This window comes from Shewanella sp. AS16 (assembly GCF_021412365.1).
In the GTDB taxonomy this organism is placed as follows: domain Bacteria; phylum Pseudomonadota; class Gammaproteobacteria; order Enterobacterales; family Shewanellaceae; genus Shewanella; species Shewanella salipaludis.
Genome location: NZ_JAKCLK010000005.1, coordinates 1 through 115,343 on the forward strand (window position 1 = coordinate 1; position 115,343 = coordinate 115,343).

General features: G+C 55.3%; 92 protein-coding genes, 1 tRNA gene and 1 pseudogene (1 of these 94 running past the window's edge). 64 read left to right on the top strand and 30 right to left on the bottom strand.

The window, feature by feature from the left end:
- The first annotated feature begins 141 nt into the window (after window positions 1-141).
- The 5 genes from LZP73_RS13310 to LZP73_RS13330 all read left to right on the top strand — a co-directional run bounded on the left by LZP73_RS13310 (window position 142) and on the right by LZP73_RS13330 (window position 4,085).
- Complete coding sequence (locus LZP73_RS13310) at window positions 142-648, top strand: SseB family protein (protein ID WP_234235504.1); 507 nt, start codon at window positions 142-144, stop codon at window positions 646-648.
- A 109-nt stretch (window positions 649-757) separates the two neighbouring features.
- On the top strand, window positions 758-1,045 hold the full coding sequence (locus LZP73_RS13315; RefSeq protein ID WP_234235505.1) for a hypothetical protein: 288 nt from the start codon (window positions 758-760) through the stop codon (window positions 1,043-1,045).
- 95 nt (window positions 1,046-1,140) lie between these two features.
- Window positions 1,141-2,130: a transposase gene (locus LZP73_RS13320; RefSeq protein ID WP_234235506.1), complete on the top strand. Its 990-nt coding sequence runs from the start codon at window positions 1,141-1,143 to the stop codon at window positions 2,128-2,130.
- A 99-nt stretch (window positions 2,131-2,229) separates the two neighbouring features.
- Window positions 2,230-3,147 (top strand): IS5 family transposase, encoded by a 918-nt coding sequence (locus tag LZP73_RS13325; protein ID WP_234235507.1) that lies wholly within the window; start codon window positions 2,230-2,232, stop codon window positions 3,145-3,147.
- A 422-nt stretch (window positions 3,148-3,569) separates the two neighbouring features.
- A complete protein-coding gene (locus LZP73_RS13330) occupies window positions 3,570-4,085 on the top strand; it encodes a lipocalin family protein (protein ID WP_234235508.1) in 516 nt (171 codons plus the stop codon).
- 394 nt (window positions 4,086-4,479) lie between these two features.
- On the opposite strand, the gene LZP73_RS13335 is transcribed toward LZP73_RS13330, so the two are convergent.
- The 6 genes from LZP73_RS13335 to LZP73_RS13360 all read right to left on the bottom strand — a co-directional run bounded on the left by LZP73_RS13335 (window position 4,480) and on the right by LZP73_RS13360 (window position 9,462).
- On the bottom strand, window positions 4,480-5,079 hold the full coding sequence (locus LZP73_RS13335) for a putative 2OG-Fe(II) oxygenase (RefSeq protein WP_234235509.1): 600 nt from the start codon (window positions 5,077-5,079) through the stop codon (window positions 4,480-4,482).
- Complete coding sequence (locus LZP73_RS13340; RefSeq protein WP_234235510.1) at window positions 5,069-6,055, bottom strand: tail fiber domain-containing protein; 987 nt, start codon at window positions 6,053-6,055, stop codon at window positions 5,069-5,071. Before LZP73_RS13340 ends, LZP73_RS13335 begins: the two co-directional genes overlap by 11 nt.
- Before the next feature lie 307 nt (window positions 6,056-6,362).
- On the bottom strand, window positions 6,363-6,872 hold the full coding sequence (crr, locus tag LZP73_RS13345; RefSeq protein ID WP_234235511.1) for a PTS glucose transporter subunit IIA: 510 nt from the start codon (window positions 6,870-6,872) through the stop codon (window positions 6,363-6,365).
- Window positions 6,873-6,949: 77 nt separating this feature from the next.
- Window positions 6,950-8,692, bottom strand: a complete 1,743-nt coding sequence (gene ptsP, locus LZP73_RS13350) for a phosphoenolpyruvate--protein phosphotransferase (RefSeq protein ID WP_326490356.1) — start codon at window positions 8,690-8,692, stop codon at window positions 6,950-6,952.
- An 80-nt stretch (window positions 8,693-8,772) separates the two neighbouring features.
- On the bottom strand, window positions 8,773-9,030 hold the full coding sequence (locus LZP73_RS13355; RefSeq protein ID WP_234235513.1) for an HPr family phosphocarrier protein: 258 nt from the start codon (window positions 9,028-9,030) through the stop codon (window positions 8,773-8,775).
- A gap of 48 nt (window positions 9,031-9,078) precedes the next feature.
- A complete protein-coding gene (locus tag LZP73_RS13360; protein ID WP_234235514.1) occupies window positions 9,079-9,462 on the bottom strand; it encodes an ACT domain-containing protein in 384 nt (127 codons plus the stop codon).
- Window positions 9,463-9,765: 303 nt separating this feature from the next.
- On the opposite strand from LZP73_RS13360, the gene LZP73_RS13365 reads away from it, so the two are divergent.
- A complete protein-coding gene (locus LZP73_RS13365) occupies window positions 9,766-10,473 on the top strand; it encodes a DUF3334 family protein (protein ID WP_234235515.1) in 708 nt (235 codons plus the stop codon).
- Window positions 10,474-10,614: 141 nt separating this feature from the next.
- Window positions 10,615-11,646, top strand: coding sequence for a LacI family DNA-binding transcriptional regulator (locus LZP73_RS13370; RefSeq protein WP_234235516.1), 1,032 nt, complete (start codon window positions 10,615-10,617; stop codon window positions 11,644-11,646).
- 65 nt (window positions 11,647-11,711) lie between these two features.
- Here the strand turns inward: LZP73_RS13370 and LZP73_RS13375 are convergent, their stop codons facing one another.
- From LZP73_RS13375 to LZP73_RS13405, 7 genes are all read right to left on the bottom strand, one after another.
- On the bottom strand, window positions 11,712-12,356 hold the full coding sequence (locus LZP73_RS13375; protein WP_234235517.1) for a 3'-5' exonuclease: 645 nt from the start codon (window positions 12,354-12,356) through the stop codon (window positions 11,712-11,714).
- 155 nt (window positions 12,357-12,511) lie between these two features.
- On the bottom strand, window positions 12,512-14,986 hold the full coding sequence (locus LZP73_RS13380; RefSeq protein WP_234235518.1) for a glycoside hydrolase family 15 protein: 2,475 nt from the start codon (window positions 14,984-14,986) through the stop codon (window positions 12,512-12,514).
- A 130-nt stretch (window positions 14,987-15,116) separates the two neighbouring features.
- Entirely contained in the window at window positions 15,117-16,688 is a 1,572-nt protein-coding gene (locus tag LZP73_RS13385; RefSeq protein ID WP_234235519.1) for an MFS transporter, read from the bottom strand.
- Between the two features lie 398 nt (window positions 16,689-17,086).
- The gene (locus LZP73_RS13390) at window positions 17,087-17,584 is read right to left on the bottom strand and encodes a hypothetical protein (RefSeq protein WP_234235520.1); all 498 of its coding nucleotides are present in this window, start codon (window positions 17,582-17,584) and stop codon (window positions 17,087-17,089) included.
- A 171-nt stretch (window positions 17,585-17,755) separates the two neighbouring features.
- Window positions 17,756-18,238 (bottom strand): hypothetical protein, encoded by a 483-nt coding sequence (locus LZP73_RS13395; RefSeq protein WP_234235521.1) that lies wholly within the window; start codon window positions 18,236-18,238, stop codon window positions 17,756-17,758.
- A gap of 25 nt (window positions 18,239-18,263) precedes the next feature.
- Window positions 18,264-19,607: a hypothetical protein gene (locus LZP73_RS13400; protein WP_234235522.1), complete on the bottom strand. Its 1,344-nt coding sequence runs from the start codon at window positions 19,605-19,607 to the stop codon at window positions 18,264-18,266.
- A 60-nt stretch (window positions 19,608-19,667) separates the two neighbouring features.
- Window positions 19,668-21,755, bottom strand: coding sequence for a serine/threonine-protein kinase (locus tag LZP73_RS13405; protein ID WP_234235523.1), 2,088 nt, complete (start codon window positions 21,753-21,755; stop codon window positions 19,668-19,670).
- 704 nt (window positions 21,756-22,459) lie between these two features.
- Here LZP73_RS13405 and tagH point away from each other — a divergent pair.
- The 23 genes and pseudogenes from tagH to LZP73_RS13520 all read left to right on the top strand — a co-directional run.
- Window positions 22,460-23,776: a type VI secretion system-associated FHA domain protein TagH gene (tagH, locus tag LZP73_RS13410; RefSeq protein ID WP_234235524.1), complete on the top strand. Its 1,317-nt coding sequence runs from the start codon at window positions 22,460-22,462 to the stop codon at window positions 23,774-23,776.
- Window positions 23,777-23,857: 81 nt separating this feature from the next.
- A complete protein-coding gene (tssJ, locus tag LZP73_RS13415) occupies window positions 23,858-24,316 on the top strand; it encodes a type VI secretion system lipoprotein TssJ (RefSeq protein ID WP_234235525.1) in 459 nt (152 codons plus the stop codon).
- A 22-nt stretch (window positions 24,317-24,338) separates the two neighbouring features.
- On the top strand, window positions 24,339-25,667 hold the full coding sequence (tssK, locus tag LZP73_RS13420; protein ID WP_234235526.1) for a type VI secretion system baseplate subunit TssK: 1,329 nt from the start codon (window positions 24,339-24,341) through the stop codon (window positions 25,665-25,667).
- Between the two features lie 60 nt (window positions 25,668-25,727).
- Window positions 25,728-27,032 carry a type VI secretion system protein TssL, long form gene (gene tssL / locus LZP73_RS13425; protein WP_234235527.1) on the top strand — a complete coding sequence of 435 codons (1,305 nt, stop codon included), beginning with the start codon at window positions 25,728-25,730 and terminating at the stop codon, window positions 27,030-27,032.
- A 24-nt stretch (window positions 27,033-27,056) separates the two neighbouring features.
- Window positions 27,057-30,593, top strand: coding sequence for a type VI secretion system membrane subunit TssM (tssM, locus tag LZP73_RS13430; protein ID WP_234235528.1), 3,537 nt, complete (start codon window positions 27,057-27,059; stop codon window positions 30,591-30,593).
- Complete coding sequence (gene tagF / locus LZP73_RS13435; protein WP_234235529.1) at window positions 30,575-31,291, top strand: type VI secretion system-associated protein TagF; 717 nt, start codon at window positions 30,575-30,577, stop codon at window positions 31,289-31,291. The genes tssM and tagF overlap by 19 nt, the downstream gene beginning before the upstream one ends.
- Window positions 31,292-31,307: 16 nt before the next feature.
- The gene (locus tag LZP73_RS13440; RefSeq protein WP_234235530.1) at window positions 31,308-32,081 is read left to right on the top strand and encodes a PP2C family protein-serine/threonine phosphatase; all 774 of its coding nucleotides are present in this window, start codon (window positions 31,308-31,310) and stop codon (window positions 32,079-32,081) included.
- Between the two features lie 70 nt (window positions 32,082-32,151).
- Window positions 32,152-33,255, top strand: a complete 1,104-nt coding sequence (tssA, locus tag LZP73_RS13445) for a type VI secretion system protein TssA (protein ID WP_234235531.1) — start codon at window positions 32,152-32,154, stop codon at window positions 33,253-33,255.
- Window positions 33,256-33,318: 63 nt separating this feature from the next.
- Window positions 33,319-33,819, top strand: a complete 501-nt coding sequence (tssB, locus tag LZP73_RS13450) for a type VI secretion system contractile sheath small subunit (protein WP_234235532.1) — start codon at window positions 33,319-33,321, stop codon at window positions 33,817-33,819.
- 1 nt (window position 33,820) lies between these two features.
- Complete coding sequence (tssC, locus tag LZP73_RS13455) at window positions 33,821-35,314, top strand: type VI secretion system contractile sheath large subunit (RefSeq protein WP_234235533.1); 1,494 nt, start codon at window positions 33,821-33,823, stop codon at window positions 35,312-35,314.
- Between the two features lie 69 nt (window positions 35,315-35,383).
- Window positions 35,384-36,931 (top strand): type VI secretion system contractile sheath large subunit, encoded by a 1,548-nt coding sequence (gene tssC / locus LZP73_RS13460; protein ID WP_234235534.1) that lies wholly within the window; start codon window positions 35,384-35,386, stop codon window positions 36,929-36,931.
- A gap of 8 nt (window positions 36,932-36,939) precedes the next feature.
- Window positions 36,940-37,749 carry a type VI secretion system accessory protein TagJ gene (locus LZP73_RS13465; protein ID WP_234235535.1) on the top strand — a complete coding sequence of 270 codons (810 nt, stop codon included), beginning with the start codon at window positions 36,940-36,942 and terminating at the stop codon, window positions 37,747-37,749.
- 23 nt (window positions 37,750-37,772) lie between these two features.
- Window positions 37,773-38,264 carry a type VI secretion system baseplate subunit TssE gene (tssE, locus tag LZP73_RS13470; protein ID WP_234235536.1) on the top strand — a complete coding sequence of 164 codons (492 nt, stop codon included), beginning with the start codon at window positions 37,773-37,775 and terminating at the stop codon, window positions 38,262-38,264.
- A complete protein-coding gene (gene tssF / locus LZP73_RS13475; protein ID WP_234235537.1) occupies window positions 38,261-40,093 on the top strand; it encodes a type VI secretion system baseplate subunit TssF in 1,833 nt (610 codons plus the stop codon). The genes tssE and tssF overlap by 4 nt, the downstream gene beginning before the upstream one ends.
- Window positions 40,090-41,088 (top strand): type VI secretion system baseplate subunit TssG, encoded by a 999-nt coding sequence (gene tssG / locus LZP73_RS13480; RefSeq protein WP_234235538.1) that lies wholly within the window; start codon window positions 40,090-40,092, stop codon window positions 41,086-41,088. Before tssF ends, tssG begins: the two co-directional genes overlap by 4 nt.
- A gap of 18 nt (window positions 41,089-41,106) precedes the next feature.
- Entirely contained in the window at window positions 41,107-43,716 is a 2,610-nt protein-coding gene (tssH, locus tag LZP73_RS13485; RefSeq protein ID WP_234235539.1) for a type VI secretion system ATPase TssH, read from the top strand.
- Window positions 43,717-44,048: 332 nt separating this feature from the next.
- Complete coding sequence (locus LZP73_RS13490) at window positions 44,049-44,528, top strand: Hcp family type VI secretion system effector (protein WP_169562752.1); 480 nt, start codon at window positions 44,049-44,051, stop codon at window positions 44,526-44,528.
- Between the two features lie 75 nt (window positions 44,529-44,603).
- On the top strand, window positions 44,604-46,418 hold the full coding sequence (tssI, locus tag LZP73_RS13495) for a type VI secretion system tip protein TssI/VgrG (protein WP_234235540.1): 1,815 nt from the start codon (window positions 44,604-44,606) through the stop codon (window positions 46,416-46,418).
- Window positions 46,419-46,458: 40 nt separating this feature from the next.
- Window positions 46,459-46,749, top strand: a complete 291-nt coding sequence (locus LZP73_RS13500) for a PAAR domain-containing protein (protein ID WP_169562750.1) — start codon at window positions 46,459-46,461, stop codon at window positions 46,747-46,749.
- A gap of 2 nt (window positions 46,750-46,751) precedes the next feature.
- Window positions 46,752-47,948: a hypothetical protein gene (locus LZP73_RS13505; RefSeq protein ID WP_234235541.1), complete on the top strand. Its 1,197-nt coding sequence runs from the start codon at window positions 46,752-46,754 to the stop codon at window positions 47,946-47,948.
- A complete protein-coding gene (locus LZP73_RS13510) occupies window positions 47,933-48,949 on the top strand; it encodes a hypothetical protein (RefSeq protein WP_234235542.1) in 1,017 nt (338 codons plus the stop codon). The genes LZP73_RS13505 and LZP73_RS13510 overlap by 16 nt, the downstream gene beginning before the upstream one ends.
- 6 nt (window positions 48,950-48,955) lie before the next feature.
- Window positions 48,956-52,954, top strand: coding sequence for an RHS repeat-associated core domain-containing protein (locus LZP73_RS13515; protein ID WP_234235543.1), 3,999 nt, complete (start codon window positions 48,956-48,958; stop codon window positions 52,952-52,954).
- A gap of 347 nt (window positions 52,955-53,301) precedes the next feature.
- A pseudogene (locus LZP73_RS13520) lies at window positions 53,302-53,449 on the top strand (transposase); the annotation flags it as partial.
- A gap of 194 nt (window positions 53,450-53,643) precedes the next feature.
- On the opposite strand, the gene LZP73_RS13525 reads toward LZP73_RS13520, so the two are convergent.
- Window positions 53,644-54,240, bottom strand: coding sequence for a hypothetical protein (locus LZP73_RS13525; RefSeq protein ID WP_234235544.1), 597 nt, complete (start codon window positions 54,238-54,240; stop codon window positions 53,644-53,646).
- Between the two features lie 542 nt (window positions 54,241-54,782).
- Here LZP73_RS13525 and LZP73_RS13530 point away from each other — a divergent pair.
- Both LZP73_RS13530 and LZP73_RS13535 read left to right on the top strand, forming a co-directional pair.
- Window positions 54,783-55,199 carry a GFA family protein gene (locus tag LZP73_RS13530; RefSeq protein ID WP_326490350.1) on the top strand — a complete coding sequence of 139 codons (417 nt, stop codon included), beginning with the start codon at window positions 54,783-54,785 and terminating at the stop codon, window positions 55,197-55,199.
- 234 nt (window positions 55,200-55,433) lie between these two features.
- On the top strand, window positions 55,434-56,441 hold the full coding sequence (locus LZP73_RS13535; RefSeq protein WP_234235545.1) for a class I SAM-dependent rRNA methyltransferase: 1,008 nt from the start codon (window positions 55,434-55,436) through the stop codon (window positions 56,439-56,441).
- A 168-nt stretch (window positions 56,442-56,609) separates the two neighbouring features.
- Here the strand turns inward: LZP73_RS13535 and LZP73_RS13540 are convergent, their stop codons facing one another.
- From LZP73_RS13540 to LZP73_RS13555, 4 genes are all read right to left on the bottom strand, one after another.
- A complete protein-coding gene (locus tag LZP73_RS13540; RefSeq protein ID WP_234235546.1) occupies window positions 56,610-58,373 on the bottom strand; it encodes a sulfatase-like hydrolase/transferase in 1,764 nt (587 codons plus the stop codon).
- Window positions 58,374-58,955: 582 nt separating this feature from the next.
- Entirely contained in the window at window positions 58,956-60,800 is a 1,845-nt protein-coding gene (locus tag LZP73_RS13545) for a glycoside hydrolase family 13 protein (protein ID WP_234235547.1), read from the bottom strand.
- Between the two features lie 147 nt (window positions 60,801-60,947).
- Window positions 60,948-63,206, bottom strand: coding sequence for an alpha-amylase family glycosyl hydrolase (locus tag LZP73_RS13550; RefSeq protein ID WP_234235548.1), 2,259 nt, complete (start codon window positions 63,204-63,206; stop codon window positions 60,948-60,950).
- A 403-nt stretch (window positions 63,207-63,609) separates the two neighbouring features.
- The gene (locus LZP73_RS13555) at window positions 63,610-65,685 is read right to left on the bottom strand and encodes a glycoside hydrolase family 97 protein (protein WP_234235549.1); all 2,076 of its coding nucleotides are present in this window, start codon (window positions 65,683-65,685) and stop codon (window positions 63,610-63,612) included.
- Window positions 65,686-66,232: 547 nt separating this feature from the next.
- Here LZP73_RS13555 and LZP73_RS13560 point away from each other — a divergent pair.
- Together LZP73_RS13560 and LZP73_RS13565 are read left to right on the top strand one after the other, a co-directional pair.
- Window positions 66,233-67,105, top strand: a complete 873-nt coding sequence (locus LZP73_RS13560) for a tRNA (adenine(22)-N(1))-methyltransferase (RefSeq protein WP_234235550.1) — start codon at window positions 66,233-66,235, stop codon at window positions 67,103-67,105.
- Between the two features lie 45 nt (window positions 67,106-67,150).
- A complete protein-coding gene (locus LZP73_RS13565; protein WP_234235551.1) occupies window positions 67,151-67,738 on the top strand; it encodes an NUDIX hydrolase in 588 nt (195 codons plus the stop codon).
- Here the strand turns inward: LZP73_RS13565 and gloA2 are convergent.
- The 5 genes from gloA2 to LZP73_RS13590 form a co-directional block, all read right to left on the bottom strand.
- On the bottom strand, window positions 67,729-68,112 hold the full coding sequence (gene gloA2 / locus LZP73_RS13570) for an SMU1112c/YaeR family gloxylase I-like metalloprotein (protein WP_234235552.1): 384 nt from the start codon (window positions 68,110-68,112) through the stop codon (window positions 67,729-67,731). The two genes, LZP73_RS13565 and gloA2, sit on opposite strands and share 10 nt — an antisense overlap.
- Before the next feature lie 99 nt (window positions 68,113-68,211).
- Window positions 68,212-70,221 carry an alpha-amylase family protein gene (locus LZP73_RS13575; protein ID WP_234235553.1) on the bottom strand — a complete coding sequence of 670 codons (2,010 nt, stop codon included), beginning with the start codon at window positions 70,219-70,221 and terminating at the stop codon, window positions 68,212-68,214.
- 13 nt (window positions 70,222-70,234) lie between these two features.
- Complete coding sequence (locus tag LZP73_RS13580; RefSeq protein WP_234235554.1) at window positions 70,235-72,121, bottom strand: glycoside hydrolase family 13 protein; 1,887 nt, start codon at window positions 72,119-72,121, stop codon at window positions 70,235-70,237.
- A 70-nt stretch (window positions 72,122-72,191) separates the two neighbouring features.
- Window positions 72,192-73,694 carry a tryptophan halogenase family protein gene (locus LZP73_RS13585; RefSeq protein WP_234235555.1) on the bottom strand — a complete coding sequence of 501 codons (1,503 nt, stop codon included), beginning with the start codon at window positions 73,692-73,694 and terminating at the stop codon, window positions 72,192-72,194.
- Window positions 73,695-73,762: 68 nt separating this feature from the next.
- Window positions 73,763-76,498: a TonB-dependent receptor gene (locus LZP73_RS13590; protein WP_234235556.1), complete on the bottom strand. Its 2,736-nt coding sequence runs from the start codon at window positions 76,496-76,498 to the stop codon at window positions 73,763-73,765.
- Window positions 76,499-76,976: 478 nt separating this feature from the next.
- Between LZP73_RS13590 and LZP73_RS13595 the strand changes: the two genes are divergently transcribed.
- From LZP73_RS13595 to LZP73_RS13610, 4 genes are all read left to right on the top strand, one after another.
- Window positions 76,977-78,614 carry an alpha-glucosidase gene (locus LZP73_RS13595; protein WP_234235557.1) on the top strand — a complete coding sequence of 546 codons (1,638 nt, stop codon included), beginning with the start codon at window positions 76,977-76,979 and terminating at the stop codon, window positions 78,612-78,614.
- A gap of 139 nt (window positions 78,615-78,753) precedes the next feature.
- Entirely contained in the window at window positions 78,754-80,016 is a 1,263-nt protein-coding gene (locus LZP73_RS13600) for a sugar MFS transporter (protein WP_234235558.1), read from the top strand.
- A 197-nt stretch (window positions 80,017-80,213) separates the two neighbouring features.
- Window positions 80,214-81,428 carry an RsmB/NOP family class I SAM-dependent RNA methyltransferase gene (locus tag LZP73_RS13605; protein ID WP_234235559.1) on the top strand — a complete coding sequence of 405 codons (1,215 nt, stop codon included), beginning with the start codon at window positions 80,214-80,216 and terminating at the stop codon, window positions 81,426-81,428.
- A gap of 133 nt (window positions 81,429-81,561) precedes the next feature.
- Window positions 81,562-81,840 carry a peptidylprolyl isomerase gene (locus LZP73_RS13610; RefSeq protein WP_169562730.1) on the top strand — a complete coding sequence of 93 codons (279 nt, stop codon included), beginning with the start codon at window positions 81,562-81,564 and terminating at the stop codon, window positions 81,838-81,840.
- 51 nt (window positions 81,841-81,891) lie between these two features.
- Here LZP73_RS13610 and LZP73_RS13615 read toward each other — a convergent pair whose 3' ends face one another.
- Together LZP73_RS13615 and LZP73_RS13620 are read right to left on the bottom strand one after the other, a co-directional pair.
- On the bottom strand, window positions 81,892-82,359 hold the full coding sequence (locus LZP73_RS13615; protein ID WP_234235560.1) for an OsmC family protein: 468 nt from the start codon (window positions 82,357-82,359) through the stop codon (window positions 81,892-81,894).
- A 50-nt stretch (window positions 82,360-82,409) separates the two neighbouring features.
- Complete coding sequence (locus tag LZP73_RS13620) at window positions 82,410-82,922, bottom strand: GNAT family N-acetyltransferase (protein WP_234235561.1); 513 nt, start codon at window positions 82,920-82,922, stop codon at window positions 82,410-82,412.
- A gap of 208 nt (window positions 82,923-83,130) precedes the next feature.
- Between LZP73_RS13620 and LZP73_RS13625 the strand changes: the two genes are divergently transcribed.
- The 8 genes from LZP73_RS13625 (at window position 83,131) to LZP73_RS13660 (ending at window position 89,267) form a co-directional block, all read left to right on the top strand.
- The gene (locus tag LZP73_RS13625; RefSeq protein WP_234235562.1) at window positions 83,131-83,472 is read left to right on the top strand and encodes an FKBP-type peptidyl-prolyl cis-trans isomerase; all 342 of its coding nucleotides are present in this window, start codon (window positions 83,131-83,133) and stop codon (window positions 83,470-83,472) included.
- A gap of 146 nt (window positions 83,473-83,618) precedes the next feature.
- A complete protein-coding gene (locus LZP73_RS13630; RefSeq protein WP_234235563.1) occupies window positions 83,619-84,086 on the top strand; it encodes a TlpA family protein disulfide reductase in 468 nt (155 codons plus the stop codon).
- 29 nt (window positions 84,087-84,115) lie between these two features.
- A complete protein-coding gene (locus LZP73_RS13635; protein ID WP_326490357.1) occupies window positions 84,116-84,340 on the top strand; it encodes a DUF4266 domain-containing protein in 225 nt (74 codons plus the stop codon).
- Window positions 84,331-85,698, top strand: coding sequence for a DUF3570 domain-containing protein (locus LZP73_RS13640; protein ID WP_234235565.1), 1,368 nt, complete (start codon window positions 84,331-84,333; stop codon window positions 85,696-85,698). Before LZP73_RS13635 ends, LZP73_RS13640 begins: the two co-directional genes overlap by 10 nt.
- Before the next feature lie 99 nt (window positions 85,699-85,797).
- A complete protein-coding gene (locus LZP73_RS13645; RefSeq protein ID WP_169562723.1) occupies window positions 85,798-86,457 on the top strand; it encodes a response regulator transcription factor in 660 nt (219 codons plus the stop codon).
- A gap of 95 nt (window positions 86,458-86,552) precedes the next feature.
- Window positions 86,553-87,941: an ATP-binding protein gene (locus tag LZP73_RS13650; RefSeq protein WP_234235566.1), complete on the top strand. Its 1,389-nt coding sequence runs from the start codon at window positions 86,553-86,555 to the stop codon at window positions 87,939-87,941.
- Window positions 87,942-88,313: 372 nt separating this feature from the next.
- Entirely contained in the window at window positions 88,314-88,946 is a 633-nt protein-coding gene (locus tag LZP73_RS13655) for a YchE family NAAT transporter (RefSeq protein ID WP_234235567.1), read from the top strand.
- A 233-nt stretch (window positions 88,947-89,179) separates the two neighbouring features.
- A tRNA-Ser gene (locus LZP73_RS13660) sits at window positions 89,180-89,267 on the top strand.
- Window positions 89,268-89,484: 217 nt separating this feature from the next.
- Here LZP73_RS13660 and LZP73_RS13665 read toward each other — a convergent pair.
- Both LZP73_RS13665 and cls read right to left on the bottom strand, forming a co-directional pair.
- Window positions 89,485-91,374: a flavin monoamine oxidase family protein gene (locus tag LZP73_RS13665; RefSeq protein ID WP_234235568.1), complete on the bottom strand. Its 1,890-nt coding sequence runs from the start codon at window positions 91,372-91,374 to the stop codon at window positions 89,485-89,487.
- 177 nt (window positions 91,375-91,551) lie between these two features.
- Window positions 91,552-93,009 carry a cardiolipin synthase gene (gene cls, locus LZP73_RS13670; protein WP_234235569.1) on the bottom strand — a complete coding sequence of 486 codons (1,458 nt, stop codon included), beginning with the start codon at window positions 93,007-93,009 and terminating at the stop codon, window positions 91,552-91,554.
- 289 nt (window positions 93,010-93,298) lie between these two features.
- Here cls and LZP73_RS13675 point away from each other — a divergent pair, with 289 nt between their 5' ends.
- The 6 genes from LZP73_RS13675 to LZP73_RS13700 all read left to right on the top strand — a co-directional run bounded on the left by LZP73_RS13675 (window position 93,299) and on the right by LZP73_RS13700 (window position 98,952).
- Window positions 93,299-94,234, top strand: a complete 936-nt coding sequence (locus LZP73_RS13675; RefSeq protein ID WP_234235570.1) for an endonuclease/exonuclease/phosphatase family protein — start codon at window positions 93,299-93,301, stop codon at window positions 94,232-94,234.
- A 117-nt stretch (window positions 94,235-94,351) separates the two neighbouring features.
- Window positions 94,352-96,133 (top strand): DUF885 domain-containing protein, encoded by a 1,782-nt coding sequence (locus LZP73_RS13680; protein ID WP_234235571.1) that lies wholly within the window; start codon window positions 94,352-94,354, stop codon window positions 96,131-96,133.
- 178 nt (window positions 96,134-96,311) lie between these two features.
- Window positions 96,312-97,049, top strand: coding sequence for a response regulator transcription factor (locus LZP73_RS13685; protein WP_234235572.1), 738 nt, complete (start codon window positions 96,312-96,314; stop codon window positions 97,047-97,049).
- A 169-nt stretch (window positions 97,050-97,218) separates the two neighbouring features.
- Window positions 97,219-98,346, top strand: a complete 1,128-nt coding sequence (locus tag LZP73_RS13690; protein WP_169562715.1) for a M14 family metallopeptidase — start codon at window positions 97,219-97,221, stop codon at window positions 98,344-98,346.
- Between the two features lie 10 nt (window positions 98,347-98,356).
- Entirely contained in the window at window positions 98,357-98,674 is a 318-nt protein-coding gene (locus LZP73_RS13695; protein ID WP_234235573.1) for a zinc ribbon domain-containing protein, read from the top strand.
- Window positions 98,671-98,952 carry a YeaC family protein gene (locus LZP73_RS13700; protein ID WP_234235574.1) on the top strand — a complete coding sequence of 94 codons (282 nt, stop codon included), beginning with the start codon at window positions 98,671-98,673 and terminating at the stop codon, window positions 98,950-98,952. Before LZP73_RS13695 ends, LZP73_RS13700 begins: the two co-directional genes overlap by 4 nt.
- 129 nt (window positions 98,953-99,081) lie before the next feature.
- Here LZP73_RS13700 and ansA read toward each other — a convergent pair whose 3' ends face one another.
- The gene (ansA, locus tag LZP73_RS13705; protein WP_234235575.1) at window positions 99,082-100,095 is read right to left on the bottom strand and encodes an asparaginase; all 1,014 of its coding nucleotides are present in this window, start codon (window positions 100,093-100,095) and stop codon (window positions 99,082-99,084) included.
- A 133-nt stretch (window positions 100,096-100,228) separates the two neighbouring features.
- Window positions 100,229-102,070, bottom strand: coding sequence for a signal peptide peptidase SppA (gene sppA / locus LZP73_RS13710; protein WP_234235576.1), 1,842 nt, complete (start codon window positions 102,068-102,070; stop codon window positions 100,229-100,231).
- Window positions 102,071-102,236: 166 nt separating this feature from the next.
- Between sppA and LZP73_RS13715 the strand changes: the two genes are divergently transcribed.
- From LZP73_RS13715 to LZP73_RS13725, 3 genes are all read left to right on the top strand, one after another.
- Window positions 102,237-104,261: an oxidoreductase gene (locus tag LZP73_RS13715; protein WP_234235577.1), complete on the top strand. Its 2,025-nt coding sequence runs from the start codon at window positions 102,237-102,239 to the stop codon at window positions 104,259-104,261.
- Between the two features lie 245 nt (window positions 104,262-104,506).
- Window positions 104,507-104,866 carry a hypothetical protein gene (locus LZP73_RS13720; RefSeq protein ID WP_234235578.1) on the top strand — a complete coding sequence of 120 codons (360 nt, stop codon included), beginning with the start codon at window positions 104,507-104,509 and terminating at the stop codon, window positions 104,864-104,866.
- Between the two features lie 57 nt (window positions 104,867-104,923).
- Window positions 104,924-105,643, top strand: coding sequence for an SDR family oxidoreductase (locus LZP73_RS13725; RefSeq protein WP_234235579.1), 720 nt, complete (start codon window positions 104,924-104,926; stop codon window positions 105,641-105,643).
- Between the two features lie 128 nt (window positions 105,644-105,771).
- On the opposite strand, the gene LZP73_RS13730 is transcribed toward LZP73_RS13725, so the two are convergent.
- Window positions 105,772-107,475 carry a dipeptidyl-peptidase 3 family protein gene (locus tag LZP73_RS13730; RefSeq protein ID WP_234235580.1) on the bottom strand — a complete coding sequence of 568 codons (1,704 nt, stop codon included), beginning with the start codon at window positions 107,473-107,475 and terminating at the stop codon, window positions 105,772-105,774.
- Between the two features lie 254 nt (window positions 107,476-107,729).
- On the opposite strand from LZP73_RS13730, the gene LZP73_RS13735 reads away from it, so the two are divergent.
- The 9 genes from LZP73_RS13735 to LZP73_RS13775 form a co-directional block, all read left to right on the top strand.
- On the top strand, window positions 107,730-108,119 hold the full coding sequence (locus LZP73_RS13735) for a thiol-disulfide oxidoreductase DCC family protein (protein ID WP_234235581.1): 390 nt from the start codon (window positions 107,730-107,732) through the stop codon (window positions 108,117-108,119).
- A 396-nt stretch (window positions 108,120-108,515) separates the two neighbouring features.
- A complete protein-coding gene (locus LZP73_RS13740) occupies window positions 108,516-108,692 on the top strand; it encodes a hypothetical protein (RefSeq protein WP_234235582.1) in 177 nt (58 codons plus the stop codon).
- A 92-nt stretch (window positions 108,693-108,784) separates the two neighbouring features.
- On the top strand, window positions 108,785-108,967 hold the full coding sequence (locus tag LZP73_RS13745) for a hypothetical protein (RefSeq protein WP_234235583.1): 183 nt from the start codon (window positions 108,785-108,787) through the stop codon (window positions 108,965-108,967).
- Window positions 108,968-109,052: 85 nt separating this feature from the next.
- Window positions 109,053-110,057: an MvdC/MvdD family ATP grasp protein gene (locus LZP73_RS13750; RefSeq protein WP_234235584.1), complete on the top strand. Its 1,005-nt coding sequence runs from the start codon at window positions 109,053-109,055 to the stop codon at window positions 110,055-110,057.
- Complete coding sequence (locus tag LZP73_RS13755) at window positions 110,051-110,917, top strand: SDH family Clp fold serine proteinase (RefSeq protein ID WP_234235585.1); 867 nt, start codon at window positions 110,051-110,053, stop codon at window positions 110,915-110,917. Before LZP73_RS13750 ends, LZP73_RS13755 begins: the two co-directional genes overlap by 7 nt.
- A 3-nt stretch (window positions 110,918-110,920) precedes the next feature.
- On the top strand, window positions 110,921-111,436 hold the full coding sequence (locus LZP73_RS13760; RefSeq protein WP_234235586.1) for a MauE/DoxX family redox-associated membrane protein: 516 nt from the start codon (window positions 110,921-110,923) through the stop codon (window positions 111,434-111,436).
- A gap of 9 nt (window positions 111,437-111,445) precedes the next feature.
- The gene (locus LZP73_RS13765; protein ID WP_234235587.1) at window positions 111,446-112,015 is read left to right on the top strand and encodes a redoxin domain-containing protein; all 570 of its coding nucleotides are present in this window, start codon (window positions 111,446-111,448) and stop codon (window positions 112,013-112,015) included.
- On the top strand, window positions 112,012-113,790 hold the full coding sequence (locus tag LZP73_RS13770; protein ID WP_267960188.1) for an ABC transporter ATP-binding protein: 1,779 nt from the start codon (window positions 112,012-112,014) through the stop codon (window positions 113,788-113,790). The genes LZP73_RS13765 and LZP73_RS13770 overlap by 4 nt, the downstream gene beginning before the upstream one ends.
- A 271-nt stretch (window positions 113,791-114,061) precedes the next feature.
- Window positions 114,062-115,343: the 5' portion of a RecQ family ATP-dependent DNA helicase gene (locus LZP73_RS13775; RefSeq protein WP_234235588.1), read on the top strand. It continues 797 nt past the right edge of the window; only the first 1,282 of its 2,079 coding nucleotides appear in the window; the start codon lies at window positions 114,062-114,064; its stop codon lies off the right edge, out of view.

Below are 115,343 nucleotides of genomic sequence, written 5' to 3' on the forward strand. Positions count from 1 at the left end.
TGTGTTAGCTTTAGACATGTCGGCCTCCTGTGAATGTTTGATGTTCAACAAACAGTGTGGCTCTGGTTTTGCTAACCCACGAGAAAACACGGAGGCCGACATCTGCACAGGGAATCATTATGTCTAGGCATGAGAGAGAGTATGAGCATTTTAAGAAAAATAGGAATCATGTTGGGGTTGGTAGCTGCTAGTTCAGCATCTGCAATTGAGCCACCTGTAGACTTGAACAAGCCAGTAGAAAATCCGGCCCTTGTTGCAGCTATTTTAAAACACCAAAAGGTAGGTTCAAATGAAACAGCCACTGAACTATTCGAGGCCTTAAAAATTTCTGTATTTCTAGTAGGCATGATCACAGATAAACCAATAGAAAATGAGGGTGGCTACGCCACCTTCAAAAAAGGTGATCACCTTGGCCTTATAACAGTTCTTGATAATTCCGATAAAAGCCTGTTGGGCTTATTCACAGATCATGCTGAACTACAAAAGTTTACCAACCAGGCCACATCAACGTTGGTTATGCCTACCAAAATGGCGCTTGAAGCAACGTTACAGCATGGTTATTCCGGGGTAGTTATCAACCCCGCAGGTCAAGCATCATTGCGCCTTGATAAAGAATTTATTATCACAATCATGGAGCAATTTCAGTAATGCCTAACAAGGCCAAGCACATCGCGCCTTCAGCGCTGGACTCGCAACAAGTTGCTCGCCTGTGTTGGCGGCGTTATGTTTCCAAGTTACCCAAACAAAGGAGAACGATATGGGTGTCAAAGTAGCTAAAAAGTATTTGCAACAAGATAAATACAATTATGTCTGGACGAGAGATAAAGGCGACGGCGAATATGCGGGTGTTCTCGATCAAATAAAGATTGACAAGGATGAAGGCTATGAAGTGCTTTACTTTGTGCAAAAATTTATGAATAAGCATGGCCTCAAAACCTCTGGGGATGTTAAAAAAGTAGAGGATGCACTGCATCATCCAAGCCTAAGCTCCGAAGTAATGAGAGATAAGTTAATTTCCGCAGTTGAGACGTTGCTTGACCTATAAACATAAGGTAAAGATGGGACATCCAAACCTTTTTGCGCTTTTGTGCCTGTCTGACTAGGCTTTGAGTTATCCCCTTTTGCCTGCCGAGGCTTGCCATGACTACTGCTCGTCGCCAGTTGATTGATGCCGAAAGTACGCCCTTCTACCACGTGATTAATCGCTGTGTCCGAAGGGCGTTTTTGTGTGGCGAAGATGTGCTCACCGGGCGCAGTTACGAGCACAGGCGTGGCTGGATAGTCGATAAAATCAGGCGGTTGTCGTCGGTATTCTGCATTGATGTCTGTGCTTATGCTGTGATGTCGAATCACTATCATCTGGTACTGAAAATCGACCTTGCCGCTCAAAAGGGCCTGTCTCCATTTGACGTGGTTGCACGCTGGACGACGCTGTTTGCGGGCAATGCCATTGCGACAAGATTTCTTAAAGGCGATAGCTTGTCCGAAGGCGAGCGAATGCTGCTCGACAGCCTGATTGCCGAATGGCAAGAGCGACTTGGCAGTGTGAGTTGGTTTATGCGCTGCCTCAATGAAGAGATTGCCCGTAAAGCCAATCGGGAAGATGGCTGCAAAGGGGTATTCTGGGAAGGGCGCTTTAAGTCTCAGGCACTCCTGGATGAGCAGGCGCTGCTTGCCTGCATGATGTATGTGGATTTAAATCCTATTCGTGCGGGTATTGCAGACTCGCTGCAAGGGTCTGATTACACTTCGATTCAGGAGCGGATTGAAGCGCTTGCGCAACAGAAGCCAGTTCGTGTGTCACTCAAACCTTTACTGCCTTTCGATGGTGCGGCCGTAGCTGCCGGGCAAAGCGGTATTCCGTTTCACTTTGCCGATTATCTGGCATTGATTGACTGGACCGGTCGTGCTGTGCGCGAAGATAAGCGTGGCTTTATTGATGGCACCCGCCCCAAGCTGCTCACTGAACTGGGTATCAGCGAGGATGCCTGGGTCACTTCCGCCAAAGAATTTCGCCGCCAATACAGCGGCATCAGCGGTAGGTGGAATGCCATGTGTGCCATGAAAGCCAAATCCGGTGGTAAATGGTGTCGAGGCAAGCAGCAGAGTGAAGCACTGCATCCAGGCTAAGCATCCTGTCCCTGATTGAGGCGTTGTTGCCTTAATAGTTGAACCTTCTGCACCTGACACGATCAGATCCTGTGAATAACACACCGGAATCGATACAAGATGGGCAAATCCAAGCATCGCATCACCAATTGGCCGGAATATAACAGAGCCTTGACCAAACGAGGCTCACTGACGTTTTGGATAGACGAGCAGGCTATGAGCCACTGGTGCTGCACCGAACACCATGGTGGCCGAGGCCGGGGATTTCAGTACAGCGACACTGCGATTGAAACCGCATTGATGCTCAAGAGCCTGTTCAATCTCCCCTTGCGGGCACTGGAAGGTTTCATCAACTCGGTATTTGGCTTAATGAACGTTCCCCTGGCGTCACCCGGTTACAGCTGCATCAGCAAGCGCGCCAAGACTATCGAGATTAACTACCGCAATCCCAGCCGAGGGGCGATTGCTCACTTGGTTGTCGATGCCACGGGCCTAAAAGTATACGGCGAAGGCGAGTGGAAAACCCGTAAGCACGGCAAGGAAAAGCGCCGTACCTGGCGTAAACTGCATCTGGCGGTGGATGCCGCCACGCATGAAGTGATAGCTGCCGAGTTCAGCTTGGAAAGTGTGGCCGACAATGAGGTCCTACCGACCTTGTTAAACCCACTGAGACGCAAGATTAACCAAGTGTCAGCCGATGGCGCTTATGACACTAAAGCCTGTCATAAACTGCTGAAACGCAAAGGCAGCAAGCCCACTATCCCGCCCAGGAAAAATGCGGGTTACTGGGAGGACGGTCACCCTCGAAATGAGGCCGTCAAGGCGCTGAAAAGTCATGCGCTACAGCAATGGAAGAAAGACAATGACTATCACCAACGCTCTTTATCGGAAACGGCCATGTACCGCTACAAGCAACTCATCAGCCCGAAATTGAGCCTGCGGGATTACAATGCCCAGGTCGGCGAGGCATTGGCTGGAGTGAAGGTGATGAACAAAGTCATAGGACTGGGTATGCCCGTTCGTCAGGTGGTCAATTGACACCGCAAACCTTGATGGGGACAGGCTTGCCTGCAAATGATTTGATCAACAAGGCCCCTGATTGAGGTATTTTTACGACGACTGAGGTTTATCAGGGCGTTGTTGCACTCAATCTTTGGCGCATTAGCCATCTCAATCCCCGACAACCTTATCTTTGATGCGTTTGCTACCCCGTGACTCATGAGTCAGGGACTGACGGACTCTGTTCGGGATGTTTTATTACCGGGTAAAAGTGTTTAGGCTGTCCTCATAGTCCGCCTCCTCATAGTCCGCCAAAAAAGGTTGACCACTACACAATGTCGGCCTCCTGTGAATGTTTGATGTTCAACAAACAGTGTGGCTCTGGTTTTGCTAACCCACGAGAAAACACGGAGGCCGACATCTGCACAGGGAATCATTATGTCTAGGTATTTGGAGGCAACATGAGAACAACTTTGTTGATTATTTTCACTGCTTTATTGGGTGGTTGCTTGGGGATGCCTGAATCAGTAAAACCCGTAACTGGGTTCGAATTGAACCATTATTTGGGTAAATGGTATGAAGTAGCTAGGCTTGACCATTCATTCGAAAGGGGCTTAAGTCAGGTTACTGCGGAATATAGTGTTCGAAATGATGGTGGTATTTCGGTTCTTAATCGCGGTTATTCCAAAGAGAAAAAGAAATGGAAAGAAGCTGAAGGCAAAGCTTTTTTTGTAAATAGTCCGACGGATGGTTATCTGAAAGTTTCATTTTTCGGCCCATTTTATGGCTCTTACGTTGTGTTTGAGTTAGATCGTGAAAACTACAGTTATGCCTTTGTTTCTGGTCCGAATACGGATTATCTATGGTTGCTTTCACGGACACCGTCTGTCGCTCCAGAAGTCATAGAAAAGTTCGTTCGAATGTCGAAAGAGCGGGGCTTCGATACAAGCCGACTCATTTATGTTCAGCAGCAATAAATACCAAAAACGGTTTAAGAGGGACTGTCAACGCGTGGCGGTTTTTGTTCAAATCGGCATTTGTGATTACGGTTGTTATTTTAGGTTCAGTGTTTTGCGTTGTCAGCCCCTTAACCGGGCGCTGATATGATACCCCCTGTCAATAGGTACCAAGGTGTCAGTGCCGGACATTAAAAAGCCGGCAAGGACACCCTGGTGAAATGCCTTTGGCAAGTAAGTGTCGGCGGTTGACCTTGCGCTCACTGCTGACACTGGTCGGCGGGTTTCTTTTTCGGTAAACAGCGCAGCGGCCGCTGCCGGGAAGTCTTGAATTGACGTTGTCTGGCATAGTTGGTGATATTTAACGGATTTTAGCTTATAGAGTCAGCCGGCGCTGCAGCATGCCGGCCGGCATCTAGCTCTCCTGTGAGTCTTCCTGTGGGCCGGTCTTATAGCGAAAGTTCATGCTGATCACGACCCGGTAGTCGTCCGACAGGTTCTTGGTGACGAAGTGGGGCAGGCAACTGTCGAACAGCACAAACTTGCCTTCCTCGGCAGGGACGGTTTCGTGCCCGACCAGGTAGGGATTAAGGTTGTACTGGAACACCAGGTCGCCCGAGTCCGGCGGCACAGAGACGTAAAAGGCGGCGCTGACCTTGGCGCCTTCCTCGTAGTTTTCGCCGCTGGCGTGGTCGTGGACATTGGTGCTTTCGCCCTTGCCATGGACCACGGACCAGTAGGCCGTATTGGGATCGAAGCCTTGCTGATTCTGCCAACACAGCTCTATGTCTTCGTCGAAGGCCATTTTCCAGCGTTGGCACAGCAGGCGGGCGAGTTTCTGCACCTCAGGGGTGAAGTTGATGCGCACATCTTCCCTGCGGATGCTCTTCAGATCGGGATCCATGAAACGCCCGGCGTGAAAGTTTTGCAGTATCATGTCCTTGAGGTGTTGGGTGTCGACCTCAGGCAGACACCCAACCAGATACTCAACTTTGGTGAGGGTTTTAATTTCCATATCCGTCCGGGAGTTGGCCGTAGTCCACCTGATAGAAACCCGAAGCGTGCATCTCTACCGCACCTGCATAGGGGGTCTGCAACACTTCCTGCGCCATCACGCCCGTGTGCCAGCTGGGGTCGCCCAGATAGGTGAAACGATACCAGTTCAGCCCGGATGCGTGCCCGATCAGGGAGATGTTTTCTTTCAGACGTAGGTCGGAAAAGGCTTTCTTGACAGATTTTGCTGTCTTCTTGGTGGATTTGCTCACGCTCTTGGCGCCACTGTCGACGGCCTTGGTGCCGCTGTTCACCGCATTGCTGCCCGCATTGGCGGCCGTGTTGGTGGCGCTTTCCGCTTGATTGGCTGCCTGATCGGCTGCGGCCTGGGCATCCTTCGCCGCCTGCTCGCTGTCCGACGCCACCTGGCCGGTATCGACTGTCACAGAGACATCAGCCCCCAGCCCCAGGCCCGCGGCAACATCCCCGGATACGCCCACTGTGGCTTCACCATTTTGATAGGTCGCCTGTGCGCCGCCGCCCACACCCACTTGGTCGCCGGCGGAGACCCCGCCGCCGCCCGTTGCCGAGACGCCACTGACCCCGGCCGTGGCTTCACCATCCACCCCGGCGGCGGTGCCCGCAAACGCGTCACCGGAGGCGGCCACGCCGTGATCCCCTGCCTGTACCGAGCCCTCGGCACTGACGCCCGACTGCGCATAGGCAGAGCCACTGCCACTGGCGCCAATCTCACCTATCGGGGTGTCGGTAGAAGCATGCCCCTCGGCGTTGGCCTCCGCCTTCGTCATATCCGATGCGCCGGCCTGCGCCGAGACATTATTGCCGGACACCCCGGCGCCGGCACTCGCCTGTTGCCCGGTTTCTATGCCAATGCTGGCACTGCCACCGGCATTCTCATTGCCGCCGGAGGCGCCGGTTCCTACTCCTACTGTGTTGTCGTACTCAGCGGATGCTTGAGTCGTGTTGTTATCTGTCATTCCATGTACTCCTTGTTCCTTGAATAGGACAGAAACGAGACACGCTCATCACTGTCGCTCCTATGACTGTATGCGACGTTTGCCGATTCGTCCATTGAGAAGGTTAGACAGTGAGTTAGCCTTGGTTGTCGCGGTGCGTTGTGAGGGGGGATTTTCCATCCAGGCGGCCATACCCTGGAGAGTGGCCTAACGGCGCAGATGCAGCGCCGGGCCAGGCAGGGTGGTCGGAATAGGGGCTGTTTTACCTATGGGAGGAATGGGTTTTGCGCTTGGGGGCTGCCCAAGCTTAACTTCAGCCGAGGCCGGTCTACAGCTGCACAGTGAAGATCACATCCTTGCCGGCGGTGACGCCGCCCTGAGCCTTGTCCAGGTGTTGTATGTCTTCCATGTTGGCCAGCACCACAGGGGTGAGCAGGCAATCGACATGGGCCTGCAGATAGTCGAGATCGAATGCCAGTATGGGATCCCCGACCTTGACCTTCTGGCCTTCTTCGGCCAGACGCCGAAAGCCATTGCCCCTGAGTTCGACCGTGCCGACGCCGACATGGACGAATAGCTCCAGTCCTTGGGAAGACTCTATGCTGAAGGCATGGTTGGTCTCGAAGATCTTGCCTATGGTGCCGTCAATCGGCGCCAGCACCAACTCGCCCTTGGGGGCGATGGCCACGCCGTCGCCGACTATCTTCTCGGAAAACACCACATCCGGTACTGTCTCTATGCTGACTATGTCGCCCGACAGCGGGGCAAATACCTGAACCCCGCCAACCAACTGGGTTTGGCCGGAAACCAGGCGCCTGATACGGCTTAAGAATCCCATGAATACGCGTCCCCTATGTTATTATTTTCGTTATCAGCATATGTGTTTTCAGCTGAAAGCATACTGAATAAAGGTCTTTATTTATAGCTTGTTATGCATTGTTTCAAGGTATCTATCCTGTCCATGGACAGGGCACTCTGTGCCAGGGCGCGAAAATCACAGAAACGGCCATTGCAGAGGGTGGATTTTACCTCCAACAGACTGCTCAGGTTGATGCTGAGTTCATCCAGCCCCATGCCTATGAGCAGTGGCACTATGGCGGGATCGCTGCCGAATTCGCCGCATAAAGACACAGTGACCTTGGCCTGCTTGGCGGCTGTGATGGTCATCTGAATTAACTTCAGCACCGCAGGGGAGAGGGCCGGGAAATCCCGGCTCAGTTGTGGATTGCTCCTGTCGGCCGCCATGGCGTATTGGGTCAGATCGTTGGTGCCTATGCTGACAAAGTCGAGCAGGGGCAACATGCTGGGCAGGTTGAGCACCGCCGCCGGGGTCTCGACCACTATGCCGAAGCTGAGATCGCCATAGCCTTTCTCTTCTTCGTTGAGGGCCGTCTTGCAGTCCTCCAGCAATTTGAAGACCTGCTCGAGCTCTTCGAGCTGGTTGACCATGGGAAACATCAGCCTGATGGGGCCATGATTGGCCGCCCTGAGTATGGCGCGCAGCTGGGTGGTCAACAGCTCGGGATGGGCGAGGGCATAGCGTATGCCCCTGAGGCCCAGTGCCGGATTGTCTTCCTGTGGCAGTTGCAGACAGGGCAACTCCTTATCCGCGCCTATGTCCAAGGTACGAATGGTGAAGATCTTGCCCTGGAGGGCGTGCAGCGCATCACAATAGAGGCTGTACTGGGCCTTCTCATCGGGCAGGGATTGGGCGTTCATCAGCATGAATTCGGTACGGAACAAGCCAATGCCATCGGCGCCGGCGGCGGCAACCTGAGTGATGTCGTTGAGATTGCCGACATTGGCGAGCAGGGCGACCCAGTGGCCATCCCGGGTCAGCGTCGGCTTGTCCTTGAAGGACTCCAATGCCCGACGGCGCTCGGTTTCCAGCTTGTTTTTAGCCAACAGTTGCGTGCGCTGCGCCGCATCCGGGGCAATATACAGGCTGCCGGCGAGGGCATCGAGTATGAGATCGCAGCCATCCGGCACGCGCTCCATCTCAAATTGACAGTTGAGCAGTGCAGGTATCCCGGCGGCCCTGGCGAGGATGGCGGTATGGCTGTTGAGGCCGCCGGTCTTGAGCACTATGCCCTCTAGGTGTTGCAGCGGCAGCATGGCAAATTCCGCCGGGGTGAGATCTTCGGCCAGTATGATGCTGGGTTTATTCAGGCCGGACAGATCCCAACCCAGTCTGCCATTGATGGCCGCCACCAGGCGCCGGCTCAGGCAGCGGACATCCAGGGCCCTGTTGGCCAAATAGGGATCGTCGAGCGACTCGAGTTCGCTGGCCTGGCGGGCGAAGATATGTTCGACGGCCACACTGGCGGAAAATCTCAGCCGGCAGATGGCATCGTCTATCTGGGAAATGAGCTCCTCGTCTTCGAGCAGCAGGAGATCTGCGTCTATGAGCTGGTAGTTGTCACAGTCCTCACTCAGCAGCGCCTGACCGCTGCGCAGCTGATGCTTGAGCAGCTCGAGTGCCTTGGTGAACTTGGCTCTGTGCAGGGGAATGCGGGCGGCGGATAAGGGGCGATAATCCAGGCGGTGCTCGGCATGGTTCAGGTGCAGTGCCTGACCGAAGCCTATCCCGGGGGACACAGATATGCCGGAGACAGCATTGCCCGCGGCTGAATACTCTGGCGTTGGGCTTACTGGCACCGAGCTTTCAGGCACCGGGCTTTTCGAGGCCGACTTTCCTGAAGCAGACTTTCCTGAAGCAGACATGGACTTTCCTTGCATCAACTTAAGGTGATCAGCAGGGCAGAGACTTTTTCGACCGCTTCTTCGGCCCGCTCGCCCTCGGCGAAGACTTTGACAGTGACCCCATGGTACAGCCCCAGGGTCTGCAGCTTAAACAGGCTCTTGGCACTGGCCAGCTTGCCATTGCACTCGACCAGCACGTCACAGTCAAAGCTCTTGGCTTCCTTGACGAGCAGGGCCGCCGGCCGGGTATGTATGCCGTGTTTGGCTGTGATAGTGACAGATTTTTCGTACATAAAGAGTGGACTCGTTCGCTGTGGCCGCACGGGGCCAGGCAGCCGTGATTAATATTGAATGATCTGGTACGCCTGTTTCTTCAATGCGTCTATGGCGCGCTCCAGTTTATTTTGTTTGACCAGGATATAATCCGTATCGAAGGTCGAAATGGCGAAGATGCTCACCTGGGCATCGGCCAGCGTGCCCGACACCCTGGACAAGATCCCCGTCATGGAGAAACCCAGGGGCCCGAGGATCTCCAAACAGCGCCAATTGGCTTCCCGTTCCAGGCTGTCCAGCGCCAGCGTCGAGGGCACCACCACGGATAACTCTTCCTTGGTCTTGCCTATGAAGTAAATTTCCTGCTGGAATACCGTCTCGGGTAGTACAGTCTGAGGGCTAAAGCTATGAATAGTATAGGCCTCTGGGTGCACTGCTAAGGTCATTCGCACTGGGGAACCTCCCACTGAGTCGGTCGATGAGAATAAGCTTAACACACTTTACTCCGTCTCCAAGTGGCTGCCCGTGCCGGTTAACCTTGGGCATGGCAAGGCCTTACCCGGTCTATGCCATGGGAGCCGGAGCCCAGGAGTCGGCTCACGATGGGGATAGCGGCCGGATCATTTTTGAGAGCCATTAAAAATCAATTATTTAGTCGAAACTGCTTGTTAAATAATCTAATCGATTGTTTTAATTTTGATTTTATAAGCAATTACGCGCAAGATTGACCCATCTTAAGGAATTTGGTTTTTATTATGACAACTGCACAACCCGTCACATCGGACGACATACTGCTCAAGCTCTGCCACTCAGTGTCCCATGTACTTTCGAGCACCAGTGGCAGCCAGGTGACCCATGCCGGCATGGTGCAGAGCATCAGCCGTACCCGCCTCAAACCGGATCTCGGGTGTTTCTCCATCTTCGACGGCGGTTTTTGTGGCCTGGTGGTGATCAACTTCTCGGCCCAGGCGGCCATAGAGATCTATCGCAAATACATGCTCAACATGGGCATGCCAGAGTCGGAACTGGCCTTCTCCCATACCTCGGACGAAGTCGGTAACGTCATGGGCGAGCTGATGAACCAGATCCTCGGCGATTTTATCAACAAGATCAGCAAGGAACTGCAGACCTCCATCAGCCAGAGCCAACCCAAGATGTTGACCATCAACAAGGAATTGACCATCTCCATCGATGCCAACCTGGACGAGGCGGTGGCACGCAGGGTGTCTTTCCGTACCGAGAACAACCATATTTTCTATCTCGAATTTGCCATGGACAAGACGGAGTTTATTCGTCTGGATGAGTTCGAATATGACGAAGAGTTCGATCCCGACAGCCTGCTCGAAGAGCATGGCAGCCATAACACCTCGGCCGCCAGCTTATCTCCCTGGTCCAAGGTGGCCAACAAGGGCGTGGTGGCCGACGACGATGCCGATGATCTGCTCAGCGAGCTCGGCCTGTAACACCCTCAGGGGCAGAAAAGCCGCTGTTGGGGGAAAATGGGCGGGATCGGACTGGTTTCGCCTATACAAAAAAGGTTAACTGTTTTAGTCTCTCGGCTATTATCAGGATTACAAGGTTTCTCCTCCATTATGGTATCGAAAGTGTCATCGAAAGCGACCTCCATAGATATCGCCTATCGCGCGGGTGTTTCCCAATCGACCGTCTCCAGGGCGCTGAGAAATTCGCCCCTGGTGAATCTCGAAACCCGGCAGAAGATCCAGGCGATCGCCAAGGAGCTCAATTACAAGGTGGATAAAAACGCCAGTAATTTGCGCACCCAGAATAGCCATACCCTGGCGCTGCTCCTGTGTGAAGATCCCACTAACGATGACTCGCTGATCAATCCTTTCTTCCTGTCCATGCTGGGGTCCATTACCCGGGCTACGGCGCAGCAAGGCTATGATTTATTGGTGTCTTTCCAGCAGCTGTCCAGCGACTGGCATGCAGACTATGAAGACAGCAACAAGGCCGACGGCATCATATTGCTGGGTTACGGCGACTACATGGATTATGAGCAAAAGCTGGAGCACCTCTTGGCACAACAGACGCATTTCGTGATCTGGGGCGCCGAGCATAACAATAAATCCGTGCTCTCCATCGGTTGCGACAATCGCCAGGGGGGACAGATAGCCACCGAGCATCTCATCGGCCTGGGGCGGCGCGAGTTTGCCTTTCTGGGGGATGCTTCCAGTCACAGTCCCGAGTTTCGTGACCGTTACCAGGGGCACCTGCAGGCACTCGAGCAGGCCGGGCTCAACATAGCGGCGGCCAGGCAGATAGCGGCCATCAGCACCGAAAGTTCGGGTTATGAGGCTGCCAGGCAGCTGCTGGCGTCGGGGTTGAGTTTCGATGCCCTGTTTGCCGCCAGCGATCTGATCGCCATAGGTGCCATCAGGGCACTGAAGGAGCAGGGCATTGCCGTACCAGAGCAGGTGGCTGTGGTGGGTTATGACGATATTCCCGTCGCCAGCTTTGCCAATCCGCCCTTGACGACCATCAAGCAGAACACTCAGCTGGCGGGGGAGATCTTGGTCGACAGCCTGCTCAAGCTGATCCGCGGTCAGGCGGTGAGTCCGCAACTCATTCCCACCAGCCTGGTGGTGCGCAGCTCCTGCGGCAGCGCGAGTCTCTAGTGCCTAAACGGGCATAGCCTATCCCATGGGCGTGAATGCCCATCCCACCTCTGTAGCTTGAATCCTCAGCGTCCGGCAGCCTGCTGCCGCAACAGCCGGGGTAACGCCGCCTTGGTGCTGGTGGAGATCTGCTGCAGCAGCTGAAAGCTTGGCGCCTTCAGTCCATGTAACTCCTCCAGGTCCCTGAGCATGGCGAGCCACAGCTCGGCGGTCATTTTGGCATCGGCCAAGGCGCGGTGGAATACGCCGTCGTGCGCCAGTCCCTTGAAGGCCACCAGACTGGCGAGCTTATGGTTGGCAGCCTGGGGATAGAGGCGTCTGGCCAGCAGCATGGAACAGCAAAACTCCCCCGGATAATTGCGCCTGAGCCGCGCCAGCTCGGCGTCGAGAAAACGGCGATCGAAACTGGCGTTATGGGCCACCAGATTATGGTCGCCGATGAAATCGGCAAACTCGGCCATCACCTGGGCGCAATGTGGGGCGCCGGCCAGCATGCCGTTGCTTATGCCGGTGAATTGTTCGATGAAGTTGCCTATGCCGAAACCCGGGTTCATCAGTTGCTGATAGCTGGCGGTGATGACGCCCTGTTCGATCAGCACAGCGCCTATTTCTATGGCGCGATCCCCCTGGTTCGGAGACAGGCCGGTGGTTTCGAAATCGAGCACCACCAGGGTGTCGGCCCGTGCCGGGCGGGATTGGGGAGAAGACATGGCTTGCATCTGTATGGATTGACCTGGCGGCCATTGTAAGTGTTGGCGGCGGGTGTGCCAATAATAAAGCCAGCCCTAAGGCTGGCTTTATGCGGATTGCTAATGGCTCAGGTTTATTGCCCAGGCGTTAACGCTCAGGGCTGTGCTCATTTAGGCTACTTAGCCAAGGTCTCAGATACCACAGGGTAGTTGTCCCAGACGCTGGCGTCTGTCATGGAGCGCACCAGCTTAACGTATTCCGCATGGGTCCAGGCCAGTGGCGTGGCCGAATTGGTGCCCTGGCCGCGAACATACTGGTAACGGCTGGGGTTACCGACCCCGTCCCATACCTGCTCGGGCAACATCAAGCCGGCGTTGGCGAAGCTTTCCATGCCCTGCACATAGGTACGGATCAGCTGCTGGCGCTTCTCTTCGGTTAGTTTGCCCTCGGCCTTGGCCAGTGCCAGCTCATAATGACCGCGCTCGCCGGTGAAGAAGGGCCATACCCGGCCACGCTGATCCTGGGTGTTGCTGCCGCCCTCGGCATAGTTGTTGCCGCTGCGGGTGTCTTCACCATAGCCGTCGTTGCCATAGCGTCTGAAGCCAGGGATGGTGCTGCCGTCTTTGGCGAGGAACTCATACTTGAGCCTCAGGTTGGGTTCCAGGCCTGTGTCGTCTATCAGTGCCAGGGTGTTGCGAATGAGCGGATCCGTGGCGCTGCGTACACCGTAGCGCACCAGTTCCAGCATGCCGGCATCCAATACCAGGCGTTGATCCAGGGCGGCCTTGCCATTGTTGGCCGCCAGCTTGGCATCGCCGTCCGGCAAACCATCCGGGCTGAGGCGCAGATAATAGGGCGCCGCCGGCTTGCCATCCTGTGTCAGCAAGCCTGTATGGGTCACCATCAGGGTTTCGAGATTCTGCTCCAGTCCCCTGGCGGCACTCAGGTAGTCGGCGGCGCCTTGGGGATCTTTGGCCTGTTTGGCGATATCGCCGGCGGCGACCAGGCCCGAGATCACGGCCGCTGTGGTCGAAGGTGAGTAACCTGCCTGTTCCTCCCAGCGTTCCTGCTGGGTCTTGGGCGGGGTGATCTGGCTATGATTCCAGTCCAGGTTTACCTCGCCGCCCTTGACCAGGAAATCGGCTGCGGGTTTGAGCATCTTGGCATACCAGCCGCTGATCTCCTCTTGGCTCAGCACGCCGGCCTGCCATAACTTCCAGCCGAGCATGATGGGCATGGCGGTCTGATCCAGCTGGACACCGACCCATTCGGTTTCACCGTCGACATGGGTCTTCTGCAGGAACCAGCCAGGGGTGCCGCTGTAACCCGGCGTGGCGGCGCCGGCTTGGACCTGTTTCAGGTATTCGAAGGCGACTCTGGGGGTCTGGGTATCGCCCATGGCGAGAAATGCCATGGCGCATTGGTAGAAGTCCCGCGGCCACACCGCCTTATAGCCCGTGCTGCCGACTTCGGCAGGGACCGTATCCCCCCAGGGATTGGAGAGGGAGGCGATGAGGGCACCGGCATGAGTCTTGTCTTCCTGGGCCTTGAGCACCATGGCGCTGGTGTATAACAGCTTGCCCTCATCCGCGGTATTTTTGGCCATGGCGGGCAGGGATGCCAGCGATGCCAGGTACTGGCTCCAGCCCTGGTGCTTGTCATCGCCCTTATAGGCGGCGAGCACGGCAGCATAGCCGGCGTTCAGGCTGGCGTTGGCACTCGCCAGACTGCTGGCCTTGTCTTTGCCGAATCCCAATACCAGGTTGACGCTCAGACTGGCCTTGCCGTTCGAGGGCGACAGGCTGGGGTACTGGGCCGTCATGGCGACGTTGCCTACTATGCTGTTATCCGCCGGACTGGTGCTCTGGTACCAGTGGGTCAGGGCGCCTGTGCTCTGCAGTTGTTTGAGGCCGTCGGAGACGCCGACGAAGCCCACTTGGGCCTTGACGAAGTCCACGTCGCTCCTGACACTCAGCACTGAGGAGTCGGTGGCGGCGGTATGGGCAATCAGCGCCTTGCCTTCGACGCTGGCGATATCGTTGGCGCCGCTGTTGTCTATATGGGGATTAACATAGAGATAGGGGGTGATGCCGTCTTCGAAGGCGGTAAAGGTCACCCGCATCATCAGGCTGTTTCTGTCGGGGTCGGTAAAAATATGCTTTTCTATCTGATACTTGCCTTCGATATCCTTGTTGATGATCTTGTAGGCCAGCGACTGGGGCCGGCCGGCATCGTCCTGCTGCAGGTATTCTATGCTGCTGATGATGGTGTTGTCTTTCTCTGTGTCGACGAAATCCTTGCCCTGGATAACGAACTGCAGCTCTTTGAGCTGGGCGTTATGGATCAGGCCAAACATGGTCTCAGTGACTATGCCCTGGGCCAGTGAGAACCACACCCGGCTGACGGGGTTGGCCTGGGTGTCCTGGTAATGGCCGTCGGCATAGGCTTCGTAAGAGGTGCCTATCCCCGTCTTGCCGGCGAAGGCCCAGGTCGGTGCCAGGCCCGGGGCGCCGGGGGCGAGCATCTCAGCGGCGTCGGCCTTCTGGACGCTAAGGGATTGAGTCTCGGTCGCGGGTGAGCAGGCGCCCAGACCCAGAAGTAGCGCAGCGCTGACTGCGGCGGCGAGGATGTTTCTTGTAGGCAAAGACATACGCACTCCCTAGGCACATCTCAGATGTGCTTATTCTTATTTTGGTTATTTTATGTGTTTTTTCAGGCTGTTGGCTCGATGCAGCCGGCTCTGTGGCATGGGCATGGCATCAACAGCCATGGGGCCAGCTCTAGTCGACAGTCGTGGCCAGCTCGCCGGCATTGGCATCATCCGTGTGTTCGACAAACAACACCGCCACTCCGGCGATCATCATCAATACCCCACCCGTGAGCAGGGCATAGATGGCTTGGCCATCGAACAGACTCTTGAGCAGGAGTCCGAGCACGCTGGCGGCCAGCAATTGCGGAATGACGATGAAGAAATTGAAGATCCCCATGTAGACCCCCATCTTCTGCGATGGCAGTATCCCCGCCAGCATGGCGTAGGGCACGGACAGGATAGAGGCCCAGGCGATGCCGACGCCTATCATGGGGAGCCACAGCAAGCCGGGATCTTTGATGAAATAGAAACTGATCAGGCCGAGGCCGCCACAGCACATGTTGACCGTGTGGGTGAGCCTGATGCCGATTTTCCGGGCGAGCAATGGGATGAAGAGGGCGGCCAGGGCGGCGAAGCCGTTGTAGGAAGCGAAGAGCATGCCGACCCAATCGGCGCCATCGTTATAGGCCTTGGACATCACATCCGAGCTGCCATAGTGATAAGAGGTTACCGCCGCCGTGGTGTAGATCCACATGGCAAACAGCGCAAACCAGGAGAAGAACTGCACTATCGCCAGCTGATGCATGGCCTTGGGCATGTGGAACAGATCGTCGACCACGTTGAACACCAGACCGAGCTTACTGCGCTCAGCACCGTCCTTATTACCGAGTTTGATAGCGCAGTAGAATTGCAGCGGCCCGAAGGCGAAGATCCCCAGGCTGAGGATATACAGCTGCTTGTCGAGTTCTTGGCTCCAGATGGCCAGGGTGAGCAGGCTACCCAGGGCGACCCAGACGAGCGAGGCAAACTGATAATCCTTGCCGGTGCGATGGCGCTCCAGTGCGACCTGTTGGCCGCCCTGGGCCGTCTCGAAGGCGGCCAGTTGCTCGGGAGAATATTCCTTGGTGGATATCACAGTCCAAAGCACGGCACAGAAGAGCACGGCGCCGCCGAAATAGAAGGCGTAACGCACCGAGTCGGCGATCTCGCCGGCCGGTGCCGTGTTGGCGACACCCAAATAGTTGGTCAGCAGATACGGCAGGGCGGAGGCGACCACAGCGCCTATGCCGATGAAGAAGCTCTGCATGGCATAACCCAGCGGGCGCTGGCGCTTGGGCAGATTGTCACCGACGAAGGCGCGAAACGGCTCCATGGCGATATTGATCGAGGCATCCATGATCCATAGCATGCCGGCGGCGACCCAGAGGGCGGGTGAGTGCGGCATCACAAAGATCGCCAGGGTAGTGCAGATGGCACCGATAAGGAAGTAGGGACGGCGGCGGCCCAGACGGCCCCAGGTGTTGTCACTCAGGTAACCTATGATGGGTTGTACCAGCAGGCCGGTCAGGGGCGCGGCGATCCAGAGTATGGGAATTTCTTCGATGGAGGCGCCCAGGGTTTGAAAAATCCGGCTGACGTTGGCATTTTGCAGCGCGAAGCCGAACTGGATCCCCAGAAAACCGAAACACATGTTAAAAATTTGCCAGAAACTCAGTTCGGGCTTCAAACCAGGCACTCGTTTATTATGATAGTTATCGGACATGAGACTTCCCTTGTTGATACCCAGTACTGCTGTCGTCTGAGCATGGGCTATTGTCGCGCAAAGCTGAAAAAATGGCGAATACCTGTCTCCCTCAGACGGGTATTCGCCCAAGACTTCATTTCTTTAGTCACTCACGGCTAAGAAAAGAACTCAAACAGACCGATGCCGATTGAAAACGCCGGTCAAAACGACCTTGCCTCATCCAGAACCTACAAGCGGAGGATAGAATTCAGCGGCTTCATAGTAGCGGCAAGGGTGTTTTTAGGACAACTGACTACATACGTATTCATCATCAGTCGGCAACCTGAATGAAACAGGAATGCAACTATAGGCATAAGCGACTGGCATTTTATGCTGGCCGGTGGCAGCCAGCCGTGGCGGAAATGCAAGAGCCGAGCTCAGAGGCTTTTCAGCACGTCCAGCAGGCCGCCTTCGCGCAGCAGCCGGTCAGATACGTCTATCTCCTGGAAATTCTTCTCTGTAAATTGAAGATGAGGACGGCTGAAGTTGAGCAGCACGAAACCCTTCTCCTGCTCTGCGCCAACGTGCATGCTGCGGCGGATCTTCAGGTTCTCACCTGCAACGTCTTCATCGACGACATCCTTCTTGAGGTGATAGCTGCCCGAGGGCAGTCCGCCTTCGGCGGCGGATTTCCACAGCTTGTTTTCGATGGCATCTACCATCCAGGCAGCGGCGGCGCGCGGAAAGCCGGTTTGGAACACATCCAAGCCGGGTTCGTCGGCATCTTCGGGGAACATGGCCGGTTTCTTCTTGATGAAGTAAAAATCCGTGTCTGAGGCGACTATATAGAGGGTCTGATTTTTGAATAGCAGATAGTCGAGTTTGGCTATCAGCCTATGGCCTGCGGGTAACTTGTCCGTGTGCAATAACTGCATGCTATGCCCTTTGCTCTATTGTGCTTCCAGTTCATGAGGCCGCCTTCGCCGGGAACCCGGTTGGGCAGGTGTGGCTTGCCCGGCGCAGGGACTTGTCAGCCAGAGAAGCCTTATTCCATACTTGCCCGTTATAAAGCATGCTGTGTAACAGGTGACCATAATCCAGTTCGGTCAGAGGCTTTTCAGCACGTCCAGCAGGCCACCCTCGCGCAGCAGCCGGTCAGATATGTCTATCTCCTGGAAGTCTTGTTCGGTAAATTTGAGATCGGGACGGCTGAAGTTGAACAGTACGAAACCCTTCTCCTGCTCGGCGCCAACGTGCATGGTACGGCGGATCTTCAGGTTCTCACCTGCGACGTCTTCGTCGACGAAATAGGTGCCCGAGGGCAGTCCACCTTCGGCAGCGGATTTCCACAGCTTGTTTTCGATGGCATCGACCATCCAGGCCGCGGCGGCGCGCGGGAAGCCGGTTTGATAGAGATTCAGTCCGGGTTCTTCTTCTCTATGAGCAAACATGGCCGGGCTCTTGATGATGAGGAAAAAATCCGTGTCCGAGGCGACGACATACAGGGTCTGATTTTTGAATAACAGATAGTCGAGTTTGGCTATCAGTTTATGGCCTGCGGGTAACTTGTCCGTGTGCAATAGCTGCATACTGGTTCCTTTTTCTCTTGGTTAATCAGGCCTTAAGGGGCAGGGCCGGGATCAGGGTCACGGCGCCGAGCGCCTGCAATTCCCCTATGGTGAGCGGGTCGCGCTCGAAGGTGAAGCTCTCCACTACGCCGGACTTCTGGCCTATGTCTTTGGCATAACGGTTGTTCTGATTGACCTTGGTCATGCCGTCACCCGAGAACAGAGGGTTGGCACCGAACTCTTCCTGCAGCACATGCCTGGCACGGTTCAGTGTCCGCCGTTCCGGCTCTGGGATTGTTTCGAGTGCATATTCTCTTACCGCCTTTCTGTCGTGAATATCTTGCCCTGTACTGGCATATGCGGCCATGAAGCCGGCATAGCCTTCGGAGAAGTCCGGGGTCAAAATTGTGGCCAGACAAGGTTTGTTGAAGCCTTCTTTCTCAGTCAGTTCCTGTTCGGCAAAGCCGCGCATATTGTCATAGGTGGGGATGAAGCTGCTGCGCTCGGCCTTAGGCGGCATCTTATGGGTATCTATGATGGCCAGGGTATAGGACCTGCTGGGATCATAGTTATCTATGCCGAACAGGGCCGCCAGGAGTTCGGGATCCGTATCGGCCGCCTCCGCCATGTCGAAGGTGGTGGCCCAGTAGGGCGCGCGCCCCGAGGGACGCCGAAAGCCCAACCTGCCTTCACTGGCTTTATCCGGGTTGTTGTCAATCAAGCGTATCAGGAAGCGATCATTGACGTCACCCTGCTGCGCCTTGGCCGCCAGCTCGGCATCCGTGTATTTCTGCTGGTAGCCCTGGGTGGCGATTTGCTGACGTCTCGCCGCCAGCATGCTGACAGCCTCGGCCAGGCTGTTTGGCTCCTTGGGCGACGAGGCAGGTGCGGCAGCCTTAGATTCATGGCCGGCGGCCTGTGCCTTGCCGGCGCCTGTCGTATCCGCCGGGGTTGCCTTTCTGGCTTTTCCAGCCTTGGTGCCGTTGGCGGTTTGATTGTTTGATTTAGCCGCGCCGCTGCCCGCCAGCGGCACCAGGCCGCCTTCGCCGGGTGAGCCTGCCGGTGGACTCGCCCAGCCGTCTGTCAGCTGCCAGGCCCTGAGTCTATCCGTCTGGAACAATTCCAGTACTTCCTGGGCCAGTTCCGGGCTCGACAGATGTTGCAGCTGCTGGCACCAGGGCTTGGCTTGCAAATAGAGCTTGCGCCAGATGGCATCCTGTTGCCATTCGGGCTGCAGCTTATGCAGAAAGGAACGGCCAAACAGCGGATCCTGGAGCTGACTCAGATAATCATCGCCCAGTCCGGCGCGGGCGAAGGGGCAGTCGCTGATGAGATAGGTTTTTCCCCATACATCCTCGACAGTTACGCCGTTATATTCTTGTTGTGACATCCTTTTCCTATCTCCGTCTGGAACGCTGTCGGCTCAATCCTTTTTCCGCCACTCCCTTGCCTATGGGTTGGACATCAACTCATTGGCACGGCGCATTTGTCGTGCGGCCTCTTTGACCTTACGGGCGCTTAGCTGCTCGCTGCCGAGGCTGAGGTACTTGTCGGCAAGCTGTTTGCGCAGTTGGCTGTAGGGCACAAAATCGGCCGGCACCAGCTGGGTGTAGCGTTGCAGGCTGTCGTATACCTTGTCTATGTCGTCCGCCTTGCTGCTGCCGGTCAGGCGGTTTTCCAACTGCGCAAAGGCAGTCTGATAGAAGAGGCTGGCGGCGGCATAGGGGAACTTGGGCGCTTCTCCCTTTGCGAGCGCCTGACGGTAGGCCGACATGGCGGCGACGGCGTTTTTCAGCTTGTTGCCCTGGGCTATCAGGCCTTGACTCTGTTCGGTGTTGGCGAAAATCAAGTTGCCTATGTCGATCAGTTGCTCGAGGGCGACGGCATCTTGTGCTGCGCTGGCCTGGGCGAAGGCGGCGGCAAAGGCATCGCTCTCGGCCCGATCCGGTTTTATCTGGTAAGCGGCATCGATGCGATGCAGGTTCTGCACTATTTTATAGGGATCCATCGCTTCATCTTCTGGCTGGTACTTCTGATTTATCAGCAGATTAGCCAGCTGGCTGCGCAATACGTCTATGGCAGTCTGTCTGCTGCGTGCCATGTCATTGCTCAGGGTGATGAGGAAATAAGAGTCCGGATAGAGGCTCCTCGCCTGTGTCAGCAGGCTGACGATTTTCGGGTAGTCCGGATACTCGTGTTGTCTGTCGGTGATGACATCGTCGATCTGACGTTCAAAATAACCCAATACCTTCTCGGTTTGCAGCCGCAGCAAGCCTGCTTTGATGACAGGTTCATGCCGTTCGAGTTCGGGTAGGTACGCCAGGAAGTCTTTGGCACTGGCATTGGCGAGTGCCATCAGGTCGCGATTCTTTTGCTCTGACTGGGATTGCTCGTTCTGAACTTCCTGTACCAAGGTTTCCTGACTCTGGATTTGATAGCCCAGCCCCAGGACGGCGACAGTCACTATGCCGGCCAACAGGGCCGGCTTCCATAATTTCGCCTGCAAGCTGCTGAGCAGCTTATTTATGTCGGTATTCCTGTCACTGGTGTTGAAATTCAACGCCTTATTCAAGGCCCGCCACTGAGGGTAACTCAAGTGCGCCGGCTTGCCCGCTTGTTTTTTCTGTTCCTGTGCCTTGTCCGCCGGGACCCTGTCGAAAGGGTGTTTGCTGGTCAGCAGCTCATAGGCCAGGCAGGCGAAGGAGAAGGTATCGTCGGCCATGCTGGGTACTTTCCCGGCGAGCAAATCTATGCTGGCATAGGCCGGAGTATAACCGCTGAGTGGGGCATTATGGGCGGCTTGTTCGGCGGCATAGATATCGTGGTTGAGCTGCAGCCTGTGGGCGACACCGAAATCGAGGACTTTCACCTGTCCGGCGCGATCCACCATGATGTTGGCCGGTTTAAGGTCGGCGTGAACTATGCCTACCTTGTGGGCATGGATTAAGGCCGAGGCGATCTGCTCGAGTAATTTGAGCGCGGCCGCCAGTGTCAGTCCCTTGGGTTTATAACGCTTGATGACTTGGTCCAGGCTTTCCCCATCCAGGTACTCCATCACGATAAAGTACTTATCCTGATCCGAATCGACATCGAATACCCTGACGATATTTGGGTGGGACAATTGTTGGGTCTTGTGGGCTTCCTGCAACAGGAGCTGCAATGCTTCAGGTTGGTTGACAAACTGTTGCTGCAACACCTTAATCGCGACGTGGTTTTCTTTTACCCCGGCATGCTCGAGAAAAAGATCTTTTGCCCGATAGATATCGCTCATGCCGCCGGAACCAATTTTGGTTTCCAGCAGATAGCGATCTTTGATCGTCACGCCTTCCAGAGAAATGGCCTCCGTTGGAGCAGTAGATGCTGCTGAACCGGCAGGAGTCTGTTTGATGAAACGGGTTTTGTCTGGATCTTCAGCGACCATGGGTTTCTGATGAATGGGGTTCTGCTGAATGGACTTCTGCTGATGAGTTTCAGTCTCAGTAGCCATCGCTGACTCATCCGTGGGGATGGGCTTCTTGACACTCCCTGTATCTAACATACCACACTCCTGTTATGGGGTATTCGATAAGAAATTTATTTAAATAAAAAGACTTATCTATAACTTATGTAACGACTCGCCGTAAAAAAGCGCTTAATAATACATGGTTTCTCATTTTCCATCAATCGACTAATGTGTTTTATGGCTATCTCGGTGAAGATGGCAATGAAAAATCCCGTCTGTGTTTGAGGTGGTTCATTATTTCATGCAGTCGTCATGATTATTTTTCCGGCCGGCTTGGTGGGCCGGAAACGCCCGGAATGATGTTGGATATGAGAGGGCTAAAACCATTCGCTGATTTTTGCTTAGTGGCTCTATTTTTTAGATTTTTAGGCTCTCGAGTGGCGTATCTTCTTTAATTTGATCCTTGGCTGGCATAAAAAGTTATTTAATCGACGTATAAATGATAGCGTCAAAAAAATGACCCTCATGATTGCAGTGTTATTAACCTATCTTCTATTTCTCTTTTATTTCACGCTGTTGACGCTCATAAAAGGCGTGATGCATCAGAGTGATAACATATTATTTACATCGGCATGGAAACTGACTTCATTCGAGTGACGCTATTTAGCTGAAACCTGTCGGGATTAATTTTAGCGGCCGTTCTTGACTTAAATATTATTTCACTTTAACCTTTTGCGGCACTAAAAATTAGGATTATTGATTAGTCATCAACGGATGTGATTGTTTGCTAGGAGCGTTAAGTGCGTCATAGGGATATGTTGCTTGAATTGTCTGTTATTAGTTACCATCGCCTTTCTCCTCGTCAGTTAGCGGTTAAACGCTTCGGTACGCAAGGCGGAACTCTGGGACGCTCGGAACAGGCCGATTGGTGTTTACCCGATCCGGAACGTGTCGTTTCTGGCATCCATGCGCAAATCACTTTCAGTCAGGATGAATTTGTCATCACTGATCTGTCGACCAATGGGTTATTTCTCAATCGCGGCATAGAGCCTATCGGACAAGATAATCGCGCCACCCTGAGTGACGGCGATGTCCTGTGTCTGGGTGACTATGAAATCAAAGTCGCGATAGTCGATGAGTCGGCCGGCACAGTGTCGCCGCTGTTCAGCGCAGAGCAACCTCAATCAGTACCCCAGGCAGTGCCTGGAGCCGCTGCCGCTGCGGCAATTCCCCATGCCGGTCTGGCGTTGGCCGATATCGCCAAACCCCATCCTCATTCCAGCGAACTGTCCTTGGGGACAGAGATGCCGGAACTGGATCCTCTGACTCAACACTTCATGCCGCCGAGCAGCCTGATCCCAGATGACTGGGAAGATGATTGGGAAGGTGAATGGGCCAACGCCGCGGCAACGCCCCGGCTGTCGGAACCCAGGTTGTCGGAACACCAAATGCCAGCATCCGCCTTGTCAGCGCAAAACCCACTCCCTCAGCATGACAGGCAGGCGCTGCTGTCGCATTCGGCCGCGCCTCAGGGCGCCGGTGATGCGCGTCTGGCGTTCCTGCAGGGGTTGGGTTTAACAGATTGCGAGCAGTATTTGGCTTACCCTGATGCTTGGTGGGGACAACTTGGCAATGCCTTGCAAGAGTCTTTGTCGGGCATATTGCAAATCATGCGTGCCAGATCCGAGATTAAGAATACCTTCAGGGTGAATCAAACCACGTTCCAACAACGTGAAAACAATCCTTTGAAATTTTCGGCCGGCATAGAAGATGCTTTCCATAACTTATTCAATCGTCCAAGCAACAGCTTCATGCCGGCAAAGCAGGCGATAAGAGAAGCCTTTTTGGATATAGAACAACACGAAGCTGCCATTATTGCCGGTGCTAAAGGGGCGGTAAATGGGGTGTTGAGCCAATTATCGCCGTTGGAAATAGAGAAGCGGGATTATGCTTCCTCATTCCTGGATAAAGTCAATCCGGCACAGCGTCAGGCGAGATATTGGAATGTTTATCAGTCCATGCACCAGGATTTGTCCTCTGAGCTTGGCAAAATGGATAAGAAAGTCGTGAGTGATGATTTCATTCATGCCTATGAAGAGTTTATGAAAGCACGTTAAAGAAGCGTCGTTCTCGATATATTCAGTAGCAGCATTTCGAAGGGAGTAGCATCAATGAACAGAGTAGTTTCAGGGGCCGTAATGGCCATTTTTGTCATGGCGTTAACCGGCTGTCAGGCGGTATATTCGACCTTTCCTCCGTCAACCACATTAAATTTCAGGATAGCCGAAGATATCAATCCAGATATAGAGGGACGTCCTTCGCCTGTCATAGTGAATATCTATGAATTATCTTCTAAAACGGTATTTGAGAACCAAGACTTTTTTGCCCTATACGATAATGCCGACGAGACCCTGAGAACCGATTTAATCAAGAAAGATGAGCTGGTATTTGAACCCAGTTCACGTCTGGAATATGAGATGTTTCTGCAGCCGACGACCAAGGCCGTCGCCGTGCTCGTGGCCTACCGGGATATCGAAGGCGCACGTTGGCAGGCCGTGGTCGATGTCGATCCTACCGGGTACGATGATGCTTATGTCTATGTCGATAAGCTTGCCGTGTACATCAGGGAACACGATGCCGAAGTGCGCAAGCATTAATGTGGCTGCAGGAGAAGGGTAGATGAGTGAATTCAGCAAGATAGCCTGGACCGAAGGTGTCTTTTTACGGCCGCAGCATTTTCAGCAGCAAGAACGTTATTTTACCAACACACAGCAAAAACGTCAGCTCATGCAGTCGCCCTGTTCATGGGGCGTTTCAGAATGCGAGTTGGACGCTCAGCTGCTCAAGTTTGCTCAGTTCGGCATCACTTCCCTGACGGGGATCTTGCCCGATGGAACCGTGCTCGAACTGCCGGAAAATGACTTTCTGCCGGCGGCGATAGCCGTTCCCAAGGGCTGTCGCGATCAACTCGTGTTCCTCTGTCTGGCATTCGAAAAAACCAACGGCCTGGATATCGCCCCGGCGGATAGTGGGAATATCACCCGCTTCCACTTCTTCGATAAGGCCGTGGCTGACAACAGCCTGGCGGAAGAAAGCACTGAGATGATCCAATTGGCGAAATTGCGCCTGGTGCTGAAGCTCGAGAGTGAAGACAGGGGCGGCTATGTGTCCATGCCCATCGCCTGTATTCGGGAGGTCAGCGAGCAGGGCGAGGTCAAGCTGGACAAGAAATTCATCCCCCCCAGCCTCAATGTGCAACGCGATGCCGAGCTGAGTGGTTTCATTCATGAAACCCTGGGCATGCTGAGGCAGAGGGCCGAAGCTTTGGCGGCGCGGATTTCTAAGGGGCAGGGCAATGCCAACTCGATTGCGGATTTTTTGATGTTGCAGGTGCTCAATCGCTATGAGCCCATGTTCAAGCACCTGAAACAGAGCGATGGCCTGCATCCGGAGCGCCTGTATCTGCTCAGTGTGGCCATGTTGGGTGAGCTGGCGACCTTCACCAGCAAGGAGAAGCGCTGCCCGGATTTTCCAAGCTATCAGCATCTCGAGTTGTCGTCTGTCTTTGGCAATCTGTCGGTGATCCTGAATCAGACGCTCAGCGTGGTGTTGGAGCAGACGGCGATGGCATTGCCCATAGAGCAGGCGAAATTCGGCATCATGGTGTCACCTCTGACCGACAAGACCTTGCTGGAATATGCCCAGTTTGTCCTGGCGGTCAGTGCCGATCTCCCGGCCGATGACATACGCAAACACCTGCCGGCCAGGTTGAAAATTGGCCCGGTAGAACACATAAGGGAGCTGGTTAACAACCAACTTCCCGGCATAGCCGTCAGCAGCCTGCCGGTGGCACCCAGACAGGTGCCATACCATGCCGGCTTCCATTATTTCCAACTGGATAAAACCGGTATCTATTGGGAAAGGTTGGTTAATAGTGGCGGTATTGCCTTGCATCTTTCTGGAAATTATCCAGGCCTCAAGCTGGAGCTTTGGGCGATAAAGTCTTGATATTAAATCATATCCAAGGCATTAGATTTAGTGATATATGGTTAACAGGGAAAAGTGACTATGTCAGATAAAACAGTAATTAAACCCAGGCCCGGTGCCCGGGCGGGGAAGGTTCCGCCGGCGCCGGCGGCGAAAGACAATGACAGTCACGCTAACGACAAGACGCAACTGGCGGTGCCCAATGAACAGTATGGCGCGCAACATAAGCCGACCCAGTTATCCGTCAGCGACAATGTGCTGATCGACGATGCCGGGACCTTGATCTCCCTGATCTCCCCCATTCGCAGCACCAGGCAGCATCAGGATGCGCTTGGGCTGAAGAAGCAGTGTGTCCTGTTAATTCAGCAATATGAACAGCAGCTGCGGGCCAAGCAGATAGGCTCGGAATTGATAGAGCGCGCCCGTTATTGCATGTGTTGCTTCATAGATGAAGTGGTGCTCAATACCAACTGGGGCGGCAACAGCGATTGGGCGACCGAGAGCTTACTCTCGACCTTCCACAATGAAACCTTCGGCGGCGAGTACTTTTTCACTCTGCTCGAGAGTGCGATCCTGGCACCCAGAGACAACCTCATGCTGCTCGAACTCCAGTATCTCTGCCTCTCCCTGGGATTTGTCGGCAAGATGCGGGTCGAAGATCATGGCTATGAGAAGCTGGAAACGATAAAGGACAGGGCATACAAGGCGATTCGCAGTCAGAGGGGAGAGCCTTCGAGAGAACTGTCACCCGGCTGGCGCTCGGATGTCAAGGAAGTCAACCGCCTGGAGAGCCGCTTCCCCTTATGGGTGCTTTGCTCCTTCATAGGCGTAGTGCTGCTCGGCGCCTATATGTATTTCAACTACCAGATCAATTTGCAATCGGATCAGATCAATCGCGAGCTGAATGCCTTGGTGGTTGCCGAGGAAGCGTTACCTGCCCAGAGCCAAATAGGCCACGACGGACTGCGGCTGCAACAATTGCTGCAAACCGAAGTCGGCATGGGCTTGCTGCAGGTGATGGAGCTGCCGGACAGGGTGCGTATTCGTGTCGGCTTACAGCATTTATTCACGCCGGGCGGCAGCGAAATCAACGAGAGTTTCCTGCCCGTGGTGGTCAAGATTGCCAGGGCATTGGAGGGCACCGAAGGCCGTATCCTAGTCAACGGCTACACGGATGACTTGCCGATATTTACCAGTAGATATCCGTCAAACTGGCACTTGTCCTTGGCCCGCGCCAACGTGATGGCCGAAAGTCTGGCGGCCGGCGCCAATCTCCATGGTCGCCTGCAACCCGAAGGCCGGGGAGAAGCGGATCCGATCGTACCCAATGACAGCCCTGCGAACCGGGCACTCAATCGTCGTGTTGAAATTGACCTGTTGAAATAGAGACGTCGACCAAGGAAGACAGTAATGAAGGTAAAAGGAATAATGGATGCCATCCTGAGGGTAATAAAGTCTGCTTTATTTATTACCCTGTTAGGTGTGCTGGCATTGGCGTTGCTCATTTGGTTCGGTGGTCCGCTCGTCGCTATCGCCGGTGTGGAGCCGCTGGTGTCCAGCAGCGCCAGGCTTATCACCCTGCTCGCCCTGGCGTTGGTCTGGGGCACGAGTCACTATATCAAGCGCACCAGAGAGCTGAAGAATCATAACCAAGCGGTCGAATCTCTGCTGAGCAGCGATGAACAGCAACAGGATGAGCTGGCCAAGCGCGACATAGAGATTCTGACGACCCGGATGCAGAAGGCGTTGGAGATCCTCAAGCATGCGCGCTTCAGCAATGCCAGGGACATATATCAATTGCCCTGGTACATGCTGATCGGTGCTCCGGGCTCGGGCAAGACCACCACGCTGCACAACTCAGGGCTGGAATTCCCGCTGATGGAACAAATGGGCGTGGATGCCATCAGTGGCATTGGCGGCACCCGTCAGTGCGATTGGTGGTTTACCAATGAAGCCGTATTGATAGATACGGCGGGACGCTATACGACCCAAGATAGCCATGCGTCGCAGGATTCCTCCGCCTGGCAGGGGTTCCTCGGCTTGTTGCGTAAATACCGTCCCCGCCGCCCCATCAATGGGGTATTGGTCTTTGTCAGTCTGTCGGATCTGCTGGCGCAGACCCGTACCGAGCGTAATTTACACGCCAGAGCCATAAAGCAAAGGATCCAGGAACTTCAGAGTCAACTTGGGATGACATTCCCTGTCTATGTCATGTTCACCAAGGCAGATCTGGTTGCCGGCTTCACCGAATTTTTTGCCGATTTGAGTGCAGAAGACAGAGATCAGGTATGGGGCATGACCTTCTCGGCCCAACATGCCGAGAGTGAGAATGGCGTGGTCGCCCAGTTTAACCGTGAGTTCCATGCGCTGATCAATCGCCTCTATCAAGGGCTGTTCACTCGTCTGCAGCATGAAAGGGACGGCGAGAGCCGCAGTTCCATCTATGAATTTCCACGACAACTGCGGCTGTTACAGAGTGCCGCCGACGACTTTCTGAAGGAGATCTTCTCCCGCAATCCATTCGAGAAGCCGACCATGTTGCGCGGTGTCTATATCACCAGTGCCACTCAGCAAGGGGTACCGATCGACAGGATCATGAAACAGGTCGGTGGCAACTATGGCTTGGAAGAACCGCCGCTGAGGCAACAGACGGGTGAAGGCAAAGGCTTCTTCATTCGCCGCTTCTTCGAAGACATCATCATCCCGGAGCGGGATCTGGCGACGGTTAACCTGAAGCATAAGACCAAGCATACCTGGATAAGACATGGGGTGCTGGCCGTTACCACTCTGGTGGCGTCCTGGATGCTGTATGCCTGGTATGACAGCTATAGCTGGAACCAGCAATTGATCAACGATGCGACCCTGTCCGTCGAGCGCTATCGGGTCTCGACCCAGGCCAGGGCAGATCTGCTGTCGCTGAACGAGCAACTGAGCATTCTCAGAGACATGCCGGCGGGTTATGCGGGTGTGTTGCCCGAAGGTGGCCCCAAGAATCTCGGGCTGTATCAGGGGGATAAGCTTGGACAGTCGGCTCAGTCGGCCTATCAGAAGGCGCTGCGGGCAGCACTCCTGCCCGAGTTGCTCGGTAACCTGACAGATGAAATGGAAGTCAACAGTCAGCACAGGGATTACCTCTACGAGACCTTGAAGACCTATCTTATGCTGTTCCATTCGGAACACTTCGATGCCGAGTTGGTCAGCTCCTGGTATGAACTCTATCTGTCACGCAAGTTGGCCGGCGACGTTAACTTGCCCGTGAGACTGTCATTGCAGGGACATATGACGGCGCTGCTGGCTTCGGGAGTGCAGGCCAGCCAGTATGACGACACTGCGATCGCCGCCGCCAGAGAGCTGTTGATGACAGTGCCCCTGGCCGAGCGTGCCTATCAGCGCATTCGCACCGAACTGATGAAGAGCCGCATTCCCGACTTCAGGTTGTCCGATGTGCTGGGAACCGATGGCGTGAATGTGATAGTGCGCAAGAGTGGTCAGCCGCTGCAGCAGGGGATCCCGGGTCTGTACACATACCAGGGGTTCCACGGCGTATTTAACATAGAAAAGCGCCGCATCATCAAGAACCTGCTGGAAGACAACTGGGTCTACGGCGACATAGATGAAGACAAGGATGAGGTCGCCGAGGCAGAACTCTCGGCTCAGGTAACGGACAAGTATCTGCGTGATTACACTTACCTTTGGCAGCAACTGCTGGATGATATCCAGGTCAAACCCATTGCCAACGTCGAGCAGGGACTCAATGTGACCAAGGTGCTCGCAGGTCCGGAGCAACCCATACAGAGTCTGATCAAGGCCTTCCAGCAGAATACCAGGCTGACGTCATTGCCCGAGTCTGCCGAGCTCAACATGACGCTGGATGTCGCCGGCAAGGTGGCGGATACCAAATTCTCATCGCAGAAATCCAGGTTGGGTCGTCTGCTGCCGGATGAGATGCCCGACATGAGCAAGCAACTTCCGGGGAAAAAGGTGGAACTGGCCTTCCATGAGCTGTTGCAGATAGGTGCGCCCCAGCTGGAGCAGATAGCCCTGACCAGCCAGAAGTACTATGCCTACCTGGAACGCCTGTATGTGCCGGGTGGTATGGCGATGCAAGCCTATACCAATCAGAGAGATAACAAGGATGCCAGCGAGCTGACCGTCATGTTGCGGCGATTGCGCAGTGACGTGCCGCCGCCTTTCTCCGATTGGCTGGGGGAGATTTCCAACGATACGGCCCAGCTGTTCGCCCAGGGCAGTCGAGCGCATATCAACGAAGCCTGGAAGAGCAAGGTAGTGTCCGAGTACCGCAAGGCCATCTCGGGGCGTTATCCGCTGAGCAAGCGCAGCAGCAAAGAAATCAAGCTGCGCGATTTTGAACGCTTCTTCGGCTATGGCGGCACCTTGGATCAGTTCTTCAACGACTATCTGAGCCCGTTCGTCAACACCAATAAAGCCCAGTGGAGCTTCAAACAGGATATAGGCATCAGCGACAGGATCTTAAAGACCTTCCAGGCGGCCAGGCGGATACGTGCCACCTATTTTGAGGATGGCAGCCAAAAGCTGAAAGTGGGCTTCGGCTTGCGCCCCATATACCTGGATAGCCATATCACCCATCTGTTGGTGGAGCTGGACGGGCAAGAGCTGTCCTATCGACACGGACCCTCGAGGACGCGCCAATTTTCCTGGCCAGGTGATCGCGACAAGTTGCGTACCCGTCTGGTATTTACCCCGGCCAACTCAGGCTTGGCCGCCAATACCTCCTATGAGGGCGAGTGGTCCTGGTTCAGGTTACTCGATGAACTGACTCAGGAGAGACCCGAAACCAAGAAAGACAGGATCTTGTACCTCTCGGTGCAGGGCAACAAGGCGCGGCTGGAGTTGGTGCCGGACAGTGTGAATAACCCGTTTTGGAGCGGTGCATTGGAGGCCTTTAAGTGTCCGGAAACCCTGTGAAACCCATGATGGGGATCTGCGGCAAGATCCCCAGCCATGGCGATTTTCTTGCCCAGGATCTGCCCATAGATTTCATCGACAGCTGGAATGAATGGCTGCAGGCGGTGATGGCCGTGAGTCGTGAACAGCTGGCCGATGCCTGGCTGCCTGCCTATCTCACCAGCCCTGTATGGCATTTTGCCCTGTCCGGTGGCGTCTGTACCGAGTCACCCATGGTGGGCACGCTGATCCCCAGCGTGGATCTGGTGGGGCGGCATTTTCCTTTTACCCTGGCGGCGGCGGTCGATGTGTCGCCCATCCAGGCCTGGCAGCAGAAACAGCAGCATGCCCAGGCCGAAGAACTGATACTGCGCACCCTGGATGATGATTTCGAGTTGTCATCCTGGCTGGCCGAACTCAGCAGTCTGGACATGGCCTGGCCCACCGACAAGCGCATTACCACTTCGTCGGTCAATGAGCCCAATGCCAAGCAGGCCTGGGCCATCGAGGCGAATATAGACCTGAATTTACAGGGATTATTACATCAGAGCTATGTTCACCAGTTTGGCCGTTATTGCCTCTGGTGGACATCGGGTTCGGAGCGGGTAGCCCCCTGCCTGCTGGTGACCTCTGGCTTACCCCAAATTAGCCAATTCGCCGGCATGTTGGCCGGGGGATGGCAGCAATGGAATTGGCTGCCAAAGACGATAAAGTTTTAATATTGGATTGATTAATATGCAATTTTTGTCAGATACCCAGACACACAAAGGATTGGTGCGCAAGATCAACGAGGATGCCTGCCTGGCGCTGCCCGAGTCGGGTGTATGGGCCGTGGCCGATGGCATGGGCGGACATGAGGCCGGCGATGTTGCCAGCCAATTGGTGATGGACACCTTGAGTCGCGCCATTTCAAGGCATCCAGGCAATCCTTCGGTCGAGATGCTGACGGCCGCCTTGCATGAAGCCAATGCTGCCGTGTGCCGCTTTGCCGAAGAGCATCTGGATGGCCAAACTGCCGGTTCTACCGTGGTGGTGTTGTTCATCGAGCGGGGTCAGTATCACGTGCTCTGGGTGGGTGACAGCCGCTGTTACTTGCTCAGGGATAGACGACTCAGCCAGCTGAGCAGCGATCATAGCCAGGTCAACGAAATGGTACAGCAGGGACTGATCTCTGCCGATGAAGCCGAACATCATGAATTGGCGAATGTGATCACCCGTGCCATAGGGGTAGAACGCCGGATAGAAGTCGACCATATTTCCGGCTCGTGTTTGGCAGGCGATCTCTACCTGTTATGCACGGATGGCCTGAATAAAGAGATCCCCGACAATGAGATCGAGCAATATATGGGGCATGGCAGCATCGCCGAGGCAAATAAAGCCTTATTGCATTCGACCTTAGTGTCTGGTGCCAAAGACAATGTGACCTGTATTTTAGTGAGTATGAATGTATCCGGGATTGTGAGCGAATGCAGCAAAACGATACCGCTTTATTTGAAAACTAATGTGTAATACAATGGTCTTATTCAATACACTTAGACTAGCGTATTAGTGATACTTTTCAGGGATGAAATGACGCGTGATGGATTACGGTAATATAATAGATTTCGATAGTTTGGTTACACCCGTCAGCGAATCGACACCCGCTGGGGTAGATCCGCGCGCCGATGTGTCTCCCAGCTCCCAATATTATCGTCTCAAAGATATTCGCAGCCAAGCCAGGGCAAATGAAAGAACCCTCCTGGTAGAGGAAGACGATTTCCAATCACTCGTCGGAGATTGGCGCCCACTCGTAGATGAAATTCCTCAGGCGCTCTGTCATGAAGTTAAAGATCTGGAATTTTCCGCTTGGTTAATTGAAGCCTTATGTCGCGTCCATGGTTTTTTGGGATTGGCGATTGGCTTCAAGACGACGCATTTACTCATAGAACATTTCTGGGCCGATTTATTTCCCAGCCCGGATGAAGACGACATAGATTTTCGTGTCGCACCTCTGGTCGGCTTGAATGGCTATGATGGTGATGGCGCACTTATTACGCCAATCATGAGTATTCCTATTACCGAAAATACGGCATCCGGGTGCTTCGCTACCTGGCAATATGTTCGTGCCCTGGAACTTTCCCGCGAGAATGAAGACAAGCAAAAGAAGAAAACGGACAATGGCGTTGTCAATCTTGAGCAAATAAAGCGGGCCGTTGCCGAGTCTTCCGCTGAATTTTACCGTACGCTGGTAATCGAATTAAAAAGTGCAATTACTGAGTTTGAAATACTGTCCAATCAAATGGATAGTGCGATGGGAGGGGTGCCTCAACCCACGAGTTCAATCAGCAAAACCCTGCAGCAATGCCTGGATGCCGTTAACTATCTGGCCGCAGATAAATTAGCGACAGTTGCAGCCGTCGATGTTAATAGCACCGAATCCGATGCTGAAGCCATGGCTGCCCAAAGCGATGCTGTAAATCCTGTCGCAAAACAATTGCAAACCCGGCAACAGGTCATTCAAAGCCTGCAACAAGCGGCTGACTTTTTTCGCAAGACCGAGCCGCATTCCCCTATGTCATATTCGCTCGAACAGGTTATTCGTTGGAGTGGTTTAAGCCTACCTGAGTTGTTGCAAGAATTAATAGATGACGGCAACAGTCGCAGTGGGTATTTCAAACTGACGGGTATTTCTGAAAACAAATAGCCGTTAGTTATAGCCTAAGTGGAATACACACTGCGGCAACATCTTTTTAACAGGAGAACGTTAATGGAAAGTATTCATAGCAAATTATCTCGGGTGAGAAAACCCAGAGTACATATAACCTATGATGTTGAAACTGAAGGAGCATCAGTAAAAAAAGAGTTGCCTTTTGTTGTCGGCGTCATGGGGGATTTTGCCGGACAAAATACCGAAGCGCTTAAGCCACTCAAAGATCGTCGTTTCGTACAGATAGATCGCGATAATTTCGATGATGTACTGAGACGCATGAATCCAAAGCTGAGTTTCAAAGTCGACAATAAATTGGCCGATGATGACAGCCAATTCAATGTCGAGTTGGAGTTCAAGTCCATGCAGGACTTCGAACCTGCAGCGATTGTTAAACAGGTTGATCCACTGAATAAATTAATGGAAACCCGTAACAAGTTGCGTGATTTGATGACCAAAATCGACCGCTCAGAGGAATTGGAAAATATCCTGGAGCGAGTGCTTAATAGCAATGATGACCTGCAGAAATTGGCGCAGGAATTAAGCCTAGAGGATAAGTAACATGAGCACGGAAGCATTAGTCGAACAACATGATAACGCCGAACTGGAAGCTGCGTCTCTGCTGGACATGGCGATCGGGGCGACCAAGCAAACCGAGGCCACCCGCGCCGAGGAGCTGATCCGCACCCTGACCCAGGAAGCCATGAACGGCACCGTCAGTTGGAATAAAAACCTGACTGTCACTTTCAATGAAGCTATCCAGCGTCTGGATGCGGCCATTTCGACTCAACTGGCCGAGATCATGCACACGGATGCCTTTCAGAAGCTCGAGGGCTCCTGGCGCGGTCTGAATCATCTGGTGATGAATTCAGAAACCAATGCGACCATGAAAATTCGCCTGATGAGCATGTCGAAGAAAGAGCTATACAAAGATCTGAGCAAGGCGGTGGAATTCGATCAGAGCCAGACCTTCAAGAAGGTCTACGAGGCCGAGTTCGGCACGCCCGGCGGTGAACCCTATGGCGCCCTGATCGGTGACTATGAGTTTACCAATCATCCCGAAGATATTGAAACTCTGACCTATATGTCGAATGTGGCGGCGGCGGGCTTCTGCCCATTCCTGTCATCGGCATCACCGACCATGTTCGGTTTCGACGAATGGACCGAGCTGTCCAAACCCCGTGATTTGGAAAAAATCTTCGAATCCCTGGAATACACCAAGTGGCGCTCGTTCCGTGAGAGTGAAGATTCCCGTTTCGTGACCCTGACCATGCCAAGGGTTCTGGGCCGCTTGCCTTACGGCAGTGCGACCAGTCCTGTGGAAGAGTTTGGCTACGAAGAGTTCGACATAGATCCGGTCAAGGGGGTCGCCAAGACCACTGAGCATGCGGATTACTGCTGGATGAACGCCGCTTATGTCCTGGGCACGCGTTTGACCAACGCCTTCTCGCAATACAGCTTCTGTACCGCGATCCGCGGCGCCGAGGGGGGTGGCAAGGTCGAAGGTCTGCCGAGCCATATCTTCATGAGTGATGACGGTGATCCGGATCTGAAATGCCCGACCGAAATAGGCATCACCGACAGACGTGAAGCCGAGCTCGGCAAATTGGGCTTCCTGCCCTTATGCCATTACAAGAATACAGATTACGCCGTGTTCTTCGGTGCCCAGACGGCGCAGAAACCCAAGAAATACGACAGCCCGGAAGCCACGGCCAACGCGGCGATTTCTGCCCGTCTGCCTTACCTGATGGCGACCTCACGTTTCGCTCACTACCTGAAAGTGTTGGCGCGTGACAAGATCGGCAGCTTCATGGAAGCCGAAGACGTTGAAGTCTGGCTCAATCGCTGGATCCTCAGCTATGTCAACGCCTCCGAAGGCGGTGGTCAGGAAGTGCGTGCCCGTTACCCTCTGGCCGATGCCAAGGTGCAGGTAAAAGAAATCCCTGGTCGTCCAGGTTCTTACAATGCGGTTGCCTGGCTCAAGCCCTGGCTGCAGCTGGAAGAACTGTCAACCTCCTTGCGTTTGGTCGCCAAGATCCCGCAAGTCGGCGGTTAAGTCGGTGTCGTTCGGGTTCGGCCGCCGGCCGAACCCGATCTTTCTGCTTTGAGATAGTGTGGGGTAGGCATGTCCAGTGCGGTACGTTTTGTTCCTGAAGATATTTTTATCTCATTACAGAACACTCGAGGCAACAGCGACTCCGCCTATGCAGATATCACCCGCAGCGGGGTACTGGCGCGTTTTTTACGCGAAGAAAATGCGGCATCGGCCATATTGTATTGGCTTGAACATGTTGAAAATATAAAAGAAATAGACGTTAAGCTCATTGGGCCTTTGCTATGCCGGGCCATTGCCGCCATCGATGAGTTGATTAACGCCCAAGTGAATGAAATCTTGCACCATAAGACGCTGCAGGCGCTCGAAGCCAGCTGGCGCGGGATCTTGTATCTGACGGAGCAGGCGGAAGTTTATGACAGGGAACAGAAGGTCAAGGTCAGAGTGATTTCTCTGTCCTGGCTGGAGCTGTCAAAGGATATCGCCAGGGCCATAGATTTTGATCAGAGCGAATTTTTTAAGCTCATTTACAACAATGAATTCGATATGCCGGGGGGCGAGCCCTTCGGTGCCCTGATAGGGGATTACCAGATAAGTCATATCATCCGCCCAGGGCAGGTGAGTAACGATCTCGATACCCTGAAAGAAGTGGCCAGGACGGCGGCGGCGGCCTTTGCGCCTTTTCTTTGTGCCGCGCATCCCTCGCTGTTTGGGGTGGATAACTTCTCTGAGTTGGGGCAGGTTGCCGATATCAACAACCAATTCAAGCAACCCGAATACAGCAAGTGGCGCTCGTTGCGGGAGATGGAAGACGCCAGGTTTCTGGGCCTGGTGCTGCCTCAGGTGTTGCTGCGCAGCCCCTACAGGGACGACGGCTCGCGGGCCGAAGGCTTCGTGTTTAAGGAAAGCCTGGCCAAGCCGGAACAGGATTATCTCTGGGGCAATGCCGCGTTTGCCTTCGCCGCTGTCTTGGTCAGGGCCTATTGCGAGTCGGGCTGGTTCGGGCAGATCCGGGGGATGAAATCCGGCAGCCACAGTTTTGGTCTGGTGAGCGGCTTACCCGCTTGCCAATATGAGACCGACAGGTACCAGCGCAGCAACAAACCTTCGGTGAGTCTGCTCGTCAGCCACAGGTTCGAGGCCGAGCTGTCAGACAGTGGTTTTATTCCCCTGTCTGCCGTGCCCTACAGCGATTATTTTGCGTTTTACAACAACGCCTCGGTCCAGCAGGCCAAGGCCAGCGACAAACTGGTTGCCAACGTCAACCACAGGCTGTCCGCCATGCTGCAGTACATACTGTGCGTGGCTCGTTTTGCCCACTATGTCAAGGTGATAGGCAGGGACAAGGTGGGGGGCTATCACTCGGCACAGGAGTGTGAGCAGGACTTGCAGCGCTGGCTGCATAAATATACCACGGCGACGGAAGATGCCTCCGACGAGATCCGGGCGCGCTTTCCGCTGCGGGCGGCGAAGATACAGGTCAGGGAGAAACGGGGTCAGCCGGGACACTATTTTTCCATCATCCACCTGCAGCCGCATTTTCAATTGGATCAGATGGTGACGACGGTGAAGCTGGTGGCGGAACTGTCTCCCAAGCAACAAACAACAGCAATGGCATAAGGATTAGCATGAAAAAGTTGAACGAGTTGGTGAAACAGGGAAGTCTGGATCTCGCCTGCGAACATTGTGAGAAAGGCCTGCGCGAGGATCCCCTGAACGGCGATTTGCGGGCCGCCTATATCGAACTGCTCTGCATCAGAGGCGATCTCAGCCAGGCCGATGCCCAGTTGGACATGATGGTGAGACAGCACCCGGATTTCCTGCTCGGTGCCGTCAACCTGCGCCAGTTGATCCGTGCCGATCAGGCCAGGCGCGACTTCTACCAGGGTGGTATGACGGCGACCCTGTTCCAGGGCGCAGATGCCATGTTTGAACATACCCTGAAACTCAATCTGGCACTCAAAGAGGCAGATTTCACTGCCGCGACACAGCTCGCCGGCGAACTGGAACAGCAACGTGACAAGGCGCCGCTGGAACTCAACGGCCAGATTGTGACCGATGTGCGTGACTTGGACGACGTGCTGGGGGGCTATGTTGAAGTCTTTGGTACCGACGGCAAGTTTTATCTGGCCAAGTTCGCCGAGATAGCTTCGTTGTCGCTGCATAAACCCACCTCGCTGATCGAGCTGGTTTGGCGCAAGGCCGAGATTGCCATCATAGATGGTCCCAGCGGTGAAGCCTTCCTGCCGCTGACCTATGTCGGCAGCAGTGAAGAGAGTGCCCTGCTGGGCCGGGACACGGATTGGCTGGCCCAAGGGGAGATGCTGGCGACCGGCCTGGGACAGAAGATGTGGCTGGTTGGCGACAATGCCATGCCGCTCTCCGAGCTGACAAGCCTGGAGCGTCAGGCGGCAGCGTCCCTGCAGAGTGTGTCTTGAGCGCCGTTGCAGAGAATTGACCTGTGAAGATTAGCAACAAACACACATTGCAGATGTCGGTACTGGACCGGCTGATAGATGACGCGCCGGGGGAGAGCGACACAGGGCGTTCCCGCCGCAGTTTCGATCTTAAGGCCCTGCGCGCCAGTGTGAAACGGGATCTGGAAAACCTGCTCAACAGCCGGGTGCAATGGCATATCTGGCCCGACTGTTATCAGGAACTGGACCAGAGTTTGTTGAATTACGGCCTGCCGGATTTCTCCGTGATGGTGGTCGATACCGAGCAGGGCAGAGCCAAATTATGCCGCGCGGTGGAGCAGACGATTCGGCGTTTCGAACCCAGGTTCATCGACGTCGAAGTGGTGCTCATCGAAAATGAAGACGCCATAGACAGGGTGTTGCGATTGAGGATCCAGGCGTTGCTGTATGCCGATCCGGAACCCGAACATATCATGTTCGATTCTGAGATCGAGCCTGTGCACCTGGGATTAAAGATAAAGGACTATCAATCATGAACGATGAATTGCTCAAGTATTACAATCGTGAACTGACCTTTATCCGTCGCATGGGCGCCGAATTTGCCGAGCAATATCCCAAGATTGCCGGGCGGCTGCGGATCACAGAAGAAAATGTCGAAGATCCCCATGTGTCGCGGCTTATTGAAGCCTTTTCCCTGTTGACGGCGCAGATCCGCCAGAAATTGGATGACAGCTTTCCGGAAGTCACAGATGCCTTATTGGGCCAGCTGTACCCGGACTACCAGGCGCCTATCCCCGCCTGTTCCATCCTGAAGATGACCAGCCAGAATCTGTCGACCTCGGGCATAGTGGTCGAGCGTGGCACTGAATTCGAAACTCAGGCCGATGGCTTGAAGCCTTGCCTGTTCAAGTCCTGTTACGCCACCGAAGTCTTGCCGCTGGAGGTGGTCAAGGCCGAATTCAAGAATGCGCCGTTCAAGGCGCCGACCCCCATGTCCCATAGGCAGATCAAGGCCGTCATCAAGCTGACGCTCGCCTGTGAATTCGACAATACGGCGATGCATGAACTGGGCTGCCGCAGATTACGCTTCTATCTCAATGGCCAGCGCCATCATGTCTATGCCCTGTATGAACTGCTGTTCAGGCAGGTGTTGAGCATAGGCATAGCCCCGGTCGGTGCCGAGGATAAGATACGTTACCTGCAGCCGAGGCACATAAAGAGTGTTGGCTTCGGCGACGATGAGCAAGTGGTGCCCTACAGCCAGAAAAGCTTCGCCGGCTATCGTCTGCTGGTGGAGCAATTCCTGTGTCCGGAGAAGTTTCTGTTCGTGGATCTCGACGAGCTGGACCCGGAGTGGTCCGGGATTGCCGATCAATTCGAGCTGTACTTTTACCTCGCCGAAGGGGCGCCCGAGCTCGAGCGTCATATCAACGCCGAGAGTTTTTTGCTCGGATGCACCCCGGTGATCAACCTGTTTTCGCAGAAGCTGGAGCCGATAAAGCTGTTGGCGTCGCAATACGAGTATCGCCTGGCGCCGGGTTACCTCGATGCCGATGTCTGCGAAGTCATTTCCATCGACAAGGTGGAAGCCTACGATCCCTTCGGCAACGAAGTCGTGTTGAATCCCTACTACAGCCAGGGACACCCGAATTACCTGCAGCAAGAAGACATGTTCTGGCATAGCCGCAGGGAGTTCGTCGATTGGGCCGGCGGCTATTCGGAAGCGGGCACGGAAATGTACCTGTCCGTGATAGATCGCAAGTTCAAGGGGGTGTCTGTCGAAGACACAGAGCAGGACTGGGTGATCCAGGTGACGGCTCAATGCAGCAACAGGAACCTGCCATCCTATCTGCCGTTCGGCGGTGGCGAGCCCAAGTTCAATATTCGCAGTCATGTGGATGTGATCAAGAGCGTGCAATGCCTGGTGGCCCCGACCATAAGTGTGCGGCCGGCGTTGCAGGAAAACAGTCGCTGGCAACTGGTCAATCACCTGACACTCAACAGTTTCACCGGTGAACGGGCGCTGGAGCGCTTGAAGGATACCCTCAAGCTGTATGATTTCCGCTGCACTCCCGAGTCCAAGGCCCTGATCGACGGCATAGTCGGCCTCAGCATAGGCCAGGGCAGTGCCAGGGTGAATCAGGGCGGACGGGTGGCTGTGTGCGCCGGTTCCGAGATCCGTCTCGAGTTCAGTCAGTCGGCCTATGCCGGCACCGGGGTTTACTTTTTCGCCAACATCTTGGATGTGTTTTTCGCCCAGTTCGCGGCCATCAACTCCTACACCCGACTGTCGATCAAGCTCAAAGAGCAGGAACAAATGTACCACACCTGGCCGGCCAGGGTCGGTGGACAGGTGTTGCTATGACCTTCACTCAGTTGCTCGAGCAGCCCGGCAGCGTCGATTTTTATCAGGCGGTGTATTTCCTGCAGCGTCAGCTGTCGGCCCAGGAACAGCAGTGGTACAGCGTCGGCCGCGATGCCTTTCCCGGGCAGGAATTGATCCGCTTCAAGTCGGTGCAGCACATGGGCTTCCCCGGGCAACCCATAAGTAAGATCGAAGCCACGGACTCGAGCTACCCAGACAAGTCCAGCCATGACATACATGTCAGTTTCATGGGGCTCACAGGGCCGTCCGGGGTCTTGCCGCAACATTATTCCGAGCTGATGTTGCAGCGCTTGAAGCAGCGTGACAGGTCGATGCGGGACTTCTTCGATCTCTTCAATCACAGGCTCATATCCCTCTATTACCGGGCATGGGAGAAGTATCGCTTTCCCTGCCAATACGAGAATCAGGCCGACAGCCAGGACTCCTTCAGCCAGGTGCTGACCAAGCTGGTCGGCACCCAGGCCTCCATGGGCTCCTATTACGCCGGCGCCTTCGCCACGGCGAACCGCGGTGCCCAACATCTGCAGCAGATGCTGACCGAATTGCTCGGCGCCAAGGTCAGCATCATTCCCCTGCAGGGGCGCTGGTTGACCCTGAATGATGAGGAGTGCAGCAGCTTGGCGAGCCGGTTACAACCCGAGGGCGTGAATGCCGAGTTGGGACGTTCCGCCATGTTGGGTCGCAGGGTGTGGGACATAGGCTCGGCCATAGATGTGCGCATCGAGGCAGAGTCTGAGGTGCTGAGCCGTCTCATGCCGGGGGAGAGTCTGTATGAGCTGGTCAAGGGCTTGTTGTCCCGGTATCTGGATCCCGTGATACGGACACGCATCAGCCTGTCGGGGCGTTATACCGACTTTGCCCGGGTACAACTGGGCTCGGGTCGGAACCGGCTCGGACAGATAGGACGTTTGAGTATTCGCAGCCATAGGCTGGAGAGTGCCAGCCAAGTCAGTTTTAAGCTGGCACGCAGTTAATTAAGCATAGGAAGCTATATGTCAAATACTTCGTTAAAGAGCCTGGTTGAAAAGCTCAACCCGCTAACCAAAGCCGGGCTGGAAGCGGCCACCGCCAAGTGTCAATCCCGCAGTCATTACAGCGTGGAAATCGAGCATTGGCTCGACGCCCTGTTGGAGCAGCAAGATTCGGATCTCAGGTTGCTGCTCAGCAGCTTCGCCGTGGATGCGGACAAGTTGCACTACCAATTGCAGCAAGCGCTCGAAGGCTTGAAGACGGGCAACAATTCGCTGCCCGCCATTTCGGTTCAGCTGGTCAACCTGCTGCGGGCGACTTGGCTGAATACCACGATAGACTTCGGCGATGCGCAGATACGCTCGGCCTATCTGTTGTACTCCCTGCTCAAGGATGACACCCTGGCGGCGCCGGTGAGCCGCCGCGTCAGCGAGTTGGATAAGCTGGATGCCGCCGAGATACTCAAGGCCTGGCCCAGCCTGGAAGCCCATTCCCGGGAACAGCAAACCCCCGGGACGGCAACCCAGGCCGAACAGCAGGCCGTGGGCCAGGGTAAGACCCAGGCGTTGGATCAATTCACCCAAGATCTGACGGCACAGGCGCTGGCAGGCAAGATAGATCCCATCATAGGCCGGGATTTCGAGATCCGTCAGATGATAGACATATTATCGCGCCGGCGGCAGAACAACCCGATACTGACGGGGGAAGCCGGTGTCGGCAAGACGGCCGTGGTGGAAGGCCTGGCGCTCAAGATAGCGGCCGGCGACGTGCCCGACAGACTGAAAAACGTTTCCCTCAGGGTACTGGACCTGGCCTTGCTGCAGGCGGGTGCCGGAATGAAGGGCGAATTCGAAAACCGCCTGAAGAACGTCATCAAGGAAGTCCGCAACAGTGCCCGGCCCATCATACTCTTCATAGATGAAGCCCATACCATGATAGGCAGTGGTGGCCAGGCGGGGCAGAACGACGCCGCCAACCTGCTCAAGCCGGCGTTGGCCAGGGGCGAGCTCAGGACCATAGCGGCGACGACTTGGGCCGAGTACAAGAAGTACTTCGAGAAAGATGCTGCCCTGACCAGGCGTTTCCAGGTGGTCAAAGTCGAAGAGCCGCGACCCGAGCTGGCGGTCGTCATGTTGCGTGGCATACTGCCGGTGATGGAGTCGCATCACAAGGTCAACATCGCCGACAAGGCGCTGCAGGCGGCGGTCCACCTGTCGGATCGCTATATCAATGGCCGTCAACTGCCGGATAAGGCGGTGGGCCTCTTGGATACCGCCTGCTCCCGGGTGGCCATGAGCCAGGATGCGGTCCCGGGCCAGGTGGAAGATCAGCAGCGCCGGGTGCAGCAGCTCCAGGCCGAAATGGCCGTGTTACGCCGCGAGCAGACCTTAGGCACGGATCATCTGGCGACCCTGGAACAATTGGAGACGGACCTGAGCCAGGCCCGGGACAAGCTGGCACAGCTGGAGAGGCAATGGCACCATGAGCAGGAATTGGTGTTGGCCGCCCGGGATCTGGCCGAAAAATTGAGTGATGACAGCCTGGAAGACAAGTCGGGGTTGCTGGACAGGTTAAATGAAATCAAAGCCTCTCTGGCAGAGATCCCTTGTCCCATGGTGCACTGGCTGGTGAGCGAGGCCCTGATTGCCGAGGTGGTCTCGGATTGGACGGGTATCCCCCTTGGCAAGATGCAGGCGGATGAGATCAAGACGGTATTGTCGCTCAAGGACACGCTGGCACAGAGGGTCATAGGCCAAACCCATGCGCTGGAGCTGATCGCCAGGACGGTGCAAACTTCCAGGGCCCAGCTCGCCGACGAGAATAAGCCGAATGGCATTTTCCTCCTCACAGGTCCCAGCGGTGTCGGTAAGACAGAAACCGCACTGGCGGTGGCGGAACAAGTCTATGGCAGTGAAGACAATCTCACCGTCATCAACATGTCGGAATTCAAGGAAGAACATAAGGTGTCCCTGTTGCTGGGTTCACCGCCTGGATACGTAGGTTATGGTGAGGGCGGGGTGCTGACGGAAGCGGTGCGCCGCAAGCCCTATAGCGTGATTCTGCTCGACGAAATGGAAAAAGCCCACCCAGGGGTACAGGACATTTTCTATCAGGTATTCGACAAGGGCACCATCAAGGATGGGGAAGGTCGGGACATAGACTTCAAGAATACCATCATCATCATGACCTCCAATGTGGGCACGGATACCACCATGAGGTTGTGTGAGGATGAGGCCACGGCGCCGTCGGCGACCGGACTCGCCAAGGCGCTGAAGCCGGATCTGTTGCAGGTATTCAAGCCGGCATTCCTGGGGCGCCTGAACGTCATCCCTTACTTGCCGCTCGATGCGGACAAACTGGTGATGATCGCCCGTTTGCAACTCGCGCGCGTGACCAAGCGTCTGGAAAAACACTATGGGGTGACATTCGCTTATCAAGCTCAGGTGCTGGATTACATAGTGTCCCAATGTCAGGATGCCGACAGTGGTGCGAGAACCATTCACAACATCTTACAGAATCGCATTCTTCCCGAACTGTCGGTGAAAATACTGCAATGTGTTGCGGATGCGCAGCCGCTGACGCATGTCAGCCTGGAGATAATGGACGATGATTTCAGCTACAAGCTGGATTGAATCAGGCAAAGCTGAAATAGGATTAATTGGCGAGAGACATATTTTTGACATGTGGTGATTAATGCTTTGTTAATAAATTTAATAAAGTGTTGTTTCATGGGTTAAATATATTGCATCGCCAATTATTCGATATTAAATGTTGAACAAATTATTGTGGGTAGTATAATCCACTGTACTTAAATAGAGTGCCGATTTTTATATCTGTTGCCAGTGATGGTTAATCTGCTATTGATCTTGGTACTCTTTTTTGGTCGTTAAGGTATTGGATGCCTTGACGTTATTTAACGTCCATTTAAGGACAGCCGTGTTAATTTGTAAAAAGGAATATTGTAATGCAAGCAAATACATATTTGGACTATGAAGGCATTAAAGGCGAAGCCACTGCTGAAGCTTTTAAAGATATGATCACTGTCCTGTCAATGGATTGGGGTTCACAGCGCGAAATCACTTCTTACACTGGTACCACAATGGATCGTGAAGCCAGTTCAACACGTCTGAGCGACGTGGTGATCACTAAGTTGCAAGATAAGTCTTCTCCTGATTTCTTCAAAGAAGCGACTATCGGCAAGGGTAAAAAAGCGATTTTCCACATCACCAAGCAAGGTGATGTTATCGAAGAAATCATGAAAATTGAACTGACAGATGCCATGGTTAGCAGCTATCACATGTCAGTTTCAGGTGACCGTCCAGTTGAAACAATTGTCATTAGTTACACAGAGTTAATGATGACTGTTGTACCATCAGACGACAAAAACAATGCTGCTGCGCCACAAGTTTATGGCTATAGCGGTGTTAAAGGCCAGAAGCTGTAAGGCTAAGGTCAGACTGGTGCGGTTTATCCGCATCAGTTTTCTTTGTTTCTTATGTAATAGCATTAGGGTTTCGATATGCAGTTGGCTACTCAGGATGAGAACAGTATCAAGATTGATACTCCCCTAGGGAAAGATAAGCTTTACTTGACTCGTTTTGTGTTTGAGGAAGCGATATCGGATCTTTTTAATGTCAAGGCACATGTCTATACCAATGGCGGCGAAATTAATTCGCAGGAGCTGATAGGTAAGGATGTGACTATTACACTCAAGTTGGGTAATGGCAAACAGCGCTATATTAATGGCGTGGTTTCTGATATTACCTCCCTGGGTCTCAGGGTCAACAAAGACGCAGAAAATAACGATCATAGAGATTATGCCATCACCATAGTTGCCGCCGCATGGTTCATGCAGCATAGGGTCAACAGTCGCATTTTCAAGAAAAAAAACATCCTCAAGATCATAGAGGAACTCGCGGGTGAACATGGTGTCAAGGTGGATGTGTCCGCCAAAATAAGTGGCACCTACCCGGATTATGAATTCAAGGTTCAGTACGAAGAATCCGACTTTTTATTCATGAGTCGTTTATTGGAACAGGAAGGAATATTTTATTATTTCACCCATACCGAGAGCGGCCATACATTGGTATTAGCGGATAAGGCGACCGCCTACGAGCCTTGCATAGAGAATAAAGTCAAGTTTCATACCGGCAGTCTGGCCGAAGCCCACATCAGCCAATGGCATAGCGCAGTCAACATGGCGCCGGGTAAATATGTCCAGCGCGGCTACAACCTGCTCAAGCCCAAGGAATTGCCCACAGGCACGCATAACGCCGGCAGCCTGGTGCCCAAACATGCAGATTACGAAATTTTTTCCTACGAGGCCGAGGCCGATGTGCATCCCCGCGGCAAGGCCGTTGCCGCGGTTAAACTGGAGGCACTGCAGCGTGACATACAGTTGCGCAAGGGGGCGAGTAATTGCCGCACCTTCGCGACCGGGCAAACCTTTACCCTTGCCGAGCATGAAGACAAGGCGGAAGTTGGCAAGCAATATGTCATTACCCGTTTGGTGCTGACGGCGGCCGTGGTCAGTCAAACCGGCGCCAGCCAGGTCAAACTGCAACAGATCACCAATAGTTTCCAATGTGTTCCCAAGACAGTGGCCTATCGCCCACGTGCCATTACGGCGAAACCCAAGATCCGTGGGGTGCAGACGGCGACGGTAACCTGTAAGGGCAGCGAAGAGATTTCCGTCGATGCCCTGGGCCGGGTCACGGTCAAGTTTCATTGGGACAGGAGCCAGATCAAAGATCACGAGAGTTCCTGCCCTATCAGGGTGAGCCAGAGCTGGGCCGGCAAAAATTGGGGCAGTGCCTTCTTCCCCCGCCGCGATCAGGAAGTCCTGGTGGAGTTCCTCAACGGCGATCCGGATCAGCCCATCATAGTCGGGTCTGTCTACAACTCGGATCACATGCCGCCCTATGCCTTGCCGGACGCCAAGTCCCAGAGCGGCATCAAGACCCGTTCCACAGAGAAAGGCGGCGCGGCCAACTTCAACGAGTTGAGTTTCGACGACAAGAAGGGCAGTGAGTTAGTTTACCTGCATGCAGAGAAAGACTTTACCTTCCATGTCGAAAACGATCAGTCGGACACGGTCGATAACGACAGGCTGACGCTGGTGAAGGGCAAGGACACAGTCACAGTCAATAAAGACCGCAAAACAACCATAGATGGGGGCGATACCCTCAAGGTGGGTAAGAAACTGGTCATAGATGCCGGCGACGCCATTACCATCAAGACGGGCTCGGCCTCGATCTCCATGAAGAGCGACGGTTCGATCAGCATCAAGGGCAGCAACATCACCATCAAGGGCAGCAAGGTCAGCATCAACTGATGCCATGCCGGCAAGCCAAGGACAGTATTAAGGAAGCGATATGGGAAAGCCTGCGTCTGTGATAGGTTCCATGCACCTTTGCCCAAAAGTGACAGGGCAAGTGCCTCATGTGGGCGGTCCCGTGGTGGCCGGCTCTCCCAATGTGTCTATTGGCGGCATACCTGCGGCCCGCAAGGGCGACAAGCTGGTGTGCATAGGGCCACCCGACACCATCAGTGGTGGTTCATCGAGCGTGTTTATCAATGGCAAGAATGCCGCCAGGTTGGGTGATGCCACAGATCATGGCGGCAAACTCGTGGTCGGGGTACCGACAGTGCTCATTGGCGGTTAAGTATGCTCACAGATGAGATGCTGCTGGAACGCACTGGGTTACTCCTGAGTCAGAGAGAGGTGTTGCTCGGCAGCCGCTATGCCGGGTTGCAGCAGTTACGCGAGCATGATAACCGCTTGCTGGCGGGGTTGCGGCTGCTGCGCCGGCGCGGCCTGGGGCGCACCGACACGGGCGAAATTGCGGATAGCATGGGCGACTCAAGCCGTCCCTGGCTCGCCTGGCTGCTGACGCCGCTGGATGCAAGCCCAAGGGATGCGTGGGACGCAAAGGCGCTGCATGCGCCGGAGGCGACACTGTCCCAGGCACTATGGCTGGCGGCAATCAAGTTGACCTTGGATGAGCTGCCGCTGCGGCAACTGTTGGCATCGAGTGCCATTGGCGGGGGCGGCGAGTTTTGCTGGCAACTGGCGAGCTATCTGGCTGTGCCCGGCTTATCCACTCCCGGCTTAACTTCTCCCGACTTAACTTCTCCCGGCTTGGACATAGGCGAGGGGGAGCAAGTCGCGCCGGCCTATTTCTGGTACCTGGCGAGCACGGGGCAAGTGGCTGCCAAAGACAGGCTGCTGGCCCATGCAGGGGACGCAGGGCCCGTGGCGCTGCAGGCCAAGCTGGCACTGTATCTGTTGGGGCAGGGCGGCGATGAGCCTAGGCTGCTCGAGCAGCTGTTGCAGCAGGGTCTGCAGGACTCGGATTATGTCCCCTTACTGCTTTGCGGCGCACCGGCGCAGTCCAAGGTCGCTATGCTCAATCTGCTGCTGCAAACCGGCGCACTGCCGCGGCGAGTCGGCGCCCTGGGTTACAGCGGCCTGAGCAAGTTTGTGCCTCTGCTGCGTGACCTGGCGACACAGACTGAGTCGCCTGAACAGACAGAGCCGTCCGGGCTTGGCGAACACTCGGATCCAGGAGAAGACTCAGAGCCTGACGAGCTGGCCGAGGCCGCCGCCGACGCCCTCTGCCTGCTGCTGGGGGTTGAAGAGGGTGAGCGCCTGTTGGAAACTGCTGTTGAAGCTGTCCCCAACTTTGGTCCCGAGCCCGTATTGGCGGGCAGGACCCTGGAGGGCGACGCCCTGGACGCTATCTGGCATGGGGGCAATCAGGCCCAGCGTTGGGCCGCCGCCTGCCATGCCAAGTTGCGCCGGCCTGAGCTGCCCCTGTCACGGCCCGATGGGCTATTGGGGGGCCAATGGCATTCGTGTTGAATTTGGCACTCTCAGGGTTGCTGATCGGCAAGGCCAGGGATCTGGCCTCGGGTGCCATGCTCGATGAGTTTGCCCCAGAGGATGGCGCTGTCGAGCTCGAAGGGGGCCGAATCGTGGCCAATTTTTTGCCGGAACTGGCCGCCGAACCTGATTTTGCGGCCAGGGCCATGGCCCTGTTGCAGCAGCTGTTTGCGACCCAGCATGCCTGCCCGGACAATGAGTGTGTTTTCCTCATCTTGCCGGAAACCCTGGGCACGGATGAAGGGGCGTTGCAATCCTTGCTCGGCCGTATTACGGCCAGGTTTCCCGGCTTGTTGGCTCATGCAGATTGTAAAATTTTTCCCTACGGCAGCAGCGGCTGCCTGATGGCGTTGGCCGCGGCCAAGCAGCAGCTGGCACGCAAGAACCCCTCGTCGAGTCTGGATGGGGGGCAGGCAGGGGGCCGGCTGTGGTTGGTGGCGATAGACAGCCTGGCAGATGTCGCCTTGCTGGAGACGCTGGCCGCCGAGGGACGTTTATTGAGTCAGGAACACATGGGCCTGGCAGCGTCGGAGGGGATTGTCAGCCTCTGCCTCGAGCATGCCAGCCAGGGCCTGTGCCTGGACTTTGCCGCCACGGATGCGGATCTGGGAAGGACTCCAGCCCCGCAGGCCCTTGGCAACTTGTTTACCCAGGTGGCGCAAGTGGCCAGCGGGGCCTTGTCCGGTATTTACCTGCCGGACAACGGCGATGAGCGACTGACCGAACTCTGGTTAGCCGCCTATCCCGCGCTGGCCGGGGTGTTGGATAGGCAGACACGTTTGGTGTTTCCCGCTTACCAGAGTGGTGAGCTGGGGGCGGCGGGTGGTTTGTATCGCCTCTTGCATCTGTACCAGGGGTTTCAGCGCAAAAGCCTAAGCGGCGAAGTCTTGCAGTGTGAGATCTCCGCCAAACGCTATCGCGCCACAGGATTATTTAGTTGGCAGGCCATGAATGACCAGCCGCCACAACAAGGAAGTTAACTCAAGATGGTAACCAAGTCGTTATCCTTAAAGGCCCGCTCAGGCGACTTAATACAGTTCAGCACGGCCAAACCGGCCCATGTGCCCCTGGTATTTGCCGATGAGCAGAGTGCCATTTCCCTCTTGCAGTCACTGTTTGCGGTATCCGACTTGCCGGGTGATTCCATCGTCAGCGTCTATGCCTGGTTCAACCCGAGCGCCGCCGGTGTCACCATGTGGAGCCAGGCCCGCGCCGGGGCACTGCGCCAGACCTTGGCCAAGGCCCTGGTCGACAAGACACTCTTTGCCTGCATTCTGCCGGCGCAACCGGCTGAGATCCCTGCGGCGCCGGCCAAGGCCCCCAAGAGCGGCGCACAGCCCAAGGCGGCCAATCCCGGAGGCCGGGCCGAGCAACAGGCAGAAGTCGAGCCTGGGGTGAATAGCAACCGCGGCGAGAATGCCGCCGGCAATCAGGAACCTGCGAACAAAGACAAGGAAACCTGCGGCGATCCCGTGGCCATGTGCAGCGGCGAAGAGATCCTCGAACTGACGGACTTCAGCCTCGAAGGGCCCTTGCCCTTGCATTGGGTGCGCAGCTATCGCTCGAGCCAGAGCGCTGAGAATATAGGCTTAGGTTTTGGCTGGCGCAGTAATTTTCATCTGCAGATCGATTTGCTGGCCGACGCAGAGGAAGAACCTCTGCTGTGGTTAACGGATGAGGAAGGCCGGCGCTTGCCCTTCGCCCAAGTCGCCGCCGGGCAAACCAGCTACCAGTTGGCCGAGGGCCTGGCATTGCGCCACGAGGCCAACGGCAGCCTGGTCTTGCTCAGACCCGACGATACCCATTGGGTGTTCGTGCCAAGTGCCGACAAGTCGGCTCGCCGGCGCTGGGTGTTGCATCAGATACTCGATAACCTGGGTCATACCTTGCAGCTGTTTTACGACAGGCTACACAGGCTCAGCCGCATCGACTACAGCGCCGGTCGGGGTATCGAGTTGTCCTACAGCGCCAAGGGCCAGCTGAGTCAGATAGAGGCCGTACGCCATAGCGACGAGGGCATGATACGGCTGGGCAAGGTGTTGGCGCGCTACGATTATGATGCCGCCGGCGATCTTTGCGCAGCCACCAACTTGAGTCAGCAGCTCGAGCGTTATCAATATGCCGGCCATTTGCTCACCGAAAGGGAGCGGGCCAGCGGTTTCAGGCATTATTTCAGCTGGGATGGCGATGGCCCCGGCGCCCGTTGCAGCCGCAACTGGGGCGATGATGGCTGTTACGACTACCGCTTCGAGTATCGCGATGCCGAACGTCTGTCCCTCAGCACCGACAGCCGTGGCCAGTGCTGGCGCTACTATCACGACGAACAGAATCGCTTAATCAAGAAAGTGGCCCCAGATGGCGCCAGCTGGCAGTACCAATGGAACGACCAAGGCAAAAAAGTGGCCGAAATCGATCCTCTGGGAGCCACCACCCGCTTCGAGTTCAACCGCCGCGGCCAGCTCAGTCATATCATAGCCGCAGACGCGGGCGTCACTCAGTTTCACTACAACGCCCTGGGACAACGCAGCGGTATCATAGATGCCGAAGGCCAGGAGTGGCGGCGGGAATACACGTCCGCCGGTCTGCTCAAGGCCGAGATCTCCCCAGATGGAGCCAGGGTGCGCTATGAATACAACAGCTTAAATCAACTCAGTTGCATCACGGCCGCCGATGGCAGCAGCACCCATTTTGCCTGGGACACCGAAGGGCAATTGCTGGCCCGGCGGGCACCGACGGGCCTGACGCGTTACAGCTATGATGAGCTGGGGCGCCTCAATGGACTGGTGGATGCCGCAGGTCTGGTGACCGAATATCGCCGCAACGAGGCCGGTCAGCTCATAGGCCAGCGTCAATATCCCCAGGATGCCCCCGAGCAAGTGCTGGAGCAAAGCTTCGACTATGACAGCGCCGGGCGGCTGATCTCCAAGACCAATGCCCTGGGCCAGGAAAGGCAATGGCAGTATGACGGCCTGCGTCAGCCCACCAAGCAATGGCAGCCCGACGGCAGCAGCCTGGGTTATCAATACGATAGCGAACGCAACCTGACCGCCATCATGCGCAGCGATGGCGCCCGCTATCAGCTGGACTACGACGATCGGGAAAGGCCCGTCAAGTTGCAGGGATTCGACGGTCGGGTGCAGCAGTATGAGTATGACGCCAATGGCAAGGTGGTCGGCCTGGAGGATGGCAGTCAGCGGCAGATCCGCGTGGTGCGCGATGCCCTGGGGCGGGTGATAGAGCAAAAAGCCCTCTGCCTCGGTGCCGCTAACCGTCAGTTGAGCAGCCAGCATTTTCACTACGACAAACTGGGACGCCTGCTCAGGGCCAACAACGGCCAGCGCAAATTACGTTTCGGTCATCATGCCAACGGCCGGGTGAAATCCCTGTGGCAGGATAATTGGCATATAGAGCATAAGTACGACGCCGCGGGCCGCAAGACCGCGACCCTGCTGCCCGATGGCAGTCAGCTCGATTATCGCTACAACGACCAGGGACAAGTGTCCCAGCTGGGGCTGAACCAGCAGCCCATCTTGCTGCGGCGCTTCGATAACGCCGGGCGTGAGAGTGAGCGCGAATATGCCAGCGGCATGGTCATGAGCCAGCAGTTCGATGCCTTCAATCGCTTGAGCGGTCAACAATGGCAGCATGGCAGCGAGTTGCATGAGCGCCACTATCATTACAGCGCCCTGCATCAGTTGCTGACGGTGGAAGACACCCGCCAGGGGAAGGTGAATTACCAATACGACAGTTTGGATCAGCTGGTCAGCAAGCGCCACGAGACGGATCCGAGCCAGAACGAGCACCATAGCTGGGACAGCTTCGGCAACCCGGTCGGCGATGATATTCAGCTGCAGCAGGACAAGCTGCAGCGCTATCTGGGTCGCCATTACAGCTATGATGACAGCGGCAACCAGCTGAGTGTAAAAATGGCCTCGGGCCAGCAAAAACGTGAATTCAATGGCTTGAACCAGCTGGTGAGTCTCTCCAACGGCACAGATATCAGCCGTTACGAGTACGATGCCCTCGGCCGCCGCAGCGCCAAGATCACCGCCGCCGGCCGCATAGATTATCTGTGGGACGGTAATCAGCTGATTGGCGAGCATAGCCAGGACGCGTTTAGCTGGTATCTGTATGAACCTGACAATGGCGATGGCCGGGGCAACAGGCCGCTGGCACTGCTCAGAAACGGCGAGCTCTTCTTCTACCAATTGGATCAACTGGGCACCCCGCTGGCACTGGTCGATAAAGAGAACAACATCGTCTGGCAAGCCAATTACTCAGTGTTCGGTCAGGCCTCTGTCAGCATCAATGAGATAGCCAACCCGCTGCGTTTCCAGGGACAATATTATGATGAAGAAAGTGGTTTACACTACAATCACTTCCGTTACTATGATCCCCAAAGCGGCCGCTTCATCAGCCAAGACCCCATAGGTCTGCTTGGTGGAATAAACCACTACCAGTACGCACCCAATCATATCAACTGGGTCGATCCCTTGGGGCTGAGCTGTAAAGAAGATGCTCAGATGGATGCTCAACCAGTTGGTACTCCATATAAACTAGATGCCAACGGACGTTGGCATGATAAAACAGGAAAATTTTGCGCTTTTAGTTGGCCAAGCCATGATGGGTTTGCAACTTCGTTTGGAAAAGCATTGGCAGATAGTGTTACGCTAGCCCCTGGCACCAAACTTGATAGATATGGCGGCTACTTTGGTGCAAATGGTGAGTTTAAGGATACTGGACGATATTTTGCGGATGAGGGAATAGAGTTCGAAAAACGAGCTTTACCGCCTAAAAGTAAAGCTTTTTCTCCCCACACTTTTGAGGTTATTGAGTCGTTTGATGTGCTCTCTGGTCCAATTGCGCCATGGTTCGGTGAGCCTGGTGGAGGAACTCAATATTTTGTTCCCGAGGAGTATGGGGGAGTTGATGGGCTTATAGCCTCTGGGAAGATTAAAAGAACAAGCGAGATACCTAGGAAATGAAAAAAAAATATTTTAACCCCGACTTATCTAAGGGATATCCAGCAGGCAAAAAAATTTGCTATGAATGTATGCTTTGTGGTGAATATGTAGAGTCGATGCCCGAACATTATGCAACTTGCCAGTGTGGTAATATCGCTGTTGATGCTGACTCTGCTCGAGTTACTGTGAGAAATCATGAAAAAATGGCCTTCTTTAAGTATTAACTGTCGCTATGTTTAGCAAACCTTAACATCAGAAAATATAGATACTCAGACTAAATATTGTGATTTGCATCCTCTACTAGATTCAATAAAAGTGTCGGTGTAGGGGGCTTGTCATTACACGGTTCTTGCAGAAAACAATTAGTCTTGAACTTTTTATTTAAAGTCAGACTGTATTACCATTACAGTAGTCGAGTTATTCGGCGCTCCTACCTTTGTGGCGATGATACATATTCAGGAAAACTATGACCATCGCCATGATTGGGTGCAAATTTACGAGATATATATGACTTTCGGCTGATGTTTCGTCCTCACAATAGACTCGGTTTCAAAGTCTATTGTGAGAGGCTGCCCCTCTGATACCGGCAAGGTGCTACTTTTTCTATGCCGAGAGCACACCCTTCTAACATGTGATAGTTTACTGTGTGAGAAGGGTGTTTTCGTGTGGCGAGGATGGGCTGAGGCCGACAAAATTCAGTGCAGGTTCACTTATCTTAAAAATTTCCCATATTTGATTTTCTCATCGAAGCTCAGGTCGGCCTTGGTCTTGATCCCAAGTGCGTTGGGTGCCTTGCCGTTGCATGACTGGATGAGTCCGAGCGGTAAATCGTGGAAGAAGGTGATCTCCTTGGTGCCTGTGTTGTGGCCGAATCCCAGGACAGTCGAGGCGGCCAGAGTCGAGGCATTGAGAACGATAAAATCGGCCGTGACCTGGCTGGGACTCGAGATGTTGAGCTGTTCGCCCAATTCAGGTTTATCTTTGCTGCCGCCCCAATAGAACAGGTGGGCATTGGGGATCTTGATAACATAATCATAGTCTGAGCTGAAGGAGCCGGTTTCGGTCCAGGCGGTGGATAGGGCGAAGGGTCTGCCCGAGGCGCGCAGAAATTGGGCATAGGCGGCGACTTTCTTTTCGAGATTCAGGCCAAGTTGCCTGGATACTTCCTGGGACAGCTTATTCCACAGTGCCAGTGCGGTCGCTGCGGGCCAAGGCTGATACAGGGTCATTCCGCTCATTAACCTGATGTCCGGTGCCGGCCACCAGGCACTTTTTTCTCCGCGATATAGCGTCAATGTAGTAGGCATTTTCTCTCCCTAAAAATGTATTATGCAAGGTTAATGTAGTCTATCTGTTAATTTTTTGTGTGATTTCGCTGTGTACATTTGTTATGTGCATTTGTCGCATGCATTTATTGTTTGGTTGAAACTTAAGATAATGACTTGTTAACAGTCGAGCTATACAATTTATTAAGTTGTCATGGGATCTTTAGCTTGTATTCCATGCTTTAGCATTAGACGCTTGTTGGCCTGAAATTTCAAGGGATACGGCGCTAAAACAATATTTAATTAATGGTATGGCATTTTGTTTTTAACTATTTTTTCGGCTTGGATGTTTTGGTGGGATATTTGCTGTATATTTTTGTAAGGTGTTTGCAATGATAGTTTGATAAGGTGTTTATTTACTTGGCAGTGTAGCATTCTGTAATTCGGCTTTATTGCATTATTTTGGCCTGCGGCGTTTCAGCTGCCGCGAATTGGTATTGTCAGTGTGCTATAGAAAGTGCTGTTATAGGAAGTGCTGTATCATGGGTGATACAGACGAGAGAAGAAGCCAGATAGGAGGTCGAGTGGAAGCGATTCAGTATCCGATTTTTGGGGCATGTCAGTGTGGCAAGGTGACCTATGAGCTGTTGGCGCCGCCCACTATGGTAGTAGCGTGTCATTGCAAGGAGTGCCAGAAATTATCCACCAGTGCCTTCAGCATCACGGCCATGGTCGAAGCCAGTAACCTGGTGTTCAAGGGCGAAATGCGGTTCTGGTCGCGCCCGGCGGACAGCGGCAATCGCAGTGATGCCATGTTCTGCCCAGGTTGTGGCAACAGGATCTATCACGTCAATCCGGAGGAGCCGGATAAGATCAAGCTCAAACCCAGCAACCTGAGCGATACCAGGCTCATCCAACCCACGGCACATGTGTGGTTGAGTGAGAAACAAGCCTGGTTCCAGGTGCCAGACGGCGTCATGCAGTTCGACAAGCAGCCTTAACTCTCAGGTTAGGCTCGAAGCCCGGGCAGCGGTGGCTGTTCCGGGAAGCTACTATCATCTTGCCAGTAGCCAGTAGCCAGTAGCCAGTAGCCAGTAGCGCCTGAATCTTGGTTTTTCCCTCGCCCGGGCCGGATTATCTCCAAACTTGGACGGCTTTTTTGTTATCATGGCCGCTCATCCCATATGAAGATATGGACCCCTTGCCATCCAGTGCCCAGTACGAGTCTTATTTTCATGTCTATTTCAACCCTTATGAGCCGCGCCTTAGCCAAGCGTCAGGATTTTTTATTGCAAGCGCAGCGCGATGAGACTGACTGTTTTCGGCTGTTTCATGGCACAGTCGAAGGCATGGAGGGGGTGAATATCGACAGATACGGCGATGCCTGGTTGATCCAGAGTTTCCATCAGCCACTGGCCGATGCGGAGCTGGTGCAATTCAGCGATGCCCTGGCTCTGGTGTCTGACTTGCCGGTGATCTATAACGACAGGTCGACCAAAAACTCGCGGGTGCTGAATTCTCTCGATAGCGATACAGAGGCCTTCGCCCGGTCCGAGCAAATGATCCAAGAGAATGGCATCAGCTTCGGCTCCAAACTGCGCCACGAAGGCCAGGATCCCTTGTTATTCCTCGACATGCGCATCGGCCGTGAATTTGTCCGTGGTAATAGCCGCGACAGGACTGTGCTCAACCTGTTTTCCTACACCTGTGGCATAGGCACGGCGGCGGCCGTCGGTGGTGCCAGCCGGGTGGTGAACGTCGATTTTTCCTCCTTCGCGCTGGCGGCAGGCAAGCGCAACGCCGAGTTGAACCAGGTGGCCGGCGTCTGTGAATTCGTGCAGAGCGATGCCTTTCCGGCGCTGCGTCAATTGGCGGGGCTGACTGTGGGGGGGCGACGCAATCAAAAATTGCCCAAGTATCCCAAGCTGCCCAAGACAGAATTCGATCTGGTGTTTCTCGATCCGCCGCGCTTCGCCAAGAGCCCGTTCGGCATAGTAGATCTGGTCAACGATTACCAGGGCCTGTTCAAGCCGGCCCTGATGGCGACCAAGAGCGGCGGCACCATAGTCTGTTGCAACAATGTCGCCAAGGTAGAGCGCCAGGTCTGGTTCGACAGCCTGGTGCGCTGCGCCGCCAAGCAGGGACGCACGGTCGTCTCCCACAGCTGGCTCGATCCCCATGAAGACTTCCCCTCTTTCGATGACAATCATCCGCTGAAAATCGTCGCCTTGGTACTCAATTGAGATGCATCATCCAGGATCCTGTCTGGGAGTCCTGGATGATGCCGGCCATCTCGCCAATTTCGACCGCCCGGGCGCTTTCTGTGCGTGGGTGATTGACCTCAGTTCCGGCTCGCCGGCATAGCCAATCACTGGCCGAGAAACTCGGTGCTTGCGCCCGGACGAGCTGCATCACTCCCGCAGTGGGACCCGGTTGTTGCTTTCACGTTCTGCTTCGTTGTTGATGTTCTGCGGCAACAGGCGTTTGCTCCTGCGCTGTTCCCGCATTATGGCCTTGAGCGCGGCATGCACCCTGTCATCCAGAGGGGTGGGGCATAGCGGGCTCAGCAGGTTGTTCTCTTCGGTGGGATCCGCGCTCAAATCATAGCATTCGTACTCGCTGGGAATGAAACGGCTGGTGGTGACACCGTCCGGATTGCCGGCACCCACCAGGTTGCCCGCATCGTGACGACTGCCGGTTTGCCCTGCGAGAACCCCTTCACCCGAATAGTAACGGGCATTATCGAAATAGCGCACATATTTCCAACGGGTATCTCCGCTCAGCTCCGGCAGCTTGGTCACTATGGCTTCAATATGATTGGGCTGCACGACACTGTTGTAAGCCACACCCGTCAGCGGATTCCTCATGTCGGCACCGACTTCCACATTGTCGTTGGTCATGAAGTAGATGGCTTCCTCCGCCGGAGCTTGCCGCTCGAGTATGACGCTCGACAGGTCGCGTCCGACCAGGGGGCGGGCTTCGCTGTGATCTTTCGCCAATGCGTGGCGCACCTTTTCCACCTCTATGCCTGCCAGTCCCAGCAGGGTGGGGAGCAGATCGACATGGGAGGTGGTCAGCTCCAGCTGCCGCGGCTTCTCAAACAGTACCGGGTTCGAGACGATGAAGGGCACGTTCAGCACTTCCTGGTAGGCGGTATACCATTTCTGGTGCAGGCCGCCATGGGCGCCCAGCAATTCGCCATGATCTGAGGTAAACACCACTATGGTGTTCTCAAAGAAGGAGGTCTTCTTCAGCGCCTCGAATACGCAGTCTATATGCTTGTTCACCTCGGCCATCAGGAAATAGTAAAACTGGCGGTAGCTTTCGTCCGTTGGTTGGGGGATGTACATATGGGGATAGGTATACAGATAGTCCTTCTGGCAACGGGGTTTATCCGCCAGGCTTTCACCCTGACTCGGGGCCTCGGCCACATGGGGCAGAGTGCCTGCTTCTTTCTGCTGATAGAAGTCTTCAAACCAGTTGGGGTTGCGCATCAATACTATGTCGTGGGGATTAACAAAGGAAGACACCAGCAGAAACGGCTGTTGTTCTCCGTTTTGCGCCGCTTGGTCCAGCATTGCCAGCGTGCGGCATACCTGATCGGCAAATCCCGGGTCGCGCACCGTACCACAGTTGTTTTCCGCCGCCCCATGGGGCTCTGGGCCTATCCAGGCATCGAATCCGTATTTATCCAGGCGATTGGCCTTGCCATATAACTCGACTTTTTCCGGATAGGGTTGGCCGGTAGTGGAATTGCTGAGCAGAGCGTCCTGAGTACCAGGGATGTTGATGTCTTCATCGGACAAATGCCACTTGCCGCGGTAGTAGGTCTGGTAACCTGCCTGACGAAACCAGGACCCCATGGTGGGGACAGTGTTGGGTTCTAACCAGAACATGTTCTGATCGAAGGAGGATTTGCCGATCCCCGGGGTCTGGCTGACGCCATGCAATGAGGGGTATTGGCCTGTGTAAATGGAGGTTCTGCTCGGGGCGCAGGCGGTCGACGCCGCGTTGTGATTGATGAATTCAATCCCGCTTTGGCGCATTTGCCCCAGGCACAGGCTATTTTTCAGGCGGTATGCTTTCGCTTCGGGATTTTCGTAAGGAGGTGGAAACCTTTCCTCATCTGTGGTGATGATCAGGAAGTTGGGTTGTTTGCCGTTAATTTTCATCATAATTTCCCTATAATGATTGAATGGAGACAGTCCTACACTTCAGCATAGCCTTATATTGGTACATAGATTGGATTTCTTGCTCCCGACTCCCGCCCGCCAATTCAAAAGTGCAATGCCATTAACCATGAGCCGCTTTCGTTCACTTTTGCAAGCAGATCAATGCCTCAGAGACGCTAAGTCCGGGTCTATCCTTGAGGTGTCTTTAGCTGGCACAGTTTAGCCGGCATAGTAAGCAGGGTTAAGGAAAACGCCGACGCGGGCCCTGATCAGCAGAGTCAACAGAGTCAGCACACTTAATTACGAGAGGGGTCATCAACAAGACTGGGAGGTTCACGAAATTGGGCTGGCGCTTAGGCATTGACGTTTCAGGGCTAGCCTGTCGTGCAGGGCCGCCGATTATTCGCCGAGCGACTGCAGGGCCCAGGCTTTCTGGATTGACGGCAAGCTTGACTCAAGCTTGCCGCCGATAATCTTGCTGACGTGAACTGCACCACGTGGCTATTCGCTGCCAGAGAATGGCGAGTGACAGGGTCATTGTGCATTTATCTTGTCACTCAATCACTCAATAACTCGGCGCAACTGTCATTCGAACTTCAGGATACGTCCCCATTTCGCGGGAATAGTCACCTCAAGCTTTCCTTGCTGTGGCTGGAACATTTCCTGACTCATGAGATCCCGCATACCTTTATCTGCCACTGTTGTCAGGGTTGTCAGACGCTCCACATTTGAATTGTTCAGCAGCACCCAGATGGTCTCCCCCCGATAATGACGCGCAAATCCGTAGACTTCTTGCTTATCGTCGATTAACAGGCTGGTGAAATCACCCAGCCGCAAAGCTGCATGTTGATTTCTTATGGCGATGAGGCGTTTATAGTGTGACAGTAAGTCTCGATTTATGGCGACTGTATCCCACTTATCCGGGGCGCGCTCGGTGCCATTGGGCAAGTAACGCTCGGCTTGATAGTCTATGTCCGGCCAAAGCATGGGTTTGCGGTTGTCAGGATCGTTCCCGCCCCACATACCGACTTCGTCACCGTAATAAATCATGGGCGCACCGACATAAGTCATTTGCAGAATCACAAATAATTTTTGTAGCCGGATTTCGTCAGAATTGGGCTTACGCACTCGATATTCTGGGTTGTTGGCCGCCTGTGACAGGTTAAAATACTGCCCCCAATCACGGAAATTACCCAGCCCCCGGTTCACTATGTGCGATGCAAGGCGGTTGGTGTCATGACTGCCAAACAAGTTCTGATTAACATAGGCGACGCCAGCGGGGTAAAGTTCACGCAGCTGTTTAAGTTTTGCATCGAATTGGGTAACTGAGATGCTCCTCCCGGCGGGATTAAACAAGAACTCGGCCGCGGTGAAGGCGAAGTTATAGTTCATCTCTGCATCAAATTCGTCACCCTGAAAATAGGGAATGACTTTCTCTGGCTTATCGACTAATTCAGCCGTCATATAGGCCTCTGGATTGATGCTTCGGACCAAGGCTCGCCAGTCTTTCCAAAATGCATGTTGGACTTCGAAGGCCACATCCAGACGCCAGCCATCTATGCCAAACTGCGTTCCCATGCCTTTGGGGTTCATCCAACGTCTGGTGGCATTGAAAATGTATTCTTTCGGGCCAGTGACTATGCCATGCTCATCCTCGCGCCATTCCGGCAGTGATTTTACCCCAAACCAGCCCTCATAATCGAAGCTGGTGCCTGCTGCTGCGTCATCGAAGCTCTTCACACTGAACCAGCCTTTATAAGCAGAATCCTGTTGTTTGAGCTTGAGATCTTTAAACGCAAAGCTGTTAACACCCATATGGTTAAAGACACCATCGAAGATGATTTTCATTTTATACTTATGGGCTTTGTCTATGAGTTGCAACGCCAGTTCGTCCGCCTTGGTCCAAATCCAGGTCTCCGGGTCCAGCGGATTTTCCTTTGCCATCAGGGCGCGATCACCCAGGGGATCCGGGCCGAAGTTGGGGTCGATATGGTGGTAGCTGGCACCGTCATATTTATGCAGCGACGGCGAGTCGAAGACAGGATTGAGGTAAATGGCGGTGATCCCCAGCTCATGCAAATAGCCAAGTTTATCTATCACCCCCTGCAAATCACCGCCGTATCTGCGGCGCAATAGGTGTTTCCATAATTCGGGTTCCCCATTGGCCAACTCATAATCTTGTCGTTGATACCAATCGCTGCCCCATGGATGTATGTGCCATTGCTTGGGACGTTCGACGGGATCTGCGCCCAGAATATCGGCCAGCTCAGGGTTATTGGTGGCGTCGCCATCACGAAAACGTTCGGGAAAGATCTGATACCAGACGACGGATTTGGCCCATTCAGGCACAAATTCGCCAGCTTGGGTTGCCGGCTTGGGTATGGCATCGTTATTCGACGCTAATACCAAGCAAGTGAACAGCAAACTCAAACAACTGACTTTCCGAAGGATGTATTTTATATTCATAAAGATTAATTAATTACTCGCGGCTATTGTGTCGCTAGACAAGGACTGTTTACGCGGCTGGGCGTTGAAACATTGCACGTCTGGTCAACCAGGCGTGCAATGTTAAAACCATTACTGGAAATATGTCTGTGGCAGATCTACGACGCCTGCGGCATCGGCAGATGAGGTCGCAGTGCGGTTTGCGCCACCTTCCCACACCACATTGCCCTGGTCATCCTTCAAGATATATTTATATTCGAAAGAGGTCGCTTTAGGCACACTCACGGGCAGAAACCAATTGTACCATTCGACGGGATCCGGATTATGGAAGGCATCCACAGCCTTTGCTGGATCCCAACTCCCCAACTCGGGTATGCTGCCGACCAGATAGACTTTTTGTCCCAGAGCCGTGCTTTTCTGCACATGAAATATCATTTGATTTTGATCATCCGACAGCAGATTAAAGCTGAAGTTATTGCTGGTAACCCCGGCTTTTTTGACCGTGACTATTTTCTCTCCGCCGGCCATGCTGGGCACTGTGAGTTTAATTTCAGTACCGCTGTTTGAGTTCACTTGCGCCTGTACTGTATCGAAATAAACCTGGACCGTGCCGTCAAGACCCGTACCCAAGATGGTCACTTCATTGCCTTCTCTCCCTGCGACAGACACCATGTCACCTATGCGCGGGGCCGTGCCGAGATCGGCATTATAGCTCCAGACATTGACCTCCTGCGGGCTTAACTGAAATGAGGCTATTTTCTGGCTAGCCCCGGCGCTGACTACTGTGGCGGAGTCGCCGGACAACTCACTCGCCAACTTATCGGCATAACTGCCTGTGGGCAGGCTGGTTGCCAGATCCGGGACTGTGTAGGCGTTGAATGGGCTGCGGTTTATCGCGACGACTACTTCTTTATCGTAAAATTTACGCGATAAGACAAGTACATCGGCCGTGGAATAGAGCACATTGGTTAAGCCATAGGCCAAGGCATCATTTTCCTGCCTCAATGCAGAGAGTTTCTGAATGATTTTATAGGCGGTTGTCGTTTGGCTGAATGGCTTATCGACTTGCAGGAACACCCTGCCACCATTTTCGCTCGCGTCATGGCCGTTGACATATTGTTCGGTACCATAGTAAATGTTGGGAATGCCGCGGGAGACGAGGGACGTGGCCAGCGCAACATCCAGGCTACGGTGATCGCTGTTAATTCTCAAGAATCGTGGAACATCATGGTTATCGATAAAGGTGACTGTTTGATTTTCATATCGGTAGTCATTGGCCGTGTATTGGTAAAAATTTGCCAGGGTGTTCATATCTTCGGAGCCATTGGCAAACACATTGGTCATGGTCCGGAAAAACTCGAAATCGAGATTATTGATGTTCGTCCTCGTTGGAAATGAGGTGTATTCGGCATATTTGGGATCCGGTTTCCCTATGAAAAACTCACCAAAATGTGTCACTGCGCCACCCGGGGCAGAATCGATCGCGTCTCTGAAGCCTTTGGCAAAGGCCGGATTCATATGCAGGGTGGCATCATGGCGATAGCCGTCTATGCCTTTGCCCTTCCAAAAAATTGCCGCCTCTTCCAGATATTGTGCCACGGCAGGTAATTCCTGGGTGAAGTCTGCCAGTGAACCCAAGTCCCGATAACGATAGCCGAATCGGCTGCTGTCACTGCCCCTGTCACCTTTTCGGTGAAACCAGTCAGGGTTCAAGGTGCCATTGGGATCGGCAATCAAATTATCGGAAGAGCCATCGTTGTTGAGATCGACAGGATCGCCGCCGGCGTCAAACGAGAAGTTATTGTTGGCATCTCTATCCGGTTCGTATAAACGGCCATTCTCAGGCGTATTTCCATTGGTTGGATTCTGCCAGCGACTCGTGTGGTTAGAGACAAAGTCAATCACGACTTTTATTCCATTGGCGTGCAATGCTTCGACCATGTCGTTGAAGTCTTGCATAGTTCCGAAGTGCGAGTTGGTGCGATAATAATTGCTCACATGGTAGCCGTGATAACTGGACCAAATTACCTGGCTGCCATCGGCTTGGTAATCGACGATGGCTTCATCTCTGTTGGCATAAGGTGCCGATATCCAAACTGCCGTGACTCCCATATTCTTTAAATAGGGAATTTTGGCAACTATTCCTTTAAAGTCACCACCTTGATACAGTTTCATGTCACTGCCTGTGCCATCGAAGATCTGCGAAGGTGAACCTGCAGGTATATTGTTTGTTGGGTCGCCGTCATAGAATCTGTCGGTCAGAATTTGGTAAACTGTGTCTTTAGCTGTGATGGGGCCCAGAGATACGGCTGCATAACTCCCCGAGGCGGCGAGCGTAAATGCAATAAAACTGAACGTCTTCATAGTCCTGAATAAATTATTGTTCATCATCTTCCCTTATTTTGTTTTTTCAGTGTCTAATGAGTTGCCAATGAAATACATAATCGAACAACTCACTTGAACAAATAATCGGCTAATGAACAAGCTCCTACATACGTATTCAATACTATCTTCAATAATGTCTTTAATAATATTCAGTCATTCGAATTTATAGCTTCAATGTTTATATCCCAATAATGAATGGGCATGGCTTTTTCCAATAATTGCAGTTAATTGATGGTTCCTTATCCTGATATTCGCCGGCATCGGCGGCGGTGACAGCGTATAGGGCAGTTAACGAGGCGGAAAACACTGTCGCGCAATGTACCCAGGGGCCGGCCCGGCTCTCAATAAAAAACGGTACCCTAGGGTACCGTTTTTTATTGGCGTAGGCTCAGAGCCCTCGGTGCTTATGTCAGTCGAGTGCCTTGAAACGAATGGCGGTGCCGCCGCTGCTGGCGAGCTTGAGTTGCAGGCTATCTTTGGCGCCGACCTCTTTGGTTTCTATCACATAGTCATAGGGATTGGTCTTCCAGTCGGCCTTGGCGCCGTCACGGTAGATCTGCGCCTGGTAGCGCTTGCCCTTATCGAGGAAGTCGAGCTTGACCGTCAGCTCCCTGGGTGACTCGTCGGTGAGGGCGCCCAGGTACCAGTCGCCCTGGTTTTCACCTGCCCTTTCTTTTCGAGCCATGACCACGAAGTCACCCACTTCACCGTCCAGGGCGATACTCTCGCTCCAGTCGGTGGGGACGTCACGGATGAATTGGAAGGCGTCCGGGTGTTTCTCATAGTTGCGTGGCAAGTCGGCCGCCATCTGTATGGGGCTGTAGAGCACCACATAGAGGGCTAACTGCTTGGTGAGGGTGGTCTGTACCCGGGTAGCGGCGTCCAACCCCTTGGGCGCCAGGTCGAAGATCCCCGGTGTGAAGTCCATGGGGCCGGCCAACATGCGGGTGAAGGGCAACATGGCCGTGTGCTCAGGGCTGTTGGGTGGTTGGCCCCAGGCGTTGAACTCCTGACCGCGGGCGCCTTCACGGGCGATCCAATTGGGGTAGGTACGGCGCAGGCCCGTGTCCTTGATCGGCTCATGGCTGTTGATGCTGATGTGGCGCTTGGCGGCTTCGGTGACGCTATGCAGGTATTCGCCGACCATGAACTGGCCGTCATGCCATTCGTGGCGGGTTATGCCCTGGTCGTCGACCCGTTTGATGTCACCGCCGTCGGCCACATAGCCGGTCTTGACCTGGGTCACGCCGTACTTCTGGTACATATCGAAGGCGGCACCCATCTGCTTGCGGTAGTTGGTCACCGAGCCCGAGGTCTCGTGATGGCCGATGAGCTTCACGCCTTTCTGCTTGCCGTAGGCGCTGATGGCCGGCAGATCGAAGTCCGGATAGGCCTGGGTGAAGCTGAACACGTCGCCGTTATCATACCAGCTGCCGTCCCAGCCCTGATTCCAGCCCTCGACCAAGACGCCGTCGAAGCCGTATTTGGCGGCGAAATCCATGTAGCGCTCGGTTTCGGCCGTGGTGGCGCCGTGGGTAGCCCCCGAGCCCCAGGTGTTTTCATTCAGGTGCATGCCCCACCAGACACCGACATACTTGCCGGGTTGTACCCAGGAGACATCGCCGAGCTTGTTGGGCTCGTTGAGGTTGAGGATCAGGTTGGAGTTGAGCAGGCCTGAGGCCTTGGCGGCGATTTGTATCGTGCGCCAGGGGGTATGAAAACCTGCTTGGGTCTTGACCCTGATGCCGTCGGACCAGGGGGTGAGATCCGCCTTGAGGGTGCCGTCGCGGCGTTGATCCAATGTCATGGCGGCATAATCCACCAGCGCCGCCTCGTGGATGCTCAGATGGGTGCCGGACGGTAATTTTACCGTGAAGGGGGTGTGGACTCTGTCTATGTCGGCGAGTTTAGTGCTCTTGTACAGGTATTCATAGCGGTTCCAGCCGCGGGCCGGGATCCACCAGGCCTGGGTCTGCTGCGGACTGGGCACGACGAATTCGGTCAGCTCGTCGGTGATCTCCAGGGTGTTCAGCCCCTGTTGCTCGGGGAAGATATAACGGAAACCCAGGCCGTCATCGAACAGACGAAATTCCAGCTTGAAGCTGTACTTGCCGTTGTTGAGGGTCGCCGTCAGGCTCTGGTGTTGATCGCGGATCCATTCACGTTCGCCCCAGGGTTGTTGCCAGCGGCTGTCATCGCTGCCGCGGCTCACCTCGGTGATCTGATAGCCCGTACCCACTTCGCCCAGGGATTTGAACACCAGGCCGAGACGGCTGGCCTCGATCACCTGCTGATCATGAAAACGTACCTCGTATTCGGGACGCCCCTTGTCATCGCTCAGCGACAGCTGTATGTGTTTATCCGGTGACAGCAGCAGCTGGGTTTGGGCATGGGCTGAGGCCGCAAACAGGGCAGGGGTCAGGACACAAGCCGAGCTGAGCAGCGCGAGCCTCACCCGGGTTGAGAGGCGATTTAATCTGGGCATGAACACTCCTTGGTTCGTTATTCTTCTTGTAAGGTTTTATGCGAAGGCATAAATCTGGGCCTAAGGCTATTGCATACTAGTGGCGATGGCTTTTGCGCCGCAACCAACTGCATACGTATTCAAGCTGCCGGCCACAGGCTCCCCACTTGATGGCCTCCTGTCTTGGCCTTGGCATAGGTTTGAACCTGGGGCCGGGGGAGACGCGCTGCTGCTTACGGCTTCAACGGATATGATCTTCAAGGGGTTAGCTTGCAGGTGCCGAAAACCATACAGATGGACTGTCAGAGCCCGGCAGATGCGATACAATGGCGGCTTTTCTCGGCTCCATGCTCAGTCTCATGTTCAGTCTTCATGCTCAGCGTGCATCTTAAGCGTGCCAGCCTGGACCAAGGCAAGAAGCTTGCCGTAAGAGGCTTGTCGTCAGGAATTTGCCTGTGAGTGCTTTTTCGTGAGAAATACGCCGTGAAAGATGTGCTGTGAGAAATGCGTTGTGAGAAATACGTTGTGAGAAATGTGCCGTGAGAGAAGTGTTGTGAGGGGAAGGAACATGAAGATAAGCCAGCGCCTGAAGCTCTTGGATCAGATGGTGGGCCAGGGCTACAGCCATATCTGGGATTGCTGCTGCGATCATGGCCTGCTGGGGATGTTGTTGCTGGCGCGCCATGCCGCAGGCACTGTGCACTTCGTCGATCGTGTGCCCTCGCTGATGGATGAGCTGACAGCCCGGCTGACACGCTTTTTCCCCCAGTTCCAGTCCCAGTTCCCGGGCACAGAGCCGCTCACGGACACTGAGCCTGGCCCGAGCCACTGGCGGGTGCATTGCCTGGACGTGGCGCAGCTGAGACTGGTTGAGCGCGATACTGAGCCTCTTGCCGGCACTGATACTCTTGCCGGCACTGATACTCTTGCCGGTACTGAAACGCTTGCCGGCACAGCTGCTGGGCATGCGACTGGGGATACAACCGAGGGAAAGCCGCAGCTCATCATCATAGCCGGAGTGGGCGGCGACCTCATGCTGGAGCTGGTGCAGGGGATACTCGCCGCCAATCCCGGACTCGAGTGTGAATTCATTCTGAGTCCCGTGCATCATAATTACAAGCTGCGGCTGGCGTTGCAGCAGCTGGGGTTTGGACTCCTGAATGAAAAGCTTATCGAAGAGAATCGCCGTTTCTACGAAATACTCCACCTGAACTATGGCGCGGCTGACAGCGGTTCGGATGAGCAGGCTGCGGATGGCTCGGGAGTCAGGCGGGCCTCATCTCAGCCCATAGCCCCGGTCGGCTCCCTCATGTGGGACTGGGACGATCCCCTGCACCATATCTACCTCAAGCGTACCCTGAGCCATTATGGGCGGATGAAGTCTCAGCCCGAGGCCGAAGCCGTGGTCAGGGCTTATCAGGCCCTGTTGCCGGCAGAATGAGCCTGAATATAGACAGTGAAACCATTTTACAGTGAATCAACCAATATGAAGTTACTCAAATCCAGCCGTCATCCAGGGGTGACGGACGAAGGAACCCGTTTCAGTCGCAGAGCGGCGCGGGGCATTATCCTGCGCGGCGAGGAGATCTTGCTCCTCTATACCGAGCGCTACCAGGACTATTCCCTGCCGGGCGGCGGTGTGGATGAGGGCGAGACGTTGGAGCAGGGGTTGCGACGCGAAGTGTTCGAAGAAACAGGGGTGGACCATTTGCGTGAGATCAGCCCCTTCGGCCTGTACGAGGAGCTGCGGCCCTGGCATCGCGGCGGATTCGATACTGTGCACATGCTGTCTTACTGCTTCGTGTGCCGGCCGGATCCAAAGCTGAGTGATATCAGTCTGCAATGCACCCAGTTGGAAGATTATGAGCTGGGCAACGGCATGTGCCCCGTGTGGATCAATATCCATGAGGCACTGGCCCATAATCGGCATATTCTGGCCACCAGTGACAAGTGCGGCATGTCCATAGTGCGGGAAACCTATCTGTTGCAGCTGATCGTAGCGCGTTTGCTGCGCCCAGCTGTTGTGGAAGAGGGCGCCCTTGCATCCGAGCCGGGCCTGGCCGCTCAGAGCTGATACAGCTCCAGCGGCAGGCCGTCGGGATCGCTGAAGAAACAGTATTGCTTGCCCGTGTATTCGTCGATGCGTATCTGTTCGGTGGCGACCCCATACCGCTCGAGCCTGGCGACGCAATGGCTCACAGACTCGACCCTGAATGCCAGGTGTCGCAGGCCACAGGCCTCGGGATAGCTGGGTCTGGCCGGCGGTGAGGGGAAGGAGAACAGCTCCAGCTGACTCAGATCCGGCAATTGCAGGTCCAGCTTATAGGAATCGCGGGCCTCACGATAATGCTCGGCCAGGGGAGTAAGCCCCAAGATTTCCACATAGAAATGTTTCGATTTTTCATAGTCGCGGCAAATGATCGCCGCATGATGTATGCCTGCCAGCATAAGACTCCTTCACGATGAATACTGCAACTGGATGACCCGAGGCCTGCCGGTTCCATTTTCCCAGCCGACCCTGTAGCAGAGCCGGCTGGGACGGATAAGCTATGGCTTATGGGGTAGTTCTAACACGGCCGAGGCCAATGGCGCCAGCTCCAGCAGGATACTGCCAAGGCCTTTTGTGACCGTCAGTTCGGCGACATGCTGCTGCAGCAGATCCTTGAGCGGGTAGCTGCCGTCCTGCAATTGCCAGCGGGCGATAAGCTCGGCCGGCAGTCGCAGCGCGAGTCGCTTGGACTCGGCCTTATCGAAATTACTCAGGATAACCAGCTTCTGCGTATCCTTGTAACGGGCGAAGGCGAAGGTACCGGCGTCATACGCCGTCTTGGCATCACCGCCGCGATTGGCAGCGTCCAGGGAATAATATTCCCCCGACAGCGCCGGTGCACTGCGGCTCAGGTTCAACAGTCTGAGGTAGTAGTCCCTGAGGCGCTTCTCCGCCGGTGTCGACTTGCCGCCATCGAATTTGCCGCCATTCATCCAGCGCTGGTGGGCCGGCACCCCGATATAATCGAAGATGCTGGTGCGCGAAGGCTGTCCGAAGCCGGCATTTTCGCTGCCATCTTCACCTACCTCCTGGCCGAAATACACCAGGGTCGGCGAACTTCCCAGGGTGGCTGAGACCGTCATGGCGGGCAGGGCGGCAAAGGCATTGCCGGTTGCCGTGTTGAGAAACTCGGGGCTGGCGATGCGCTGCTCATCATGGTTTTCGAGGAAATGCAGCAGGTGTGATTCTATGTCCATGACCTTGGCCTGGGCTGCGGCGATCTCTGCCGTGCCGGCCTTGGCCTGCATCACGGCTCTGAGGGTGTCGTACAGATCGACCTTGTCATACAGATAGTCCATCTTGCCCAAGTGAATATAGTCGCGATACAGCGCCGGATTATAGACCTCGGCCAACAGGAAGGCGTCTGGGTTGGTGTGCTTTATCTGGCTGTTGAGGTAACTCCAGAACTCGACCGGCACCATCTCGGCCATGTCGTAGCGAAAGCCATCGACCCCTTTGGCCAGCCAGAACTGGCTGATGTCGCGAAACTTCTTCCAGGCGTCGGGGATCTTGTCGCTGTCCTGGGCCAGCCAGAAGGCATAATGCTCGGCCGCCGTCCTGAGGGCAAAGTCTGCCGGCAATGGGGGAAAATCCCGACTGCCGTCCGGGCGCACCCCATAGTTGATCTTGACCGTCTCATACCAGTCGTTGGCCGCGGGTTTGGCCAGGCGCGAGCCGTTGCCGGTCCATTTGGCGGGCATTTCGGCAAATTGGCCGTCGCCGCTTGGCCTACCTGTGTTCCCGGCCGCGACTTCGGTTGCGGCAGGGGGGACGGCAGGGGTGTCAGGCACTTCAAATGCCTTGCCGACCACATAGTAGAAGTTGTTATGCCTGGCGTATTCGACCGAGCTATCGTCCCCGGCACCGAAGTCACTCACCCCGGCCGGGTTGTTGCTTGAATGATAGCGGCGCGCCACATGGTTGGGCACTATGTCCATTATGACCCGCATGCCGTGTTTATGGGTGCGGGCTATCAAGGCCTCGAATTCCTGCAGGCGCTTGGCGGGATCCTCGGCCAGATCCGGATCGACATTGTAATAGTCCTTCACCGCATAGGGTGAGCCGGCGCGGCCCTTGACCACGTCGGCGTCGTCATTGTCTATGCCATAGGCCGAGTAATCGCCGAGCAGCGCATGCTGGGGCACGCCCGTGTACCAGATGTGGCTGACGCCCAGTTCCCTGATGCTGTCGAGCGCCGCATCGTCTATGTCGCTGAACTTGCCGACGCCGTTCTCTTCCTTGGTGCCCCATGGTCTATTGTTGGTCTGCTTGTTGCCATAGAGGCGGGTGAAGACCTGGTAGACCACAGGTTTGCCGCCCTGGCTAGTGTTTGCCGTGCTCCCGTCTTTGGCACTCTCGTCTTTGGCGATAGCGGCGGTGGCTATGGCTGGCTTGGACAGGCCAGCCCCGGCCACGGGGGCGGTGTCATGGGCTGCCTGGGCTGGGTTACTCAGCAACAGGCCGGCGACCATAGCATGCATAGGTGAGGGGAAAGAAATGTGCTTCATGGTGTTTCCTGTATCAGTCTTGCAGTTCCAGGACCAAGACCCCGGCCGCGCTCAGGGGGATGGCGTGGGTCAGCGGATAGTGTTTGTGGTCTATGATGTCGACGGCGCTGCGGCTCCTGCCTATGAGTTCCCTGAATCTTGTCAGTGGAAGCTCGACCTGCTGCTGGTTTTTATTGTAAATAATCATCAGCTTATGGCTGCCTGGGGCACAGTCGGTATCGTCACAGCGAAACTGCACATAGGTGCCGTTCTCGGGCACAAAGTGACGCAGTGCACCGCCTTGCAGCGCAGGCGCCTGCTTGCGGTAATTGAGCAGCGCCCTGGTGAAGTCCTGCGCCTCGCGCTGCTGTGGACTCAGCCCCTGGGCAGTGAAGCCATTTACCGCATCACCCGCCCAGCCGCCGGGGAAGTCGCCCCGCACCAGGCCGTCGTTGCGGCCTTCCCCTGGGCTGGTCAGCAAGATTTCAGTCCCGTAGAACAGCTGGGGAATGCGTTTGGCGGTCAACACATAGGTCATGGCCATCTTGTAGCGCGCCAGGTCTTGTTTGAGCAGGCTGAACAGGCGGTTGGTGTCATGGTTGCCTTCGAACAATACCAGCTTCCCGGGGGCGGCATAGACGCTATCGTTGCCCAGGGCTTCGTACAGCTTGATGAAACCCCCGGATTCATTCAGGCCGGCGATGAGCTGCTCGTACAGGGGGAAATCCATCAGGCTGGGCAGGCCTGAGCTGTAGCCGTCGGCATTGTGCTTGCCCTCTTGCCAATAAGAGACAGTCACAGGATTGGCACTCCATTCCTCGCCAACGATATTGAAATTGGGGTATTCGTCCATGACGGCCCTGGACCAGCGCGCCAGGAAGTCCTTGTCGGCGTAGGAGTAAGTGTCTTCGCGTATGCCCGACAGCCCGGCATATTCCACCCACCAGATGCTGTTCTGGATGAGATAGGTGGCCAACAGGGGATTGCGCTGATTGAGATCCGGCATGGAGTCGACAAACCAGCCATCGGTGAAGGCCGTCTTGTCTGCGGCGACGGCATAGGGATCCTGCACTGTGGTGCGCCTGTGGCTGGTGTACTTAGGCGTCCGGCTGCTCGTGTCCTGAGTATAGCCGTTGAGCCAGTCTTGACTCGGCAGGTCCTTGAGCCACCAATGACCCGAACCTATGTGGTTGACCACCATGTCATTGATCACCCCGAGCCCCAGCTTGCCGGCCTCCTGCACCAACGCCCGATAGTCCTGATTGCTGCCGAACCTGGGATCTATGCGGTAATAGTCTGTGATGGAATAGCCATGGTAGGAATAGGCCCCCTGATTGTTTTCCAGCAGGGGATTGATCCACAGCTGGGTCACGCCGAGTTTGGCCAAATAATCCAGATGTTGACGGATACCTGAGATATCACCGCCATGACGGCCATCCTTGTCGGCGCGCTTGGCCCGCTCCAGCATGCCCGGCACTGTGTCGTTGGCCGGATCGCCGTTGGCAAACCTGTCCGGGGTGATGAGGTAGATTACATCCTTATTGCCGAACCCCTGGCGGGCACCTGAGCCCGGCTGGCGCGGCTTGAGCTCATAGTCGAGCCTGTGCAGCACACGATCCGCTTGTTTCAGCTCCAAGGTCAGGTGCTGAGGCGCGGCGTCGGCGACATCGAGATTGACAAACAGGTAGTTGGGGTTGTCTGTATGCTCGGTTCCGAGCAGCTTCACTCCGGCGCCCTGAATGTCGACACTCAGGCCCGCCAGCTTATCGCCGTGCAGCATCAGCTGCAGCCGGGGATTATGCATCCCGGCCCACCAGAAAGCGGGTTCCACTCCTATGGCTTCTCGGGGGCTTGCCTGGCTCAGTGGCGCCAGCAGCAACAAAGACAGCGCCCATAGCGCCGTCGCGATCTTGTTCTTCATAGACTGGTTTATCCTAGACATAGTCTCATCCCTTTATTGGGTCACTCTGGCCTTCTTCACGAGCATGGGGTCATACGCGAGGCGCCTGGCAATGCTGCGCCAGATAGTCCTCATGGCGCTGCAGCCGGTTTGCTGTGCTGTCATAAATATGACGCAAATCAGCACAGTATTGGGTCAGTTGTTGCTTGGTGATGGTATCGGTCAGGGGATGATGCTGCTCTGGGTTGATCCCCTGACCCAACATAACCTGAACCCAGGCGGCTTCGGAAAAGAGCTCGTCCTGGTGTCTGAACACTATGCCACTGGCTCGGAACAGGTCGATTCTATGCTGCAGCGTCTCGGGAATGTCCATGGTTTGGCAATGTTGCCAGAAAGGACTGGCTTCGTGCCGATTAAGACGATAGTGCAGTATGATGAAGTCCCGCACCTGCTCAAACTCTGCCTTGGATTGGCGGTTGTATTCATCGATATTGGCTTGGTTGAATTCGGCGGTCGGGAACAATTTCAGCAGCCGCATGATACCCGATTGCACCAGGTGCAGGCTGGTGGATTCCAGCGGCTCGAGAAACCCACTCGCCAGCCCAAGGGCGACACAGTTCTTGTGCCATTGCAGCCTGCGCCTGCCGGTGATAAAGCTGATTTTTTTCGGCTCCGCCAATGGCTTGCCATCGAGCTTGCTTAAAAGCAACTCAGTGGCTGCTTCGTCCGACAGGAAGCGGCTGCAATACACCAGACCATTACCCGTCCTATGCTGCAGCGGAATGCGCCACTGCCAGCCCGCCTCATGGGCTATGGACTTGGTATAGGGCGGTATGGGATGACTTGCTTCGCTGGGAATGGCCAGGGCGGTGTCGCAGGGCAACCAGTGGCGCCAGTCTTCGTAGCCTGTCTCCAGGGCTTGTTCGATCAACAAGGCGCGAAAGCCGGAACAATCTATGAAGAGATCGCCCGAAATGATCTGCCCCGAGGCTAAAGTCACAGAGGCTATGTTGCCCGAATGCTCAGCTAACTGGGTCGTGACTAGCTTGCCTTCTATGCGCTTGACCCCCTGTTTTTCACTGTATTTTCTGAGGTATGCGGCATAGAGCCCGGCATCGAAATGATAGGCGTGGGTGAGTCCGGCAAGTCCTGTTCCTTCGATGCTGTCCAGACGCTGAAACTTATTGTGTTTCGCCGCGAGGTAATTGAGAGAGTATTGCCAAAAATCACTGGGCTGGGCGTTAGCTAGACTCAGCCAATACTGATGGAAAGGGGTGAAACCGAGATCTTTGCCTATGTGCCCGAAGGCGTGCATATAGGCATCGCCCGTCTGGCCCCAATGTTCAAATTCAATGCCCAACTTGAAGGTGCCCTGGGTCGCCTTGAGAAACTCATCTTCCGCTATCCCCAGCACATTGTTGAACAGCTGCAGCGGGGGAATGCTGGCCTCACCGACACCGACTGTGCCTATCTCGTCGGATTCCACCAGGGTTATTTGCAGTTGTTTGCCGAGAAGCCGGCTGAGCATGGCCGCCGCCATCCAGCCCGAGGTGCCGCCGCCGACTATGACCAGTTTTTTTATGGATGAATGCATCTGTTGTCCTCAAAAAAAATGCCCCGGTAACTGGGTTACTGAGGCATTTCATATTAGCTGGTAAAGGCTTAGAACTTGTAGTTCAGACCCAACATATAGTTGCGGCCGTAGTTCTGGAAGTCACGCACCAGACGTTCATCTTCATGGAAGTAAGAGCTGAACGGTTCGTTGGTCAGGTTATTCACTTGGAACAAGACTGATAAGCCGTATAAGGCATCTATGCCACTCTGGGAGAAGTCATAGCCTATCTGGGCGTCGACCACGTTCTCGGCCTTGATGTTCACATTGGTGCGCTTCAGGCTGATTTCTGTCACTTCACCCAGGAAGTCCGAGCGATAGCGTGAGCTGACACGAGCACTGAAGCCGCTGTTTTCATAGTAAACCGTCGCGTTGAAGGTCTTCTTGGACAATCCTGGCAGCGTAGTGGGTTCGCTGTCGGACGTCTCTTTCACTTCGCTCTCGCTGTAAGTGCCGCTGAGGATAGTACCGAAACCCTCCAACACATCGGCATATATGCCAAAGTCCAGAGACAGTGACAGCTCGAGTCCACGCACGTAACCGCCATTACCGTTCTGTGGCTGAGTCACGCTGCCTATCGGGTTGCCACCCTTATCCGGGAAAATGGCACCGAAGTTGATCAGAGCGGATTGGTCGAAGACAAAATTTTCCAGATCTTTGTAGAACACGGCGGCGGCGAAGTAGCCCTGATCGCTGAAGTAGTTTTCATAGCTGATGTCATACTGACGCGCCAACCAAGGCATCAGGTGGGGGTTACCCGCCTTGCCGCTCCAATTAACACCACCGCTGCCGGCTTCATTGTAATCGAAGCTGACGTTGGCATTCATCTTGTCCATGCGGGCACGGGACAGGGTACGGGCGGCGCCGAAACGCAACATCTGACCGTCGCCGACCTCGAAGCCCAAGTTGATGCTGGGCAGCCATTCGGTGTAGGTTTCGCCATCGGTAATAGGCGTCTTGGTCACCAGACCGTTTTCCATGCCGGCAACACTGCCGTCCGAGCTCTGATCTGTATACACGGCCTGCAGACCGACGTTACCGGACATGGGCAGACCGAACAGCTCAGATTCCAGGTTGGCTTTGGCGAAGGCTATGGTCACTTCTTCCTGGACGTTCCAGGAGTTGGTCGCACGGCCAAGGTCCACGGACTCGGCCGAGGTTTCCGTGTAGAAACCGTCGCGGTACATGGCCAGTGAATCGTAGCTCAACATGTCGCCCATGCCGAAGAAGGCCAGGGAGGTTGGCGTCAGCAGATATTGCTCAGGTACAGTCGCCAGTTCAGGGTAGGCTTTAGAGGTGAGGTAGAAGCCTTGATCCAGCTTGTTTTTCTCACGCTTGCTGTGATTGACACCAAACTCCAGGCTGCGCAGCGCACCATCGTCGAAGATATATTCTGCGCTCAGGCGCACAGATTTCAGCTCGTCTTCTATGACTGGCTTATTGATGAAGCCGTCCTGGCTATCCTGGCCAATAGGGTTACCCCAGCTGAGTGGGCCGCCAAGCTTGATCAGATTGGGATCCGCGTAATCCAGGTTATGGGTGAAAGTGGCATTGCCGTCGGCACCCATTTCGAACCCCAGGGTATCGGTAGCGCCGTTGCCGTCGCCACGACCTGTACCACTGTAGCTTTCCATACCTATGTCGGTACGGTCCGCCTTGGACAGCGCCACATCGGCCTGGACACTCCAGTTGTCGTTGATGATGTACTTGTTATTCCAGCCGATAGACAGAGACTGAGCGTCGCGGAAATTAACATCATTACGCACTACCACAGCGGCATTGTTGATGACGCCCTTGGTGACTAAGCCGTCTTGGCTTTCCAATGCAGTGATGCCGTCATTGGCTCCGCCAGCGCCCCATTGCCCCGGGATTTCGATACCGCGCAGACGCTGCTCGTCGTTGAAATCTGTGTAATAGATGTCGAGCACAGAGTGGAAGCTGTCGTTTGGCTGGTATTCCAGCACTGCAAGGTAGCCATCACGGGTCAGTTCGCTGGAACGTACGAAAGGCTTGGCACCACCCAGGACTTTGGGATTGGCTGCATCATAGTCTAATTCCGGATAACCCCAGGCTTGCCAGCGCTCTTCCTGGTTAGGCGATTGCATATGGGCGTAACCCAAGGCTATGCCTATGGTGTCGTCGGCAAACTGATCGACATAAGAGATGCTGAATCTGTTGCCTTTATCTGTAGAGCCGCTGTTGAGCGCGCCTAGATCGTTCATCTCGGCACGGGCTGCTATCGCTATTGTCTGTTCGCCGTGGGCCAGTGGGCTGATGGTCTGCATGTCGACGGTTGCGCCTATGCCTTGAGCCATCAGAGAGGCGTCAGGGGTCTTGTAAACCACTACGCGGTTAAGCAATTCTGAAGGATATTGGTCGAATTCGACGCTGCGGTTGTCGTTTACCGTGGCCTGTTCACGACCGTTAAGAGTCGTAGTGGTAAAGTCTGGGCCCATACCGCGGACGGAAATGACGTTGGCTCGGCCATCCAAACGTTGAGCGGCGACACCGGGTAAGCGGGCAAGTGACTCGGCGATGCTGACGTCAGGCAATTTGCCTATGTCTTCTGCCGAAATAGCTTCAACGATAGAGGATGAGGACATCTTCAGCGATTGTGATTCTTGCAGACTGCGGCGGATCCCCGTTACCGAGATAACCTCGATTTCGGCATCTTTTGCGGCTTTTGCTTTGGCTTCGACGTCGGCCGTATCGGCTGCGTAGGCGTGCATACTGGCACCTGCGGCAACCAGTGCCAATGTGAGCAGGCTTGGTTTAAATTGCAACATTCATCTTCCCCTTTGGATCGCTTGATAGCATGTCATTGCTTTTGTAATTATGAGCACGGTTTTTTTAGGTTTTTGGCATTCAGACGCTTAACTGACTGCATAAGTGCTGTATTTATGACCAAATTGTTGCGCAACAGTGAAGATACTACTCCCACCATTCTGGGCGTAACAACTGAGTGCATACGTATTCAAAGATTGCCGCGGCCGTCGGAGGGCGGGATCCGGGCGCCAAGGGCAGGGGCGATGAAATGCACAATCCGACTTAATTGCATGTAAAATAAAGGGTAAATCCATGAGTTCTTGGGGGGTGCTGCAATTCCATGCTCTGCATACGTATGCAGGTGTATTGAACCCCATTTCCATCTTCACGTATGCTCGATTCATTCAAATAAGACGCCGGTGGTTACTGGCCGGCAACAAAGGTGTAACGGTTTCGACCGAAGTTCAGCACACCTATCGCGAGTGAAAAGGGGCAAGAATGAGTGAGTTAACCTGGTGGCGCGGCGCCGTCATCTATCAGATCTATCCACGCAGCCTGCTCGATACCAATGATGACGGTATCGGCGATCTGCAAGGGATTATCCATAAACTCGATTATATCGCCAGCCTCAATGTCGATGCGATCTGGATCTCGCCCTTCTTCAAGTCACCGATGAAAGACTTCGGCTATGACATCAGCGATTATCTGGCGATCGATCCCCTGTTCGGCACCATGGATGACTTCGATGAGCTGATCGCCAAGGCCCATAGTCTGGGGATCAAGGTCATCATAGATCAGGTGCTCAGCCATACCTCGGATCAACACGCCTGGTTCGAACAGAGCCGCCAGAGCCGCGATCTTGCTGTTAACCCCAAGGCCGACTGGTACGTGTGGGCCGATCCCAGGGAAGACGGCAGCGCGCCCAATAACTGGCTGGCCATCTTCGGCGGCTGCGCCTGGGAGTGGGAACCGCGCCGGCAACAGTATTATCTGCATAACTTCCTGCGCAGCCAACCGGATCTCAATTTTCACAACCCTGAGGTGCGCAGTGCCGTGCTGGAGAACGTGGAGTTTTGGTTGAAGAAGGGCGTCGATGGTTTCCGTCTCGATGCCATTACCTTCTGTTTCCATGACGAATTGCTCAGGGATAATCCGGCCAAACCCAAGGATAAGCGCCAGGGACGCGGTTTCAGCGAAGACAATCCCTATGCTTATCAGTATCACTATTACAACAACACCCGGCCGCAGACTGTGGGTTTCGTCGAGGAACTCAGGGCGCTGATCGACCGTTACCCAGGGGCCGTGACCCTGGGCGAAGTCTCGTCGGAAGATTCGCTGGCGACCATGGCCGAATACACCCAGGGTGATGACAGACTCCACATGGCCTACAGCTTCGAGTTGTTGACCGATGATTTCAGTGCGGGTTACATTCGTCAGACTGTGGAGGCGCTCGAAGCCAGCATAGGCGATGGTTGGCCCTGTTGGGCCATAGGCAACCATGATGTGCAACGTGTCCTGAGCCGCTGGGGCAAGGGACAGGAGACCCCCACGCTTGCCAAGATGCTCAACGCCATGCTGGGATCCCTGCGTGGCAGTGTCTGCAGCTATCAGGGCGAAGAGCTGGGCTTGACCGAGGCGTCCATCGAGCATCACCAGTTGCAGGATCCCTTCGGCATCACCTTCTGGCCCATGTTCAAGGGCCGTGACGGTTGCCGCACCCCCATGCCATGGCAGGCGGATGCGGTCAACGCGGGTTTCAGCGCCGCCGAGCCCTGGCTACCCGTGCCGGCCGAGCACCAACAGCTGGCGGTGGAACAGCAGGAGCTGCAACCCGACTCAGTGCTGCACAGTTATCGGCATTTTATGGCCTGGCGCGCTAAGCACAGGCCGCTTGTCGACGGTGATATCAAATTTATCGATGCCAAGGAGCCCGTGCTGGGGTTCATCCGCAGCGGCGCAGCCGGACGGTACCTGGTGTGTTTCAACCTGTCCGCCGAGCGGATTGAGATTGATCTCGCCGGCCATGATATAGTCGCTGTGTTGGATGACCATGGCCTGGAGACGGGCACCTTGGCACAGGCGCAGTTGAGTTTGCCTGCCTTTGGCAGTTTCTATGCCCAATTGCAATGCAGCTGACTCAGGCATAGCCGGTGAAAACCGAATGAAAATATTTCACAACTGATGTTTGGGTGTGGCCCGTCCAAGGCCACGCCCGGGCCGGATACAGAGTCAAGCACCAAAACGACGATTACAAAAACAACAAAGAGAGACCCTTATGGCGTTATCCATCAATGACACAAGCACCACGAGTGTCGGCAGTGCCGGCGAAGGCAACTACAGGTTCGCGTTGATCTCGCTGACCTCACTGTTTTTCATGTGGGGTTTCATCACCTGCCTGAACGACATCCTGATCCCCCACCTGAAGGCGGTGTTCTCGCTCAACTATGCCGAAGCCATGTTGATCCAGTTCTGCTTCTTCGGCGCCTACTTCCTGGTGTCTCTGCCCGCGGGCAAGCTGGTCAAGAAGCTGGGTTACCAGCAGGGCATAGTGACAGGGCTCATCATCGCCAGCCTGGGGTGTGGCTTGTTCTATCCTGCCGCGGTTTCTGCCACCTATGGGCTATTCCTCGGAGCCTTGTTCGTGCTGGCATCCGGTATCACCATACTGCAGGTCGCGGCCAATCCCTATGTCAACGCCCTGGGCAGCAAGGAAACCGCTTCCAGTCGCCTGAACATGACCCAGGCCTTCAATGCCCTGGGCACGACGGTCGCGCCTTTCTTCGGCACCCTGTTGATCTTGTCGGTGGCGACTGTCGTCTCCGCAGACATGAGTCAGGCCCAGAGCGAAGCCGAAGTGGTCAAGCTGCCGTACCTGTTGCTCGCCGGGGCGCTCGCCACCTTGGCCCTTATCTTCGCCAAGCTGAACCTGCCTGTGATTCAATCCCATAAGGAACAGCTTCAGGCCACAGACAGCCAGGACAAGTCCAGCGCCTTCGCCTATACCCACCTGCTCTTGGGGGCCATAGGCATCTTCGTTTATGTCGGCGCCGAGGTGTCCATCGGCAGCTTTCTGGTTAACTTCCTGGGTGAGGCGGATATCGCCGGTCTCAAGGAAGCCGATGCGGCCCACTACATAGCCTATTATTGGGGTGGCGCCATGGTAGGGCGCTTCTTCGGCTCGGTGATCATGCAAAGGATCCCTGCCGGAACCGTATTGGCGTTCAACGCCACCATGGCGGCCTTGTTGGTCCTGGTTGCCATGAATAGCAGTGGCAGCGTCGCCATGTGGGCTATCCTGGCCGTCGGCTTATTCAACTCCATCATGTTCCCGACCATCTTCAGCCTGGCGCTGCGGGATCTTGGGCCGCACACCTCACAGGGCAGTGGCATACTCTGCCTGGCGATAGTGGGTGGCGCCATACTGCCGCTGATCCAGGGGCTGATGGCCGACAGCATGGGCATACAGCAGGCGTTTATCCTGCCGGTTATCTGCTATGGCTTCATTCTCTTCTATGGTGCCAAGGGCGCCAAGTTGTGATCTTTGTCCATTAGCCGAAAGCGACCTCAGGGTCGCTTTTTTTATCCCTGGTGCAAGCCTCCTTGGCCGCCGAGGGAAACAATTGCCGCTGCAGCGGCATTTTATCTTAAGTTAAGTGGCGATAGCGGCCGGGCAGGCTTGCTTATCGTCGCCCGACCTCCTATGATCTGCCGGTTTTATCATCCAGGGTGCCTTTAATGTTGAATTCTCCGCTTTCCGCCAGCTCGACCGAATTAGTGATCAGTGTGTTATCCCTGGTTTTATCTCAAGGTAAACCGCTCGACAGAGCCTATTCCCAACATTTCTCCGGACTGCAACTGGTGCCGGCGGAGCAGGCCAGGATCACCATAGTGACGGGCGATATCCTGCGCCGCCTCAATCTCTATTGCTATCTCGCCGACATCAAGCCCGAAGAGATGGAAAGGTTCGGTTCTAAATTGCTCAACGTCTGGCACCTGTTCCATGGCCTGGATTTGCCCAAGATGCAGTACGCCTTGCCCGTGGATCGCGAAGACTACGCCTCCCGCCTCGCCATCGCCCAAAACCAGCCCGTGTTATGGGATGGCTGTCCCCAGTGGCTGGACGATCTGGGCCAGGCCCAGTTGGGTGAAAACTGGGTGCAGGAGCGCGCGGCGCTCAATCAGGCGCCAAAACGTTACTTGCGGGTCAACGAGCTTAAATGCAGTCGCGAACAGTTAGCGGAAAAGCTGGCCGGCGAATATGTGCTGACCCAGGCTGTGGAAGGCGTGTCGACGGCGCTGGAAGTGCTGTCGGATTCGGCACTGTTTCGCACCGAGAGTTTCAAGGCGGGTTGGTTCGAGCAGCAGGATGCAGGCTCACAGTTGGTCGCCGCCGCCTTGGATGCCAAGCCTGGCATGCGGGTGATAGATGCCTGCGCCGGTGCCGGTGGCAAGACGCTGCATATCGCCGCGCAGATGCAGGGCAAGGGACGTTTGCTGGCGATGGATGTCGAGCAATGGAAACTGGATAAGCTCAAGGAACGTGGTCGCCGCGCCCATGCCCACAATGTCGAGACCCGGCTGATCGTCGGCAGCAAGACCATCAAGCGCCTCAAGCTGAGTGCCGACAGGCTGCTGTTGGATGTGCCTTGCTCAGGGCTCGGCGTATTGAAACGCAATCCGGATGCCAAGTGGCGCGATACGCCCGAGCGTCTGCCCGTGCTGATGGAACTGCAGCAACACATATTGCAGAGCTACAGCCGTATGCTGAAGGTCGGTGGCATACTGGTCTACGCCACTTGCTCCATACTGCCGGACGAGAACCGTCATCAGGTGGATGCCTTCCTAGGTGCCAACTCCAACTTCCGCCTGCTCGACGATGAGAGCATCAGCCCGGCCGCCAGCGGGTTCGACGGTTTCTATCTGGCCAGAATCGAGCGCATCGCCGAGTAATAAAGACTAGGGGCCAAGCCCCCGGGCTTGGCGGTATGGCTCAGCGACGGGCAACGAGAATCCGCTTTAAGCACACAGTAATCAGCGTTAAGCACACTTAAGTAGCAGCAGAGTAGCGGAAAGAGGTAGAGAGATGGCAAGAGCCTGCGCGAGACACATATTGGTGAACACCAAGGAAGCAGCCGAGAAGCTCAAGGGCCAGATCGCCCGCGGCGAAGATTTTGGCAAGCTGGCGAAGAAACATTCCCTGTGCCCGTCGAAGAAGCGGGGCGGCGATCTGGGCGAATTCGGCCCTGGACAAATGGTCAAGGCCTTCGATCAGGTGGTCTTCAAGAAGCCTGTGTTGGAGGTGCATGGCCCGGTCAAAACCCAGTTCGGTTACCACCTGATCCAGACCATATACCGCACCTGAGCCGGCTTTTTTTTGTGCTCTGATGGCGGTGTTGTTCCTGCTTTGCCTGCGCTAAGCCAGGATTTCGGTAACGACCCGGGTCTTGACCGAGTTGGCGATGAAACATTGCGCGTGGGACTGGTGGTGCATCTGTTCCAGCTGGGCGAGGGTGGGTTTGCGATCGCCGGAAAAATCTATCTTGGGCCGCAGCGTCACCTGGGTCATGGCCAGCTTTCCCTCTGCGTCTTGTGCCATGATGCCGACGGCCTCGTCAAGATAAGTGTCGACCACAAATCTGTGCTTGGCGGCGATAGCGAGGAAGAACAGCATGTGACAGCTGGACAGAGATGCCACGAAGGCCTCCTCGGGATCGACATTCTGCGCGACAGAATAGGGCAAGGGCACTATCTGGGGCGAGGAGGAGGCAGGTACAGTCACGCCGCCGTCGAATAACCAGACATGGCCGCGGCTGTATTTATTGTCTAGATAGGCTTCATCCTTGCCGCGTTGCCAACTCACCTTGGCCGAGTAGCTTGACATCTTTTTCTCCTCTGGACGCTATTGTTGCATTTAGATTCTGTGACAGCGGGTTAGCTAGCAGCCGGCGATATCTGCGCCAGCTCAGCTAGATTTCTGCCTGATAGCCTGCCAATGGCCATATGCTCGAGCAGATGCGCGCCGATAGACGCATAGAAGTCATGACTCATGGCTTTGTCTTTGACCAGATACCATTCGATGCGGCTGCAGCCGTTTGCCAAGGCTATGCTGGCCAGTGCGGCCATGGCGCTGCGAGCCAGCCCCTGGCGTCTGAAGGGCGGCATGATATAGAGCGCCTGCATATAGATTTCTTTCTTGCCAGTGAAGCTGGCCCATTTCCAACTGAAGATGATGAAACCGGCTATCTGCCGGCCATAGCAGATCAACCTGGCAAAGGCGATCGGGGCCTTTCCGAAAAAGTGCTCAAGGATATCCGCTTTCGAGGTGGTTATTTGGCTAACGCCATCACTCTTGCCCAGCGCATAGAGCATGTCCAGCAGCAGGGGGATATCTGCCTCTGTCAGGTTGCTAAGTTGTACATTCGCCTCTGTTTGACTATCCGGCACCCAGGACTCCGTCTTGTTGTTGTTTTTTCTGTATCCCACTGACTATATTTAGTTTTCAATTTTGACACAAGGGCTTAAGGCTCGCCGATTTACTATCTCATCCAGGCGGATATCGGGAATCATCGCGTCCGCATATGCTAACATGTGGGCTAAACCGCGCCCCGGCCAGGCCGAGGCAGCGAATGACAGATAAACCCGGGTGGGGAATATGGATAAAGAATTAATCGTAACAGATGTGTTGGTGGGCGAAGGCAAGGCAGTAGTGAAAGGGGCCTTGATCACCACTCAGTATCGGGGTTTCTTGGAGGACGGTACTCAATTCGATTCCTCCTATGACAAGGGCCAGGCATTTCAGTGTGTGATTGGCACCGGCAGGGTGATCAAGGGCTGGGATCTGGGGCTCATGGGGATGAAGGTCGGTGGCAAACGCACACTCCAGGTGCCGGCCCATCTGGCTTATGGTGAGCGTCAGATCGGCGCCCTCATTCCCGCCAATTCAGATCTGAGTTTCGAGATAGAATTGTTGGAAGTGCTGACCCGGGATGAATGAGTCGGCAGAGGGCTGATGGCAGAGGAGCTAGAGCAAAGGGCCCAGAGTACAGGAACAATGAGCACAAAAACTATGCCACTAAAAGTTGGTCATTATCGCGAGAAGATCTTAATATTCAACTATTAGATAGTCATTGAGAGTCGCCAATGAAAATTTGCCTCTTGTTGTTGAGTCTGCTCGGCTTCAACCTCTATGCCGCCCCTTCGCTGGAGCATAGGCTGCTGAACCCGGAGGGGGAACTCGTCAGCCTGACACAATTCAAGGGGCAGGTGGTGTACCTGGACTTTTGGGCTTCCTGGTGCGCGCCATGCCGCAAGTCCTTTCCCTGGATGAATAGCATGCAGGCAAAGTATGGCGAGCAGGGACTGACTGTGGTGGCCGTCAACCTGGATGTGGAACGGGCGTTGGCGGACAAGTTTCTGCAGCAAGTGCCGGCGAATTTCCAGTTGCGCTTCGATCCCGAAGGCAATGTCGCCCGTAGCTTCGAACTGCTGGGCATGCCCAGCAGTTATCTGTTCGATCGCCAGGGCAATCTGGTTGGCAGCCACGTGGGTTTCTTCCAGCGCAATACGGCGGCTTATGAACAAGAGCTGCAGCGGGTGTTGAAGGAGTGAACATGAGAGCTCAGGTTATTGCAGGTGCCATGCATGGCACAGGGAGCAAGGTGGTCGCATTGCTGTTGCTCACTTGCCTGTCCGGCTGTGCCGGCTTGGGCGTCGAGCCATGGGAGCGGGATCAGCTGGCGCGCAACGATATGGCGCTGGACAACGAGAAGCTGGATCTGGCCCAGGATGACCATATCTATTTCAGCAAGGAAGGCAGCAGTGGCGGGCGCGCCTTTGCCGGCGGAGGCTGTGGATGCAACTGACACCTGAGGAGGATGCCAACGGCCAAACCCATGCCGGGGAGAGTCAGCCGGGCGTGACACTCGGGCCCCCGAGGAAACCCTGCATAGCAGGCGCCTTGGCACTGGCCAGCTGCAGCCTGTTGGGGCAGGGCGTGATGGCGGCCGAGTCGAATGGCGACCAGGACTGGCACTTGGTCGATGCCGCGCTCATGTATTACGGTGAGGAAGGCCGGGTGCAGGCGATAGAGGCCATAGGCACGGCCAAGAAAACCTATGCAGACGAGACAGTGCTCGATGTCAAGGTGCTGCTCGACAGCCTGACCGGGGCTTCGGCCAGCGGCGCCATTCCCCAGGGACAGGAACAAACCTTCACCCGTCCCTCAGGTGATGGTCAATACAGCATTGCCGCCGGCGAGACGCCGCTCGACGATACCTTTCACGATACCCGGCTGCAATTGAGTGCCAATTGGAGCCAACCCCAGTCGTCGCAATGGAAGACCAACCTGGGGCTCTATGGCTCCAAGGAGTTTGACTATAACGCCTTCGGCGTCAACGCAGGTGCCGAACGCGGCTTCAACAAAGACAACACCACCTTGTTTGCCGGCGCGGCCTACAGCTTCGACATCCTGGAACCCGAAGGGGGCCGTCCCAAGCCGCTGTCGGCCATGGTGCTGCGCACCGAAGACGACACAGAGGCCAGCTTCCGTCGGGCCTTTGCACTCACACGTGAAGGCCGCAGCGACGACAAGCGCACCCTGGATCTCCTGCTCGGCCTGACCCAGGTGCTCAATCGCCGATGGTTACTGCAGGCCAATTATGGCTTGTCGTCGGTCGAGGGGTATTTGACCGATCCCTATAAGTTTCTCAGCCAGGTCGATGCGGCGGGCGTGACCCAGGCCTATCGCTATGAGCATAGGCCGGACAGCAGGTTGAAGCATAGCTTCTTCCTCATGACCAAGACGGCGCTGGATTCAGGGGTAGTGGATGTGTCTTATCGCTACAACAGGGATGACTGGCGACTCAGCTCCCAGACGCTGGAGAGCCATTATCGTTATTATTTCTCCGGCAGTTTCTATGGCCAGCTGCACCTGAGGTATTATCGCCAGGGGGCCGCCGAGTTCTATCGCCCCTGGTTGCTGACGGACCAGGCGTTGCCCGAGTTTGCCAGTGCCGACTATCGCATCGGCGAGTTAACCAGCTATACCCTGGGGCTCAAGTTGGGTCGGCGACTCTCGGGCGATCGTGAGCTGGCCTTTCGGCTCGAGTTTTATCGCCAACAGCCACACAACAATGGCACAGAGATCCCCGAGGGGTTGCAAGCCTACAAGCTGTTCCCCTCGGTCAGAGTCATCAGCGCCCAGATAAGTTATGCCTTCTAGCCGCGCGGGACCAAGTCCGAGGTCGGATTCTCGGCCGTTTTCCGGGGCGCGGATCATATATGCAGTGTTAAGTAACACCAACAGGTAGTAGACAGCAGAATGCGAATTTTATTGGTGGAAGACAACCAACTCCTGGCCGATGGCATTTGCCTGAGCCTGGCGAAACTGGACATGCAGGTGGATCACCTATGCAGTTATCAGCAGGCGCTCAGCGGCGTCAAGAACGAGGCCTTCAGTGCCATAGTGCTGGATCTGGGCCTGCCCGACGGTTCGGGCAAGGCCCTGCTCAAGCATTGGCGCCAGCAAGGCATAGCCATCCCCACCATAGTACTGACAGCCAATACGGATTTCGATACCAAGCTGGCCTGCCTGGACATGGGCGCCGACGACTACCTGAGTAAGCCGTTCGATGTGCGTGAACTGGCCGCCAGGATCCGTGCCATAGTGCGGCGCCAGCACGGGTTGAACAACAACAGCTTCAGCCTGGGCGCCTTATGCATAGACATGGACAGCCGCGAAGTCAGGTTTCGCGGCGAGCCGGTGCAGCTGTCGCGGCGGGAATACCAGTTGTTGCTTGAGTTGGCGCAATCTGCAGGCCGGGTGCTGACCCGCAGGCAGCTGGAGCAGTTGACCTATGGCTGGGACGAGGTCGGCAGTAATTCCATCGAAGTGCATATACACCATCTGCGCAAGAAGACAGCCAATGACCTGATCAAAACCGTCAGGGGCATAGGCTATACCTTGGTCGAAATAGACTGAGCCGGATGGTCTTTCCCGACGGCTGAATCGCCGTCGTCATCTCGTTCGCTTGAGTTAAATTATTGGGTTGGCTGTCGGAACGGCCGGAGTTGATTATGTATTCGTTGCGTTTATTGCTTACCGCGCTGATGTTGCTGGGGATAGTGCTGTCGGTGGGCATTTCCAGCTGGTTCAGCACCCAGGATGCCAGGCATCAGATTGAAGAATTGTTCGACGCCCAGATGGTGCAAACCGCTAAGCTGCTGGGGCTGTTTTATCATTATGAGGTGCCCCAGGAGCATGAAGCTGCGCTGCTGCTGAAACCCAGGGTGCTGCAGGTGCCGACATCCGGTGCCGAAAGCTTCACCGAGCAGGCCGATGCACTCAAGTTGGCCTATGAACATAAGCTGGCCTTTCAGATCTGGAGTCGGGACAAGCGGGTACTCTTCCTATCCGATAATGTCGGCGCCGAGCCCCTGACAGAGTTCACTCAGGGGTATCATAGGCGCAGCTATGGCGGAGAGCTGTGGCACGTCTTCAGCTATTACTCCCCCGAAGACAGCATTTGGATCATCACCGCCCAGCAGGATGAAGTGCGCCAGGAACTGGTATCCCAAATCATGCACAATGCCGTGGTGGTGCCGGCGCTGGTGGTGCCTTTCATGCTGCTTATCATCAGCCTCATTTCCTATTGGTTGTTCAGGCCCATCTCCCGGCTGGAGAAGATCCTGAGCGCGCGCTCGGCCCGGGACCTTACCCCTCTGACCCTGCCTCTGCCAAGGGAGTTGATGCCGGTGCGGGCCGCACTCAACCTGTATATCGGCAGCATAGCCCGCTTTCTCGAGCGGGAGCGTCGCTTCAGCGCCGACGCGGCCCATGAGTTCAAGACGCCGCTGTCGGTCATCAAGCTGCATCAGGATGGACTCAGGGAGATGCTGGCCGACATGCCCCAGGCCAAGGTGCACCTCAATGCCATAGACGCCGGGGTCGAGCGCCTGAGCCACACCCTGGAGCAGCTGTTGCTGCTGGCCAGGGTCGACTCCCTGGATGAGCTGCACCTGGAGCCATGCTCGGTATTGAACCTGGTTGAAGACAGCTTGAATCAGCTCATGCCGCTGATCACAGATTATGAGTGGCAGATAGAGGTAGACCCTGGGTTTACCATCCAGGCCGAACCCTTCTATCTGGAGTTGGTGTTCAAGAATCTGTTGGAGAACGCCTGCAAATACAGCCCACAGGCTTCACTGATAGAGGTCAGTGCCCACAGGATAGGCAAGGAGGTCGAGATACGGATCGCGGATCGCGGCGAGGGCATGACGTCCGAGCAGCTGGCCAATGCCGTCGAGCGTTTCTACCGGGTGAATGAAAATCAGGGCAATGGCTCAGGACTCGGGTTATCCATCTGCAGCCATATACTCGAGCTGCATGGTGGCCGCCTGTCCTTGGCCCAGAGAAGCGGGGGCGGTTTGATTGTCAGCCTGAGGCTGCCGGCCGCTTGCCCTTGACCCTTGAGTCGCAAATTGACCACGGGCAAGGGCAGGCGTTGGGTTGGCAGGCATTGAGTGTGACGGGCGTTGAGTGTAATGAGTGTAATGAGTGTAATGAGTGTAATGAGTGTAATGAGTGAAATGAGTGAAATGAGTGAAAAAACAAATGTTGAACTAAAATGCCTCAGCAGCCAGGGTGTTTTATTCGGAAGTCTATGACTCAGGGAAGCTGTCAGGGATGTGTGGGCGTCCCGGCCCTCATGCCGTTGGGATAAGCTCAGGCGCAACTGGCTGTACTGTGAGAAATTATCACTTCCCCAAATGCCAACTGCAGGTAAACTCGACCCATAATGCATTTCAGCCGGCGCAAGAGACGCCAAAGGACACAAAGTGGATTTGACACTCTACGTAAAATTTTTTCTCGGACTCGTCGCCATCATCAATCCGGTGGGATTATTGCCGGTATTCGTCAGCCTGACCAGTCACCAGAGCGCCGCCGAGCGCAACCATACTGGCAAGGTGGCCAACTTTGCCGTGGTCGTCATCCTGTTGGTCACCATGGTGGCGGGGCAACATATACTGAACATGTTCAGTATTTCCCTGTCGGCCTTCAGGATCGCCGGTGGCACCCTGATAGCCCTCATCGCCATGTCCATGTTGCAGGGTAAGCTGGGGGAGGTGAAGCGCAACCAAGAAGAAGACAGGGAGGCCTCGGGCATGGAGTCGGTTGCCGTGGTCCCCTTGGCCTTGCCCCTGATGGCGGGGCCCGGCGCCATCAGCTCTGTCATAGTGTTCGCCGCCGAGCATAGGACGCTGGCAGACGCAGTGGCCATGTCCGCGACCGTGATCCTCTTCGGTCTGCTCAGCTTCGCTCTGTTCAGCATGGCCTCGGCTATCTATAAGATTTTGGGCAAGACGGGTATCAACGTTATCACGCGTCTGATGGGGCTGCTGATGCTGTCCATCGGCATAGAGGTCATGGCCGCCGGGCTCAAGGGGCTCTTCCCACACCTGCTGGGCTGACGGCTGCGTTTTCGTACCCCAGGGGTCAGGCTAACTGTTTCAATCGCAAGGATTGCTTAGCATTTGTGCAAACGAGATAAGAGGCGGTGATTTAGCTTGACCCCCAAATACCTTTTGCGTAAAGTACCGCTCCGTCGACAAGGAAAGCCTTTAAGCCAGGCATTGACCCAATCGACCATCCCCAGGGATGCAGCAAGACGTGATGATCCGGCACGTAAACGGGATTTGAATATGGTGAGATGTCCGAGTGGCCGAAGGAGCACGCCTGGAAAGTGTGTATACGGAAACGTATCGAGGGTTCGACTCCCTCTCTCACCGCCACATTAAAAGAACGGGAATCAGTACTTACTGGTTCCCGTTTTTGCTTTGGGGCATTTTTGGGGCCATAGTTGGGCAAATTGATATCTTTGTTTGGCAATTACCCCCACTCGGCTAGACTCCCGCTTTGCCGCAGCGCCGGATTAAAGCACGGGGACCGGCACTTGCCGGTCCCCGTTTTTGCTTCAGTGAGCGCCTTGCGGCCTTGGCCTAACCTGGGCTAGACACCTTCTACCATCAGGCGTGTGTCCGGCAGGCTGGTGAGATGCGGTATCGCCAGGTGTGGCATCTCCATCCGGCTCAGGGCATTGAGCGCCGAGGCGATGGCCCCTTCCTGCCAACCCGGCAAGGAGGAGAGTTGGTCGCCGACGATGAAGAAGTTCAGCGGCCCGCCATTCACCCCAGTGCCTTGGGTAAGCACGTTGAAGTGGGCTACCGAATCATCCACATAGTTCCACTGGGCCCAGCCCCCCTTGATGTAGGGCATATTCTGCCAGGCGATCGCCACCCCATTCTCCAGACCGGCACCGAAGGCCTCGCCGAACAACTTGGCGCCGTTGCGCGCCTGCTCGAGACGCACGCCTATGGGTTCCTTGCCCATCTTGTAGGCATTCTCGGCGAAGTTGTAGCAGCCGGTCAGTGTGCCTTTCTTGTCGTGATAGCCGGTGCTGGGATACCAGATCTGGGTGATGGGATCATCCGTCCAGGAGATCCCGCCGAAGATAGGCACTACCCCGAGCTCAGAGCTGGGCACTGTCGATACCTCACAGTTGGCGACGGCATCGAATTCTGTGGTCACCGGGCTGCCTTGCCACAGGTAGCGATCCGCCTGCCAACCCACCTTGGTAGTGCAAGCGAGGAAGCGGGGACTGAAGGTATCGGGCAACACAGCGGGTTGTGGCTTGAATTGCGCCTGATATACGGCCTGCAGCGCCCGGTTGAAGCCGGCATCGAACCCCTGGGCAGCTTGCAATTCGTCGGAGAGAATTTGCTGCAGGAAGGGAATGGCCATGTTGCTGAAGCAGTAATCGGCGACGAAGGTCTTGGATTCATTGCTGCCCATGGTCGAGACAGAAATGGTGAATTTCCGGCTTGCCTCATCCCATGCGATCTTATTGACCGGATGATTCAGGTGGATAGTGCCACCCAGCGCCGCCACTTCCTGGGCGAAGGCATGTTGTACCTTGTCCATGCCGCCGACGGGCTGAAACAGGGTAGGCTGCCAGAGGAAGTCTTCCGGTTGATAGATGCGGGTCTTGGCCCAAAATTCGGACTGCAGCAGGCTGTCCAGGCTCAGGGCTTCGGCAATCACGCCGCTGTCGACGCCGGGCAGGACGCTGTAGCCGGCCCTGTCCGAGGCGCCATCGTCCTGACCATCTTCATTGGCGCTGACTATGTAGCGACCATCATGGGTCAAGTTACCGAAGGTGACCATCAGGCTCTGTAACTTGGCCGTCAGATCCGGCAAGTCGGCCTTGGCCACCGGCTGCGGCAGGTTTTCCAGCAGGCTGGCGGCATTCTGGTAAACCATTTGCGAGATCCAGCCGCGGGTATTGTGATCCAGACGACGATTGACCACGGGCTTGCCGGCGAAGGGGCCGCCGGCCATCTGGCTTAAGTTGGCACTGCTGTTCATCACATAGACTTCGACCTCGACACCAAACTGCTGCAGGTAATGCAAGAGTCTCTTATGGCTGGAGGGAATGCGTCCAGGACCGGCGTTGAGATAGGGTTCGCTGTCGCCCAGGGGCCGGCTGAAACGCACCACCTGGGTTTCGCCCGGGGTAGAGCCGAACAGCTCGCTGTTGACATCTTCTGTTAAGGTATCGCCGGTGCGCAGGGTCAGGCAGCGGCCGCCGGTACGATTATGGGCTTCGAGCAGTATGACCTCCATGCCTGAGTGCTGGGCCAGCAGTTCATAGGCGGTCGTCAGGCCGGCGACACCCGCGCCTATGATCACCGCCGTTTTGCCGGCATATTTGCCCTGGGTTAGCCTGGCGGGCCCCTGGGTTAAGGTGTTTTGTTGATTTACCGCATTATTCAGTGCGGCCCAGGCTCGGGCTTTGGGGTGTTGCTGTAAGAAAGATTGGCGACTCAGCTTGGTAGACATGGATACACTCCTTAGTATCGTGATGATGAGGTTTACCGCCCCGCGAGCGGGAACCACAGTCCTTGCGGCAAACGGATTAAGGCTAGCCTAGTTTTACTTGAATGCAAGTTATTGGACTGTATGATTTTATGCCTTAGCTACCGGCATGGCTCGCCGCCCGGTTTCCAGCCGTTCCGGCTAGAGCAGGGGACTGAAGAGATAGAAAAATTGCTCGAACAGCCGCTTCAGCAGGGGGCGCTGGCGCCATTGTCTGGCATCAATTTCCGTGGTGTTTTCCAGGTAACTCAGTTGCAGTTGGCTGAGCTGTTCGGTGAAGATGGGATCATCTATGGCCAGGGTCACCTCGAAATTCAGCCATAGGCTGCGCATATCCAGATTGACAGTGCCAACCAGGCAGTGGGTGTCGTCTATCACCACAGACTTGGTATGCAACATGCCGCCATTGTATCTGTGCAGCCTGACGCCGGCGCTGAGCAGTTCACCGAAGAAGGCGCGGCTGGCCCACTCCACCATCAGGGAGTCATTCCTGCCAGGGACTATGATGTCGAGCCGAATACCGCGTCTGGCCGCAGATTCGAGTGCAAACAACAGGAGTTCACTGGGGACCAGGTAGGGTGTGGTGATGACGATACTCTTCCTGGCCTGGTAGATGGATTGCAGCAGGGCCTGATGAATGATTTCCTCCGGCATCCCAGGTCCTGAGGGGATGACCTGGACCACATCCAGGGGGGCGACGGCGGGGCAACTCGGCGGCGCCGGTGGCGTGGTGAAATGGCGCTCCTGAGTCTCGTTTTCCCAGTCCCAGGCGTGGATGCAATCCAGTACCGACACGGCCGGGCCTGCGATCCTGACCATGATGTCGACCCATTTGCCTATGTTGGCCCCGACTTTGAAGTAATCCGGGTCGACAAGATTCATCGAGCCGGTATAGGCGATGAGGTTGTCGATCACGACTATCTTGCGATGCAAACGCAGATCCAGGCGTTGGAAAAACATCCTGAAAGGCGACACATTCAATGCCGCCACCACTTCGACGCCGGCATCCGAGAGCGCTGTTGGCCACTGGCTGTCGAAGAATTCCCGGCTGCCGGCGGCGTCGAGCAGCAGCTTGATGCTGACGCCGCGAGCCGCCGCCTGGCATAGGGCGTCGGCCACCTTATCGGCCAGTCCGCCCGGGTACCAGATGTAAAATTCGATATGTATGCTGTGCTGCGCCGTGGCGATATCTTCGACCAATTGCGTCAGTATCTGTGCGGGAATGGATTGCAGGCTGAGCCTGTGTCCGCTCAGGGCCGGGATCCCCAATTGGCGCTCGCACAGGGCGCTGATGGACTTGCCATAGGGCCGCAGGGCCTCGGCATCCGGCAGGCAATCCCGGTAGGCGCGCCGGAACCAGCGGGCATAGGGGCCGAAGGTTTGCTTGGCACGCTTGGCGCGCTTGCGGCCCAAGTTGAGTTCGCCAAACATCAGGTAGGCCAGGATCCCCACCAGGGGCAACACATAGATGATCATCAGCCAGGCGAACGACACCCCTATGGCGCGGCGTTTGAACACCACCCTGAGGGTGATGGCGGCGACAGCAAACCAGTAGACATTGAACCACAGCAGTGTGATGGCGTGATAAACTTGTTCCATGGGTAGCCATTATCGGTTAAATTATGAGCTCAGGGATGATGTCAGTGTGCATGGTTTTTGGGTTAGTCGGCAATCATCCTCCAGCCCCTATGCTTGCGCCTGCATCCTGAAGGCGAACAGCGAAATCCCCTTGAGTATAGTTCGCCCCGGCGCTTAAGCCGACACCGGAATGCTTTCATTATATGGGCTTATGGCTGAAAACCGGGTGCCTGGCTTAACCCGTCTGCCATTTCATACCGGCTGGACTATGTAAAGGTTTAGATACAGAGGATTTGGATACAGAGAGCTTATGAGTCATCCCCCATTGCGCCGGCCCGGGCCGGCACGTTTACTTATCTTCTTGGCTATGACCCTTGCCGTGCTCTGCCTGGCATTGTGGCTGGATACGGCCCTGAGCTTCGACGGCCAACCGGGGATCAGCCGCACCTTGTCGCACAACGATTTTTCCGCTGCCTGTACCTCGGCCAAGCCATCGGCTGTCGCTGCGCCCTTAGCCATGCCCCAGGTGCAAGCCGAGACTCAAACTCCCTCCCTGGATCGCCACGGGCAACTCAGGGTGTCGGTGTGGAACATCTACAAGCAGAGCCTGCCGGGTTGGGACAGGCGCTTAACCGAGCAATTGCACAGCCAACAGCTGGTATTGTTGCAGGAAGTCGGCCTGACCCCGGCGCTGGCGGCGTTGCTGCGTCGCAATCATAGCCAGACCCTGTTGGCGAAAGCCTTTCGTTGGCAGGATACCGTCTATGGGGTGATGAATATCAGCCGCAACGTGGCCGGCGACGGCTGCGCCGAGTTGGCGACCGAGCCCTGGACTCGGATCCCCAAGGCCGCGATCTTGGCCTATTACCCCCTGAGCAACGGCCAGCGGCTGCTGGTCATCAATCTTCATGGGGTGAACTTCTCCTGGGATCTGGTTGGTTACCGCCGGCAATTGCAGTCCTTGGTTCGGGTCCTGGCGCGGCACACTGGGCCGGTGATCTTCGCCGGTGACATCAACACCTGGCGCCAGGCGCGGCAGCAGATGTTGGATGATGCCTTGTTGCCACAGGGGCTGACCGAAGCCAGCCTGATGCCGGATCTGCGCCGCCGGGTCATGGGGTTGCCACTGGATCACCTCTATTACCGCGGCTTGACCCAGCTCGATGGCGAGGCGCTGTCGACCCCGGCCTCGGATCACAACCTCCTGAGTGTCAGCTTCGGCCTGATGCCGACACAGACTCAGTGAGCCCTGTCTCCACATCATAATGTAACAAAGCGTGTTTTCGCCCGGCTTATGGCTGCAATTAGCTTAGTAACATGATTTACTTAGGCAATTTTGCGTCCATCTGTAAGGAAAATTATAATGAGAAAAGCAACCCTGGCATTGGCGATCGCCCTGTCGTTGGGCGTCACCGCCTGTCAGACCCAGACCCAGACCCAGACGCTGGAAGCACCGATGGCGCCCCAGGCTGTGGTCAGCGCCGAGTTCAACCAATTCTCCAGCCAATTCATCGAGGCCCTATGGCAACTGGCGCCGACCTGGGCCCTGTATAACGGCTACCACAAGTATGACGCAGTGCTGGAGATCCCGGATGCGGCAGCACGGGAGAAGACCTTGGGCTTCGTCGCGGCGCAGCGGGCGCTGTTGACGGCATACGATACCCGGGCGCTGACGCCCAGTGAGCTTATCGATTATAAACTTATCGACAATCTGCTCGGCAGCATGCAATGGGAAGTGGAGCGCTTCAAGTCATGGCAATGGGACCCTTCAAGCTACAATGTGGCCGGCGGTTTCGCCCAGATCATCAACGAGAATTTTGCCCCCCTCGATACCAGGCTGAGATCTGTGCTGGCACGCCTGGAGCATGTGCCCGAATATTATGCCGCCGCCCGCAGCAACATAGAGAATCCGACCCTGGAGCATACCCAGCTGGCCGTGATGCAAAACGAGGGCGCTTTTTCCGTGTTCTCCGATGGCCTGCTGCAACAGGTGCAGGACTCTGGGCTGAGCCAGGAAGAGCAGGCCAGCTTCCGCCAACGCTTTGCCGCGGCGACCCAGGCCATTCATCAACATATCGACTGGCTCAAGCAATTGCAGAGCCGACTCGAGCGTGACGGTGCCCGCAGTTTCCGTATCGGCGAAGACCTGTATGAGGAAAAATTCGCCTTCGACATCCAGTCGGGAATGAGCGCCAAACAGCTGTACCATAAGGCGCTGGCGGACAAAGACAAGGTGCAGGCCGAAATGGCCAAGATCACCACCAAGCTGTGGTCCAAGTATTTCACTGTGCCCCAGCCCAAGGACGACAGAGAAGCGATCCGCACCCTGATAGACAAGTTGTCGAGTCGGCATGTGCAGCGCGATGACTTCGTTGCCGAGGTGCGGGCGCAGATCCCCGAGTTGATCAAATTCGTCAACGACAAGCAACTCCTGACCCTGGATCCCAAGAAGCCGCTGGTGGTACGGGAAACCCCTGAGTATATGCGCGGTTATGCCGGTGCTTCCATCAGTGCCCCCGGACCCTATGAGCGCTCGGGTAACACTTACTACAATGTCAGCCCCCTGGATGGCATGAGTGACACGCAAGCCGAGAGTTATCTGCGGGAATACAATCATTGGATATTGCAGGTGCTCAACATACATGAAGCCATCCCGGGTCACTACAGCCAGCTGGTGTATTCCAACCAGTCGCCCAGCCTGGTGAAGAGCCTGTTCGGTAATGGTGCCATGATCGAGGGCTGGGCCGTTTACGCCGAGCGCATGATGCTGGAGCAGGGCTATGGCGATTTCGAGCCTGAGATGTGGCTCATGTACTACAAATGGAATCTGAGGGTGATCTGCAACACCATTCTTGATTACAGCATTCAGGTCAAGGGCATGACCAAGGAGGAGGCGATAGCCTTGATGACGGAGCAGGCCTTTCAGCAACAGGCCGAGGCGGAAGGCAAGTGGCGCCGTGCCAGTCTGAGCCAGGTGCAGCTGACCAGCTACTATGCCGGCTTCCGGGAGATTTATGACTTCCGCGAAGAGTTGAAACAGGCCCAGGGCAAGGACTTCGATCTCAAGCGCTTCCATGAGACCTTCCTCGGCTACGGCAGTGCCCCGGTAAAATATATCCGGAGCCTGATGTTGGCATCGCAATAGGCCATAAGCCAAACCCAGAGCGAATAAGGCCGGCAATTGCCGGCCTTATGCTTTTTCGGTTGCACCAGCAGGCGCCCAAGTCGAGGAATTTGCAGCCGTTATCCGCTTTTACGCTGGAGATCCAATTTTTCTCGTGATAATCTTAATGGAAATTATTCGCATTTATCATTTTGTTGTTATGAGTAAAATATTGTTAGTGGATGACGACAGTGTCTATCGCGCCTTAGTGACCGAGGCACTGATGACAGAGGGACACGAGTTGCTTCAGGCAGAGGACGGTCTGCAAGCCCTGGAACGACTGGCCTATTTCTCGCCCGATATCCTGCTCCTGGCTCCCATGATGCCGGATCTCCATGACTTGGCCTTGATGCTCAGCCTCAAGACCCAGATCCCTGTGATCATCATGTCCGCGAGCGACAACCAGGCGCTGCGCATCCGATGCCATGAGATGGGCGCCGATGATTTCCTCACCAAACCCATTCACATAGAGACCCTGTCCATCCGCATTGGGGCCATCTTGCGGCGCGTCGCCCTGAGCCGGGCCTGGGCCGGCCGAAAGCATGAGCGCCGGGAGGGGACAGAAGCGCCGCATCGCCAGGCGGAAAAACAGGCAACAGAGGGCGTCACCGAGTGGGTTAGTTTCGATGAGAGCCGCTACTGCGTGCACCTGGGACAGAGGTGCCTCACATTGACCCAGACAGAGTTTCGTTTGTTCAGGTACCTGTTCGAACGCCGGGGCCAGGTAGTGACCAAGCAGGAGCTGCAACTTGGGGTGTTGCATAAGGAACACGGGCGTTTCGATCGTAACCTGGATATGCATATCAGCAATACCAGACGCAAATTGGCCCAGACTCAGTTGCCGCGGTCCCTGATCGCCACCGTCAGGGGCCGGGGTTACTGTTTCGCGCCTGTCTGATACCTGGGCAGCGAGTGGTCAGTTAACAGGCTCGCGCCCCGTTTACGCCTGGACGGGTGCGCTTTCGTTTTCCCATTTCCGGCTTTTGGTTTATCCTATGGCCATTAATTTGGGGCCAAGACCTCATATACCGGGCGCCCGGCGCGCTAATCAAGTAAAGGAAGCTACCATGAGGATCAGTGCCAACTTCGATGGCGGAAACATCCAAGTCATCAACCTGGATAACAAAGATGATATACAGCTGGCCATACGTCCGGACGAGGGCGGTGAGTTTTACCAGTGGTTTAACTTCAGGTTCGAAGGCCTGGTCGGCGAGAGCTACAAGCTCAACCTGGTCAATGCCGCCGGCGCCTCCTATCCCAAGGGCTGGGAAAACTACCAGGCGGTCGCCTCCTACGACAGGCAGGAATGGTTCCGTCTGCCAACCCAATACCAGGACGGCAAGCTGAGCATAGAGGTCGAACTGGCCGCCGAGGCGATCCAGATTGCCTATTTCGCCCCTTACAGCTATGAACGTCATCTGGATCTGCTCAGTGCCAGCCAACTGCACCCGCTGGCGGGCCTGGAACATCTGGGACTGACACTGGATGGCAGGGACATCAGCCTGATCAAGGTCGGCGATCAGGACGAAAGCAAGCGCAACATCTGGATCACCGCCAGGCAGCATCCGGGCGAGACCATGGCCGAATGGCTGGTCGAGGGCCTGCTCAAGCGCCTGCTGGATCAGGATTGCGCCACCGCCAGGGCTCTGCTGGACAAAGCCAACTTCTACATAGTGCCCAACATGAATCCGGACGGCAGCGTCCGTGGTCATCTGCGGACCAATGCGGCCGGGGTCAACCTCAATCGTGAGTGGCAGAGTCCGAGCCTGGAGAAGAGCCCCGAGGTCTATCATGTGGTCAACAAGATGAAGGAAACCGGTGTCGACCTTTTTTACGACGTCCACGGCGATGAAGGTCTGCCCTATGTGTTCCTCGCCGGCTGCGAGGGCGTACCTGCCTACAGCCACAGGCTGGCTCAGTTGCAGGATAAGTTTGTCGCCGCGCTCGGACTGGCGAGCGCCGATTTTCAAACCACCCATGGCTATGATAAGGATGAGCCGGGCAAGGCGAACCTGACGGTCGGCTCCAACTGGGTCGCCCACACCTTCGATTGCCTGTCCAATACCCTGGAAATGCCCTTCAAGGATAATGACAATCTGCCGGATGAATTCGTGGGTTGGTCTCCCGAGCGTTGTGCTTACCTGGGTGAGGCATCCCTGATCGCCATGTTGGCGGTGGTTAATAACCTGAGATAACAGAGGAATTATGGCGTTAATTAAATGCCCGGTTTGCCACAAGCGCATCTCGAGCCAGGCGAGCCGTTGTCAGCACTGCCAGGCGGATCTGAGCGGCAATACCGAGTCCCTGGCGCGGATTAGCCATATACAGCAGTCCAATCGCCTGATGAATCAAAGTTTCCTGGCCTTGACCCTGTTCATTGCCGGGGTCGTGCTCTGGTTTTGGGGCGGTGAACCGGCCGAAGGGCCGCGTGCCTATATCGCCGGCGGCTGCTTCGCATTGGGATTTGTGGGTTACATGATCACTCGGGTGAGGATCATATTGCATAAGCGGAAGAGTGTATGACAGATATCAATCAAGTGATAGAGCAGATGCCGGTGGAAGTCTATGAGCGCCTGCTTTCGGCCGTCGAATTGGGTAAGTGGGAAGATGGCTCTGTGCTCAGCCAGGCACAGCGCGAGTCGACCCTGCAGGTGGTGATGTTGTACCAGGCCCGCAAGCTGGACCAGCAGGAGCATTTCACCATCAATGCCAAGGGCGCCATCAATGAGCTGTCCAAGAGCGAGTTGAAGAAGCAATTCCGCGGTGAGACCATAGCCGACTTCAAGGAGTCCGAGCTCTGATTTGGCGTGTCTAATTGACGCCTGCTCTCGTTTTGCTGTTTAACTGTTTCATCGCAAAGCCAACATGAGCGTCATCCGTAAAAAAGCCCGGAAATCCGGGCTTTTTTACGTTTACTGTCAGAGGACGCCTCAATCCGGGGTCAGTTCGCCCACCAAATTCTGCAGCATCGCCTGTTTTATCTCATCTGGTTGCAAATTTTTCGAAAGCAAATAGTGCAGTTTCGCCAACGCCGCTTCTATGGTCATGTCGGCACCGCTGATCACCCCGGCCTTGGCCAGGGCATTGCCGGTAGCATAGCCGCCCATATTCACCTTGCCCTGGAAGCATTGGGTCAGGTTGACCAGCACTATGCCGCGCTCGTCCGCTTCCCTGAGGGTCGCCAGCAAGGCCGGATCCTGGGGCGCATTGCCGACGCCGAAGGTCAGCAGGATCAAGGCCCTCACGGGTTGCTGCAGTATGTTCTTGAAGATGTCGGTGGAGATCCCCGGATACAGGGTCACCACCCCCACGGGCTGGGGGCTGATGCTGGCCACTTGCAGCGGCCTGTCGCTGGCTGTGGCTATCTTGCCGGCATGCAGGTTGATCTTGATGCCGGCCTCCAGCAGGAGCGGGAAGTTAGGCGAGGCGAAGGCATCGAAGCCGTCCGCATGGGCCTTGGTCGAGCGGTTACCGCGAAACAGCTTGTTATTGAAGAAGAGACAGACTTCGGCAACCGGGTAGTTGGCGGCAATATACAGAGAATTCAAAAGGTTGGTTTGGCCATCGGATCTCAGCTGCGCCAGCGGGATCTGCGAGCCAGTGACTATCACCGGCTTGGATAGCCCCTGTAACATGAAGGACAGCGCCGATGCCGTGTAGGCCATGGTATCCGTGCCATGCAAGATCACGAAGCCATCGTATTTCTGATAATTGGCCTGGATATCGTCGGCGATCATCTGCCAGTCGGTGGGGGCCATATTGGAGGAGTCGATGAGCGGCTGATATTCGTGGATCACGAAATCCGGCATTTCCTCGTGATAGAACTCGGGCATGGACTGAACGCATTGGGTCAGAAATCCCGCCGCCGGGGCGAAGCCATTGGCGGTCTTCTGCATGCCTATGGTACCGCCTGTGTAGGCGACGTAAATCGAACGTTTGGTCATTATTGTCTGTATTCTTTGCTGCGAGTGGCTTGATTATAAGGGCTAGCCTGGGTAAACCCAACAGCCTGACGACAATAAAAAAGCCCGGAAAACCGGGCTTAGGGACTCATGATGGCAAATGCATGCCGGGCTATCAGTAGTTGCAGTCGTCGCAATAGAGATAGACACCATTGGGGTCATCGAAAGCGGCAAATTCCTGCACTGCGCCGGCCCACTGTGCCAGCACACGCCCGAATACCGAGGTATGGGTCAGGCTGGGGGGCAGGTAGCTGGCGACCGAGCCAAACATGCGCTGCATGAACAGCTGTTCGGGTGTTAATTCCTGCTCTATGACTCTGGTATCGAACTTGTCCAGCTTGGCCAGTTCGACCGCCTTGCCTATGGCGGCATCTATGTCGCCCAGCTCATCGACCAATCCCAGCTCAAACGCCTTCTTGCCCGTCCATACATGGCCCTGGGCTATCTTATCCACTTGCTCCAGGGTCATGTGGCGCTCCCTGGCGACCAGAGAAATAAACTCATGGTAGCCACGTTCTATGTTGCGCTGGATGACGGCCTGCACCTGGGGAGAGAGGCTGCGGGTGACGGACAAGCCGGCCCATTCAGAGGTAGAAACCCCATCCGTGTAGATCCCCAGGCTGGCGAGCGAGTCTTCGAAGGTCGCCAACATGCCGAAGATGCCTATGGAGCCCGTGAGTGTGGTCGGGGTGGCGTAGATATAGTCGGCACTGGCGGAAATCCAATATCCCCCGGACGCGGCCAGGCTGCCCATGCTGACCACCACAGGCTTACCCGCGGCCTTGAGGGCCAGCAGTTCCTGGCGTATCTGCTCTGAGGCGAAGGCGCTGCCGCCGGGGCTGTCGACCCTGAGTACCACGGCCTTGACCTGATCGTCGAAGCGCGCCTTGCGCAGCAAGGCGGAAGTGCTGGCACCACCAATCTGACCCGAAGGCTGATTGCCGTTGAGTATGGTGCCCTTGGCCACTATGATGCCGACTGTGTCCTGTGGCACCAGGGAAGGGGTCGGCGCCACCAGGGCCAGGTAGTCGTTGAAATGCACTTGCCTGAAGCTGTCGCCCTGACTGGACTTGCCTACGCTGGCTATCATGGCGGTGCGGAAGCTCTCGTCGGAGGCGAGTTCATCGACCCACTTCATGTTGATGGCCATGGTGGCGGCATCACCTTCGGCCTTATCCAATTCGGCCAGATAACGCTCGGCGTCGGGGACCAGATCGGCCGCATCAATGCCGCGATTGGCGGCGACAGTGGCGGCATAGCTCTGCCAGATATCCGTCAGCAGCTCGCCGTTGGCTTCCTTGGCAGCCGCCGACATGTCGTCACGAATATAGGGCTCCACCGCAGATTTGAAGGTACCGACCCGGAACACATGGGTGTGGATCTTGAGTTTATCCAGGGCCGTCTTGTAATACTGGCGGTAGCGGCTCAAGCCGTTGAGCAGCACTTGCCCCTGGGGATTGAGATAGAGGGTATCGGCATAGCTGGCCAGAAAATACTGGTTCTGTTCGTAATAGTTACCTATGGCGAACACCTTTTTGCCTGTGGCCTTGAAGCCTTCCAATGCCTCACCTATGGCTTGCAGCTTGCTGACCCCGGCGGATCTCAGCTCGGACAAGTCCAACACCAGGCTGCTGATCCTGTCGTCTGTGGCGGCATTGTTGATCACATAGAGCACGTCGGCCAGCAGGATCTCGCCGTCGACATCGACGCCTTCACCTTGCTTGAAGGCCGCTTCGAAGGGGTCTACCGGCCGCTTCTGCTCGACGATCGCGCCGGCCAGATCCAATACCAGGGCCGAGTTATCTTCGACTTCTATATGTTCACTGCTGAAGAGGCCGACCAGCACCAGCGCCAGCAGACCAAAAAAGACCAAATTAAGGATCGCCTTGCGAACCCCGTTGAGGGTATTCCAAATGAGTAAAGATATATTCTTCAAAAACGAGGGTTTAGCGGACATTGGCCACTCCTTTATCTATCCAATGGGCCAATGCTAACTGAAAACACCCCAGGAGGCTAAAAACAATTGTAAGGCTTTTTAATCTTTGTACTTGTTGCCGGGAGTTGAGCTTAATTCCGCCACAAGGTATGCTGATTTAAATCACTTGTTTAAAAAGGACGTTTGAATGTCGTTTCCGCATTTATTAGAACCCTTAGATCTGGGCTTTACCCGGCTGAAAAATCGTGTGCTCATGGGTTCCATGCATACGGGCCTGGAAGAAGAAAAGGGCGGCTTCGAGAAACTGGCACAATTTTACCGCGAGCGGGCCGAGGGCGGTGTTGGCCTGATAGTCACAGGCGGGATTTCGCCCAATCTGCGCGGCCGTCTCACGCCCCATGCCTGTCAGCTGAGCTTCCCCTGGCAGGTGGCCAAGCACAGGATAGTGACTCGGGCGGTGCATCAGGCCGGCGGCAAGATCTGCATGCAAGTGCTGCACGCCGGGCGCTACGGTTACCATCCTTTCTCGCTGGCACCGAGCAAGATCAAATCCCCCATCACCCCCTTTACCCCTTCGGCCATGTCAGCCAGACAGGTGCGCGGTACCATCAGGGATTATGCCAACAGCGCCGCGTTGGCGAGAAAGGCTGGCTATGACGGCATTGAAGTCATGGGCTCAGAGGGCTACCTCATCAACCAGTTTGTCAGTGCCAGGACCAATGATCGCAACGATGCCTGGGGCGGCAGCTTCGAGAAGCGGGCGGCGTTTCCGCTGGAGATAGTCAGGGCAGTCCGCGCCAAGGTCGGCAACGACTTCATCATCATCTTCCGCCTCTCCATGCTGGATCTGGTCGACAAGGGCTCGAGCTGGGACGAAGTGGTGCAGCTGGCCAAATGGCTGGAACAGGCCGGGGTGTCGATCATCAATACCGGCATAGGCTGGCATGAGGCCAGGGTGCCTACCATAGCCACCAGCGTGCCTCGCGGCGCGTTTTCCTGGGTGACAGAGAAGCTCAAGCGCGAGGTATCAGTGCCGCTTATCGCCACCAATCGCATCAATACCCCGGAGATCGCCGAGCAGATCCTGGCATCGGGTCAGGCGGACATGGTCTCCATGGCCCGGCCTTTCCTGGCCGATCCCGAGTTTGTCAACAAGGCGGCCAGTGGTCAGAGCGAGTTGATCAATACCTGTATCGGCTGTAACCAGGCCTGTCTGGATCACACCTTCGCTCTCAAACGTGCGACCTGCCTGGTGAATCCCAGGGCCTGCTATGAAACCGAAATCAACTTCAGCGCCACGGCCAACAAGAAACGCATTGCCGTGATGGGCGCAGGTCCGGCGGGAATGGCGTTTTCCGTCTATGCCGCCAGCCGGGGCCATGAGGTGGTCTTGTTCGAGGCCAAATCCGAGGTCGGCGGTCAGTTCAACCTGGCACGCAAGATCCCGGGCAAGGAAGAGTTCAACGAAACCATAAGGTATTTCGTCAACCAGCTGGCGTTGCATAAGGTCGAACTCAGGCTCAACACGCGTCTGGATGCGGACACGCTCGCCGCCGAACACTTCGACGAGGTGGTTGTCGCCGCCGGGGTCGTCCCAAGATTGCTGGATCTGCCCGGTTTCGACGATGCCAGGGTGGTGGATTATCAGGCCGTGCTCAGTGGTCAAGTCGAGTTGGGTGACAAGGTGGCGCTGATAGGTGCCGGCGGCATCGGCTTCGATATGGCGCACTTCCTCTGCGAGCCCGAGTCCAGCAGCCTGGATACGGATAAGTGGCTGCAACAGTGGGGCATAGACAAGGCGTACCGACAGCCAGGTGGCCTGACGACGCCACAGACCGAGGCAGGGACCGGGCCGGCGCGCCAGGTGCATTTGCTGCAGCGCAAGTCTTCCAAGATGGGCAAGGGGCTGGGCAAAACCACCGGCTGGATCCACCGCGCCGTCCTCAAGCAGCATGGGGTCGAGATGCAGACAGGGGTCAGCTATGAGAAGTTCGACGCTGCCGGACTGCATATCAGGGTGGGGGACGAGTCCAGCGTGCTGGCGGTCGACAACGTGGTGCTCTGTGCCGGCCAGGAGTCGAACCTCAGCCTGGTCGATGAGATGAAGGCATCGGGTTTGCCCGTGCATCTCATAGGAGGGGTCGATGTGGCGGCCGAGCTCGATGCCAAGCGTGCCATACGTCAGGGCGCCGAGTTGGCTATGCGTATCTAACCCTTGACTGCTCGCCAATGCCTGCCATGGGTTAGGCTGGGTAGCGCAACGAAAGCCTGATAGCCATCAGGCTTTTTTATTGCCTGGCCCGGCGGTATAGCACGGCCAGGCATGCTCCTTAACTCACCAAGCGGATGGCAAAAAATGCCGCCTAAGCTTGCCCGCCCCTTGCACTGAGGCGTCACAGGGCAGAAAATAGCGCCCAGACACACTTTGTCATTCTTGAATGGGGAGCTATCTTCGACATGGAAGCGGGCAGTCAGCACAATTTGAAGCAAAAGCTCACCCTGTTATGCAGGCTTGAGCCCGGATGTCTGGGGCCAGATGGGGCGCAGCACATAGAAGCCTTCTGTACCCTGGCGCAACAGGCATTGCAGAGCTACCGGGCCGACATCGCCATTTGGCAATTGACCCCCCGTTATGACAAGAGCTTGAGTGAAATGAGTTATCGTCTGGGTGACAGACCACTGACACCCGCCCAGAGCGACAAATACCTGGCTTTATTCAACCTGAGCCTGGATGAGTTTGAAGAAAGGTTTCAGGACAAGTTGACCGGCTTGATAACGCAGTTTCTGGCGCGGCACTCGCGCAATCAGCACAGCTAGGGCCAGAGCCGACAGGCTCCGGCGTCAATGGACTATTAGATTAATAAGGAACAGCAGATGAAAACACCCATTCCAGCCAGTGCCGGCAAGCATATCTTGATCACAGGCGCCAATCGTGGCCTGGGACTGGCCTTGACCCGCTTGTATCTCGATGCCGGCTGGCAGGTGACCGCCTGCTGCCGTCATCCCGACTCGGCCGCAGAGCTGGGTGCCTTGCTCGAAGCCTATGAGGCGCTGGAGATTTTCGAGCTGGATGTCACTGTGCAGGAGTCTATCTATGCTCTGGCCGAGACCTTCGCGGGCGAACCCCTGGATCTGCTGCTCAACAACGCGGGTATCTATGGCCCCAACGGCCTCAGGTTTGGCACCACGGATGTCGATGCCTGGCAGCGGGTGTTGGCGGTCAATAGCATAGCGCCGCTGAAACTGGCCGAGGCATTCCATCCTCAGCTCAAGCTCGCCGGCAAGGCCATCATAGCCAACATCTCCTCCAAGATGGGCAGCATGACAGATAACACAAGTGGCGGCGCTTACTTGTATCGCTCCTCGAAGGCGGCGCTCAACGCCGTCAGCCGCAGCATGGCGATCGATTTAGCCGCAGACGGCATTTCAGTGGTTGCGCTGCATCCTGGCTGGGTGCGTACCGACATGGGCGGCCCCCAGGGCCTGATAGACGCAGAAGAGTCGACCCGCGGACTCAAAGCGTTGCTGGATAAGCTCACCCCAGACCAGAGCGGCGGCTTCTTCGACTATCGGGGCAATACCGTTCCCTGGTAGCCTTGTCGGTTGAGGCCGCATACGGTGTCTGCAATGAAAAAGGCGTGCCGCTGGCACGCCTTTTTATCATGAGGGCCAAGCCTGGCCCGTTCGTTTAGCAATGCACATCAATGTGCCATTTGCCGGATTCAGATCTCAGGATACAGAGGACGGATATCCGTAGGAATGGCTTCCATCTTCACATTCAATGCGGCGACCTCTGGGGTCAGCACTGCGTATTTGGCGAGGAAGTCCTTCGACTGCTGATAGTCACCCAGTGCCTGGATCATGCACAGATCGTGCACCAGATCCCGTATGGCCAGGGCCAGCTTATCGAAGTCGACCTTGTAGGTCTGGCTTTGGCTGTCGAAGTCGAAGGCCTGCTTCTCTTTGAAGTAGTTATACTGGAACGCCGCGCCGGCGCCATGGGCTTCATGCACCCCGAAACGCATGGAGCGGAATAGACCGGCAAAATAGGTCACCAGCATGTTGTCGCGCTCGGCCTTGGGCATTTCGCCTTTGTCCATCAGGAACAACATGTTATAGGCGCCCATCACATCCGCCTTGCCTTCTTCAATCTTGGAGTAGGTCTCCTGCAATTGCTCGGCGACCGTGGTGCTCTTGCCGTCTTTGACTAGGGTGCCAGGCCCCAGGCCGTGGGACAGCTCGTGGAACAGGGTTTCGTTGAAGAAGTATTGTTCCATCAACAGAGATTGCTGTGCCGGGGCTATGATCAGCGCCGAGATGGGCCGCATGATCGCCTCATACTTGGCGTTGAGCACGTTCTTCAGCATCACCTTCTTGCTGCCCTTGAGTTCGCGCACCACTTCGTCGTTGGGCAGGTTGAAAGCCGTGGTCTGTACCCCAGGCTTGTTGTCGCCGCCGCCGGAGACCTGCTCGACCACGGAAATGGGGGACTCGGAGCCGCGCTGCAGGTTCTTGTACTTGTCCTCGATCGGCAGGTTCAGCTCCATCTCCTTGAGGTATTGCTTATACACGGCCAGCTTGGCACTGTCCTGGGGATTGCGTACCGTGATGAAGGCTTCGAAGAAGGTCTTGTAGCCGAAGAGTTTGTCCGTATAGGTCTCGTAGGGACCTATGGCGACTTCCAGTGAACCGTTAAGATCCATCCAGGCCATTTCAGAGTCACGGTAGTCGTCCTTGAGGAAGGCATCGGCGCGCTTGTTGAGGAAGGTCTTGAGACTGGCGTCCTGGGTGAGGGCGGCGGCTTCACGCATCAGGGCGGCGCAGGCCGTAAGCTCCTTGCCATAGTACTGGCTGTAGGGGACGGCCAGCAGCTTATCGCCCTGACGCACTATGACGGTATAGCCACTCTTGAACGCGGCTTCATCTTCAGGATGAGCGGCAATCCACTGGTTGAATTCTTCCTTGGTCATATCGACCGGGTAGACACCTGCGCCATCCGGGCGCTCTGTGTCGCCCCAAAATGGCTTGTCGCCTTCCAGGGTATCCCATGGACCATAGTGGAGATCGAACAGCGACAACAACAGCTGTTTGTCAGGATTGGCCGAGGTGGCAATTTTGGCGCGTACCTTGGGGTTGGTATCATAGGTCTGGCGCAGGTAGACGCCATCGAGGATATTGGCGACCTGCACCATCTTGTGCAGTACCTGACGGTCGATATCGCTGAGGCTGCTCAGATCCGCCTGCATCTTGGTGTCGACAAATCTGTCCAGCATGGCCTGATAGCGGCCGCTCTGGGCCGTCGGGTCTTGCGCTTTGGCCTGTGCTTCCGGGGCTTTCTGCTCCGAGGCCGTCGTCTGTTGCTTGTCCGCCGGTGAACAACCCGCCAGGGCCGACACCAGGGCCAGTGATATGAATGAAGCTTTCATCTAGCGTTTCTCCTTTTATTATATTGCTCGCCATGAGAGGCATGAAATGAGCGCGCTTCAATGTACACCTAATGCCGGCGGGGATAAAGCCGGCGCCGTCCGCTCTTGGCTCAGAGGCGATCGATTGCCAGTAAATTGACCGTTAAAGACGAATTGGCCCGAGTCTACCCAAGGGCGGAGGGGGCTTGGCTATACTTGATAGCAGGAGTACTTGGTAGCAGGAATGCCAAGAGTGCTAAACTGCGGGAGCCAGAGTGAAGCCAGCACAGACCCCATTGACCGTCTTCTACGACGGCGCCTGTCCCCGTTGCGTCGAAGATAGGTGCCACTACGAGCGACTCGCCGGCGACAATGCCGGCGAGGTGACTTGGTTCGACATCACCAACCAGGACCAGGCCCTGCGGCGGCTCGGCATAGATCCCACCAAGGCCTTGACCGAGCTGCATGTGCAGACCGCCGATGGCCGCATCCTCTCCGAGCTCGATGCTTATATTGCCCTGCTGCAAAGGGTGCCAAGGCTGCGGCCACTGGCCTGGCTTCTGGGGTTGCCGCTCATTCGCCCGCTGGCGGCGCGCTATTATCACAGCTCGGTAACACGGCGCCTGGCGCGCAGCGGCAGATTGCCACCGGCGAAAAAATCTTAGCACCTGTCTAGATTTTATTACCTGCCTAGATCTTAGTGCCGCTCCAGAGTGCTTATCCCCATGTTGCTGCATCATCCTCGCTGTAATTGTTTCAAGCTGAACATGGGAGACGTTCTATATCCAATAGATTAAAACAACAGGGATGGGAATAGGAGCAGATATCCTGGCGCACTTTGTCCTGTGCAAGGTTTCAATGTTGTAATACTGCAGGGACGAATGCCGGTGTCTCCATAAAAACCAGAATGACAATTTTGCCGCTTGTTAATTTGCTCGGGCGCTTGTGTTGCTATTTATTTTTATACTTGTTATAAAAATGAGCGAAGGACTTGTGAAGTAGTTGTAGGACAGGGTCTTCTGACTTTAACACTTACTTTAAAATCAAAAGGAATTAACAAGATGACCGGCAACAAAAAACTTTTCGCTTTTAAACTGGCAGAAAAAAAGCAACAGACTAACGTTTCCTCACAAAAGCATGTTCAATTTAAAGCGCGTGAAGGCGTTGCTATTGCTGGATGCACAGATCCTACAGGCAGGGGAGCGGTTCGCTACAGCGATACAGGCGTATTTTGCTGATTAAGCACTAAAAAACACCTCGGTTTTTACCGGGGTATTTTCCCCGTTTCGATTGCCCCACTCCCACTTAAAAATTAAAAGGAATTAACAACATGAACAACAATAAAAAACTTTTCGCTTTTAAATTGGCAGAAAAAAAACAACAGACTCACGTTTCTCAACAACAGAATGTGCAATTTAAAGCACGTGACGGTGTTGCTATCGCCGGATGTACTTTGGCGCCTGCAGGTAATGGACATGCTCCACGTTACAGCGACACAGGCATGTATTGCTAATTAAGCTGTAAGAAAATCCCCGGTTTCAGACCGGGGTAATCTTTTCCCGCACTTCGATTTCTCTACTTCCTCATTTAAGTGGTCTATGAATAACAAACGGATTTTAATCGTCAGTAACAGCGATGATCTTCATGTTGAGGTGATCACTCCCATATTGACAGCCAAAGGCCATAAGCCTTTTCGCCTCGACCTGAATGCATTTCCACGTGACTATCAGTTTCATCAACACATCAGCCAGGACGGGTGCGAAGGTTTTATTGAACATCTGCCCACGGGGGACAGGCTCGCGATCGAGGATATAGGATCCGTGTGGCTGCGTAAGAAAGGTGAATTTGCGTTTCTCAGTCCGGATTTGGGACCGCAGGAAAATGCCTACGCGATTGAAGAAACCGACCACACACTGTTTGGCTTACTGTACGGCCTCGACTGTTATTGGATGAGCCATCCCTTGGCGATGCGCGGGGCAAGCTTCAAGGGGGAGCAGATGAAAAGGGCCGTCAGACTGGGCTTCAGCATCCCGCCGTCGATCATCAGCAACACCCCAGAAGCCGTCAAGTCGTTCAAGCAGGCGCTGGAGGGAGACATGGTGTTCAAGGCGATGTCGTCATCCTTTTTAGCCGCAGATAAAGTATCGCAAGCAGAGCGGGAGTCCGATGGCATTCCGACCACTGTGATTAGCGATCTGGACATGGACGAGCTGGATGCGATCGCCCATGTGCCTTGTCATTTTCAGGGACACATAGAAAAAGCCTATGAACTGAGAGTGACAGTGATAGGTGAGCGGGTGTTTGCGGCGAAAATCGATTCACAGCTGGACGAGCGCACGAAAACAGATTTCAGAGATTTCAGTGTGGAGATCCCCTACAGCGCCATACGACTTCCACTGGATATTGAGCGGCGTTGCCGCGAGTTTGTCAAAAGTTACGGCCTCAATTATGGTGCCCTGGACTTAATAGTGACGCCGAAGAATGAATATATCTTTTTGGAAAACAATCCTGGTGGGCAGTTTTGGTTTGTTGAGCAACTGGTACCCGAATTAACCATGATGGACACATTAGCCGATTGCTTGATAGAGGGGGCTCAATGCTGAATTCGGATGACATTAAGATGTTGGAAAGTCAGCGAGACAGCAAGGTCTTGGTGCTCGCTGCCAGTCAACTCGATATCGAGTTATTGCCGGCGCTCTATAACAGCTTGCAGCAACTCGGGCATGTTGAGCGACTGGATGTCGTGCTCTACGGCCGCGGTGGCATAGTGAATGCTGTCAGGCGGATAGCGCTTTTATTGAGAGAATTTTGCGATACCCTTTGCTTTATTGTGCCGCATCATTGCGAGTCTGCCGCAACCTTGTTGTGTCTGTCCGGGCATGAAATCATCGCCGGGCCTTTGGCTATCTTTTCGCCGATAGATCCCGCCTTGCAGGCGGGCACCTCAAACCATGAGCAAGCGCCTTCGAGCCTGTCATCCCAGGATGTGCGCTTGTTTTCACAAATGATGCGGGACTGGTTTAAGCTCGACGACGATGAAGTGAGAGCCCAGTCGGCATCCCATCTGTGCAACAGCATTTTCCCTACGACCTTGACGTCCTTTTACCGCTCGACACTGGAACTGCAACAGATAGGTGAGCAGTTGCTGGCGTTTCAGCTACCGGAACAGGAACAAAGCATACGCAGCAAGCTAGTTGAACAGCTCCAGTACGGTTACCACTCGCACACTTATGCCATTACCCGGGAAGAACTGGCCCAGTTGGGGCTGAAGGTGAAGCAGGATCCCCATGTCGGTGCGACGGCTTGGAAAATGGCAGAACAGATCCGCGCCGAGTTGGGCCCGGGCGCATGTGAGTCATTGGACGAAGGTTGGTGTGATGCCATCATAGCCACTGCCATTGAAACCCGCGGGCGCTGGTGCCACCCGGAAAGGCCTTCTCCTTGCTGGAAAATAGTGAGGTAAATTTTGATTTATCTGGCTGAGTTTTGTCGTTTGTTTATCTTCATCGTACTCGTGCTTGCCGCCTGGGGGAAAACACACTCATTCCCCAGGTTTAGAGACAGTCTGGCAGATACCTTAAATGTGCCTGTGCCATGGCGTTTGCTCTCGGCACTTGGCCTGGTGGCTACAGAGTGGATGTTGGCGGCCATGTTGCTCATTGATGGGCCCTGGCGTGCCTTGGCCATGCAGGCTGCACTGCTTTTATTTGTCTCCTTCGCCCTCTACATAGCGTCAATTTTGATAAAGCACAGATTGGTCAGCTGTCATTGTTTCGGCCGGGAAAATCGCCATGTCAACGCGTATGACTTTTATCGCGCTTTGATCTTGATAGCGGCTTGTTTCATCATGCTCACGTTTACATCGAGTGCCTTGACTCTGGTTCCTGCCTCCCAATGGCTGCTATTTGGCTGTGCATTCATGTTTGCCCAGATAACGATACATTTGCCCGATGTCGCCACGTTATTGCGCCATGATGCCTAAGGATTTTATATGACGGACATAGGATTAATACATTGGGTCTTGGCCTGCCTCATCTTTGCGGTTTCAATCAACCTGGTGCTCACCTTCCGGCTGTTCGACATGATGCGGACTATGCATGTCCCAGGTGTCAATGCCGTCCCCTTAACCTTGCCTGTTGGGGAGCTGGCTCCTGATTTCTCAGGTACAACCTTAGTGGGTAAGACGCCTGTGAGCTCGGTAAATAAACCGACGGTTCTGGTGTTCTTATCCTCGAAATGTAAGGAATGCCATAGCAAGCTTGCGGAACTTAGCCGCATACAAGCAGCCTTGAATAGTGCGCAGGTGGTGATGTGGTTGGTTGCATCTGAGCACCCGAATAAGCTGAAAGCGTTTTTGACCGACACAGGCCTGTTAAACCTTGTGGTGGCTATGGACAGCGAAGTACGCAAGAGTTTGAACCCCCGCAGCGCTTCCCCGTTTTATTTGTTTTTGGATGAAAACCGGGTATTACAGGCCAGTGGAATTATCGGTGACGATGACTGGCTCAGCTTTATTTCTCAAATGGATGGCATTTTATCGGAAGCGGAGCCCGCATTATGAACCTGGAAACAAGGAAATTTCACCGCCTCAGACTGCAGCTGATCAGGCCCTATATTTATCGGCTCTTGCTGGGCTTCATTGTCATGTTGGTCACAGTGGTCATCCAGCTCAGTTTCCCCAAGGCAGTCGCCTACTTTATCGATAACTCGGTGAAGGCACAGCAAAATGACTGGCTCACCTGGGTTGGACTGGTCATGATACTGGTGTTTTTGATCCACGCAGCAGCGACTTCACTGCGCTACTACCTTTTTGAGTCGGCGGGGACCCTAATAGTGACTCGACTCAAACAGCAGCTCTATGGCGCCATTATTGGCCAGGGAATAGGTTTTTTTGATCGCAATAATGTCGGCAACTTGAGTAATAGGCTTTCTGCCGATGTCGAAGTGCTGAAAGACACCCTGACTATGGCATTGGCGATCGCGTTGCGCTCCTTGTTGACCTGCATCGGCGGTGCCATCTTGCTGCTTATGCTTTCTCCCAAACTCAGTTTATTGATGTTGGTGGTCGTGCCTTTATCCATATTGGCGGCGCGTCAAGCGGGCAAAATGGTGAGCAGCAGATCTAAGCTGGTTCAGGACAATTTGGCCGACTGTAACCATATAGCTCAGGAAAGCTTTGCCAATATTCGCCTGATGCATGCCTTTGGTCAGCAAAATGGGGCGAAGCAACGCTACCGAAAGGCAACAGATAAAACCCAGGATTTATCTTTAGGCAACACCCGTATTTTCGCCGGATTTCAGGGGGTCACCAGCTTTATCCAGTACATGGCCTTGTTGGTTACTCTGTGGTTCGGCGGTCAGATGGTGCTTGAAGACCAGCTGAGTATCGGAGAGTTAACCAGTTTTATTCTGTATGCCGCCATGGTGGCAATGTCGGCATCCGGGGTGAGTTGGTTTTGGGGAGAGTGGATGAAAGCCGTGGGGGCAACGGAAAGAGTCTTCGAATTGCTTTCCCTTCAGCCACAGATCCCGGAAGGGCCAAGCGAAGCGAATTTACCTCAATTCAAGGGCGAGATAGCCTTTGAAAATGTTGAATTTGCCTATCCCGCTCGTCCCGAAAGCAAGGCATTGAGAAGGTTTAGTTTATCCGTAGCTGCGGGAGAAAAAATAGCCTTGGTCGGTTCATCCGGCGCAGGCAAATCGACCATTGCCAGTCTGATACTGGGTTTTTACACACCCGACTCAGGCAAACTCAGGTTCGATGGTGTAGATGCCGACACATTGAGCCTGCATGCCATAAGGCGAAATATTGCCATTGTGGAACAGGAGCCCAGTCTCTTTTCCGGCAGCATACTGGAAAATATTCAATACGCACTTTCAGATCGCCAGGCAACGGAGGAAGAAGTGATCCAAGCGGCCAAGCACGCCAATGCTCATGAGTTTATCAGCAAGCTTCCCTGTGGCTATGACACCCAATTGGGCGATCGCGGAGTGCAGCTTTCCGGTGGGCAAAAACAGCGGATCGCCATTGCCCGGGCTATTTTAAGGGACGCCAATATTTTGATCCTCGATGAAGCGACCAGCGCTCTGGACGCGCACAATGAGCATCTGGTGCAGCAGGGCCTGGAGCACCTGATGAAGGGGAGAACAACGATAATGATCACCCATCGCTTCTCAACAATCAGCCGAGCCCAACGAATCGTCGTCATGGACAGGGGGGAGATCAGTCAAATAGGCTCCCATGATTCACTCATACGAAACAGCAATGGGATATACAGCGGACTGATGCAGAAACAGCTCAGTTACGAAGCCAGTCTCGAGCCTGTACCAGCCTAGTCGCTTCAAAGCATGTGCAGCTTAATACCTGAGTTCAAGCAGAAGGCTCAGCTTCGGCCGTTTAAAGGTTTCTCTGGATAGGCTGGCATGAGATCCCGTCCCCTTGCGACTTCATCGCTTCACTTCTTCAGCACTTCCCCCCAGAAATTGAATCTTGACGGCGGAGATTTTGCTACAATGCTTGTTTGCCGGGCTCGATTCGGCAAGGATTCAACCGACTTGCCAGGCTTGGCTAACCCGACTGACATGCGCTTAGGCCCAGAGAACCCAGATGTCCGATCCCTTTCTATCTCAGCCGAGCGACGCTATGGGCGCTTCGACTGCCGCATCACTGCCTGTCGAACTTCAGCCTGCCACGCCTCTGTCTGCCACAAATCTCAGCCCGACGCCGGAGGCACTCGAGCGCTCGCTGGCGCAGCATTTTGGCTTCGACCAGTTCCGCGGAGGTCAGGGGCGGGTGGTAGCGCAGTTGCTGGCGGGGCACTCCAGCCTGGCGATCTTTCCCACCGGCTCGGGCAAGTCGCTGTGTTATCAATTTACCGCACTGCACTTACCCCATCTCACCCTGGTGGTGTCCCCCCTGTTGGCACTGATGAAAGATCAGCTGAACTTCCTGGCGGGCAAGGGCATAGCCGCCGCCAGTCTGGACTCGACCCTGAGCCCGGAGCAGAGCCGCCAGGTGATGCAGGATGTGCGCGCCGGCAAGATCAAGATCCTCATGGTGTCGGTGGAGCGCTTCAAGAATGAGCGCTTCCGTCATTTCATCGAGTCGGTGGCCATCTCCATGTTGGTGGTCGACGAGGCGCACTGTATTTCCGAGTGGGGGCATAACTTTCGTCCCGACTACCTCAAGTTGCCCAGCTATTGCCAGGCACTCAAGATACCCCTGGTATTGCTGCTCACCGCCACCGCGACCCGCAAGGTCAAGCTGGACATGGCCAGACGTTTCGCCGTAGATCCCGGGCACATAGTGCAGACAGGCTTCTATCGCGCCAACCTGGATCTCAGCGTGTTGCCCGTGTCTGCCCAGGATAAGAGAGCGCAGCTGCTGCAGCAAATCCGCGCCCAATCCGGCGCCGGCATCGTCTATGTGACCCTGCAACAGACGGCACAAGAAGTGGCCGATTATCTCAAGGCCCAGGGCATAGTCGCCGGCGCCTACCATGCCGGCTTCGAAGACAGGCAGCGTCAGGCCATTCAGGCCGACTTCATGGCCGACAAGTTGCAAATAGTGGTGGCCACCATCGCCTTCGGCATGGGCATAGACAAGAGCAATATACGTTTCGTCATACATTATGATTTGCCCAAGTCCATAGAGAACTACAGTCAGGAAATCGGCCGGGCCGGCCGGGATGGCTTGCCGTCCCATTGCATCACCCTGGCCAATCTGGATGGGGTCAATACGGTAGAGAATTTCGTCTATGGCGATACCCCTGAGTTCCAGGGAATAGCCCATGTGGTGGCCAACATCATCGAAGAGGGGGATGGCCGCCAGTGGGAAATGCAGCCGACGCGACTGTCCAACGCCAGCAACATACGCCAGCTGCCGCTGA

What these genes read in the sequence shown, in the direction of transcription:
- LZP73_RS13515 (WP_234235543.1), top strand. Translation starts at nt 48,956, where the DNA reads ATGGTAACCAAGTCGTTATCCTTAAAGGCCCGCTCAGGCGACTTAATA.
- LZP73_RS13565 (WP_234235551.1), top strand. Translation starts at nt 67,151, where the DNA reads ATGAAGTTACTCAAATCCAGCCGTCATCCAGGGGTGACGGACGAAGGA.
- LZP73_RS13615 (WP_234235560.1), bottom strand. Translation starts at nt 82,359, where the DNA reads ATGTCAAGCTACTCGGCCAAGGTGAGTTGGCAACGCGGCAAGGATGAA.
- LZP73_RS13355 (WP_234235513.1), bottom strand. Translation starts at nt 9,030, where the DNA reads ATGTACGAAAAATCTGTCACTATCACAGCCAAACACGGCATACATACC.
- LZP73_RS13680 (WP_234235571.1), top strand. Translation starts at nt 94,352, where the DNA reads ATGAGAAAAGCAACCCTGGCATTGGCGATCGCCCTGTCGTTGGGCGTC.
- LZP73_RS13380 (WP_234235518.1), bottom strand. Translation starts at nt 14,986, where the DNA reads ATGTCTTTGCCTACAAGAAACATCCTCGCCGCCGCAGTCAGCGCTGCG.
- LZP73_RS13765 (WP_234235587.1), top strand. Translation starts at nt 111,446, where the DNA reads ATGACGGACATAGGATTAATACATTGGGTCTTGGCCTGCCTCATCTTT.
- LZP73_RS13665 (WP_234235568.1), bottom strand. Translation starts at nt 91,374, where the DNA reads ATGTCTACCAAGCTGAGTCGCCAATCTTTCTTACAGCAACACCCCAAA.
- tssL (WP_234235527.1), top strand. Translation starts at nt 25,728, where the DNA reads ATGTCAGATAAAACAGTAATTAAACCCAGGCCCGGTGCCCGGGCGGGG.
- tssB (WP_234235532.1), top strand. Translation starts at nt 33,319, where the DNA reads ATGGAAAGTATTCATAGCAAATTATCTCGGGTGAGAAAACCCAGAGTA.
- LZP73_RS13505 (WP_234235541.1), top strand. Translation starts at nt 46,752, where the DNA reads ATGCTCACAGATGAGATGCTGCTGGAACGCACTGGGTTACTCCTGAGT.
- LZP73_RS13335 (WP_234235509.1), bottom strand. Translation starts at nt 5,079, where the DNA reads ATGGAAATTAAAACCCTCACCAAAGTTGAGTATCTGGTTGGGTGTCTG.
- LZP73_RS13770 (WP_267960188.1), top strand. Translation starts at nt 112,012, where the DNA reads ATGAACCTGGAAACAAGGAAATTTCACCGCCTCAGACTGCAGCTGATC.
- LZP73_RS13525 (WP_234235544.1), bottom strand. Translation starts at nt 54,240, where the DNA reads ATGCCTACTACATTGACGCTATATCGCGGAGAAAAAAGTGCCTGGTGG.
- LZP73_RS13590 (WP_234235556.1), bottom strand. Translation starts at nt 76,498, where the DNA reads ATGTTGCAATTTAAACCAAGCCTGCTCACATTGGCACTGGTTGCCGCA.
- LZP73_RS13330 (WP_234235508.1), top strand. Translation starts at nt 3,570, where the DNA reads ATGAGAACAACTTTGTTGATTATTTTCACTGCTTTATTGGGTGGTTGC.
- tssC (WP_234235533.1), top strand. Translation starts at nt 33,821, where the DNA reads ATGAGCACGGAAGCATTAGTCGAACAACATGATAACGCCGAACTGGAA.
- LZP73_RS13640 (WP_234235565.1), top strand. Translation starts at nt 84,331, where the DNA reads ATGCAACTGACACCTGAGGAGGATGCCAACGGCCAAACCCATGCCGGG.
- LZP73_RS13535 (WP_234235545.1), top strand. Translation starts at nt 55,434, where the DNA reads ATGTCTATTTCAACCCTTATGAGCCGCGCCTTAGCCAAGCGTCAGGAT.
- LZP73_RS13695 (WP_234235573.1), top strand. Translation starts at nt 98,357, where the DNA reads ATGGCGTTAATTAAATGCCCGGTTTGCCACAAGCGCATCTCGAGCCAG.
- LZP73_RS13630 (WP_234235563.1), top strand. Translation starts at nt 83,619, where the DNA reads ATGAAAATTTGCCTCTTGTTGTTGAGTCTGCTCGGCTTCAACCTCTAT.
- LZP73_RS13690 (WP_169562715.1), top strand. Translation starts at nt 97,219, where the DNA reads ATGAGGATCAGTGCCAACTTCGATGGCGGAAACATCCAAGTCATCAAC.
- LZP73_RS13325 (WP_234235507.1), top strand. Translation starts at nt 2,230, where the DNA reads ATGGGCAAATCCAAGCATCGCATCACCAATTGGCCGGAATATAACAGA.
- LZP73_RS13585 (WP_234235555.1), bottom strand. Translation starts at nt 73,694, where the DNA reads ATGCATTCATCCATAAAAAAACTGGTCATAGTCGGCGGCGGCACCTCG.
- LZP73_RS13595 (WP_234235557.1), top strand. Translation starts at nt 76,977, where the DNA reads ATGAGTGAGTTAACCTGGTGGCGCGGCGCCGTCATCTATCAGATCTAT.
- LZP73_RS13605 (WP_234235559.1), top strand. Translation starts at nt 80,214, where the DNA reads ATGTTGAATTCTCCGCTTTCCGCCAGCTCGACCGAATTAGTGATCAGT.
- LZP73_RS13610 (WP_169562730.1), top strand. Translation starts at nt 81,562, where the DNA reads ATGGCAAGAGCCTGCGCGAGACACATATTGGTGAACACCAAGGAAGCA.
- LZP73_RS13700 (WP_234235574.1), top strand. Translation starts at nt 98,671, where the DNA reads ATGACAGATATCAATCAAGTGATAGAGCAGATGCCGGTGGAAGTCTAT.
- LZP73_RS13625 (WP_234235562.1), top strand. Translation starts at nt 83,131, where the DNA reads ATGGATAAAGAATTAATCGTAACAGATGTGTTGGTGGGCGAAGGCAAG.
- LZP73_RS13715 (WP_234235577.1), top strand. Translation starts at nt 102,237, where the DNA reads ATGTCGTTTCCGCATTTATTAGAACCCTTAGATCTGGGCTTTACCCGG.
- LZP73_RS13395 (WP_234235521.1), bottom strand. Translation starts at nt 18,238, where the DNA reads ATGCAGCTATTGCACACGGACAAGTTACCCGCAGGCCATAAACTGATA.
- LZP73_RS13650 (WP_234235566.1), top strand. Translation starts at nt 86,553, where the DNA reads ATGTATTCGTTGCGTTTATTGCTTACCGCGCTGATGTTGCTGGGGATA.
- LZP73_RS13500 (WP_169562750.1), top strand. Translation starts at nt 46,459, where the DNA reads ATGGGAAAGCCTGCGTCTGTGATAGGTTCCATGCACCTTTGCCCAAAA.
- LZP73_RS13720 (WP_234235578.1), top strand. Translation starts at nt 104,507, where the DNA reads ATGGAAGCGGGCAGTCAGCACAATTTGAAGCAAAAGCTCACCCTGTTA.
- LZP73_RS13340 (WP_234235510.1), bottom strand. Translation starts at nt 6,055, where the DNA reads ATGACAGATAACAACACGACTCAAGCATCCGCTGAGTACGACAACACA.
- gloA2 (WP_234235552.1), bottom strand. Translation starts at nt 68,112, where the DNA reads ATGCTGGCAGGCATACATCATGCGGCGATCATTTGCCGCGACTATGAA.
- tssH (WP_234235539.1), top strand. Translation starts at nt 41,107, where the DNA reads ATGTCAAATACTTCGTTAAAGAGCCTGGTTGAAAAGCTCAACCCGCTA.
- LZP73_RS13600 (WP_234235558.1), top strand. Translation starts at nt 78,754, where the DNA reads ATGGCGTTATCCATCAATGACACAAGCACCACGAGTGTCGGCAGTGCC.
- LZP73_RS13740 (WP_234235582.1), top strand. Translation starts at nt 108,516, where the DNA reads ATGACCGGCAACAAAAAACTTTTCGCTTTTAAACTGGCAGAAAAAAAG.
- tssA (WP_234235531.1), top strand. Translation starts at nt 32,152, where the DNA reads ATGGATTACGGTAATATAATAGATTTCGATAGTTTGGTTACACCCGTC.
- tssJ (WP_234235525.1), top strand. Translation starts at nt 23,858, where the DNA reads ATGGCCATTTTTGTCATGGCGTTAACCGGCTGTCAGGCGGTATATTCG.
- LZP73_RS13645 (WP_169562723.1), top strand. Translation starts at nt 85,798, where the DNA reads ATGCGAATTTTATTGGTGGAAGACAACCAACTCCTGGCCGATGGCATT.
- LZP73_RS13540 (WP_234235546.1), bottom strand. Translation starts at nt 58,373, where the DNA reads ATGATGAAAATTAACGGCAAACAACCCAACTTCCTGATCATCACCACA.
- tssC (WP_234235534.1), top strand. Translation starts at nt 35,384, where the DNA reads ATGTCCAGTGCGGTACGTTTTGTTCCTGAAGATATTTTTATCTCATTA.
- tssF (WP_234235537.1), top strand. Translation starts at nt 38,261, where the DNA reads ATGAACGATGAATTGCTCAAGTATTACAATCGTGAACTGACCTTTATC.
- crr (WP_234235511.1), bottom strand. Translation starts at nt 6,872, where the DNA reads ATGGGATTCTTAAGCCGTATCAGGCGCCTGGTTTCCGGCCAAACCCAG.
- LZP73_RS13730 (WP_234235580.1), bottom strand. Translation starts at nt 107,475, where the DNA reads ATGAAAGCTTCATTCATATCACTGGCCCTGGTGTCGGCCCTGGCGGGT.
- LZP73_RS13555 (WP_234235549.1), bottom strand. Translation starts at nt 65,685, where the DNA reads ATGCCCAGATTAAATCGCCTCTCAACCCGGGTGAGGCTCGCGCTGCTC.
- LZP73_RS13560 (WP_234235550.1), top strand. Translation starts at nt 66,233, where the DNA reads ATGAAGATAAGCCAGCGCCTGAAGCTCTTGGATCAGATGGTGGGCCAG.
- LZP73_RS13440 (WP_234235530.1), top strand. Translation starts at nt 31,308, where the DNA reads ATGCAATTTTTGTCAGATACCCAGACACACAAAGGATTGGTGCGCAAG.
- LZP73_RS13675 (WP_234235570.1), top strand. Translation starts at nt 93,299, where the DNA reads ATGAGTCATCCCCCATTGCGCCGGCCCGGGCCGGCACGTTTACTTATC.
- LZP73_RS13635 (WP_326490357.1), top strand. Translation starts at nt 84,116, where the DNA reads ATGCATGGCACAGGGAGCAAGGTGGTCGCATTGCTGTTGCTCACTTGC.
- LZP73_RS13725 (WP_234235579.1), top strand. Translation starts at nt 104,924, where the DNA reads ATGAAAACACCCATTCCAGCCAGTGCCGGCAAGCATATCTTGATCACA.
- LZP73_RS13510 (WP_234235542.1), top strand. Translation starts at nt 47,933, where the DNA reads ATGGCATTCGTGTTGAATTTGGCACTCTCAGGGTTGCTGATCGGCAAG.
- LZP73_RS13400 (WP_234235522.1), bottom strand. Translation starts at nt 19,607, where the DNA reads ATGTCACAACAAGAATATAACGGCGTAACTGTCGAGGATGTATGGGGA.
- LZP73_RS13320 (WP_234235506.1), top strand. Translation starts at nt 1,141, where the DNA reads ATGACTACTGCTCGTCGCCAGTTGATTGATGCCGAAAGTACGCCCTTC.
- LZP73_RS13550 (WP_234235548.1), bottom strand. Translation starts at nt 63,206, where the DNA reads ATGATGAACAATAATTTATTCAGGACTATGAAGACGTTCAGTTTTATT.
- LZP73_RS13405 (WP_234235523.1), bottom strand. Translation starts at nt 21,755, where the DNA reads ATGTTAGATACAGGGAGTGTCAAGAAGCCCATCCCCACGGATGAGTCA.
- ansA (WP_234235575.1), bottom strand. Translation starts at nt 100,095, where the DNA reads ATGACCAAACGTTCGATTTACGTCGCCTACACAGGCGGTACCATAGGC.
- LZP73_RS13310 (WP_234235504.1), top strand. Translation starts at nt 142, where the DNA reads ATGAGCATTTTAAGAAAAATAGGAATCATGTTGGGGTTGGTAGCTGCT.
- LZP73_RS13580 (WP_234235554.1), bottom strand. Translation starts at nt 72,121, where the DNA reads ATGAAGAACAAGATCGCGACGGCGCTATGGGCGCTGTCTTTGTTGCTG.
- tssG (WP_234235538.1), top strand. Translation starts at nt 40,090, where the DNA reads ATGACCTTCACTCAGTTGCTCGAGCAGCCCGGCAGCGTCGATTTTTAT.
- LZP73_RS13390 (WP_234235520.1), bottom strand. Translation starts at nt 17,584, where the DNA reads ATGCAGTTATTGCACACGGACAAGTTACCCGCAGGCCATAGGCTGATA.
- LZP73_RS13365 (WP_234235515.1), top strand. Translation starts at nt 9,766, where the DNA reads ATGACAACTGCACAACCCGTCACATCGGACGACATACTGCTCAAGCTC.
- LZP73_RS13375 (WP_234235517.1), bottom strand. Translation starts at nt 12,356, where the DNA reads ATGTCTTCTCCCCAATCCCGCCCGGCACGGGCCGACACCCTGGTGGTG.
- LZP73_RS13465 (WP_234235535.1), top strand. Translation starts at nt 36,940, where the DNA reads ATGAAAAAGTTGAACGAGTTGGTGAAACAGGGAAGTCTGGATCTCGCC.
- tssK (WP_234235526.1), top strand. Translation starts at nt 24,339, where the DNA reads ATGAGTGAATTCAGCAAGATAGCCTGGACCGAAGGTGTCTTTTTACGG.
- cls (WP_234235569.1), bottom strand. Translation starts at nt 93,009, where the DNA reads ATGGAACAAGTTTATCACGCCATCACACTGCTGTGGTTCAATGTCTAC.
- LZP73_RS13750 (WP_234235584.1), top strand. Translation starts at nt 109,053, where the DNA reads ATGAATAACAAACGGATTTTAATCGTCAGTAACAGCGATGATCTTCAT.
- LZP73_RS13315 (WP_234235505.1), top strand. Translation starts at nt 758, where the DNA reads ATGGGTGTCAAAGTAGCTAAAAAGTATTTGCAACAAGATAAATACAAT.
- LZP73_RS13745 (WP_234235583.1), top strand. Translation starts at nt 108,785, where the DNA reads ATGAACAACAATAAAAAACTTTTCGCTTTTAAATTGGCAGAAAAAAAA.
- sppA (WP_234235576.1), bottom strand. Translation starts at nt 102,070, where the DNA reads ATGTCCGCTAAACCCTCGTTTTTGAAGAATATATCTTTACTCATTTGG.
- LZP73_RS13490 (WP_169562752.1), top strand. Translation starts at nt 44,049, where the DNA reads ATGCAAGCAAATACATATTTGGACTATGAAGGCATTAAAGGCGAAGCC.
- LZP73_RS13685 (WP_234235572.1), top strand. Translation starts at nt 96,312, where the DNA reads ATGAGTAAAATATTGTTAGTGGATGACGACAGTGTCTATCGCGCCTTA.
- LZP73_RS13755 (WP_234235585.1), top strand. Translation starts at nt 110,051, where the DNA reads ATGCTGAATTCGGATGACATTAAGATGTTGGAAAGTCAGCGAGACAGC.
- tssI (WP_234235540.1), top strand. Translation starts at nt 44,604, where the DNA reads ATGCAGTTGGCTACTCAGGATGAGAACAGTATCAAGATTGATACTCCC.
- LZP73_RS13575 (WP_234235553.1), bottom strand. Translation starts at nt 70,221, where the DNA reads ATGAAGCACATTTCTTTCCCCTCACCTATGCATGCTATGGTCGCCGGC.
- LZP73_RS13385 (WP_234235519.1), bottom strand. Translation starts at nt 16,688, where the DNA reads ATGTCCGATAACTATCATAATAAACGAGTGCCTGGTTTGAAGCCCGAA.
- tssM (WP_234235528.1), top strand. Translation starts at nt 27,057, where the DNA reads ATGAAGGTAAAAGGAATAATGGATGCCATCCTGAGGGTAATAAAGTCT.